Annotated in this window: 86 protein-coding genes and 1 pseudogene; 5 read left to right on the forward strand and 82 right to left on the reverse strand. The window is 38.2% G+C overall.

Annotation, left to right across the window (positions count from 1 at the left end):
* The 24 genes and pseudogenes from BLP50_RS09845 to BLP50_RS09960 form a co-directional block, all read right to left on the reverse strand.
* Window positions 1-617: pseudogene (locus tag BLP50_RS09845) on the reverse strand (sugar kinase); the annotation flags it as partial.
* Between the two features lie 2 nt (window positions 618-619).
* Window positions 620-2,197, reverse strand: a complete 1,578-nt coding sequence (locus BLP50_RS09850) for an aldolase catalytic domain-containing protein (protein WP_090154209.1) — start codon at window positions 2,195-2,197, stop codon at window positions 620-622.
* Window position 2,198: 1 nt separating this feature from the next.
* Window positions 2,199-4,031, reverse strand: a complete 1,833-nt coding sequence (locus tag BLP50_RS09855; RefSeq protein ID WP_090154211.1) for a thiamine pyrophosphate-binding protein — start codon at window positions 4,029-4,031, stop codon at window positions 2,199-2,201.
* Between the two features lie 12 nt (window positions 4,032-4,043).
* Window positions 4,044-5,402 carry a lipopolysaccharide biosynthesis protein RfbH gene (gene rfbH / locus BLP50_RS09860; protein ID WP_090154213.1) on the reverse strand — a complete coding sequence of 453 codons (1,359 nt, stop codon included), beginning with the start codon at window positions 5,400-5,402 and terminating at the stop codon, window positions 4,044-4,046.
* Between the two features lie 65 nt (window positions 5,403-5,467).
* On the reverse strand, window positions 5,468-6,244 hold the full coding sequence (gene rfbF / locus BLP50_RS09865; protein ID WP_090154216.1) for a glucose-1-phosphate cytidylyltransferase: 777 nt from the start codon (window positions 6,242-6,244) through the stop codon (window positions 5,468-5,470).
* 31 nt (window positions 6,245-6,275) lie between these two features.
* Window positions 6,276-8,270, reverse strand: a complete 1,995-nt coding sequence (locus tag BLP50_RS09870) for a hypothetical protein (RefSeq protein ID WP_090154218.1) — start codon at window positions 8,268-8,270, stop codon at window positions 6,276-6,278.
* A 170-nt stretch (window positions 8,271-8,440) separates the two neighbouring features.
* Window positions 8,441-8,839, reverse strand: coding sequence for a hypothetical protein (locus BLP50_RS09875; RefSeq protein WP_090154220.1), 399 nt, complete (start codon window positions 8,837-8,839; stop codon window positions 8,441-8,443).
* A 10-nt stretch (window positions 8,840-8,849) separates the two neighbouring features.
* The gene (locus BLP50_RS09880; protein ID WP_090154385.1) at window positions 8,850-9,479 is read right to left on the reverse strand and encodes a flavin reductase; all 630 of its coding nucleotides are present in this window, start codon (window positions 9,477-9,479) and stop codon (window positions 8,850-8,852) included.
* A 166-nt stretch (window positions 9,480-9,645) separates the two neighbouring features.
* The gene (locus BLP50_RS09885) at window positions 9,646-11,940 is read right to left on the reverse strand and encodes an LTA synthase family protein (protein ID WP_090154222.1); all 2,295 of its coding nucleotides are present in this window, start codon (window positions 11,938-11,940) and stop codon (window positions 9,646-9,648) included.
* The gene (locus BLP50_RS09890; RefSeq protein ID WP_090154223.1) at window positions 11,912-13,702 is read right to left on the reverse strand and encodes an HAD-IIIC family phosphatase; all 1,791 of its coding nucleotides are present in this window, start codon (window positions 13,700-13,702) and stop codon (window positions 11,912-11,914) included. Before BLP50_RS09890 ends, BLP50_RS09885 begins: the two co-directional genes overlap by 29 nt.
* A gap of 24 nt (window positions 13,703-13,726) precedes the next feature.
* The gene (locus tag BLP50_RS09895; RefSeq protein WP_090154225.1) at window positions 13,727-13,966 is read right to left on the reverse strand and encodes an acyl carrier protein; all 240 of its coding nucleotides are present in this window, start codon (window positions 13,964-13,966) and stop codon (window positions 13,727-13,729) included.
* Window positions 13,967-14,007: 41 nt separating this feature from the next.
* Complete coding sequence (locus BLP50_RS09900; protein WP_090154227.1) at window positions 14,008-14,862, reverse strand: AAC(3) family N-acetyltransferase; 855 nt, start codon at window positions 14,860-14,862, stop codon at window positions 14,008-14,010.
* A 15-nt stretch (window positions 14,863-14,877) separates the two neighbouring features.
* Window positions 14,878-16,179 (reverse strand): DUF4910 domain-containing protein, encoded by a 1,302-nt coding sequence (locus tag BLP50_RS09905; protein WP_207645740.1) that lies wholly within the window; start codon window positions 16,177-16,179, stop codon window positions 14,878-14,880.
* A 2-nt stretch (window positions 16,180-16,181) separates the two neighbouring features.
* A complete protein-coding gene (locus BLP50_RS09910; RefSeq protein WP_090154229.1) occupies window positions 16,182-17,108 on the reverse strand; it encodes a glycosyltransferase family 2 protein in 927 nt (308 codons plus the stop codon).
* 33 nt (window positions 17,109-17,141) lie between these two features.
* Window positions 17,142-18,758, reverse strand: a complete 1,617-nt coding sequence (locus BLP50_RS09915; RefSeq protein ID WP_090154231.1) for a glucosyltransferase domain-containing protein — start codon at window positions 18,756-18,758, stop codon at window positions 17,142-17,144.
* 37 nt (window positions 18,759-18,795) lie between these two features.
* A complete protein-coding gene (locus tag BLP50_RS09920) occupies window positions 18,796-20,415 on the reverse strand; it encodes a glucosyltransferase domain-containing protein (RefSeq protein WP_176753751.1) in 1,620 nt (539 codons plus the stop codon).
* Between the two features lie 2 nt (window positions 20,416-20,417).
* Window positions 20,418-22,580 (reverse strand): hypothetical protein, encoded by a 2,163-nt coding sequence (locus tag BLP50_RS09925; protein ID WP_090154236.1) that lies wholly within the window; start codon window positions 22,578-22,580, stop codon window positions 20,418-20,420.
* Window positions 22,581-22,582: 2 nt separating this feature from the next.
* The gene (locus tag BLP50_RS09930; protein WP_090154238.1) at window positions 22,583-24,070 is read right to left on the reverse strand and encodes a hypothetical protein; all 1,488 of its coding nucleotides are present in this window, start codon (window positions 24,068-24,070) and stop codon (window positions 22,583-22,585) included.
* Between the two features lie 2 nt (window positions 24,071-24,072).
* Window positions 24,073-25,482 carry an MBOAT family O-acyltransferase gene (locus tag BLP50_RS09935; protein ID WP_090154240.1) on the reverse strand — a complete coding sequence of 470 codons (1,410 nt, stop codon included), beginning with the start codon at window positions 25,480-25,482 and terminating at the stop codon, window positions 24,073-24,075.
* Window positions 25,483-25,507: 25 nt separating this feature from the next.
* On the reverse strand, window positions 25,508-27,142 hold the full coding sequence (locus BLP50_RS09940) for a hypothetical protein (protein WP_090154242.1): 1,635 nt from the start codon (window positions 27,140-27,142) through the stop codon (window positions 25,508-25,510).
* Between the two features lie 3 nt (window positions 27,143-27,145).
* Window positions 27,146-28,720 (reverse strand): glycosyltransferase family protein, encoded by a 1,575-nt coding sequence (locus BLP50_RS09945; RefSeq protein WP_176753752.1) that lies wholly within the window; start codon window positions 28,718-28,720, stop codon window positions 27,146-27,148.
* A gap of 5 nt (window positions 28,721-28,725) precedes the next feature.
* On the reverse strand, window positions 28,726-30,876 hold the full coding sequence (locus tag BLP50_RS09950; RefSeq protein WP_090154246.1) for a hypothetical protein: 2,151 nt from the start codon (window positions 30,874-30,876) through the stop codon (window positions 28,726-28,728).
* Between the two features lie 29 nt (window positions 30,877-30,905).
* Complete coding sequence (locus BLP50_RS09955; protein ID WP_090154249.1) at window positions 30,906-32,033, reverse strand: acyltransferase family protein; 1,128 nt, start codon at window positions 32,031-32,033, stop codon at window positions 30,906-30,908.
* Between the two features lie 11 nt (window positions 32,034-32,044).
* Entirely contained in the window at window positions 32,045-33,514 is a 1,470-nt protein-coding gene (locus BLP50_RS09960; protein WP_090154251.1) for a DUF6056 family protein, read from the reverse strand.
* A 114-nt stretch (window positions 33,515-33,628) separates the two neighbouring features.
* On the opposite strand from BLP50_RS09960, the gene BLP50_RS09965 reads away from it, so the two are divergent.
* The gene (locus tag BLP50_RS09965) at window positions 33,629-35,890 is read left to right on the forward strand and encodes a YfhO family protein (RefSeq protein ID WP_090154253.1); all 2,262 of its coding nucleotides are present in this window, start codon (window positions 33,629-33,631) and stop codon (window positions 35,888-35,890) included.
* A 49-nt stretch (window positions 35,891-35,939) separates the two neighbouring features.
* Here the strand turns inward: BLP50_RS09965 and BLP50_RS09970 are convergent, their stop codons facing one another.
* A complete protein-coding gene (locus BLP50_RS09970; protein ID WP_090154255.1) occupies window positions 35,940-37,643 on the reverse strand; it encodes a glycosyltransferase family 39 protein in 1,704 nt (567 codons plus the stop codon).
* Window positions 37,644-37,839: 196 nt separating this feature from the next.
* On the opposite strand from BLP50_RS09970, the gene BLP50_RS09975 reads away from it, so the two are divergent.
* Window positions 37,840-39,696, forward strand: coding sequence for an LTA synthase family protein (locus BLP50_RS09975; RefSeq protein WP_090154257.1), 1,857 nt, complete (start codon window positions 37,840-37,842; stop codon window positions 39,694-39,696).
* A gap of 58 nt (window positions 39,697-39,754) precedes the next feature.
* Here the strand turns inward: BLP50_RS09975 and BLP50_RS09980 are convergent, their stop codons facing one another.
* From BLP50_RS09980 to BLP50_RS10235, 52 genes are all read right to left on the reverse strand, one after another.
* Entirely contained in the window at window positions 39,755-40,312 is a 558-nt protein-coding gene (locus tag BLP50_RS09980) for a hypothetical protein (protein ID WP_090154259.1), read from the reverse strand.
* 124 nt (window positions 40,313-40,436) lie between these two features.
* Window positions 40,437-41,405, reverse strand: a complete 969-nt coding sequence (locus tag BLP50_RS09985; protein WP_090154261.1) for a KpsF/GutQ family sugar-phosphate isomerase — start codon at window positions 41,403-41,405, stop codon at window positions 40,437-40,439.
* Between the two features lie 50 nt (window positions 41,406-41,455).
* A complete protein-coding gene (locus tag BLP50_RS09990; RefSeq protein WP_090154264.1) occupies window positions 41,456-42,466 on the reverse strand; it encodes a beta/alpha barrel domain-containing protein in 1,011 nt (336 codons plus the stop codon).
* A gap of 1 nt (window position 42,467) precedes the next feature.
* The gene (locus BLP50_RS09995) at window positions 42,468-43,136 is read right to left on the reverse strand and encodes an acylneuraminate cytidylyltransferase family protein (protein ID WP_090154266.1); all 669 of its coding nucleotides are present in this window, start codon (window positions 43,134-43,136) and stop codon (window positions 42,468-42,470) included.
* A 282-nt stretch (window positions 43,137-43,418) separates the two neighbouring features.
* Window positions 43,419-44,843 carry a hypothetical protein gene (locus BLP50_RS10000; RefSeq protein ID WP_090154268.1) on the reverse strand — a complete coding sequence of 475 codons (1,425 nt, stop codon included), beginning with the start codon at window positions 44,841-44,843 and terminating at the stop codon, window positions 43,419-43,421.
* Window positions 44,844-44,846: 3 nt separating this feature from the next.
* A complete protein-coding gene (locus tag BLP50_RS10005) occupies window positions 44,847-45,815 on the reverse strand; it encodes a glycosyltransferase family 2 protein (protein WP_090154270.1) in 969 nt (322 codons plus the stop codon).
* A 33-nt stretch (window positions 45,816-45,848) separates the two neighbouring features.
* Window positions 45,849-46,904, reverse strand: a complete 1,056-nt coding sequence (locus BLP50_RS10010; protein WP_176753753.1) for a WaaS/CpsH family glycosyltransferase — start codon at window positions 46,902-46,904, stop codon at window positions 45,849-45,851.
* Between the two features lie 20 nt (window positions 46,905-46,924).
* Window positions 46,925-47,887, reverse strand: a complete 963-nt coding sequence (locus tag BLP50_RS10015; protein WP_090154274.1) for a GNAT family N-acetyltransferase — start codon at window positions 47,885-47,887, stop codon at window positions 46,925-46,927.
* Window positions 47,888-47,924: 37 nt separating this feature from the next.
* The gene (locus tag BLP50_RS10020; RefSeq protein WP_090154276.1) at window positions 47,925-49,082 is read right to left on the reverse strand and encodes a glycosyltransferase family 4 protein; all 1,158 of its coding nucleotides are present in this window, start codon (window positions 49,080-49,082) and stop codon (window positions 47,925-47,927) included.
* An 85-nt stretch (window positions 49,083-49,167) separates the two neighbouring features.
* Window positions 49,168-50,397, reverse strand: coding sequence for a glycosyltransferase (locus BLP50_RS10025; protein ID WP_090154278.1), 1,230 nt, complete (start codon window positions 50,395-50,397; stop codon window positions 49,168-49,170).
* Between the two features lie 50 nt (window positions 50,398-50,447).
* Window positions 50,448-51,218, reverse strand: coding sequence for an AglZ/HisF2 family acetamidino modification protein (locus BLP50_RS10030; protein WP_090154280.1), 771 nt, complete (start codon window positions 51,216-51,218; stop codon window positions 50,448-50,450).
* A gap of 18 nt (window positions 51,219-51,236) precedes the next feature.
* Window positions 51,237-51,848, reverse strand: coding sequence for an imidazole glycerol phosphate synthase subunit HisH (hisH, locus tag BLP50_RS10035; protein ID WP_090154282.1), 612 nt, complete (start codon window positions 51,846-51,848; stop codon window positions 51,237-51,239).
* Window positions 51,849-52,058: 210 nt separating this feature from the next.
* Window positions 52,059-53,216, reverse strand: a complete 1,158-nt coding sequence (locus tag BLP50_RS10040; RefSeq protein WP_090154284.1) for an N-acetyl sugar amidotransferase — start codon at window positions 53,214-53,216, stop codon at window positions 52,059-52,061.
* A gap of 179 nt (window positions 53,217-53,395) precedes the next feature.
* Window positions 53,396-54,763: a sugar transferase gene (locus BLP50_RS10045; RefSeq protein ID WP_090154287.1), complete on the reverse strand. Its 1,368-nt coding sequence runs from the start codon at window positions 54,761-54,763 to the stop codon at window positions 53,396-53,398.
* A gap of 18 nt (window positions 54,764-54,781) precedes the next feature.
* The gene (locus BLP50_RS10050; protein WP_090154289.1) at window positions 54,782-55,750 is read right to left on the reverse strand and encodes a hypothetical protein; all 969 of its coding nucleotides are present in this window, start codon (window positions 55,748-55,750) and stop codon (window positions 54,782-54,784) included.
* Window positions 55,751-55,773: 23 nt separating this feature from the next.
* Window positions 55,774-56,853: a Gfo/Idh/MocA family protein gene (locus BLP50_RS10055; RefSeq protein ID WP_090154291.1), complete on the reverse strand. Its 1,080-nt coding sequence runs from the start codon at window positions 56,851-56,853 to the stop codon at window positions 55,774-55,776.
* A gap of 12 nt (window positions 56,854-56,865) precedes the next feature.
* The gene (locus BLP50_RS10060) at window positions 56,866-58,128 is read right to left on the reverse strand and encodes an O-antigen ligase family protein (RefSeq protein ID WP_090154293.1); all 1,263 of its coding nucleotides are present in this window, start codon (window positions 58,126-58,128) and stop codon (window positions 56,866-56,868) included.
* A 13-nt stretch (window positions 58,129-58,141) separates the two neighbouring features.
* A complete protein-coding gene (locus tag BLP50_RS10065; RefSeq protein WP_090154295.1) occupies window positions 58,142-59,686 on the reverse strand; it encodes a ComEC/Rec2 family competence protein in 1,545 nt (514 codons plus the stop codon).
* The gene (locus BLP50_RS10070) at window positions 59,674-60,858 is read right to left on the reverse strand and encodes a DUF6077 domain-containing protein (RefSeq protein WP_090154297.1); all 1,185 of its coding nucleotides are present in this window, start codon (window positions 60,856-60,858) and stop codon (window positions 59,674-59,676) included. The genes BLP50_RS10065 and BLP50_RS10070 overlap by 13 nt, the downstream gene beginning before the upstream one ends.
* Before the next feature lie 32 nt (window positions 60,859-60,890).
* Window positions 60,891-61,589, reverse strand: coding sequence for an acylneuraminate cytidylyltransferase family protein (locus tag BLP50_RS10075; RefSeq protein WP_090154298.1), 699 nt, complete (start codon window positions 61,587-61,589; stop codon window positions 60,891-60,893).
* Between the two features lie 195 nt (window positions 61,590-61,784).
* A complete protein-coding gene (locus tag BLP50_RS10080; protein WP_090154300.1) occupies window positions 61,785-62,834 on the reverse strand; it encodes an N-acetylneuraminate synthase family protein in 1,050 nt (349 codons plus the stop codon).
* Window positions 62,824-63,642, reverse strand: coding sequence for a glycosyltransferase (locus BLP50_RS10085; RefSeq protein ID WP_090154302.1), 819 nt, complete (start codon window positions 63,640-63,642; stop codon window positions 62,824-62,826). The genes BLP50_RS10080 and BLP50_RS10085 overlap by 11 nt, the downstream gene beginning before the upstream one ends.
* A gap of 109 nt (window positions 63,643-63,751) precedes the next feature.
* A complete protein-coding gene (locus tag BLP50_RS10090; RefSeq protein ID WP_090154304.1) occupies window positions 63,752-64,390 on the reverse strand; it encodes a PIG-L deacetylase family protein in 639 nt (212 codons plus the stop codon).
* Window positions 64,391-64,480: 90 nt separating this feature from the next.
* Window positions 64,481-65,680 (reverse strand): glycosyltransferase family 4 protein, encoded by a 1,200-nt coding sequence (locus BLP50_RS10095; protein WP_242869255.1) that lies wholly within the window; start codon window positions 65,678-65,680, stop codon window positions 64,481-64,483.
* A 238-nt stretch (window positions 65,681-65,918) separates the two neighbouring features.
* Window positions 65,919-66,539 carry an acetyltransferase gene (locus BLP50_RS10100; RefSeq protein ID WP_090154308.1) on the reverse strand — a complete coding sequence of 207 codons (621 nt, stop codon included), beginning with the start codon at window positions 66,537-66,539 and terminating at the stop codon, window positions 65,919-65,921.
* Between the two features lie 52 nt (window positions 66,540-66,591).
* Window positions 66,592-67,326, reverse strand: coding sequence for an SDR family NAD(P)-dependent oxidoreductase (locus BLP50_RS10105; protein WP_090154311.1), 735 nt, complete (start codon window positions 67,324-67,326; stop codon window positions 66,592-66,594).
* Window positions 67,327-67,378: 52 nt separating this feature from the next.
* Complete coding sequence (locus BLP50_RS10110) at window positions 67,379-67,792, reverse strand: MaoC family dehydratase (protein WP_090154313.1); 414 nt, start codon at window positions 67,790-67,792, stop codon at window positions 67,379-67,381.
* 108 nt (window positions 67,793-67,900) lie between these two features.
* The gene (locus BLP50_RS10115; RefSeq protein ID WP_090154315.1) at window positions 67,901-68,143 is read right to left on the reverse strand and encodes an acyl carrier protein; all 243 of its coding nucleotides are present in this window, start codon (window positions 68,141-68,143) and stop codon (window positions 67,901-67,903) included.
* A 23-nt stretch (window positions 68,144-68,166) separates the two neighbouring features.
* Window positions 68,167-69,852, reverse strand: coding sequence for a DUF2142 domain-containing protein (locus tag BLP50_RS10120; protein ID WP_090154317.1), 1,686 nt, complete (start codon window positions 69,850-69,852; stop codon window positions 68,167-68,169).
* Between the two features lie 19 nt (window positions 69,853-69,871).
* A complete protein-coding gene (locus BLP50_RS10125; RefSeq protein ID WP_090154319.1) occupies window positions 69,872-70,918 on the reverse strand; it encodes a sugar phosphate nucleotidyltransferase in 1,047 nt (348 codons plus the stop codon).
* Window positions 70,919-71,213: 295 nt separating this feature from the next.
* Window positions 71,214-72,380: a LegC family aminotransferase gene (locus tag BLP50_RS10130; protein ID WP_090154321.1), complete on the reverse strand. Its 1,167-nt coding sequence runs from the start codon at window positions 72,378-72,380 to the stop codon at window positions 71,214-71,216.
* 233 nt (window positions 72,381-72,613) lie between these two features.
* Window positions 72,614-73,594: an NAD-dependent 4,6-dehydratase LegB gene (locus BLP50_RS10135; RefSeq protein ID WP_090154323.1), complete on the reverse strand. Its 981-nt coding sequence runs from the start codon at window positions 73,592-73,594 to the stop codon at window positions 72,614-72,616.
* A complete protein-coding gene (locus BLP50_RS10140; protein ID WP_090154325.1) occupies window positions 73,595-75,019 on the reverse strand; it encodes a capsular polysaccharide export protein, LipB/KpsS family in 1,425 nt (474 codons plus the stop codon).
* A gap of 71 nt (window positions 75,020-75,090) precedes the next feature.
* Window positions 75,091-76,542 carry an MATE family efflux transporter gene (locus BLP50_RS10145; RefSeq protein WP_090154328.1) on the reverse strand — a complete coding sequence of 484 codons (1,452 nt, stop codon included), beginning with the start codon at window positions 76,540-76,542 and terminating at the stop codon, window positions 75,091-75,093.
* Window positions 76,508-77,602: a glycosyltransferase family 4 protein gene (locus tag BLP50_RS10150; RefSeq protein ID WP_090154331.1), complete on the reverse strand. Its 1,095-nt coding sequence runs from the start codon at window positions 77,600-77,602 to the stop codon at window positions 76,508-76,510. The genes BLP50_RS10145 and BLP50_RS10150 overlap by 35 nt, the downstream gene beginning before the upstream one ends.
* Window positions 77,603-77,807: 205 nt before the next feature.
* Complete coding sequence (locus BLP50_RS10155) at window positions 77,808-79,019, reverse strand: glycosyltransferase family 4 protein (RefSeq protein ID WP_090154332.1); 1,212 nt, start codon at window positions 79,017-79,019, stop codon at window positions 77,808-77,810.
* A gap of 257 nt (window positions 79,020-79,276) precedes the next feature.
* Entirely contained in the window at window positions 79,277-80,656 is a 1,380-nt protein-coding gene (locus tag BLP50_RS10160) for an exopolysaccharide biosynthesis polyprenyl glycosylphosphotransferase (protein ID WP_090154334.1), read from the reverse strand.
* A gap of 120 nt (window positions 80,657-80,776) precedes the next feature.
* On the reverse strand, window positions 80,777-83,536 hold the full coding sequence (locus BLP50_RS10165; protein WP_090154337.1) for a glycoside hydrolase family 25 protein: 2,760 nt from the start codon (window positions 83,534-83,536) through the stop codon (window positions 80,777-80,779).
* 108 nt (window positions 83,537-83,644) lie between these two features.
* Window positions 83,645-84,223 carry a dTDP-4-dehydrorhamnose 3,5-epimerase gene (gene rfbC, locus BLP50_RS10170; protein ID WP_090154340.1) on the reverse strand — a complete coding sequence of 193 codons (579 nt, stop codon included), beginning with the start codon at window positions 84,221-84,223 and terminating at the stop codon, window positions 83,645-83,647.
* 198 nt (window positions 84,224-84,421) lie between these two features.
* Window positions 84,422-85,300, reverse strand: a complete 879-nt coding sequence (gene rfbA / locus BLP50_RS10175; RefSeq protein WP_090154343.1) for a glucose-1-phosphate thymidylyltransferase RfbA — start codon at window positions 85,298-85,300, stop codon at window positions 84,422-84,424.
* Window positions 85,301-86,419 carry a UDP-galactopyranose mutase gene (gene glf / locus BLP50_RS10180; protein ID WP_090154345.1) on the reverse strand — a complete coding sequence of 373 codons (1,119 nt, stop codon included), beginning with the start codon at window positions 86,417-86,419 and terminating at the stop codon, window positions 85,301-85,303.
* Window positions 86,420-86,620: 201 nt separating this feature from the next.
* Entirely contained in the window at window positions 86,621-87,706 is a 1,086-nt protein-coding gene (gene rfbB, locus BLP50_RS10185) for a dTDP-glucose 4,6-dehydratase (protein WP_090154347.1), read from the reverse strand.
* Window positions 87,707-87,991: 285 nt separating this feature from the next.
* A complete protein-coding gene (rfbD, locus tag BLP50_RS10190; RefSeq protein ID WP_090154349.1) occupies window positions 87,992-88,855 on the reverse strand; it encodes a dTDP-4-dehydrorhamnose reductase in 864 nt (287 codons plus the stop codon).
* A 240-nt stretch (window positions 88,856-89,095) separates the two neighbouring features.
* A complete protein-coding gene (gene leuA, locus BLP50_RS10195) occupies window positions 89,096-90,784 on the reverse strand; it encodes a 2-isopropylmalate synthase (RefSeq protein WP_090154351.1) in 1,689 nt (562 codons plus the stop codon).
* A gap of 293 nt (window positions 90,785-91,077) precedes the next feature.
* Window positions 91,078-91,344: an HPr family phosphocarrier protein gene (locus BLP50_RS10200; protein ID WP_090154353.1), complete on the reverse strand. Its 267-nt coding sequence runs from the start codon at window positions 91,342-91,344 to the stop codon at window positions 91,078-91,080.
* Between the two features lie 51 nt (window positions 91,345-91,395).
* Window positions 91,396-92,745, reverse strand: a complete 1,350-nt coding sequence (glmM, locus tag BLP50_RS10205) for a phosphoglucosamine mutase (RefSeq protein ID WP_090154355.1) — start codon at window positions 92,743-92,745, stop codon at window positions 91,396-91,398.
* A 21-nt stretch (window positions 92,746-92,766) separates the two neighbouring features.
* On the reverse strand, window positions 92,767-94,038 hold the full coding sequence (locus BLP50_RS10210; protein WP_090154358.1) for a CdaR family protein: 1,272 nt from the start codon (window positions 94,036-94,038) through the stop codon (window positions 92,767-92,769).
* A 2-nt stretch (window positions 94,039-94,040) separates the two neighbouring features.
* The gene (cdaA, locus tag BLP50_RS10215) at window positions 94,041-94,904 is read right to left on the reverse strand and encodes a diadenylate cyclase CdaA (RefSeq protein WP_242869256.1); all 864 of its coding nucleotides are present in this window, start codon (window positions 94,902-94,904) and stop codon (window positions 94,041-94,043) included.
* A 34-nt stretch (window positions 94,905-94,938) separates the two neighbouring features.
* Complete coding sequence (locus tag BLP50_RS10220) at window positions 94,939-95,850, reverse strand: hypothetical protein (RefSeq protein ID WP_090154360.1); 912 nt, start codon at window positions 95,848-95,850, stop codon at window positions 94,939-94,941.
* Window positions 95,851-95,866: 16 nt separating this feature from the next.
* The gene (locus tag BLP50_RS10225) at window positions 95,867-96,298 is read right to left on the reverse strand and encodes a hypothetical protein (protein ID WP_143001142.1); all 432 of its coding nucleotides are present in this window, start codon (window positions 96,296-96,298) and stop codon (window positions 95,867-95,869) included.
* Window positions 96,299-96,424: 126 nt separating this feature from the next.
* Window positions 96,425-96,832, reverse strand: coding sequence for a flagellar protein (locus BLP50_RS10230; protein ID WP_143001143.1), 408 nt, complete (start codon window positions 96,830-96,832; stop codon window positions 96,425-96,427).
* Window positions 96,833-96,855: 23 nt separating this feature from the next.
* The gene (locus BLP50_RS10235) at window positions 96,856-97,587 is read right to left on the reverse strand and encodes a ComF family protein (RefSeq protein WP_090154365.1); all 732 of its coding nucleotides are present in this window, start codon (window positions 97,585-97,587) and stop codon (window positions 96,856-96,858) included.
* A gap of 78 nt (window positions 97,588-97,665) precedes the next feature.
* Between BLP50_RS10235 and BLP50_RS10240 the strand changes: the two genes are divergently transcribed.
* The 3 genes from BLP50_RS10240 to BLP50_RS10250 all read left to right on the forward strand — a co-directional run bounded on the left by BLP50_RS10240 (window position 97,666) and on the right by BLP50_RS10250 (window position 101,571).
* Window positions 97,666-99,021, forward strand: a complete 1,356-nt coding sequence (locus tag BLP50_RS10240) for an ABC transporter substrate-binding protein (RefSeq protein ID WP_090154367.1) — start codon at window positions 97,666-97,668, stop codon at window positions 99,019-99,021.
* A gap of 2 nt (window positions 99,022-99,023) precedes the next feature.
* Window positions 99,024-100,067, forward strand: a complete 1,044-nt coding sequence (locus BLP50_RS10245; RefSeq protein ID WP_090154369.1) for a glycosyltransferase — start codon at window positions 99,024-99,026, stop codon at window positions 100,065-100,067.
* A 229-nt stretch (window positions 100,068-100,296) separates the two neighbouring features.
* Window positions 100,297-101,571, forward strand: a complete 1,275-nt coding sequence (locus tag BLP50_RS10250; RefSeq protein WP_090154371.1) for a hypothetical protein — start codon at window positions 100,297-100,299, stop codon at window positions 101,569-101,571.
* Between the two features lie 44 nt (window positions 101,572-101,615).
* Here BLP50_RS10250 and BLP50_RS10255 read toward each other — a convergent pair whose 3' ends face one another.
* The 5 genes from BLP50_RS10255 to BLP50_RS10275 all read right to left on the reverse strand — a co-directional run.
* Window positions 101,616-102,479 (reverse strand): hypothetical protein, encoded by an 864-nt coding sequence (locus tag BLP50_RS10255; RefSeq protein ID WP_090154373.1) that lies wholly within the window; start codon window positions 102,477-102,479, stop codon window positions 101,616-101,618.
* A 271-nt stretch (window positions 102,480-102,750) separates the two neighbouring features.
* On the reverse strand, window positions 102,751-103,206 hold the full coding sequence (locus BLP50_RS10260) for a hypothetical protein (protein ID WP_090154376.1): 456 nt from the start codon (window positions 103,204-103,206) through the stop codon (window positions 102,751-102,753).
* Window positions 103,207-103,312: 106 nt separating this feature from the next.
* Window positions 103,313-103,876 (reverse strand): imm11 family protein, encoded by a 564-nt coding sequence (locus BLP50_RS10265; protein WP_090154379.1) that lies wholly within the window; start codon window positions 103,874-103,876, stop codon window positions 103,313-103,315.
* Window positions 103,876-104,319 (reverse strand): AHH domain-containing protein, encoded by a 444-nt coding sequence (locus BLP50_RS10270; RefSeq protein WP_090154381.1) that lies wholly within the window; start codon window positions 104,317-104,319, stop codon window positions 103,876-103,878. Before BLP50_RS10270 ends, BLP50_RS10265 begins: the two co-directional genes overlap by 1 nt.
* Before the next feature lie 251 nt (window positions 104,320-104,570).
* On the reverse strand, window positions 104,571-104,815 hold a 245-nt coding region (locus BLP50_RS10275), incomplete at its 5' end, for a hypothetical protein (protein WP_207645741.1).

The raw sequence follows: 104,815 nt of genomic DNA on the forward strand, positions 1-104,815 counted from the left end.
ACTTCCTGAGCCTTTGCCTGACCGCCGATTGCAGACCACATAGAAGCCCTATAGTTAAGGTCATAAGAAACGATTGTGCCGTACTTCTTTGCAGTCTTGATAGCCTTAACAACTGTCTTTGCTGACTGCTCTGAAAGAGCTGCATAGATTCCGCCTGTGTGGAACCATCTTACGCCAAGCTCACCAAAGATATAGTCAAAGTCAAAATCCTTATCTGTTGCCTGAGAAATAGCAGTGTTTGCTCTATCTGAGCATGAAAGAGCTCCTCTGATACCAAAGCCTCTCTCTACAAAGTTAAGACCATTTCTGCACTCACGTCCGATACCATCTGTCTTTTTCCAGTTAATAAGCTTTGTATCTACGCCACCCTGAAGGATGAAATCCTCTACAAGATGTCCTACTTCATTATCTGCAAATGCAGTAATAACAGCTGTATCCATGCCAAAACATCTGCGAAGTCCACGGATTACATTGTACTCTCCGCCGCCTTCCCAGACTTTAAATTCTCTAGCAGTTCTAATACGTCCCTCACCTGGATCAAATCTAAGCATTATCTCACCGAGACTAACTGCATCATATTTACAATTTGCTTTATCTTTTATATTAAGATTAGTCATATTTACTCGTACTTATAATTTGTTGATGTTATAAAATTAAGTTTTATTTTTGAATTAAGCTCTTTAAGCTCTGCAGAAATCATCTCATTTCTTTTTTCTGCATTATTCGAAAAGGCATACTCTAACTCTTTGTTATAATAGTCCTTTCCATAATAACCATTATATCCATCAAGTCCTGCGATATATACTTCACTAACTCCTAATGCGTTTAACAAACGAATTAGCATAAGCCCTGAATTATCCATTATTTCAGGATTCGCGCTTGTGTACTTGCTGTATTCAACTACATAAGTATCGGACTTATTATTTTCCAAATTAGAAGTTAGAATACAAGGAACAGTCAAGTTGTCCTGAATCTTTGCAAATCGCTTCATGTTATTACTAAATACGTAGTCGACATTCATGTCATCAGGCAAGAAATTAACTGCAATTGTAATAGTATCTGCTACATCAACATACTCTTTAACTGCAGATTCGTTTTCTTTTATTGAACGTCCTGGTGCTAAAAGAACAATTCTCTTCCCCTTAAAGATTTCACCTAAAGTCTCACATGTTTTTGAATCATCATAATTCTTCTGCATGTATTCACGATAAAACTCATTGGCCTTATCCTTTGAGAACTTTGCTTTATACTCTTTAGGAATTCCAGAGAGAATCTCTCTGAAATCTTTTGCATTTAATGAATCTTTTTCAGCAAGATAAATTGCATAATTTGGATGACATCCGATTGTTGCTGACAAATATAACGGAAGTGAATAACCCCAAAATTTTTCTCTATAAATGTCTGCAAGATACTCGTCCATAATCTCAAGCATAGGCTCAATATTATAATTTGTATCATAATTTTCATTCATATATTCAGCAAAGAGTTCGAGGTTAAGATTTCCAGCACCTCTACCCATACCAAATATACATGCATCAACAAGAACATCCCTTTTTAGGTTAAGTTCAACCAATGCCTCTGCATTTCCAAATGCCTGCTGCAGATTATTATGCGCATGATATGCAAGGGTAATACCATCATTTAGATTATGATCAGCCAAATAACACATTCTAAGGAATTGCTTTCTCTTGAATAATCCGAATGTGTCAACCAATGATACCGCGAATGGATTTAATTTATTGAACTTCTTAAGTCCTTCAATAAACTCTTCATCCTCATATGCATCCGTACTTACAAAGTTTACAGAAATGAAATAACCTAATTCCTGGATTCTCTCACAATAAGTATATGCTTCTTCAATCTTATCTTTTTTGAAAATCACTCTAATTCCATCTATAGATGTACCATCATATGGTGGGATTGAATCAAGTTCAACCGGAGCGCTCATATCAAGCATTCCGACATACTTTAATCCCTCTTTCTTTGGAGTAATCATAGGGATAAAATCTGCAACAGTTGGAAACACCGCTTTGTCAGGATTGTATTCCTTACCTTTTAAAAACCCTACTTCTAAGAATTCAATTCCAGTATTAGCTATCTTTTGGCAGAATCCTTTGATAGTGTCTTCCCCAAACATCCAATCATTTACATAACCACCATCTCTTAATGTACAATCTAGTAAATGAACTTTGCCCATGTTATTCCTCCATCATTGGAACAATCATAATATTCTTTAATTCTTCTCTAGGTAAGAATGGTGCAAGATCCTCAAGTGGAGGACTTACAAGTGTTCCATCTTCTAATCGCTTAGTAGCACTCTTTGGCTCCCAAACTTGCTTTGTATCTGTAAATATTTCGCAGAACACAGGACCATCCATAGATAATACTTCATCTACCACGCTCGTCATTTCCTCGTTCGAATGTGCGCTAAAGTATGGATAACCAAAAGCCTTTGCAATCTTCTCAAATTCAGGGAATGATAAATCTCCTGATTCTTCTCCTATACCAACTTTGCAATGATCCTTGAATAAATTGTTCTGTGTAATTCTTATTGAATGATATCCATTATTGTTAATAAGGAATATCTTAATTGGTAATTTATTTGTGAGTACAGTCTGTAGTTCCTGAAGATTCATCATGATACTTCCATCACCTTCAAGACAGATTGTCTCTTTTCTTCTACCACCAATACATGTACCTATTGCAGCTGGAAGACCATATCCCATACTTGCAACTGCACTGTTGTTAGCCATTCGGCTACCTTTTTTTATTACATAGGCCTGATTTCCAACGACACAGCAAGCACCGTTTGAAACTGCTGTTAAACTATTTTCAGGAAGCTTGCCACTCATATATTTCATAAATGCATATACGTTAGCACCATCCTCAGAACTGTTCCATTTTGAATCATCTACTACAGGATAGTTCTTCTTCCAATTCTGGCATGTTTCTAGCCACTCTGTACCAGTAAATACTTTATCGTCTTCGATAAGACTATTCATTTTTTCAAGGAAATCCTTTGCATCTGCCCATATAGGCATATCAACATGCAAAGTAGGCTTCTTCATCTCAGCCTTATCAATATCAATCATGATAACCTCAGCTGATCTAGCCCACGTTTTCCAGTTATAGCCTACCTGCCTAATCGAAATACGTGTACCAAGTGCAATCACTAAATCTGCATTTTGAATAGCCCAATTGCCTGGTCTATCTCCCATATTTCCAGCTCGACCTACGTAAAGTGGATTATCGTCTTCGATTAAGTCAACTGCATTCCAGTATGTAACAATAGGAATATTAAGCTTTTCAGCAACTTCTCTAAATACGTTGTATCCACCTGATAATCTGATTCCATAACCAGTATGGAATACTGGTCGCTTAGCTCTTTTAATCTTTTCAATTACAGTATTAACTACATCATCTGATACTTTAGGTGGAAGCTTTGCGTCATCTTCTGCTGGGTCATATCCTTCTAATTCATCTGTTTCAATATAGAATCCCTGGTAATTTACAGGTATATCAATCCATACCGGACCTGGTCTTCCAGTAGTTGCCAAATGCCATGCTTTTTCAAGCGCATATCTAATCTGACTGATATCCTCAATCATCGTTGCATACTTAGTCATAGGTTCAACTGAACGAACAATATCGTACTCCTGATCACCCATTGCTCTAAGACGCTCACCTGTATACTCAAGCGCATAACGAGCAGTAGTATCATATCTAACCTGACCACTTATGATAAACATAGGAATAGAATCCAACCATCCGCCAAGTACTCCGGTTAATGCGTTGGTTCCACCTGGTCCTGTCGTAACGCAAACCGCTGCGATCTTATTATCAATACGAGCATAGGCTTCTGCTGCAATAGCACAAGCCTGCTCATGATGATTATATGTTACCTTTAACCCTTCGTTATGTCCAAGTGCATCGTTTAAGTGCATTGCGCCACCACCAACTACACTAAAAACATCAGTCACACCGTGTTCTACTAAAAAGTTTGCCACATAATCTGCAAGTCTAATTTTCATCGTTTATTCCCCTTACTGATTAACAGCCTCTGTAATAATCTGTGCCATATAATCAATCATCTCATCTGTCATTCCTGGATATACACCTACCCAGAAAGTATTGTTCATGATGTACTCTGTATTCTCAAGCGCACCTACTACACGATAAGCATCTGTATCTCTAATCTGATCAAAGCATGGATGCTTAATGAGATTACCAGAGAAGAGAAGTCTAGTCTGAACATTGTGCTCCTCGATATATTTTGTAACATCATTTCTCTTTACACCAGACTCTGGCTTAACAGAAATAAGGAAACCAAACCAGCTAGGCTCAGAATTCTCTGCTGGAGCTGGAAGGATAATCTTGTCAGCTGCTGAGCTCTTTGCAAGTGCATCATGAAGTCTAGCCCAGTTGTGACGACGTCTTTCGATGAATGAAGGGAACTTCTTGAGCTGCTCCACACCTACTGCTGCCTGTAAGTCCGTAACCTTAAGGTTGTAGCCAAAGTGGCTGTATACATACTTGTGATCATATCCCTGTGGAAGCTGACCATACTGACCATCATATCTATGTCCACAGAAGTTATCCTGACCAGATGGGCAAATGCAATCACGACCCCAATCACGGTATGAAAGGATAAGTCTATGAAGCTGAGGGTTGTTTGTATAAACACAACCACCCTCACCCATTGTCATGTGATGTGGTGGATAGAATGATGATGTACCGATATCTCCCCATGTACCTGAGAATCTAGTCTCACCATCGATTGTGTACTTAGTTCCAAGTGCATCGCAGTTGTCCTCTACAAGCCATAAATTGTGCTTGTCACAAAATGCCTTAACTGCCTTTAAATCAAATGGATTACCAAGTGTATGAGCAATCATAACAGCCTTAGTCTTTGGGCTAAGTGCTGCCTCAAGCTTTGTAGCGTCAATATTGTACTGAGGAACAGTAACATCCACAAATACTGGAACTGCTCCATACTGAATCATAGGTGTAACAGTAGTAGGGAATCCTGCTGCAACAGTGATTACCTCGTCACCACGCTTAATCTGTCTATCACCAAGCTCTGGAGCAGTAAGTGTCATAAATGCAATAAGATTTGCAGATGAACCAGAGTTTACAAGGTGAGCAAACTTAACGCCAATCCACTGTGCAAATTCCTTCTCAAACTGGTCTGAAAAACGACCTGTTGTAAGCCAGAAATCAAGCATAGCATCTGTAAGAGACTGCATCTCCTTCTCGTCATATACACGGCTAGCATAGCTAATTCTATCGCCCGGCTTAAAGTTCTCCTTTGACTCCTTTGGAGCCTTAAAATCATGATAAAAATCTGCTACAAGAGCCTTAATCTGCTCTCTTGCTTCTTCTTCATTCTTCCAATTAGACATAAAAAATTCCTCATTTCCAATTTATAAATCTATTTTTGATTATACCACCATTTTTGTTGGCATTTTTACCATTTCTTCCATGGAGCCTTGCCATTTGCTAACATCTCATCCAACTTTTCCATCTCGTGCTTAGTATCCATGCACTGCCAGAATCCATCATATGTGTAGCTCATAAGCTCTCCCTGAGCAGCAAGCTTCTCAAGAGGCTCTCTCTCAAATACAGTCTCATCACCATCGATGTAATCAAATATCTCTGGCTGAAGTACCATATATCCAGCATTGATAGGCACACCGTCAGAAGCTCTCTTCTCTCTAAATCTCTTGACAGCATTATCACCACCAATATCAAGAACACCCTTAGACTGATCCTGGCGAACAGCTGTAAGTGTTGCTATCTTACCATGAGACTTGTGGAAATCTACAAGCTCATTAATATTAACATCGCACACACCATCACCATAAGTCATTAAAAATGGCTCGTCACCGATGTATTTCTGGATGCGCTTGATACGACCGCCAGTCATTGTCTTAAGCCCTGTATCGACTACAGTTACCTTCCATTTATCGAGGTACTGATCGTGAACAATTATATTTCTCTCACCATTTGAATAGTCAAATGTGATATCACTATTATGAAGGAAATAATCCGCAAACCACTCCTTAATAACATGCTGCATATAACCGGCACAGATAACAAATTCATTGTATCCGTAGTATGAATACTCCTTCATTATGTGCCATAAGATAGGCTTGCCACCAATCTCAATCATTGGCTTTGGCTTATACTGTGATTCTTCTGAGATTCGAGTTCCGAATCCACCTGCTAAAATTACTACTTTCACTATTCTACCTTCTTTCTTACTTGTAGCTCAATTAAGTTTCTTCTACCGAAATGTATTGCACAATTATATCCTCACCATTTTTTTGATGGTTATATGTTCTAAACTGGATACCATTAACAACACCTGTAATCTTTAGTTTGACTACTATTTTATTGGAATCTTTATATTCTTCTTCGTATGAAATATTATCTTGCTCACCTTCAGAGATTATTTCATATTCGCATTTATCTAGATTTTCTCCGATATACGTAATTATATAGTCCCCGTCCTCCAAGATACTATATGGACCACATATTAAGCCTTCTTCATGTATATTAATTACACCGCCCTCAAAACTTACTTTGTCATTAAAGAACATATCCTTTGAAGTTAGAAAGCTATCACTGTATGAATCAGCAAATAATGGACCTATATCATATGGATAAACTAGGACCCTAAAATGCTTATTAACATAAGACTCCAAATAAACATTGTACGCGAAAGCGTCTTTAATTTCAAATTCCTCGATTGGTTGTCCTAGAAAAGAAACATTAGCTTTTTCTTCTTCCGTATCATCTATAATTAAAAATGAATTACCTCCGCTATTATTAAACACAGCTTTATCAGTTAACCATAGTTGTTGTGTTACGTTATTGGGTTCAAATGTAATGGCACCTGTTTTTATCTTATTGTCTGAATAGGTCTCTAATTGATAGGCATTCCAATAAGTCCCATAGCCTTTGGTTAGCCCTTTCTCGACAAATATTCTTGCTACTTCTTTTTGTCTATTAAGCTTTGTCTGCCATCCCTTACTTTCATCCAAAAGTCCCTTCACACCATATACGCATACAACTATCGCTGCAATACTAAATAGAACGTTAAGGATTACTTTTTTTGGTAGCCAATATTTCCATACATAGGTGCTGGAAATAATAAAACAAATAAAAATAGAACTCAATAAATATCTAGCATCATATAATCCTAAGAACAAAGCACATATGATAAAAACAAGATTATGTGCAATTCCAAAAGCTACATAAAATTGAATCTCTTTCGTTTCTTTTTTTATTTTCAGCAACTGTAATATAGGTATTATTACTAACAAAAAAACAAGAAATACTACACCTATATAAAAGAGAAGATTCTTTTGTTCTAATCTAAAATTTAGTGCAATAGAATCTACCATTCCTAAAAAGTTCTCTTTTAGATCTTTGAATGATGTAGCAATAGACATAAAATGCTTATCCGATACAGCCTTTGTTGCCATCTTACGATGCGCAACTATATATTTAAACATTCCATACCCAATCAAAGCTGGAAACATAGAAAAAATAACATTTCGTACAACTACTACAATTGCACTTCTAAAAGTTACAATCTTGCTTTCTTTTTCACCTATTATTCTAGCTAATTGTATTAATCCTACAGCACCTATCAGTGGAAGTATTAATTCAGCAAAGAATCTAATACCACAAAGCCCCATCATGAATGTTAATATAGCAAATAATAAATATTTTCTTATATCTATCTTCCAGGAAGAAACAGTCTGCTCGTATATATGCAAATAATAAGTTGCTACAAATGTAATAGCAAATAGCTGTACTGTATACGCAGCTTCATAGATTATTAATGACCTTGCATTAAAACCTGTCAACAATAAAAATATTAAAGGTACAATTATCTTCCATGAACTACAATTAAATATCCTTTTTGATGTGTATATTACACCTGCCACAGATAACATAAAAACTTCAGCCGACGCCAAAGCTCTCGCGAAGCTTAAATCATGTATTATTAGACTATTTATGATTGCTAATGGTGTAACATTAAACACATACAGCTCATTGTTTACGAAATACCAATCTCTAGGAATTAATGTGTGCTGTTCAACACAACTCCTCAGATATCTAAAAGGCAAGCTAGCATCACCGTGAACACGTACCTGCCCTATAGTTAATATGTTATAAACTATTACACACACAGATATTAGAAATACTAATTCAAATATTGTTTCTTTTTTGTTATGCAACTTTTGTATGTATTTCATGCCTAAAATATTTTCCTTTACAAAAAAAACAACTAGTGCCTAAACAGGTATTTCAGATGCGAATTGCTCAAATATTAACCTGCATAAGAAGTCACTAGCTGTACGTAATTATATGTAATTATGAGGATAGTTGCAAGTTGAGTTGCATGCAATCTATCCTTTTATATTTTCTACTCTTCCTCCTCGAAATCATGTTCGCAGAACAAGAACTTCCTGCTAGCCAGTAATATCGCTATAGAAATAATACTAATCAGCGCATACACCGGCTTCTCATGGCCTACCACAAGACCTCGTGCTATAGCAAATATAAGCACCTCTACAATTGTATTCATAGAGTGCTTTATAAGCATGCGGACAAATTCCACTACAATGACTACATTAAATGCCACGATAAGGATGTCATCCATGTAGTCGCCCAGTGGCATGTCTGCAAATGCAATTACATGCAAAAATAGCTGCACACAGCCATAACCTACGCCTATAAATAGGATGGCTGCCACTATCTTCTCTAGTCGTCCTGGAAGCTTTATTAATTCTGTGTGAAATCTTTCTCTTAATGATTTGTTCATTAAATCTCCTTTATCTTACAATCTTTTCAAAATCAGCCTTTGGATGCTTGCAGATAGGACAGATGAAATCATCTGGAAGCTCTTCTCCTACCCACTCATATCCGCATATACGACAACGCCAAATAGTCTCACCCTTAGGAGTGGTGCCCACTGCCTCAGGCTTTGGCTTGATATTATCCTGGTAATAACTATATGTACATGAAGGAACTGATGTAAGCACTTCCATTGCTGTAGGCTCACAGATGAATAATGTATGAGAACCTAAATCAACTGTATCTTTTACTTTTAATGAAAAGTATGCATTAGTCCCAGCTGTAATGTAAGGTACCCCATTCTCAGCAGTCTTGTAATTAGCTGCAGGATAATCTGCAAACTTATCTACATTTCTACCTGACTGGAATCCAAAATGTTTAAACAAATCAAAGCTTGCTTCTTCACTGATTACAGATACATTGCACACACCAGTGGCCTTTACCATATCGTGGGTATAATTAGCCTTGTTCATAGCTACTGTAATCGTGTTAGGCTCAGATGCAGCCTGAATAGCTGTGTTAATAATACAGCCGTTAATCTTAGACCCCTGCACTGCTGTACATACAAACAATCCATAAGATAACTTAAACATTGCCTTTGTGTCCATTGTTCCCATAATCATACCTCCTTGATTGTTATACTCTTATCTTAGATACAGTATAGCAAATATAAATTATCCTTCTATATTTTTTTCTAATAATCCTTTTTGTTATCTGACTCTCTCTAATAAAAAGGACTGACCCTCTGGTCAGTCCAAATATATATTTACATATTTATTTCAACGAATACTTATCCCCATACATCCTATCATACTGTAGCATCCACATACTAGAAAGCACCTGCTTCTGTTCGTCTGTGAGCTCTACCATCTCATCTGTCTCTGGATTAATGCAGATGTTGCCAGATACCATAGTAGGTACATCAGCTGTAGCCACATAATTCATATATGGGTCAGTTGCCATGCCTAGCTGCTGAAGGAACATAGGTGTAAATCTATATGCTGGCACATCGGCACCAAATTCAAACTCAGCTCCATAATTGTTCCAAACTAAAATAGGTGTCTGGTACTCCTGTATAATCTCCTCAGTGGTAGTAGGATTAACTCCAAAATACCTAAGAGCCGGACAGTGATCTCCCCAGAATACAATAATTACATGATTATCAACTGCTGAGAAATACTCAAGAAGGGCTCTAAACTCTTCCATAGATGCAGCCTCTAGGTTCAAATAGTTCTTTAATTCCCTGTTCTCAGGAATATCGGTATTCATATCTATCTCAACACCGCCATGGAATGAGTAGCTGTATGCACCATGATTCTGAGTAGTGACAACATGGGCAAAGTATGGCTTTGATGTATCACGATTATTGTAGTCATTAATCAAGGATACGTAGGCATATAAGTCATTAGCCCACTGACCAGTCATATATTCCTCAGGTGTCTCTCCAAGCTCCTCAGAGAAAATCATTCTGTCAAATCCAAGATTAGCATAGGCTGTTCTTCTATCATAAAACTCACCTGTATTAGTGTGAAGACCTACCGTCTCATATCCCATGTCGTTCATAATACTCACAAGTGATGTCTCTCCCGCAGAAATCTGATTGTTAAGAGGGAATCCACCTGTGTTAGAGTGACGATAGCCTGTAAGCATCTCATACTCTACATTTAAAGTGCCACCACCAGCCTGAGGGCTGACTAAATCTCCTACGTAGAAATCCTCATCTAGCTCGTGGAGATAGTTGAGAGGATCTGCATTCCACTTGCAATCGTATATCTTTGACATATCATAAAGGGACTCGCATTGGACGTATATAATATCAGGCTTCTCACCATCAAAAGCTGATGAGCCTATACCATTATCGGCAATAAATGTCTGAACATACTCCTCAGAGTATCCATCTGGCGCCTGAATATCCCTAGGCAATGCCTTCATAGTACCTACAAAATAGCCATTGCTAGTGTAGTACTCCTGAAGATTAAGTACTACTGTCTCGCCTTCTCTTTTTATAATAAAATCGTCTAGATTATTCAAATATAATCCAAAAGACAACATGGAAACTCCAAGAATACCAAGTCTAATATATAGATTTGATGTCACGGATTTCTTCCATAGTAATAATGCTAAAAGAATAGAAACCACCAGTGATATCCAAAACAATCTTGGAATCACAATATTATATCCACCAACGACCTTTGCAGCCTCTCCAGCCATCTGTAGCTGAGAGAATGTAAATGCCTCTCCACGCATTTCGTAGTAGTTATATCCAACCAGAGAGAACACACCTGTTAAAAGTACTCCAAGTGGAATATATATAGAATAAAGCTTAACAGCCATTAATACGATTATATTTAGCAATGCCAGGCCAACTAAGTTAGCAATTACATAGTAGCCCGCTCTTTCCTTTGCAAGGAACGAGAAAACTTCTGCATCAAATAGCGTATTGCCATTATAAAGCGCCTCGATAAATAGATACTGAAATATAATAAATCCAACAACTGCTACAACTTCAAGTATTTTGCAAATGACTTTTGCTGCCTTTTTCTCACGCCAAATATATAAAGCAAATGCAATAGCTGTAGCCACAGCAATGCCTACAAATACTTTTAAATAGTCTACAAAAGCATTTACTTTTGTAATAGCTACTCTAGATACTGACGCCTTACCCTCACCCTGGTAGAATACTCTTACCTCAAAATCCTTTATTGGCTCATCTAAAGTAATTTTTATTTTCTTACCCGGCTCAAATACACCCTGGCCATATACCTTATCATAATTGGCTGAGAAGAAATCATAGGTATTCTCCTCTGATTTGTTGGAACCATAAATTACGATATTATATTCGCCTTTTGAGAGATATACCGCATGTCCGTATATTATTGAACCTGCTGCACCCTCCTCCTCTACAGTTACAGTATCTTTTGCCAGTTCAAACTCTGTCTGGCACTCTGCTGCTGAATAAATAATCTTTCCAAATAAATACTGGTAGCTAGCATAGGCTAACATTCCAACGAAAATTGCTACCCAAATATACTTCTTAAAACTACTGAACTTCTCTGCTAAGGATTTCATTTTCTATATAACTCACTTTCTCACTATAATCCCCAACATTTAACTCCCATATTCTATTTCCAGCCTCATCTTCGCCAGTCAATTTGAATCCATAATCTCCGTAGAATTCCTTTACCATGCCATTCTTTGGAGTTGGATAATAATGCCCTACTATTTTGCAAACGCCCCTTGCTTTTGCTTTTAATACCAGCTCATTCATCATCAGGTCTTCCATGCCGCGCTTAAGTACTCGGCAACTCATGAGCCATAGACTAATATCCAGTGTATCCCCTACTATTTTGCCAGCCACTACAGTGACAATTCCATTGTCCGCAAACTTGTCTACAAGACGGCCAGCCATGCATATATAGTCATCTGACTCTTCCATAGCTCTGATATCATCTTCGCTACATCTGAGAGTTGTAAGATTAAACTGATTTGATTTGTTTGTCAACTGTGCCACGCGTTGCACAATAATCGGCTCAAATCCTGTGATTGTCGCCTTCATGTCTAGGCTCTTAAGATAGTCGCTGTAATCTGCAAATGCAGCCTTGGCCTTTGAAGCCTCAGCCTTGGCATGATACATATCTGTCTTTTTCATGTCCTCAGCTGATAGATTAGTAACCTCAAAATATCCGCTATGGTCTAGCACCTTAATATAATTTTCTGCTCCATCCATAGCAGGAACTGCTACTCCAGGAAGCTGAGCTGATACAATCTCTCGCTCTGCAGGATTATCGTCCGCAAATACGAAGCTATCGACGCCAAGTGTCAATTCAGATGCCATTTGCTCCAGATTTCTATCCTTTGGCTCCCAGTTTGCCTTGATGTCTACAAAATCATCTGGTCGAAGAACACCATCTGGATGATTAAGACCTGCCAGAGCATTTGCCTCTTCATTTTTAGAATCTACTGCAAGCACCGCACCTATATCCTTAAGATTCTTGCAGTACTGCTGAAACTCAGCATATACCTGCCCCTGTGGAACCTCTGGTCCGATTTTGATTCCCTCTACGCCGTCATCACCTACGATACCGCCCCAGAGAGTGTTATCAAGATCCAGCGCCAGCACCTTCTTATTACGTCCGTAGATAGACTTGATAATGAAAGCTACCGACTGAGCAATATATGGAATGGCATCCATATTTATGCACTTGTACATGTTCCAGTATTTGGCATCGTTCCACTGAGAGATACCAAAATCAGCTGCCAAATAGTCAATATCATTGATATAAAATCCTGTGTGCCCATCAGCATACTCATAGAACTTCTGATTAAGTCGAGTGACAAAATTAGCTCGACCTCTATAATCCCACACATCTCGATTACCCATGAGTCTGTAATTAGGTCGCTCAAAATTATTCTGGATAATAGGACAGTTAAATTTCTCTGAAAGCCTCTGCCACATTCCCTCAAATCGCTGATACTCGCCCGCAAGTATATCATCAACTTGTGTTTTATCCATGTTCATCTGTGGAAAATCAATTATATTTCTCCAATTGGTGTGGATAAATATAATATCTGGGTCAAATCCATCTAGCTCTGGAGAGCCAAACATGGCATTCTCCCAGTATTTTCCATACTCTGACTGATAGAAATCTGCCTTTATTCCATAAGACAACAAAAACAGTTCCAGCTGGTCAACCACCTCATTTGTGGTGGAACCACCCAGAACTGCTATCTTCTTTTCTATAAGATTAGGCTGCTCTAAAAGGGTACGCCTTATAGAGGCCTTCTTCCTTCTCAGTGTTTTTACGTCTATCGGATAATTAAAACAATCCATAATCTACACCCTTTATTTAACAAATTAGCAGTGTGCTAAGACTACGTCTACCATGCTGCCTACATTTTTAAGACCTGCAGCCTCATCCATACTAAACTGGAATCCAAACTCATCCTCTACCATCTCGATAAGGTTCATCTGCATCAGTGAATCCCAGTCAGCAATGTCGTTTGCTGTAGTTGCATCACTTACCTCGATACTCTCATCATCAAATGCGTCTCTAAAAATCTCGTTTATCTTTACTAATACTTCTTCTCTAGTCATTTTATCTCCTTATTGCGGGAAGACACTGCCAGTTATAATGACTAAGCAAGTCCTCCCAGTTCAAACGGAATAGTCTTTTCCTTACTCCAGTCCAGCTCATAGTTTTCAAAGGACAGAGTATTGGCTCCGTTATTATTTTTCATGTCATTATACAATAGGGGATATGCTTTTGCCAAATCACAGTATGTGAGGGTCAATCCATGACTCTCAGTGCCTGCTGCAACCCCATTTTCTATAAGCCACTCGTTGGTAATGCTAATCTCCTGCATCACATTCAAGTCGCGGACATACATACTGTAGCAACGAGTCTCTGTCACACCATTTTTATCAGTGTAGCTGCCAAAGAAATACTTTGGATGGCGATATGGAACATCCACACACTGCTCTACATAATGACCAAATGTGATACCCTGATGTGCCTGAATATCAAAGAAAAGCTGCTTGCCATGGTTGTCTCTAAGGAAGGTAAATGGACCTGCATCACCCCAAGCGTCCTGATTGTTCATAGCTGCAAGTCTATGGGCGTATTTGCCCCAGACTAAAAATGAATACATAGGATGCTTTGTACGGATGAAATCCTCTCTGTTCTTAAGAATCCAGTTGTTAAGTGCTCCTACCTCGCCCTTAGTATTGCGGATATCAAATCCGTTGCCTCTGCAAAAGTCCCATGAGAACACAGGGAAAAGCAGAGTGCCCTCTGGGCCAACCATCTCTTGTAACGTGTTTACGAATTTATTTAAAAACTCATCACGCTGCTTTATCTTAACATCACACTCTGTCTTAGCTAGATACAAAAGACCTGTGATATCAGATGCCACGTATACTGTGTCACCTGCCCTCACGCCTATTTCATTAAGTTTTACCTTTATATCATTAAGAAGTTCTATATCTGTCATTATATCCTCGACTAATTACAATATCTTTATCAGTCCATTGGCATAAAGCTTGTCCACTATCTCAGTAAGCTCCTTTACCGGAACTCCTGTAATCTCTGAGATGCCAATCAAATCATTGCGACCGTCTGCATAGGTCATGAAATACATCATAGCCATAACTGCATCATAGCTTCCCTTTTTGCTAACTGTAGGGAAAAGTCCGCGCTTGCCAAGCTGTGGCTCACATGGTTGAGTCATAACGTATATACGATTGTACTCAAGGGCATCTACCACTTGAGTCATCACATCATAGCCACCCTGGAACCCCTCTGGGCTAATAAGTGTCATATCATCAGCGCTAGTGTGATACTCTGGGTACTCACCAAACTTGCTGCGGCAGAAACATACAACAGGAAGATCTACCCCTGCTGAGTTGTACTGTCTCTCATCCGAGCCTCTCTTTAAAAAGCTATAGTCGCTGTACTTACCCTCCGTGTGGCTCTTTAATACATTAGAAAGCACTCTATCTGCAAGTGTATCTGCATACTTGCTATGTACTATAGAGTAATCTCTGTCATCACCTACACATGAGATATTAAATCCAGCTACTATGCGCTCCTTCATATGCTTCAGGTGGTCACCTGTAGCAAGATATGTGATGGCACCAATTGTCTCTGGAATAATGATAAATCTATATGTGTAGCGGCGATTCTTAAGTGACTTAACGTACTTAATAAGCTCACACATAAGTACTGGTCCTGAGACCTCATTATTAGCCATAGATGGATGGCAGTCATATGTAGAGAAGAAAATCTCCTCATCGCTCTCACCAGGAAGCACTATCTCGCCGTAGGTGAGGTTGCCATCAAAAAGCTCTGAATCTATATACATGTGGTACTTGCCAGGTGCCAGACTATCTAGCTGCTTCTGGCTCATACAAAAGCCAAATCGCTCCTTATAGTAGCTAGTAACATAAGGCACAATATCTGGCTGGTCAGGAAGTGTAAACACATGCTCCTTAAGCTCATCAAGGTCCACCCACTCATCAACAGGTGTAGAATAGCCCATCACATGTAGATTGCTTACAGCCATATCCACAATGCGATTGCCTGATTCATCCTCGATATAAGCCTCTCTAATAGCCCATTCCTTTGGTACAGTCCAGTCGAAAACCTCTGTACCGCTAGCTACATTTTTTATTTCAAATCCGACTCCGTCAGCCTCAGCAATCCTATCACTACACATCTTAAGTGTCTGGCGCACGCCCTCACCAGTGATGCTGCGATTAAGTGGAAAGAGCTCTGCTGCAAAATCGTACATCTGCTGTCCAACTATCATTGTTACTCTTCTTCCTGAACCAAATAAATAGGTCTCTTTTTAGTCTCAAGATAAGTCTTGGCCATGTACTGTCCCAAAACACCCATGCAAAGAAGCTGGATACCTGAAACTAAAAGAATAATACAAACCATTGATGGCCATCCACTAGTAGGGTCACCAAGAATAAGTGTCTTTACGATAATTACAAGAATAAATATAAATGCCACAAGGCACATGATTACACCAAAAACCGATGCCATAATAAGTGGTGCTGTAGAAAATGCTACGATACCATCAATAGCATAGATGAATAGCTTCCAGAAGGACCACTTAGTCTCTCCGGCAACACGCTCAACATTTTCAAACTCAAGCCACTTGCTCTTGAAACCTACCCAGCCAAATATACCCTTGCTGAATCTGTTGTACTCACCCATAGCAAGTATGGCATCTACCACCTTTCTAGTCATCATCTGATAGTCTCTAGCTCCATCTACGATATCTGCACTAGAGATTTTGTTCATAAGCTTATAGAACTTTCTAGCGAACCATGAACGGATAGGTGGCTCGCCCTTTCTATCTACACGACGAGTAGCTACACGCTCATACTCACCCGACTCAATATATGAAAGCATCTCTGGAAGCATTGCTGGAGGATCCTGTAAATCTACATCCATGATTACTACGTAGTCACCAGTAGATTTTTCAAGGCCAGCGTATATGCCTGCCTCCTTGCCAAAGTTCCTAGAGAATGATACATAATGCACTCTCTCATCCTTAGCATGAAGACCTCTGAGCACATCAAGTGTGCCATCCTTAGAACCGTCGTCCACAAAGATAAACTCAAGCTCTACAGATGATAGCTTGTCCTCCATACCATGTACTGTATCGTAAAAAATAGGTGCTGCCTCCTGCTCATTGTAGCAAGGAACAACAATAGATAACTTTTTCATTGTAAGTATATACCTTCCTTATAATTGATATAATTATTCCCCAAATTTGACAATCAACTTGCCATCAACCACTGCTATACTACCATAATCTGGGTAGGTTGGCATAGCCTGAACTGATTCTTCCTTAGCAAGAGTCCCATCATCTACCACGACTTTTTCATTGCCAAATCCGCAGTGCTCCTGCATAAAGTTAATGGCGCTGCCATAAGTAACTAAATCAGAGTATACTGGGAACTTTTCAATTTTAATAGCATCTAGCTCCTCATTGTCATCTACGGTGACAAATGTACCATCTGCATTTTTATCAAAATCCACAAAGACGATTTCCATATCATCATCGAATCCCTGGCAGCTCTTAATGTTGGCCGCAAGCTGTGTGAAATATGATGTAGCCTGTCGCTCAGCTATATCAGCCTTGAGATAAGCTGCATTGTCTAGGTAGATATATGAAACCGTAATTACGAATATTGCAATCAGCTGAAGGCAGGTAATAAGCTTAATTAACTTTCCTGCAATCGCTTGCATAAATACCTCAAAATCCAGTGCCTCAATCAAAATAACCGGAAGTATCAGCACAAATGCTGTGCCATAAACCATAAGGCTATCTACAAAATAATCATCGCTAGTAGATAGTATATACATCACATTCATACCAACTGGAAGAAGTGCTGCTCCCACAATAGCTGAAAGCTTTACTCCAATGCCCACATTCTTCTTAATTATCAATACGAAAATGTGAATAACTGTAGCAAGAATCACACAGAGTGTTAATATCCTAAGATACTTAAGACCATTAACACCAGCATAACTTCCTGAAAAGAATTCTCTGATACACTGAGATAATCTGGCAGGGAACTGAGAAAGGTCATATCCCTTACCCATGCCCTTATAATCCATGGTATCTATTCCCTTAAGCTTCTTAAATATTGCTGCAACAGCAGCCCATATTCCAAGACCCATGCCAAGTGTGACAAGATACGTAAATCCGTTTTTAGCATAATCTTTTACATTATCTATCCTATCAGTCAAAACATCCTGAAGTAACTTAATCAAAACAATAGAAATTGTTACAGCAAAAAATGCCTGATACATGCTGAGTGACAATGCAAGTACTATAGCAGAAAACAATACTCTAAGAACTAATCTAGCAGCTCCCTCATATTTGTCAAAAGCTGTCTCTGACACTATTATCTCTGCAGCCTTAACAGCTAATAATAGACCTAAGAAGTAAGGCCATGATGTAAACATAAATGAAAAGATACTAGGCACTACCGGATATACAATCATGATTGCCCCGATAATTACTGAACTTACTTTTGATTTAATATCAAAAATCCGCACCATCTTGCTGGCAGAAAGGGCTATAAAAATCATAGATAATATGCCATTAAATACTGGCACTGCAAATGTCCTAGTGGTAAATATCTGCAAATCGTATATAATGCCAAGTCCCCATCTGCCTAACTCGTATGTAGCTCCTAACGAGAAGAGACATGCTGTATTGTCATGGTAGGAAATCCTGTTGAAAATGATATAACCATGGGCTATCAGTCCGATAACCATAACAGCAACAAAAGCCCACTGCTGAAGTGGGCTAAATCTCTCTTTTATTTTCTTAAATGCCTTTTCAATATCTGTAAATATACTCAAATCAATCCTCCGGATTATCACTATCTACATCTAAATTTTATCTCAAAACAACTATAACATAATCATTATATTCTATAAAATTATCCTGAATGTCAGAACAATCATTATTGTAATAATCTACAACTCTATCGTACTCCTCATTAGTATCAGTAATTTTAATATCATATCCATAATGAGCAAACAGCTTTTGTGTAGCCCAGTTATGAGTATTGTATGCATTCACCGACCAAGTGAGTACATCACCATCTGTCACCGTCTCTTTTTTATAGAATCTACCAGCCTCTACAACAGCAGGGTCATATCCATAGACATGTACATCACACCAATTAAGAAATCTATATCCTGCCTCTCCCTTACGGATGTGTAGGTAGTCCTGCTCATCCATTGAACGGCTAAATTCTCCCACAAATACAACCTTTTTTTCGTTAAGGTCATAATTGTTCTGAAGATAACTTCCAATCTCCTTTACCTTATCTGCACATCTATCGCACATATTATATTCAAATAAAAATAGCTGGCTAATCTCTCTAGCAGAACCGTATAAAATAATAGCGGATAAAATCACTGCTACAACTCTGCCCAGCTTGTATTTTGAAATCATTACTAATAGAGTAAATACAGAAAATGCTACCAACACTACAATAGACTGACTCATTCTATATAACTGCATCACTCCCAAAAGAAAGCTAATAGAAAACTGACCTATCACAAGCAATATGCCAAGTACTATTGGCCAAAAGTCCCTATTCTTCCAAGAGACAATTCCACATATTACAAGCAATACCACTACTGCAAATAGGAATAATGTAATAGGGAAATATCCAGCACCATAGAACAGGAAATTGCTCATAAGCTGATTCTTAAGAGTAGCACCTATCTCGGCAGCATTATCGCTAAACTGCCATCCAATCATGCCGCCACTAGTCTGATATACATCAAGTCCCATAATGGCACAGAGAATCTTAGTAATGATGCTTCTAAGCACCATAGCAACAGCTGTCACCAAAACAACAGTGACAACCCATATACCTTCTGATTTAACCTGTATCTTCTCTCCTGAAAATGCTTTAAGCAGTACAAGTATTACTCCAATTGTAATAATCACAATAGAAAATGACTCATAGCAGCAAATTGCAAGCACCATAAGAATAAGTGCAGAAATATCACTTAACAACTGTGCTTTAAGCTTCTGACCCTTTACACTATACACAAGATAAATGGCGATAGCAGAAAGCAAAAATGCAACGCCCATGCCATTATGCATATAGTAAATAAACACCTCGCCATTCATAGGATATACAAGCATCAGTGATGTAAATACGGCGTATATCCAGCTAGGTACTCTGTCCTCGCCTAGAACCTCTACAAATACTGTACAAACCACAGTGCCAGCAAGTATTATAAGGATTGCTCCTATAAAATCTATAATAAAAGGTGTGAATTCATTAATCTTAAAGAACTTGTTAATAAGCCATGGTGTAAATCTGCCCATAGAAACAAGACGGCCAGAATCTATATACCAGTCGTAAATAACATCATCCACTCCATAAGAGCAGTGTGTAAGCTCATAACCATATCCTGCTAGCGCAGCAATTGTCACTATAGCAAGATACACCTTGTCAAATATTAAATTCTTAACAGAATTAATAAGTTTCACTTTTATTTCCTTCCAATGCCTTTTCTTTTGTAAATAATAAGTAGGCTAATAGCGCTTAATAATGATATTATCTCAGCTATTCTCCACAATATAGGCTCAACAAATTTGACTGTTACATCGCCATTATAACTGCTCTCTACAGATACGCATATACGATTATTAATCCCATTTGAAATAGCAAGTTCATTGCCATTCTCATCATATGCTTTGTAGTATGGATAGTTGTATTTAGGAATATCTATTGCCGAGAGATCCCCCTTATATAAATTGATAGCAATCAAATCACTAGTATCAGTGCCCTCTATCAGGTACTCACCATATCCTATAGCTCCAGCTCCTCTATCTAGCTGTGCTGTATCATAATATTTTGTAACACCAGTCGCATTATCCTCGGCCGAGCCAATAAATAAAGCAGTACTTACAAGAGCCATTGCTATGATAACCGCATAAATCTTTTCTGAATAAAATTCATTCTCTATAAAATACTCTAAAATAAGTCCTAGTAATATAGCTAAAAATACCACAGCTATGCCTATATATCTCCATGGATACTGAATCTGGGCAAATATATTAAAGAACTTTGAGGCAAATGCTAGCTTGTTCCATGGGAATAGGTTAGTAGATATAAATAAAAGTATCAATGTAGAAACTGTAAGATACTTTATTTCCTTAGTGGCCTTTTTCGCTATGAGCAAGTATACCGCAACCAAAAGCACCACCATAAATACAAGGCCTGGTGTAATCTGCATTCTATATACTACATAGTCTTCTCCCTCACCGTAGAAATCTCTAAATACAGCGAATAAATCAGCTATGTATGCTCCTCTAGACTGAATCAACTTCACCGAACCATTAGTGGCTTTTATCTCAGTAGCTACTCTCATATAGTAGTCTAAGAATGGCACGATAAATGCTAATCCAAGAGCGATAAATATACCAACTGCCTTAGCATAGGTCAGTAATACTTTTTTTGTAAAAGTCTTTTTGTATTGGCTGATTGCTACTGCCACAAGCACTATGCACACCATCTCTGTGGAAAGCACGTGGGTATATAAAAGACCTAGCATACCGATAGCAAGTGTAAGACTAATACCCGAGTAATTACGTTCAGAATCCTTGCCAGTGTATAGCTGCCATATAGCCACCGCTACTATAGGATAAAAAGCAAGTGCTGTATACTCGCCAACAGCGCTACGGACAAATACATCCACTATTCTATAGCTTGCCGTCACATATGATAGGGCAACCACAAGTGCAGTTGTATCATTTTTGAAAATCCGCCTACCCATATAGTAAGTGGTATAAGCAGTCAAAAGAGAAACTAAAAATACATATAGCTTATAACTTGTATTAATAGAAAATCCGACTATACGTAAAACTGCTGGAACATATAGGAATAAATCTCCGTAAAATATCCCATTAGGATATCCGAATCCATCCATAAAAACAGAGTGCATTCGCACTGGGAACTGTCCCGATTTCAAGCCATCGGCGATTCCCTCAATTCTTAAGATGTGATAAGGGAAATCATGGCCTGGTGCAATCCCTGGGAACATATAGGAAAGTGTACCTATAAATGCGATTCCAACTAGACATAATACTGTCCTTCTATTAACCTTAAAACATTTGCTAAAAGCAAAATAATTTACAAGTAAAGAAATAGCTATCCAGGTAAAAAGCAAAACTCTCATATCTCTTACGGTACTACTAATGCTTGCTCCCCTTAAAGCAAAGCTCTCATCCCCTGAATAATCAACTATCCTTATTTCTAAATCATAAATACTCTGTGTAACATAGAAATTGTAAGTAACCTGATTTTTATTAGGACTTAAGTAGAAATCCCCTGCATGAATAAACTCATTTCTCTCTGCCGAGAAAAGTCTACAGGTCATCCTGCTATCAGAGTAGTAATCCAGTGTAACTGAATATGAGCCCGGTCTTATAGTCTCGTATGGTCCATAGAGTAAGACAATATTGTCCTCTGATTCAATCGCACCGGACGAAACACTCCACTTACCATCATTGTAACCAATATAGTCAGATGCAAACCTAGCCAGGTCAATATCAACCTGGCTTAAATGAAATGATTTATAGATCATCAGACCGCATAGAACTAGTCCTATGATTATTTCGATAAAATATACAATTCGTTTTTTATTCTTCATCTTTATCGCTTGCAAAATAATCCATATTCATTACGATAGAAACAAACCGAGTCTACGACAGATTTAGACAATCTATCGTAAACAACTATATTCATTCCTACTGCATTAATTTCATAGTTTGTTCCGTTAATAACTATCTCACATGTCACGCCCGCGTTTCCTCCACCACTAGTCATTTCATATATGGCTTCAGAATCAAGTATATTTCCTGATATAGTCACAACTTCATTAGGACTTAATTCCTCAACGTTACCATTAGAATTATCAATTATTCCACAATAACTATATCTAAACATATCCTTGAAGGGCGCTAATAACCCCAAAGATTTTAACAGCTCCACATCTTCATCTGTAATAAATCTATAACCATCATCCTTAACAGAAATAAAAGTCACATAATCTACATCTGAATTTAGAATCGATAAATACTGATCCAAATCCTCGATATGCTTTAGCTCTGCGCTATTTAGCAAGTGCTTGTAATAAGCACTTGTATCATCCCACTGCCTATCACTGACAGCTCTTACTCCATAAGTGTCTTTTATAATAGACGCAACGTAGCGAGACATTTTGATAGCACCCCATATATTTTCATGCTCAATCACATTTTCTTTTGGAAGTTCTGCTCCAATAGCATCATAGTGTTCTTTTAAACAAAAATTATAGTAATCTACACCATATTCGCCAGCAAGAGTATTTAGTCTATTGTTCATCGCATCAGTCATCACATCCGGTAAACTTACCAGCATAAGCTGTATCCCATTAGACTGACATAGTTCTACTATTTTTCCAAAATACTTTTCCATCACTGGATTCAACTCAGATTTTATATCTGTATCTGATGGCGTAAAGGGCACGTAAGCATCCCCGCCATAATCAGTAAGAATAGCCTGCCCTTTGAGTTGATCGTGATTAGATAAATCAAAATTAAAATCGCTTTCGTCTAGCTCTGTCCAACGGGCATGATATCTAATGTTTGTCAAATAATAACTAAGCTTTGACTGGCTGTCATCCAAATCACAAAGCGCGTTAATCATATCTATTTTATTTTTTGACCAGCGCATATTATCAATTATCTCTCGGCCAATTCCCTCAGTTGTATTAACGGGACTCTCTGGGTGTAATGTAAACAAAAATTTTGTATCCATTACTACTACCTTAGGGCTCTGATATTTAAGAGCCTCTTTTAGCCAAAAGTAGTTGAAGAACACACTCTGCTGCTGGCTAGCTAAATTATATGATCTAATTCCATAAGAATCATATATTTCCTGAGGTGAAAAAGCATTAGCAACTACACTAGAACCAATAAAAAGAACATCTACAGAATCTTTGTCCATAGCATAGAACTGATTAAACTTACTTGTAGATGGCCAAATAGAATTATTGATATATGATTTAGGCATAAGTATAGCATTAGCTCCTACTAACACCACCACAAGAATCATAATAAATGCTATTGATTTTCCGATTTTTGTCAGTATTTTTTTCACGACTAAAAACCTCCATAAATAAAATCAGTAGCATCATATCCAAATCCATATGTGCCAAAAACCCACACAGTCAAGATTGCGATAATATACACAGCCCATCTTACTACAATACCATGCTTATCGAACTGTTCCCTGAGAACAACTCCGCATTCCTGCTTGCGGCTCACCCAGAATAACACCACTAACGAAAGAATTAATACTTCCCATTCTCTCTGGACTAATCCTAAATCATAGATTGCTCCGTCAAAAAGTATCCATGGGTTAAATCCACAGAACATTCTATATATCATCTTTAATCCAGCAAGTAATGTATCCGCTCTAAACACAATCCATGCAATCATTACAAAGTAAAAATTGATTAGAACTCTAATCAAATGCTTCGCTCCAAGATACTTTTTGTTGAAAATAGGAACCATACTTTCCACGAGTTGATACACTCCGTGCATCATTCCCCAAAAAATAAATTTAAATCCACCACCATGCCATAAACCACTTACAGCAAATGTAACCAAGAGATTAACATATTTACGATTAGTGCCTTTTCTATTGCCTCCAAGTGGAATATAGATATAATCTCTCAACCACGAACTAAGTGATATATGCCAGCGTCTCCAAAAATCCTTTATTGAATCCGCAAAGTATGGGCGTTTAAAGTTATCTGTTAAACTAATTCCAAACAACCTAGCAATTCCCTGGGACAGGGTAACACATCCTAGAAAATCTGTATAAAGCTGAAGGCTATATAGAATTCCTGCAATCCATATATATAATCCCTTGTATGAACTGTAGTCATCAAATATTTTATCAACAACTATTCCAGCCTTGTCCGCTATCATAAACTTCAGAAAGAATCCCCAAATGATGAGTTGAATTCCACTAATTAGATTTTTCTCATCAAAATCATGGCCTTCTGATAATTGCTCTGAAAGCTCATCATATCTAGGAATTGGTCCTTGTATTATCTGTGGGAAAAATGAAATAAATAACGCATATTTAAGCACATTCACTTGAGGCTTGATTTTCCCTCTATACACATCAACAAGATAGGCTATTATCTGCATTGTATAAAAGGATAATCCAATTGGTATTATAATCTTGCTAACAATCCCCTCAGGTACCCTTCCTTCTGCGAATCCAATTATCCTAGTCAGAAGCAGTGGCATAGCCGAAATTGCTATTCCGCTAAATAATAGGCTCTTCTTTTTATTATGTCTTAGCAACAAACCAAATGCATAACTTATCAATATAGTAGCCACAAATAAAATCATTTTAGATACACTCTCTGTGGCAAACCAAATAAAGCAGAAATTGGCTAGAAGTATTGCTAGCCACCTATATGCCTTTGGAATAATGTAGTATGCTACTAAAGTAATAAGTAAAAATACATAGAAATTAAAGGTTGTATATGTCACCGTCTTCCCCGTTCCTTTTAATGCTTTATTTCTCTTCTAGTTTATAAGTATCAATCGGATTATCCTTGCAATAATAAAAATCTACTCCGTGGATTGTATCAACGAGTTCATATTTTTCCATTATATTGCTTGGAATAAAGCTAATATCTCCATTTGTTATTAGCATAGTTGCACCCTCATATGTGCTACTATCATCATAATAGAGATAATCTCCCCATCTGTTTACTTTATTATTATCTCCAATGAGCTTATACACACGCTTATTATCATAGACTCTAAGGCAATGCTCATATATACCAGTGTCCTTACCCCAGGCATAAACTAGCCCCGCATCTGATTCATCGATAAGGCTTACCATCTGATCCATCAGATACTCTTCATTGGTCAATCTCTTGTATATGTAATCTGACCCTAAGTCTATGCAAACTACACTAAGAAAGAGAACTACAACTCCGACTTTCTTAAAAAGCAATGTGTTATCTAGTGAATCAATGAAATAGCCAACAAGAATCAAGGCACACATCATTGCAAAAATTAGATATCTATCTTCGAATACTGCTCCATAGGAAGTATCCAAAAGCGAAAATTCAATAAATGTGCTGGCCATTATAACCAAAAGGCTCATTTTGAAATCATCTAGATTATGATTTTTAATGAGATTGCCTAGCACCTTAATCAATGCATAAACGACAGCTACAATAACTATTGTAAATATTATTATTGAAAAGACAAATAATATGCCCGCTTTGGACGTAGGAGCACAAACAGTTTCATCTGTAGGGATAGCGGCAAATAGACGCATAAATCCGCTAAACATATTTCCAATATTTTTCCATATGTTTTCGGTAGTGCTCCATGAAGCAAGTGAAGACTTATACTTCATTCCAACTAGTAGCCCAACAAGCTGACCTAACAATGCAAATCCAGTACAGATATAAATATATATGGAGTGCTTGTCAAAAAATGCTTTCTTGGTATTCTTGATAAAACCAAGCACAATTCTTGTAATAAGAAGTGGCAAAAATACCATTGCCAACATACTCATGCCTGCCCCTATTCCTATGAGAAAAGACAAAGCATATGAAAATCCAATTATTATTTTTTCTTTTTTCAAAAACTCCTGAGCTACTAGTATCCTGAATGCCATAAAAATATAAAGAACTATCAGGTTGTAATAGGCTGCCATCCCTAAAACACAATTGAAATATCCTAAATCGTTGTGCCAGCTATAGTAGTTGAGCAAGTATGGGCAAGCAAACATGTTAAGTACAATAAGAATAGTATTTAGCTCAAAGCCCTTTATTTGCATTACACTCACCATGAAATATATGGTAAGCAAAGTTATAATCAAATTAGCAATAGCATAAGATATATTTATATTTCCTGTAACCATATAAAGCGGTAATGCTAAAATAAATGAACGGCTAATCCATGGAGCAGTAGTATCACTAATGAGCTTCGTAGAATAAATACCACCATTGTCTCCTACAATTATCACTTTTAAGTATTCCCAAGAAGAATCTATTCCGAGATGTATATCTGCTTCAAAAATATTGAAGTATAGTGTTATTAGTAGCTGAGAAACTATACAGCCCAAAAGCAATATCGTAAATACGAACTTTATTCTATTCTCTCTGTAACCAGCTAGTAAGCTTTTCATTAATTATTTCCTCGATATTTTTCTAAAATAATAAATTATAATACCTACAATAGTGACTAAAGATATACCCTCTGCGACTCGCCACATTAGTGGCTCTTTGTATTGGACATTAATATCTGATGTGTAATCAGCTTTTGATATTTCAACGCAGTTGTTATGGCCTTTTGTCCAGGTAATCTCATTGCCTTTTGAATCTGTTAAATGAACATTATCATAAGCTAAAACTGGAAGCACAACATTGTCTCCAGAAAACTCTATATCTGTACCCAAGAGTAATTCTCTGTCTGTCCCAACAGGCAAATATAGCTTGTCAGCCCAGTTCTCATCTGCACGCTCATTGCACACTGTTGGATTCTTCCAAGAGAGTGTGTAATAAAAATAACCTGAAGTTCCTAAGGCAACTACAAATATGCATATAAGCGATGCCCATTTTATCTTCTCACTTTTCCCTTTGCAAAGAATCTCAAATCCATAAGCTCCAGTCAGTATAAAACATACCACCGCAATCAACTGATAACGCCAAGGATACTGTACAGAAGAAACCAGCTTAGCTATTCCGCTATTTCCTGCAAATAAATCCCATGGAAAATATACAGTGGACATCCAGGCAGCAAAAATGCCAAATATACTCAATACCAATATATCTTTTCTTTTATTGACTTCTAACTTTTTAAAAGTCATTATTACCGTAAGTAAAACTGCTATGATAACCAGCCCGCCAGTTTGCAAATAGCCTTCTTCATTTGTAGACCATACATAGCTGCCTCCAAATCCCTCTGTAAGTGGGTTAATTAGCTGAGATAAATACAAGCCATCTCCTCGTATGCTCTCTGCGGTCATCTCTGAATTAACATATAGATCCATAGATGAATAACTATCAACAAATGGCAACAAAAAGAATCCATTAACTAATAGTATTAATATGGCTGATGTAATAAGCTCTTTGATGTTTAATACTGTCTTTTTTATATTAAAAAGCAAATAAACTAACACAAATAGTGCCACCAATTCTGTAGATAGAATATGGCTCTGAATCAATCCTGTGGCACCTATGATAAGTGGAAGGATTCTTTTTATTAATGGCTCCTCCTCTTGCTCTTCAGCAATAATCTTGTGAATTCCGTATACTACTACCGGAATAAAAATCATAGCTGTGTACTCACCAAGAGCTGCTCTAACATATAGATTTGATAATCTATACCCTGCTAAGCAATAAATCAATGTACTAAGCAGACCACTTAATTCAGACTTCAATATTTTTGTAAAACAAAAATATGAAACCAGGACAGTGAGGGCATTAACTAGTAATACATAAATATTGTATGCGCGCCAAACTGGTAATCCGATAGTCACTAATATAGCCGGAATGTACAGAAAAATATTCCCGTACATTAAGGAACTAATATATCCATGTCCTTGCCATGCACTACTTTCATATCTGACTGGAAACTGGCCATTTGCAAGCTCCTCTGATATAGATTGGATTCTACCTAAATGAAAATGTAAATCATGGCCTAGGTACACCCCACTTCTTATGGCAGGCAATGCCGATACAGCAAATATGAATAATAGTGCCATAACTATTAATGTTTTTTCTCTTTTCTGAAATTCAAACATAAAAGACCTACCGCTGTAATTAATGATACAATCTCCGAAACTCTCCAGTACCATGGAGAAACAAATCTAACTGTCACAGTACCCTTGTATCCATCAGGAAGGGCTACCTTTATAAGATTATTTTGTCCATTTGAAATGGATAAATTATTTCCAGATTCATCTATTGCCTTATAGTATGGATAGTTAAATCGTGGCACACAAACACTAGCTGCTTCGTCAGCCTCTAAAGCTACAACTATTTTGGTGCCATTTTGTCCCACAATAAATCCTTCTGCATTTTCACAAATTAGTTCTGTAGATATAGACTCTCTATCTGTTCCCGATAGTAAATACTCTCCATTTCCTGCAGCAATCAAGCTTGTATCAAGTTCAGCCTGATCATAGGTAAGCTTTGGATTATCATCACTTTTTTCAGCATAACCGCAGAACAAACACATCATCAGTACAGATACAACTATTATATATTTATATGTATTGTCACCAATCAGGCTTTCCTCTGTTGCCTGTTCCAAAACTAAACCGAGCAAAAGAGTAAGTGGAACTACTGCTATGCCCACGTATCTCCATGGAAATTGAATTTGAGAAAGAATTCTGCCTGTCTTTGTGATATAGGCAAACTCATTCCATGGGAAAATATTAGATGCCACAATCAAAAGAATAACACTCATAAAGAAAAGGTACTTTATTTCTTTTGTAGCTTTTCTTTTAATCAATACATAGCCTGCTGCAAGTAATCCCAGCATCAAAACTAATCCAGGTGTAATCTGCATTCTAGCAGACATATATCTGTCGCCATCACCAAAGAAATCCTTGAAAAAGCTAAAATAATCTGTAAAATATGCCCCTAGTGGCTGAATCAAATTAATGGTCCCGCTTCGTTCTTTGATGAAAGTATTAGTGTTAATGTAATAGTCTAAAAATGGAACGATGAAAGCTGCACCCATTAGGAAAAATACTATTATCGCTCTAATGTATACTAAAATAGTCTCTTTTCTAAATGTCTGCTTAAACAATGAAAGACATACTACCACAAGAACGACAGCAACCATCTCCGTTGATAATACATGGGAATAAAGTACCCCCAGAATTCCAACTGCTAGGATATACGCATTTTTTATGTAGGTCTTTTCCTTGATATCGTCCTTGTAAATATTCCAAACTGCAAGTGCAATGAGTGGATAAAAAGCAAGTGCTGTATACTCACCTACAGAGCTTCTAACATATAAATCAATTATTCTGTAGCTTGCTGTAACATAAACTAATGAAGTGACGATAGCAGTGCTTTCTTTTTTGAAAACCTTTTTTCCACATAAATAAGCTGTGAAAACGGTCAGTCCATTTATAAGTAGCACATATATTTTATAGCTCATGTTTACGCTAAATCCAATCATGCGAAGAACAGCTGGCACATACAAAAATAAATCGCCATAGAATACTCCATTTGGATAGCCTATTCCATCGCCATAAGTAGAGTGAATTCTAACTGGGAACTCTCCTGCTCTTAAGCCATCTACTATGGACTCTATTCTAATTACGTGAAATCTATAGTCATGAGTCTTAACAAGTCCAGGGAAAAATAAAACAATAGAACTAAGCAAAGTGATGCATGACAACTTTATTATTAGTTCTCTATGATTCTTTCCAAAAGATGAGAAACACAGGATATTTACTATTATGCAAACAACAATCCATGAAAAGAGAAGCACTCTAAACAGGTGGGTGTTGCTACTAACTACCACTCTATCTATGGAATAGTTGGCTATCTCCTCCGACTCACTTATCCTAGTCTCCAAATCGTATAAACTATGACTGGTAAAAAAATCATAGGATACCTGATGTCTATTGGGACTTAAATAGAAATCGTTAGCTCTTACAAAATCTGTGCGTTCTGCAGAATACAGCTGTGCTGTCAATTCCATGTCTGTAGAATACTCTATCTCTACAGTGTAGGTGCCCGGTGACAGCTTTTGCCCATTGGCAGAATAGGAAACACACTCCGAGTCACCGTTATAGGTCATCTCCGCCGAGAATGGATTTACCGCCTTAGTTATAAGAAGTGCAAGCAAAATTATCGCTACTACAATTTCAATTATTATTGTCTTTTTCTTCGTAAACAATTTTAGCTCCTCAGTTGTTATTTATAGCATTAGCCTATCTTAAAAATATATGCCTCTAATTTGTAATATATCTTAATAAAGCAATCTACAATCTTATTGAATAATAAACGAACCAACTTACCAACACTTGCCAAATATATTTTTCCTATAATAATGCTAATAACAAGTGTAATTACGGCATAAATTAGGACCCACAAAACCAATCCATCGTAGGAATAGTTTTGATAAATATAATCGTATATATCAAATCTAACATAGTCTCTTAATATCCTGTTGCATTGAATAACATATATTAATAAAGACATGGCCGAAATATCATTAATAAATCCATTATAAAATGATTTTTTGTTAAACAAAATAAACAGCCCCAGTGCTATCAAAATATAGCAAGGATTTCTAAATTGATTCCATCCAGACATCTGAGAAGACAACGCCTCTATTTTGCATCCAATAATCAATGTTAATACATTTTGCAATAGCCAACCAACGCATCCAATTAGAAGGATTAGTTTTCCAGCTTTTACCGAATTCATCATATTAGGCATATATAGTTTGCAATATGCAACTATCATATATATACCTATAAATCCTATTAATTCATTGTAGTAGAATAATCCCCCTGGCATAACGAAGCTTATTATCGAGTACAGAATAATAAAGCATGTATCTACAATTAGTAATTGCGATTGACTAATTGACTGTATAACTTTATTCAGAAGAGGATGAATCATGTATAAAAGAATGTAACATGTTACAAACCAATTATTATTGAATGTGGTAGGTAAAAACTGTCTAATAAAGTACAATCCACTCAATCTATATCCAAGTGCAGAAAAAATAGAAAGCATTATTAATGATGCGCCAAAACAATCCGCTACCATATTAGCGATTTTGCCTACCTTAGTCTTATGGCTGTCTAATAAAAACCATGCTGAACAAACTAAAAAAATATCATTTCCAATTTGACCTAGGTTATGTAAAAAAATTAATATGTTGTGCTGCAAGTTGAACGTAGCCAGTCCAAGATTAATAGCCCCCACATTCAACACCTCATCCCCCTCCGGAACGTCAGGCATTGAATGTGATATTACTATCATAGCTATTGCTATTATTTTTAATAATTCTATGCTGGAATTTCGTTTTATTTTTGTTTCCATTCACATCATCCCTAATCATTATAAATAAACACTTTTACGCTCTTTTGATCATACCATTTGGCCACGCAATAATTACATACACCGTAATAATCCTCAGCCCATTTCAAATCATTTTTCACGCCATCATCAATACCAACGACATAAACATACTGTGTCCATGGAACATTGTGGCGCTCAATCACTACATCTCCACCATCAGAATGCTCTATTTCGTCCATAATACCGTCCCAGATGTAAAATAGTTCCTTGATAGTATCCCTTTTTGCAACAATGTCTACAGGAACCACCTGCTTAATTGTTCCCTTAGCCGCAGAAAGTACTACACAGGCAACAGCTAATATGCATCCTGCATATTTCAATTTTTCTCTAATTTTTTCATTAGAAATCTGTCGCAAATAACAGCCAAAAGAAAATGCAACAATGGCAAAACCAACCATTATGATATAATCTTCAACAAAATTAATTCTGGTAGCCAATTCTGCTCCTACAACCTTTCTTTCACCGACAATATAAGGATAAATTGCACCAAAAGCAGAAATGAAAACACATAAAGCTCCCAACACAATATTAACGAGCTTTACTTTTCTAGAATGCTTCGCATTGATTCCCAAAACAACAATTAATACTAGTAGAGCAAGAACCCATGGCTTGTGTACTAAGGTATCTATAATTCTAGTAATCACGTCAATAAATGTAACTTTCAATCCACCAATATAATCAGGATTACCTTCTTTAATACCTGTTCTTTTGAAATTACCTGGAGCGACTACAGTTACAACTCCACTAATTACAAATAACACAAATGGAATACTCTTTTTCTTTAATGAATCCTTATTGTCCTTAAAAAGTACAAATGCACATGCCAAATAGAACAGACCTGCAGCAACACAATTCATCATACCTGTACAGGTAATTACGCCCCATACAATCAGTCTGATATAGTCTTTCTTATTGCCATACTTAAAATACTTAGCAGTAGTGCCGCAGAATATGAACATAAAAAGCATGAGAAGAGAATATCCTGGCATGCCTGACCACCAGTTATATACATCCGCATAGTAATAGGTGGTAAATAATATCAGCATTGTCAAAAAAGCAAAGAAACTAGCCTTTTTTTCTTCCAACCCAAATAAAAAAATACCAATTCTTTTAATTGAAAAAATATATCCGATATAAAGTCCAAGAAATACTATACACATGCAAATCCCAAAACTGTGTCCTGCATCCTTAAACCAATATAATGGATTAAAGAGAACCTGAATAATAAGAGCTATTACTCCTGATTGACCGAAAAAGTTGTTATAGTTCCAGTCCACTCTCTTTACTACCTCAACTAATCTATTAGATGAGAACCACTCTATTGCCCAAGCGAAATCATCATTAGCTGGCATAGAGTAAAATACTGCATATAAAAATGGAAGCAGCATGGCAATATACGCTACCGCCAAAACTATTTTATATTTTGTATTCTGTATATTCATAAACCGTTCTTCCCTATCCTCTTATAAATTTACATAATTATCTGAATTATACCATATTTTTACCTATTGTGATAGAATTACCATATCTAAGTATGTAATGGAGAATTAATCCCTATGAATCTTTTAAACAGACTAAAAAAGAATGATTATATATGCATTTTTCTAATTTGCTTTTTACTAGCATTTTTATCACTAGTTGTTTTTATAATTCAGGGCAATGGTTTCTTTATTATTCGTGATGATTTCAATGAGCAGCAGATTCCATTCACTATTGGTCTGCATAAATCTCTATTAGATAGTGGACTTAATGGATTTTCATGGTGCCTAGATCTAGGCACGTCTACTATGCAGGGATATGGTTTTTATGAATTAGGAAGCCCTTTCTTTTGGCTTTCTATGCTTTTTCCTGCTCAACTATTCCCATACATTGTAGCATGGATTTTTATGCTTAAATATGCTGTTGCAGGCTTATTTGCATATATCTATCTAAAGCTATTTATTCAGCACAATAAATACGCCTATATTGGCGCTATTCTTTATGCTTTTTCAGGTTTTTCCACTGTAAATATAATGTACTATCACTTTCATGATGTTATAGCTCTTTTCCCTCTTCTTTTAATTGGTCTTGAGCTTGCAATCAGAAAGAAAGATTACCGTCTCTTAACATTTGCTATTTTTATAAATGCATTTTTGAACTACTTCTTTTTTGTAGGAGCTGCTATTTTCTTAATTGTCTACTACCTATTTAGATTTTTTAACAGAGACCTTAAGGCTAGATTAAAAGAAATTGTATTCTGCTTTGCATCAGGTATTGTTGGTGTAGGAATGGCAGCTATTCTCTTTATTCCTAGCATTATGTATATTTCTCAGAGTTCAAGAAGTACCTCAAGCTTTATACTTGAAAACCTCATTTATTCCTTTAGATATATTTTATTTAATATAAAGGGTATACTTCTTCCTGCCGAGGCAATGACAGATATAAGCGCTATTTTCCCATCAAAATTCTATTCTACTGCTGCTTATCTTCCATTGTTTGGCATAATTTTTGTTATTACATATATAATTAAAAACCGTGATTGGCTTTCTAGATTACTTATCTTCTGTTTTGTCGCAGCATTTGTCCCAATGATAGGAAGAGTTTTCTTTTTATATATGGACCCACAAAATCGCTGGTGGCATTGTTTTGTACTTATGATGAGCCTTGCCACTTGTTTAGTTTTAGAGAATCATGAAGAATATAAAAAACAAATACATATATCAGCCCTAATAAATGTCCTTTTGATTTGCGTTTTATTTATTTCTGCCTTTGTATTTAAGGATGCTGATGGCTCAAGTTATATTTACTCGAAGAACAGATTTATTTTATATATACTCATAGGATTGGCTGGATGTTGTATTACAGTATTCTTAAACAACAAGCAGCTTTTTTCTAGTGCCTTGCCAATTGTCCTGGTATCTGGTTTTGCCTGTATAACAACAGCTCTTACCGTTTACGTATACCGTTCAAACGGCAAGCCTGTAGAAGTCTATAAAGAACAGTATGACATTGCATGCCAGGTAGAAATACCTGATTCGCAATATCGCCTAAACAATGCAAGTAATGTATTTTCTATGGTTAACAACGTTTCCGGATTCTCACTTTTTACATCTACTGATTCAGTTGGTATCACTGAGTTCGAGTCGCTTTTTGACTATTATGATCCTGTAAATGGTTTAAACAAAAATGATTATTCTGGCTTAGCTGAACTTTTAGGTGGAAAATACTATGTAACAAATGAATACCCAGAGATTGGTTCGCCTGTAGCTGTCTACTATTCCAATGAGATACCTTATTATTTAGTTGAAACAGCTGCTTGCCCAATCGGCTTTGCTATTGATTCATATATTTCTGAATCTGATTTGAAGGACATACCTGTCGAATATAGAGCCATTGCTTTACTTCAAGCAGCGGTTGTAGATGATAACATTCCTACTGATTCTATTTCAGGATTAAATCGTAAATACGTTAATGATATATCTACAGATTACTCTATCGAAGAAGCTTGTGATTCAATAATCAAAAAATCCGTTTCCAACTTTTCAAAAGATGGCCACGGATTTACATGTTCTAGTTCTTATATAGATAATACTTATGTTTATTTTAGTGTCCCTTACGATAAGGGCTGGACAGCGACAATTGATGGCGCCAATGCAGAAATAATCAACTCCGGCGGCATGATGCTCCTAGCCGTCCCTTCTGGAAGTCATGATATAGCATTCAGCTATATTACTCCTGGTTATAATTTAGGAATGAAGATTTCACTTCTTTGTTGGGTTATATTCATTAGCATTTATATTTATAAGATTGTCACAAAAAGAAAAAATATTAATAGTTAAAAACAAATTAATCCACCTTACACAGGTGGATTAATTTTAATCTACATCTCTATCTACTTAATAATACAAATGACCCTTGTCTAGCGACTGTTTTAGTGTATATATTTTTCAAATATATCCCAACATCCCCCTCCAAAAATGATTCATACTTTACATTACTTTCATCGATTAAAACATAATCTGCCTGTTTTTCAGGATTAACATGCCAGAAATCAAGAATCTTGCTATTCCCCTGTGTTCTGGCATAAACAGAATATGTGCCCTGATGTGCATCACTGTTCAAATACGCCGTGCAATTACTTCCAAATGTAACTAGAAGCTTCTCATCTTCACCTATATATTCCGTAACCATATCATAGCAAATTTGGTTGGCATCATAGTCAGTCTCTCTTAAAATAATACCCTTGAGTTCTCCTTCAGTAACCATATATCTAGTCTCTAATACATCAGAGTAGCCACCATTCCACTCGGCTACCCAGAATCCCATAAAGAAGAAGTCAACTATTAAAATAGCACAAGTGAGTCCAATATAATCATTATCCTCATTGCTTGCTATAAGGATAAATGCAATGACTGCATATATAGCCATATGTCCTGGCACCGTAATGTCCTGATTGGTTGATAGCGCCCAAATAAACTGAGCTGCGATTGATATGCTAAACATCAACCATAGAATACCCTGCTCATCAGAAATCTGGCTATTGTAAGACCCGATAACTGTGTATTCACTTTTTTCTTCCTGCTTTATAAAATATGGCAACCAGAAGAATAAAAGAAGTAATGCGTATATATATCTAGAAGTAGATACACTTTCAATTCTAAAGGCGCAAATCACCACAAAAAAGATAATCCAATAAGCGCTTAAGACCACCTTTTCCGCTAAATATGATACATATCTATATTTCTTAAGAATTACTAAAAATAAAATCGGTAAGTATGCTATCACTGCAAAAACTATATAACTAATTAATAGCATTCCTAATCTATGTAAGAGACCATAATCATAATCCTGATCTCCAAAATTTTTCAACTGATGTATCGCATTTACGATACCAGAACCAAACTGTAAAAATACCAAAAATGCTCCACCAATAACTAGGCAGGTAACAACATAAGCAATAATCGCTTTAGGACTAACTTCATTTCGATAAATCCCCAAAAGAGCAAAAGCAAATATAAAAACTGCCAAAAGTATCATAGTAGGATAGGCAAGTATTGCTACACATGTAGCTATTGCTGCATATACGAAATATCTCACCTTTTTTTCCTGATAGTATCTAATCAAGAAACATACAAGTAGCATAATCGCCATGTCACAATATGACTTGTAAGAGAAATTTTTCCATCCCATTACAAACATATAGTAGAAAAGGCTAGCTACATAGGCGCCTCTGTCATAAGCTGTCCTTTTGATAGTAAGATAAAGATATACAGCCACCAAAAGTCTACATATCGTATATGCGATTCGCATATACAATACTAAACCTATATTTATACCTGCACTAGCAAACAATGGAGAAAGCACCTGATAATAGAGTGCCATAAGCGGATAAGCAAGAATCCCACCAGTTTGCAGTGCCTCCCAACTATCTACAAAGAGTCTCTGACCCTGATAGAATCCCTTATATATAGTAAGAAGTCCGTTCTCATCTACATAGAATCCCACATTCAATACATTAAAAGACCATACCAATGTGAAAATGCCGATTATAAATTTGAAAATATTTTTTTTATTATCAATAGCTTCTAGCATAAATACTCTCCTGTGTAAAAATATACATTCTATAATATTTTATACTATTATGTTCCCTTTAGCTAGTAATTATGCCTTTATATAAGTATTTCACCGCATAAATATAGTGCAAAATTAAATTGATATTATAAAAAAAAATAATTATACTGATTCTGATAATCGACTTTTTTCACTTTAAATTGAGGAGTTATGGACAATGAAGAAAGGATTAATTTTTAAAACAATACTGACTGTATTGTTTTATATCTTCCTAGTTTTTCTACTAGTTTTATTTGGTACGGTATCTTATTTAGCAAACACTTGGAAAGAACTTACATATCAAGAAATTTTATTCCACTTAAAGACATCAATTAAAGGAACTAACCCCGATATGGTTATTTCAGGATTAGTACACTATGGCCTTCCTATGCTTTTGTTATTTATTGCACTAGTGCTCATCCTTCATTTTGTTAAGAAAAAGAAACCTTCTCTAAAAACGATTGTTGCACTTGCTATGCTCTTAGTATTATTAGTGGCAAATGTTTTTAATCTTATTAGATTTAATAATAGCACTCATGTTATTACAGATTTTATTAATTCAAAAAAAGGATTAAATGGTCCAGATTTTGTTGGAAATAATTATGTAGACCCAGCAACTGTGTCATATACCTTCCCCGAAAAAAAGAGAAATCTTATTTATATTTATTTAGAATCCATGGAGATGACTTACGCTGACAAAGAAAATGGCGGTGGATTTGATGAGAATTGTATTCCAAATCTCACAAAACTAAGTGAGAGTAATGAAAATTTTTCCGGTGATAACAACATACTTAATGGTGGAATAATTCTACCTGGCATGCAGTGGACTACAGCAGCCTTATTTGCTCAATCTAGCGGTCTGCCTATGCAGATGGGTGTTGACGAATCCAAATCTGATAAAAGTGATGGTTTTTTCCCAAAGATGACAGCTATAGGTGATATTCTTGAAAATGAAGGTTATCAAAATGTGGTTCAGATGGGTTCTTCCGCTAACTTCGGAGCGTTAGCACCATTTTTTAAGGATCATGGCGACTACACTATCCATGATTTAAATTGGGCATACGAAACAGGATTGATTCCATCAGACTATTATGTAAACTGGGGATATGAGGACGAGAAAGTATTTGAATTTGCAAAAGCAGATTTATTAGATCTTGCTAAGTCTGATAAGCCATTTAACTATACAATGTTTACTATAGATACTCATTTCGAGGACGGTTATGTATGCAGACTATGTGGACATGAATTTGGAGACAACCAATATGCTAATGTAATGGCATGTTCCGATAGACAAGTTAATGCTTTTGTTAACTGGATACAAAAACAAGATTTCTATGACAATACTACTATAGTAATAACTGGCGATCACACTACTATGGATTCTGATTTTTGCGATGATGTAGATGATGATTACCAGCGTAAGACTTATACATGTATTATTAATTCAGCGGTTTCGCCTGAAATGGACAAACATAGAGAATACTCTACCATGGATTTATTCCCAACGACTCTTGCAGCTCTGGGAGTAGAAATGTCTTCTAACCGAGTAGGATGTGGTACTAATCTGTATAGTTCCGACAGCACCTTAATTGAGCAGTATGGAAAAGATAAATGTAATGAGGAATTCAGTAAGCCGTCTAAATTAGTTATGTCACTAGCCAATGATTCTTTTACAGATGCGGATTTGGAGAAAGCTCAAGAAGTATCCTACATGGAAGTTGCTAATGAAGATGGAACTATTCGTTTTAGATTACAAGACGCTGACACCCTTAATATGGCAGATGTTAAAAGTCTAAAATTATCAGTGGTCGATTCTGCTGACAATGATAAAAAATATGATTTTGATATGGATATAGAAGCTAACCGCGTCGGCTGGTGCGGAGTTGTCCACTCAGATATTCCATATGATCATCTCGAACAATTAACCTGCCAGGTTTATATCTCAGTTGGTAATTATGAAAATTATTTATTTAATGATTATGGGCCTGATGTATTTACATTGTGGGATATACAGATGGATAATTCCATTGAATAGAGCATTAAAAATGGCTTTACTTCATATGAAGTAAAGCCATTTTAATGTTCTTTTTTAATTATTTATCATCAAGCTTAAAAGCTGGTGAGTCAGGTGTCTGAACTGCAACTGCACCTGCCTTTGGTCCAACCTGTCCAACCTGGAAATCATATACGCTATAGATTGTAGCCTGCTTAGCCCAAGCATCATTTAAAGTAGGAACTACTCTCCATGACTGCTCCTTAAGGTGTGTAGCATAGTACATATAATAAGCAATGATATCATCACCAAACTGTGGCTGAAGATCTGTATTTCTAGATGCATATACATCTACGTTGAAAGCTGCGCTAGGCTGTCTCTCTTCCCAGATACCACAGTTAATAAAGTGAGCAAACAAAATGTCGTCAATTGCTGGTGTATAGTAGTCATAGCCATAGAAATAAACTACATCCATGTATACTGTGCCATAGTACTTAGCATCAAATACAGTCTTGATTGTAGCAATCTCCTCTGCAGTAAGCTGTCTCTTGTAAGCATCTCCTCTGTTAGCAGCTGATACACTAACAGTGAATACTGAAAATGCCATAAACATTGCAAGTGCAAGGGAAACTATTTTTGTAAATTTAAACTTTTTCATATTTCCACCTCTCATTATTTAATCTTACTAATACCTCTATTTTTGCTTCTGAGTATTATTCTCTATTATGAGTCTAGTCCATAAAAACGATTAAATCAAGTAATATTTCTGAAAAATACGTGAATTACACAATTCCTGCCCCTAATATTGCCTGCATTCTGATAGTTCCGACTACCTTACCATCTTCCATAACAGGAAGACATGCTATATTCTTCTCCTTCATAATAGAAAGAGCTTCATATGCAAGCTTACCACTTTCGATTGTCTTAGGATTAGCTGTCATAGCCTCTTTTGCAGACATCTCATATACATTGGCCTCATTTTTAAGCATTCTTCGAAGGTCACCTTCTGTAATAACACCCTTCAAATCTCCATTATTATCAACCAATGATACAAGGCCAAGTCCCTTATCACTAAGCTCAATAATAGCTTCTTTAAGAGATACATCCACTGAAATAACTGCATTGTTATCTCCAGAATCCATAAGGTCGTTAACTCTGTAAATAAGCTTTTTACCTAATGCCCCTGCTGGATGGAACTTGCCAAAGTCAGCATCCTTAAATCCATATACACCGCTTGCAACTACTGCAAGGGCATCACCATAGCAAAGCGCCACTGTAGTGCTAGATGTAGGTGCAAGCCCCAAGTAACAAGCCTCCTCAAAATCAGGAAGAATCTGCAAAATATCTGATGCTTCAGCAAGTGTAGAATTGGCATTGCCTGTAATACCGATAAGTTTTGCTCCGATAAGCTTGATAGTAGGAAGAATCTTTACAATCTCATCGCTTTCTCCACTAAATGAAATGGCAATTACCACATCATCCTTGGCAACCATTCCAAGATCTCCATGCATAGCCTCTGCAGGATGTAAAAAGAATGATGGTGTACCAAGACTTGAGAATGTAGCAGCAAGCTTCTCACCGATGTGACCTGGCTTACCCATTCCTGTAATTATTACCTTACCTGTGCAACTGATTACAGCCTTAAGGATTTCCTCAAACTCACCATCAAGAGCATCCCTAGTCTTTTCAAGGGCTGCTATTTCTATATCAAATACTCTTTTCGCTTCTTTGATAACATCAATTCGTTCCATCTACTTATATCTTTCCTTTGTATAAAATGAAATATCTCTAAAGAATCAATCTACTTATTCTTTTTGTATTCCTGATATAGATTCTCGATATATTCCTCATTGTAATATTCAGATTCGCTACGCTCAACTCTAGAGAGGATTACATCAATATCTCTCATTGTAAGATCCCCCTTGTTCATAAGGAACTCAGGGTATGTACGATGCAAATCATAATATGCGCTCATGGCATATGGAAGCTTAAATCCCCAACCATACTTCTCGTGAAGTGGCTGAATATATTCGCTGATAGCATCATAGATTGCTGGAATATTATATCCCTGATCAAACTTATAATTCATATATTCTGCAATCTGCTCAATCTTGAGATTTCCTGGATCTCTACCCATTCCAATAAGAGAACCATCAATAACGTATTTACGATCTGGATATCTCTTCTCAATAGCACGCTGAGCCATTGCAAAAGCAAGACCAAGATTCTCATGAAGATGAATACCCATCTGAATATCCTTATCAAGGTGCTCATTAACTAGGATGAATCTCTTCTCAAAATCCTCTAATCTCATATTGCCAAATGTATCAACCATAGAGAAAACTGTAGGGTGAACCTCGTTTACTCTCTTGATTACATTGATATATTCTTCGTCTGTATATACTGTACAGTTAACAGGATTCATAGAAACCTGATAGCCCTTCTTTAAAAGCTCTGTAGCTGTCTCACAAGCCCAATCCAAAAGATGTCTCTTAAAGATAACTCTTACATACTTAATAGTGCCATCACAATCTTCAATATGTCCAAGTAAATCTGGCTTTTCAACCATTACTGCAATTGTTGACTGTCCCAAATCCTTTGGAAGAATTCTCTTAACATCCTCCATTGAATAGAATCTAGTATAGTCTGTTGAAAGTGGCTTATCCCACATAAAGCCTACCTCAATAATATCTACCTTCGCCTCAACTAATTTTTCGATTGTACCTGTGATTGTCTTTTCCCCATAATTACCACCAGTAATGTGGCCACCATCACGAAGTGTACAATCTAATAAACGGTATTGGTTATTCATTTTAATTACCTTTCTTTAACTGATTCATATATATAGCATTTGCAATCTCGAAGTCTTCAGCGTAATCGATATCAACTGCCTCGATTTCCTCTACTTCACACATGTAAGGATTCTCTGAAGTACGAGAATGATTTCTGAGGAATGACTCTCTACTAAATACAAATGTAGAAGTAGTCTCAATATAAAATGGCTCCATATCCTGAGTTCTAGGAGGATTGTATAAATCAAAGTTAAGTGGCTTTCCATTCTTCCAGAAGAAAGTCTGCATCTTCTTAGCTGTGAAAGCTGACTCATACTCACCACTCTTGACGTGGTCTACGCAGTCCTTAATATGCTCAACTGTAACAAGCGGTGTAGTAACATGCTCAAGCAAATAAACATCAGCCTCGATTGTCTTTACAAACTCCTCATATATAAGACGTCCCTTTGTTGTCTTCTCATCTAAGAATTTTGGGCGCTGAAGGAACTGAACCCCCTCAGGAAGGTAAGGAATAATAGCCTCATCTGAACAATACACGTAAATCTCATCTAAAGTCTTGTCTTCTTTAAGCTGAACAAGCTTCTTAAGAACTACGTTAATAAGTGGAGTGCCATCTCCAAATTCCTTAATATTTTTGCCTGGAAGTCTCTCATTATTTAACTTAATTGGAACAAAAGCTACTGTCTTCATATTTATATTTCCTCTCTCGGCAGTTACGCTCACAAGCCTTAGTGTATTTCTCGCTAGTTACATTCACGAGCCCCAGTGTATATCTCGCTAGTTACATTCACGAGCCCCAGTGTATATCTCGCTAGTTACATTCACAAGCCTTAGTATTTCTCCGCTCATCTAACACGATTCGCTTGAGAAATCTAAGAGCTTGTGAACTACTAGCTATTTATACTCTATGAATAAATACTAGCTTGTGAACTACTGCCTATTTTTAGTATTTGAATAAATAGTATTCTGACTTTACGATTTTGGCGAAGCCAAAATACCATCTATAAAATTGCAAATATTTGTCATGGCATTCGGTTCGAACATGCCGTCTGGCTCTACAACACCTGCTGCATCATTTCGAATCAAATCTACCACCTGCTTAGCATTGTCTACAAGGGGAACATTTTTTTCTTTTATAAAATACTCCATATTGACAGCTGTGTCACCAAAATTTAAAAGAATTGTCTTACATCCAAATCCAATTCCTTCCCAAACCGAAGCCGTACGGGCGCTGACAACAATAGAGCTCTCCGCCAAATATCTAAATATATGCTCACCATTATTGGCAATTACTTCTAGCTTATCAGTAGCAGTCCACGGATACCGCTTTTTATATGTTGCAAATTCAAATGGATGAAGCTTGTAAATCACCCTATATTTATCACCGATTTCATCTGCCACTTGAGCTGCAACCTTACTAATGTCTTCGCCCTCGTGAAGTGTAGAGATAAAGCATATTGTCTTATCCTGTCTAGGATATAGCTTTTTGTAATGCTCACGCTGTCTTTCAAAAAACGGAAATCCTACAGTAATCATCTTAACTGACTCTGGAAGATGAACAATCGGAAGCTGTGTCTTGCTATATATCAACTCATAATCTGGTAATTCTGGCAAACTATCCTCTGGATTGTATTGCATTGGTGTATGGGTTGGGAAAGCAAATCCATGGCTGTACTCAGCTGTTGTGATACCTCTCTCATGCCCCAACAAACTCATTGCATAACTTTCCATTGTATAATAGCAAATCTCAATAATGAGTTTTGGCTTTGCTTTGTCCAATATCTTACCGCAATATTTCTTAGTAATATCTACATAGTAAATTCTATCTACTATTTCCGGAATGAGTTTTTCCTTTAAATCTGGGCCAAATTCTTCCTTAGCCTTATCAAGTATAGGACCAATAATATCTGTGACTAGCTGTGTTCTACGCTGTCTTTTTTTCGTGTTGAACTTTCTAGAAAGCTTTACAGCAATATTGGTCTGAAATGCCACCCTGTCAGTAAAATAGACATTGTCCATTCCGTTTGGCTGGCAATGTCCATGATTTTCTGGATGTTCTAGAATGACACTCTTATATTTTTTTGCAATATCATCACAATATATATCTTCAAAATATCCAGTATCTACATTTTTGGTACGTCTACCATTTCCAACAAAAAGTATATCCACATTGTGATATCTAAATGGCCTAAGCGCATTTAAAGCCATGGAAAAAAGTTCCTTTTTTGTGTAGGATTCCTCTCCACCTGGCCCCTCTGTCTTATAGACCGCCTTCTTAATGGCATTATGAATCTCATAACGATAAAGCGCCCAGGCATGTAGACCTTCAATTTCTATTTTGTTACACTGGTACTTTCTCTCAAAGGCGAGAAAATTCTCAATTGTAGGTTCCATCATCTTTTAGGATTCCTTCTTTTCATCCTCATCATAAGTTCTCTCAGAAATGATATATCGAGGTCTCTGCTTTGTCTCCATGTATGTCTTACCAACGTACTCACCAATTACACCAAGTGAAATAAGCTGGATACCACCTAGGAAACAGATTGCAACCATCATACTTGACCAACCTGTCTCAGTATTTCCAAGGAAATGCTGAACAATCGAATATACTAAAAGCACTAGGCTTATAAATGCCACAAAAATACCAAATCCAGTAATCATACGAATAGGCTTAACACTAAGAGATGTAATACCATCAAATGCAAGGGAAAGCATTTTTGAAAGAGGATAATGACTCTCTCCTGCAATACGCTCATTTCTCGCATAGTATACGCTTGTGCTCTTAAATCCTACAAGAGGAAACATACCTCTAAGGAATAGGTTAACCTCCTTGAAGTTAGCAAACTCATCAAGCACTCTGCTAGATACAAGTCTGTAATCTGCATGATTAAATACAACCTCTGCTCCCATTTTGTTTAAAAGCTTGTAGAAGCTCTCTGCTGTAAATCTCTTGAAGAATGTGTCAGTCTGACGGCTGTTACGAACGCCATATACTATCTCACAGCCATCCAAATATGCATCAACCATCTCGTTCATGGCATTGATATCATCCTGACCATCACAGTCGATTGAAATAGTGATATCACAAAGCTCCTTAGCCTCCATAAGACCTGCAAGTACTGCATTCTGATGACCACGGTTGCGGCTCTGAGTGATACCGATATAATGCTCATCCTGCTTTGAAAGATCCTTGATAATCTCCCAAGTCTTATCCTTGGAGCCATCATTTACAAACATAACACGGCTCTTGTCATCAATCTTATCAAGGCCCACAAGCTCCTTAATCTTAGCCAAAAACTCTGGAGCAGTAATAGGAAGAACCTCTTCCTCGTTATAACATGGAATAACTATATAAAGTACTGGTTTCATCAATTCTCCAATCTCCAATCCACTGGTTACGGCTTAGTTAAAAACTTTCTCGATAAAAGCATGAATAGAATAACTCCTGCGAATCTCTTCATTCTCCTGATATGGCTTTCCTAGCCATTCCTCGCCAGGGAGAATAAAGGCACTGTAATCTCCTGTCTTTTCAGCCTCATCAGCCTTTGCTGATAAATCAGACATGATTACATAATCATTATCATTGTAGAAATCATATTCATTTATATATGCATTATTGGTTACAAGCTTAAGCTTGGCGCCTACAGTCTCAAGTGTACGCATTGTAAGTCCCTGCTGATGCTCCTGTGTTAAATCAAGGATTGCTCTAGTCTCCTTGCACTGCTGACGCATCTCCTCATGGGTATATGGCTTGAAAGTGATAATGTCCATATCCAAATTCTTAACAAGCTTTGGATCCTTGATTTTCTTTCCCCAGTATACCACCGGACTAAGGTACAATTTGAACAATAATTTTTTGTCTGGATTAGCTTTCTTGAATGCTTTTAAATATCTATATCTGTATGGGAAGAAGGCCGATACACTTACATAATCATACAAGTACTCATCTGGCTTCTGCCAATCTGCTGCATCAAACTCATCTGTATAGAAAAGCGGAAGCAGCTCGTATCCCATATCTGTATTTCTAACATCTACTGAGTCAAAATCATATCTCTTATCAAACAAAAGACCTAGTTTGCCCTTGTGTCGCACATACTCAACAGGGTCCCAAGTGTAATAAATCGTTTTCGCACCATTTTTAAGGGCTCTTTCCTTGATAGTAATAATGGTCTCTTCTGAAAGAACATTACCTCTGATTACAAGGAAATAGTCATAACCCTCTGTAGGCTTTTCTGCAATTATTTGATTGGTCAACTGCCTGTTAAACTTTCCAAAGACATCCTTTTTATGGAAAATACTCTCCATATTTTTTAGGATTAAAAACTTTGTCTTTTTAGGTTCTTCATCATAGAATTTTACGTGAGCTCCACGTGATTCCAACTCATCCTTAAGATTGGTCTGGAATGAGTAAAACTCCGGCATGATAATTAACACATTTTTATCTTTTAAATCCATCATTACCTCATCAGATAGCTAATTTATAGTCTTGCGATAGCTTCCTCTGCTTCTTTTCTGATTATCTCTGGGTTAAATACCTTGCGGAAACGATAATACTCAACTGGTCGTCCGCCATATTCTCTAAAGCTGTGGTTAATCTGCTTAACAACACTGCCCTCGAAATCAAATTTAAGGCCTTTTTCATGAGCCTTTTCAATAGACTTATGAACCAATGCATCATAGGTCTGAAGACGTGCATGTTCTGGAATTGGACCACCTGCATCTAAATAGAGACTCTCTTCATCCCACACTAAAAAGCTAAGAGAAAGTACTTCATCATTTTCTCCAAGTGCTGCAAATACTTCGCCGGCATTATTAGTGTAAGCTGCTTCGTATATACGTAGCCATTGCTCTCTTGTGAATGGCACAGGTAAATCCTGTCTAGCAAATATTTTCTCATGCTCTGTATAGAAAGTATCTGCATCTATTGTTCCGAAATGGTGTACATTTTTCTCACCCTTACGAATCATATTTTTATACTTACTGCTAATTCCCGCATCTACTTTTTCCATATCAGATGTATCCTCGATAACATATGTATAACGAGGTATCACACTATATCTGTGCCAGAAAAATGGCAAGAAATTGGTATATCTATACTGGAATTGCTGCTCATAAATATCAAGCCCCATGCTTTCGATAAACTCAATAGCAGCATCACATATCTCTTCCTCATAGCTAGCTCTCTTAGCTAGAGACTGTGGGTCTTTTGGATAACTAACAATAAGGCCATTGGTCTGAGTAAGAGGTGGCTTAGTGATACGCTTTATTCCATTTTTCTCCTCAAGATAATAAGGCATGGCAGCCCAAATACGTCCGCCCTTTTCATATATCCAAACATCCCAGTTATCTGGTCCTACGATAGCATCAAGCCACCATGGTTTTGAATATATGCACACATAATTATCTTCGCAAAATTTGTTAAACAACTCTTTGTTAGTCATAAACTAAATTACCTCATCAACTAGTTCTTATCAAAAACTAGGTATATATTCTTCTGGCAATAACTTCATAATCGAACTGAAGCTTTGCAAATGCAAATGATTTCGCCTTAGTCTGTTCCAAAATCATCGGATTATCTGTAATCTGCTTAAACACATTAACCATATCCTCAGTTCCATCAACGAAGAAATAATTCTCCCCATTGCAATCGCTGTATGTCTCATCCTTATAAGTCTCATGTGGATAGGTCATATTAGCACAACCACAGCACATAGCTGTCTCAAATGTAGAAGACTGACCACCTGGCTGGCAATAGAGATCTACACCTGCCAAGAACTGCTCAATTTCCTTATTGACCTTCCACCCCATAAAATGAACACGGCTATCAGCCTCAAGGAGTGGTCTAAGTATCTCTTCCATCTCAGAAGGAATCGAACCAAATACAAAAAGAGCAAGTCTAGGGTCTTTCACCTGAGCAAATGCTTTTAAAAGTTCCGCTGTACGCTTACCAGCAGAAAGCTTACCTGAATGAGCAAGTATGATAGCATCCTTTGGCAATGCGTATCTATTTATAATATCCTGTCTTGCCTCGTTTTGCTGCTCAGGAGTATAAATAATTCCTCCTATAGCCATAAATTCCATCTTGTCATTAGGAATATTGTATATATCCTTGAGCCAATCACGCATCTGCACGCCTAAGTATAATACCTTATCAACCTGAGGAAGTGCCTTGTGAACAAAATGTCCATGGATAAATTTATAAAATGTCTTGCTGGCAAATGTCATTGCTGAGTTGGTGTAGTCCTCATGGCTATCCATGTAGAATAGGCACTCTGGATGCTCCTTGCAATACTTTGCAATATCCATCATCTCATAGCCACAGACACCGTGATATAAAATAGTATCAGGCTGTATCTCATCCAAATACTTTTTAAGTCTACGACATTTTTGGATTTTCTCTGTCCATAAATCACTAAATAAAACTCTATCGTATTTAAGACGAATGATGCGAGCACCATTTTCCATTATACGGTCTTCCTCTGGACCTTCTACAAGCTCACTGCCCTCATAATGATATACATCAGTGATAATGGTAGTGTCATGACCATCTTTTCTATTCATATCAATCAGGACATTTTCCTGATATAGCATACCCTCTGTAAAATGAGAAGGTAAAGCAATATGTAATATTTTCATAAATTCTCCTTGCATTTGTTACCTTAACAATCCTTAGTAACACTTCACTAGACTAACACGTCTTGTTCAGTGTTTTAAGAGATTGTTAGTTACAAATGTTATATATGTTTAGGTAATTATTATACATTACCTTATTGTCATAAGCGCTGACTGCAAATTCTCTAATCTGCTCTGATGATAGTCCCTTTGCCAACTGAGTCTCCACAGCTTTCTTAAGCAACTCTAAAGTAGCGGCATATTTTACATCTTCATCACCTGCTATATCCGCCTTTACGAATGTACCGTAAGGCTCTGGCGCAGTCTCTTTTGTTCCACACTCATCAAGTCCCACAACCGCTGTTCCACAGCAAAGAGCCTCAATACATGTGGTTGGGAAATTTTCAGCCTTTGAACAGATTATAAAAATATCTGCCTCTGAGTACCAGCGAGCAAGCTCGTCCTGATTTTTGGTGCGAGCAATAAGCTGCACATTGTCAGAATGTCTCTTAGTCTCGTCTGCTCCTACTAAAACAAACTGAGTATCAGGCATTGTCTCCGCCAAGTCAAGAACTGTTTGGCCGCCCTTTCTCACATCCATAATGTTTGGAGCTACTGCAAGGACTAGCCTATCATCTGGATTTATACCGTATTCACTCCTAAGCTCTTCATCCGAAGGTCTTGGATAAAAGATACCGTCAGTATCTATTCCATTGTGAATGACCTGAATATTATATTTATAAAGATAAGTCTCTTTTGTCTTGTCGGCAAGCCACCTAGATGGAGTAACTATAGCCTTAAGATTGAGACCCTCCATACTCTTTTTCTTCTCAAATAAAAGCTTAGCAGTCCTGTCGATTCCAAATGAGCTAACATACTCATGTATATAAGGGCATTTCCCACATCCACTTTTGTACTGCTGGCACTCATAGGCAAATCCACATTTGCCTGTGTACATATACTCACAGTGAAAAGTCCATACTACCGGAATCTGCTGCTCTTTTAAAAATTCTAAAAGCTGACCGTGATTTACAAAATAAGCATGTAGCTCATGTATATGAATCAAGTCTGGATTGAACTCTTTTATGTATTCAATAAGTCTGGTTGTAGATTTTGGAGAATAGCATCCATTTTTTCCTGTAATTCTAGCAAGCAACGCATGCTTTTTTGTCTCTAAATCTATGCCAAATTTGTAAATGCCTGATTCATCTATAACATCCCCACGGCCGTATGCAATCCTAGCCTCATGACCATCTGCATTAAGGCGGGAATACAAATCGTAGACTATTTTACCAGTGGAGCTATATTTGCAATTAACATCTATCAATAATATTTTCATAACACCTCATCAGTCATTAATACTGACAGTTTCTATTTATGATTTGAAAATTATTCTGTATATATACCAGCTTCTGTAAGTTCTTCCTCAGTTGGTGCTGTGATAAGCACAGCCTTTAATCTACCGTAGAATACAAACATGCTGCCACCAGCTGCTGCATGGGCATGACCATTTTGGAGGGCATCCTTCAAATCAGAAATGCCACCAGCTCCACCACATGCTGTAACAGGAATGCTAACTGCCTCTACCACCTCATTGATAAGCTCTATATCGTAGCCAGACATCATACCATCTCTGTCTATGCTGTTAAGGAAAATCTCACCTACGCCAAGCTCCTCAGCATGTTTTGCAAGCTCTACTGGAGTCATGTCGATAACCTTTGTTCCATCGCAAATAACGCATTTGTACTGCCCCTTCACAAGCTTTGCATCGATTGATGCTACAACAGACTGAGAACCAGCAAGTGCTACTGCATCCTTAACAAGCTGCTCATCCTCTACAAGGCTTGTATTTAAAACTACCTTCTCATAGCCGATAGCAAGAAGCTTTCTCACTTGATCAAGGGTCTTGATTCCACCACCATAGGAAAGTGGCATAAATGCCTCAGATGCCATATCAGTAAGGAGCTCAAAATCAGGCTCCACTCCTCTCTTGCTTGCTGAAATATCAAGCACCGCCATCTCATCAATACCCTTACGGTTGAAAATCTTAAGAGCATTAACTGGATCTCCTAGGTATGTTGGCTTTTTGAAATTTATTGTCTTAATTAAGTCCCTGTCATCAATTAGAAGAACTGGGATAATTCTTGGTCTATTAAACATAGCAACCTCTTAATATTTTTAACATTTCTTAACGAAATTCTCTAATAATCTCATTCCAAAATCATGGCTCTTTTCTGGATGAAACTGCACACCGTATACATTGCCTGAATTAACAGCGCATGCAAATTCATATCCATAATCGCAAGTCATCATCACATCCTCTGGATTAGCACATACCGCATGATACGTATGTACGAAGTAATATCTCTGACGACCCTCGATACCATCAAGAAGTGGAACATCTTTTTTGAACTCTACAATATCCCAGCCCATATGAGGTACCTTAAGGTTCATCTCCGCTGGAATATTAAATCTCTTACATTCAAAATCAATCAGTCCAAGGCCAGGAAGCTGTCCCTCCTCAGAACCATTTCCAAGGAGCTGCATACCAAGGCAGATGCCAAGGATTGGCTTGCCATTTCTCGCCTCTTCCTTGATAAGGTCCACAAGGCCTGTCTCGTTCAGCTTGCCCATACCTGCATCAAATGCACCTACACCTGGCAAGATGATTTTGTCTGCTGATTTTATTTTCTCTGGGTCTGCAGTAATTACGCTCTTTTCGCCGATTACTTTTAACATGTTGGCAATTGAGCCTAGATTACCTAGACCGTAGTTTATAATTGCTATCATCAATCTAAACCCGTCGCCTGTTACTACAGGCTAATCTTTCTATTTATTTTCTACTGTTCAAGGTCAAACCGCATTCGCATTTTTGCTTCGCAAAAATACTCATGTCGGTTTGGTCCTGCAATGCAGGACTTAATCCTGAGCATAAATACTGCTCATTCTTGCAAGCAAGATTCGCCGTATTTACACTCAGTCTCAACCTTGACCAGTCCTTTAGAATCGCATATTCCTCTTTTCTATACCTAAAAGTTTACAAATCTTCAAGCCCAATTTGATTATCCACATAGAGTTTTTGTAGTCCTCTGGGGTGTGGGCTGGAGAATTGATGATTTCGTCGAACTCCTCTGTTGTGATCCCAAGCTTCTTGGCGATATATTCTTTGTCCTGCTCCATCTGGTCTGTGTCGTATGGATTAGTCTTGAGCTTCTCAAGAGCCTCCTCGCGAGTCATTGTGCCAGCAAGAATCTGAGTTGAGAATACATTTTTTCTAGTATCAAATCCAAATTTGTATGGGAGATAATATCCCTCGAAGAATCTGGTAAATACATTCTCGTAATGCTTATTCTCGTATTTCATCCAGCCATATTTCTCGTGAAGGAAATCCTCTGCCTTAGCCTTATCATAGACAACATAGTCAAGTGGATAGAACCTCTTCATTCCATACACATATTTGTAAAGCAATCTATATTTTAAAATTCCACACTGAGGGTAAGTCTTAAATGGACGCTTACCAAACTTCTTGTGGATGTCGTTATTCATTATTTTATCGTTCATATAAATCCACTCAACAGGTGGACGTACAAACTCTGTACTGTTATTAGAGCCTGTGAGAACCCATTTGATTTTATGCTTAACTGCATAATTGTAAAGAGAAGCAAAAATCGCCTGATCCTGTGGCGCATCGCAGCTACTGATACCTGACTTAAACATAGCAAGCTGGAAATCACTCATTTCCTTCCAGTTGATAACATCAGTGTACATATCAAGGTCGAGACCCTTAACTATCTTTTCGATATTCTCAACAGCTACGTTAAGATTCCAACCAGTATCTACAACGTAAATAAGAGGACGAAGGTGCATGACCTCCTTGGCAATATATGCAAGATATGAGCTATCTGCTCCACCTGACATACCAAGGATACAATCGTAATCCTTGCCCTCTCCATCCTTACGAATCTGAGCTGCTACTTTTTCAAGCTCCTCACGATTCTCCTTGTTAGGATTCCAATATGGCTTTATATTCTTTTCAAAGTTGCGACAGTGGTCGCAGACACCATTCTCATCAAATTCAATCATTGAATCCGTAGTGTCCATAACACACTGCGTACAGCGTTGAAATTCTCTCTTAATCTTAGGAACATATATTGGCATGTAATACCTCTAATCCGTCTGTTACGCTCTCAAGCCTGAGATATTACTCCGCTCGACTAACACGTCTCGCTACGCAACACTCAGAGCTTGATAGCTACAGACTCATATAAATAATTTACTCTTTCTATTAGCTGCGCATCTCAGCGCTTTAGCCTACAGCACTTCTCGCCATTTGATAGCTAACGGTTTTCTTTACCGCTTTCAAGCTCTTCGAGGATTTCGTCGGCTGTTACGATTTTGTCGAAACCTTCTGTGCTTTCGCGCTTAAATAATACACGAACTGTCATGAGGATGAGCTTTAAATCAAGTAAGAAACTATAGTTTTCTATATACATCAAATCAAGCTTAATCTTGTCGTAAGCTGATGTGTTGTACTTGCCGTAGATTTGAGCGAAGCCTGTAAGACCACCCTTTACCTTACTTCTGAATTCGAATTCAGGGATGGCTGCAGTGTACTTTTCTACATGCTCAGTACGCTCAGGGCGAGGTCCTACTATCGACATCTCTCCCTTTAAAATATTGAAAAGCTGTGGCAATTCATCAAAACGAATACCACGAATGGCATGGCCCACTTTTGTGATACGGTCATCATCATCTGTGGTAGGGCGCTGCTCAGCATCCACAACCATGCTCCTGAATTTCAGGATATCAAATACCTTACCATCCTTTGTAACACGGGCCTGCTTGTATAAAACTGGGCCATGGTCCTCTAGCTTAATTGCTATTGCAATAATAAGCATCGGAATAGCTGCTAGTACTATTGCAATTAGACTCAACACAATATCAAAGAATCTCTTAACGAAAGCCTGCTCTGGAGTGAGACCAGTTGTATTAATCATCACAAGAGGAGTATCAAACTGATGAATGCCCTCGCCTCCTGCAATAATTACATCAGAAATCTTTGGTGTGATATATGTCTCGATGTTGTGCATATAGCAATGCTTTAACAAATCATTTCTCTGCTCGGCACTAACATCTGATATTACAAGTCCATCATAATCGTCAAGCATCTTGAAAATAACATCCTCACCCTCGTCAATGCTGACAATCTTTTTAATATTGTAGCTATCTGCTCTAGTGTCCATCTTAAGCTTCAGGCCAACTGATTCCTTATTTCCATATACCATCAAAAGCTTGCTTGCCTTAGAGTGACGCTCGTAGATGGCAAAGAATATATATACGCAAATACCTGAGATAACAAAATCTCCAAGCGTAAGAAGTAGCATATGTCTCACTGGAATCATCGCATTAGCCATAAGGCATAACTGTAAGTATGTCACCATATTTACAATTATAATTCCAATCCACTGTGAAAACAGAACATCTGCTATCTTAAGGATTCCGTATTTGAATCCCTCGCACAGATGAATTACTACAAGCATAAGGATAAAATATATGCCCATCAGCACATACTTACCACGTCCTAGAAAAGGGAAAAAGTATGCCCTATCAAATATCCTATACTTCCACATGAAGTAATATGCAATTGCCATAACTAAAAGCTCGATTAAGCTCTCAATTTTTCTAATTGTATTTTTATTTTTCAATTTTCTTATCCCTAAAAATTACTGTTCTATTTTCTTCAGTATCAAATCTGCTATATATTCCATGTCTTTTGAATCATAAATCTGAGTGATAGGAATTGGTACCAAATGCTTAGAAAGATGCTTCTCAAAATCATTTGTATATTTGGATTCTTCTATCCAACGCCACCACCTTGGAACAAATATCTCATTTTCTACCAGATATTCACGAACTCCGTCTACGTCTATAAGCAATGGATAAACCATAGGTGCACCATTTTCTAGCTTTATATCAAGCTCATTATACTTCCCCAGCAAGTTATGGATAGTATTGAAATTAACAGTTCTTCTATTATTTACCGACTGTAGGTCAATAGACTCCATAATAGCTGTTGTGAGTTTCGACATAAGCCGCATGCCCTCACCATTAATATGCTCCTCATTATCTTTGGATAAACCATAAGCATCGTTCGGCCCTGTTTCGATAGATTTCAAAAGAAAGCTTGCTGTATCTGCGCTCTCTCCCTGCTTTAAATCAATCACAGGAAGTGTATCTGCAACTAAGTAGGCCCCGTCAGGCACGCCAAAAAACTTGCGGCAACTGTAAGCTGAATATGTGCCACGCAAAGGCTTTGTAAAAAAGCCCTGTGTATTATCAAACAAAACATGACTATGCTCAGCAATAATATCCATCTGCTTGGTATGTGTCATGATACCAAAATAATTCGTATATACGAATAATGCTCTATCATCAAATCCACCTTCCGGTGCAATAGGCATAAAGTCCTTATCAATATTGTAATAAAGAACATCTACGCCAACATCCAAAAGGCCTGCCTCAACAGTCTTGCAGGTATAATAAGGTATGTAGACCTGCTTAAATCCACCAGCCAATGCTGCATATGCAATAGCACTGCGCCCAGAATTAAGTGCTACATAATCAAATCCCGGAAAGAAATCAGTATTTATTTTTTTTAATTCCAGAGGAAGACACCCGCCGTACTGTTTCATTGATACCTCATTTGACAAAAAATTTATTTATCGAAACGTCCCACAAAATCCATTGTGCTGCAATCCTTCATTGGGAACTCTACAGGCTCACCTGTTGCAGCTGATTTATATATTGCAAGAACCATCTCAAGAGCGCGGCGTCCAGCCTCACCATTTACGTATGGCTCTCTATCATTTTCAATAGCATCAATTACATCTCTATAGAGCTTTGAGTGACCAAATCCATATACATTTGGAGGAAGCTCTGAACATTCTTTTTTAACCTGCTCTGGCTCATCGATATAATCTGAGAAGTTCCACTCCTCAAGAAGATTTACAGCATCACCGCCAGCCTTAACTGTACCCTTATCGCCAAAGATATAAAGAGTCTCTTCAAGATTCTTAGGAAATACATTAGTTGTACCCTCGATGATACCGTAGCTTCCGTTAGCAAACTGAACAAGGGCAATACCTAAATCCTCTGCCTGGATATAGTCATGCTTTAATCTGTCAGTCATACCTACAACACGTACTACCTCATCACCCATCATCCAACGGAGAAGGTCGATATCATGGATACACTGATTCATAAGAGCACCACCATCCTGCTCCCATGTACCACGCCAAGAAGCTCTGTCATAGTATTCATGATCTCTAGCCCATCTGATGTGAGCTGTACCATATAAAAGACGACCAAATCTGCCCTTCTCAAGAGCTTCTCTAATCATCTGGATTGACTTATTAAATCTATTCTGATGGCAAGCACATACCTTAACACCTTTCTTGTGTCCAGCCTCAATAATTGCATCTGCATCCTTGAGAGAAAGAGCAATTGGTTTTTCAATAATGACATTACAGCCAGCCTCAATACAATCTAGGGCAATCTGAGCATGCTTACCAGACTCTGTAGCAATAGCTACAAGCTCAGGCTTTTCATTTGCAAGCATTTCCTTATAGTCTGTATACTGCTTAACATAATTTGCATCTAAATCAAATTTCTTAATCTTATCTTCTGTGTTCTTAAGGTCCAAATCACAAAGTGCTACCAAATCAAGACCTGTCTTCTGTGAAGCTACTACATGGTTTGGAGAAATACGTCCACAACCGATAATTGCATATTTCATTTTATTTTCCTCCTAAGAAAATGATTCATTCTCGCCCTTTTTTAGTATACAGTATGCAACTAGATAGGCGAAATATGGAGTCATGTAATTATAAAACATGTCTAATCCCAAATCTATAAAAAGGAAAGACACCATTATCGAAAGAACCAATATGATTACCTGCTTGTTCTTAGACATAAATGATTTGATAAGCACATATACAGGCAACCAATAATATAATATAAATCCTACAATTCCAAATCCAAAAAGAATTTCCATGAAATTGTTGTGGATATGAATATGTCTATAATTAACTACACCATCTACCTTATACTCCTCAAGCTGAGAATAAGGCATCTCTTTAAATGCATAAAATCCATGTCCAAATATTGGATGCTCACCAAAGTGTTTCTTAAATTCTGCCGTAACAGCCATACGCTGTCCTGTACTAGTGTGCAAATCATACTCTGTATCGTTAAGACTGGTAAATAGCTCAACAAATCTAGCACCAATAATTCTATATAAAAGTGGTACTGACATAATAAGAATTATACCTAAAACACCTGCTATCCCTAGCACCAACAAATTTCTTCTAAGAACTTTTTTATCCTTAGAAGTTCCAATAATCAAAATAATAAATACAAATGCTAGTGGTATAATCGCTGCCTTTGCCCCTGAAGCAAATATCAAAAATATCCCAAGAGCTGCTGGCAAGGCATATTTTTTCCAGCTTTTATTTACATATATATTATAAATGACTGGAATCAAAAGTATGATTATAAAATTTGCAGTATCTACACAGGTGCCCGCTGGTGTAGCTCCTACTCTTGATTCTGATATGGTACCATCAACCCACTCTCCCCATACATAGTCATATTTCAAACTAGTGATAAGAGTAGTTACGATAGTAAATGAGCCTGCTACAGATAAAATATCAAGCATATCATCCATATTATAATAGAGGATAATCATGATAAGAATAGCTGGTACAATTGTAAGCAGCGCATACTGTCTGCTGTACATATCTGTATAAGTTCCAATTTTGAAATGCCCATAGATGAACACTAAAACCGAGAACAAAAACACCCATAATATTGCTGGATTTACAATCGCTTTTTTTATTGTTTTCTTGTCATTAAGACCAAGATAACCACAATACAAAATAGTAAGTCCATTAATTGCCACATTAATGAGCATAAAAATCTTGCTGTAGACTATCCCCAAATCAAATCTGGCAAAAAGCAATAAGCTTATTAAGCATATGGAAATCAATTTCTTATTCTTTTCAAGAAACATATAACATTATCTCCTAGAATCTAAATCCATTTGGTGAAGTATTATAATATCTAATCTCTACACCCATTTCTTTCAACTGACCTGCCAGTGCTCCCGCTGTGTAGTTAGCACTAGTCATAATCCATTCAGGTGTATCAAAAATAGCAATCTGAGGATCTACCGCTTCGTAGAAGCCTGTATCAAATGGAATACTATTATTACCATGGTGTCCGCACTGCAAAATATCTGCATGGAGCTTATCTCCATAGGTCTCAACTAGATAGTCTCCCATGTATTTTGTATGGCAGTCACCACATATTAGTATGCTGCGATTCTCTGTCTCCATCTTAAATACTAGTGATGCATCATTTGGAATGTCTTCTGCAGAATCTATCACCACATCGTCACAAGCATTAAAGAATGTAAGCTTTAGATTGTCACTAAACTTCAGAACGTCATCTCTGTGAATATAATTTATGTTGTCAGCATCCTTTGTGAGCTCCATAAATTTATCATAGCTATCCACATCATCCCACTCCTGTGCTACTGAATGGAAAAGCTCTGAATCTAAAGGAGTGACATAAATATTGTCTATTGTAATACCCTGTGGGTCCTCATAGATTGTATTAAATCCATCAATGTGATCCTTGTGATAGTGAGTCAATATCCAAGCATCTACATGGCCACCATACTGATTAATCACATATCGAAGTAAACTCTCATCCTCAGCATGACCACCATCAACTACGATAAGTGAGCCATCCTTTTGGTTGTACATAAAGTAGCAAAGTCCTTGGTCTCCTGATTCATCTGCATAGTTCATAAGAATCCATGCTGAGTCTGGTGGTGTAAGTACCGCATAATAAGGCGTCCTGCCATATACTTCAAACCCTGCATCTGTATATGCATTTAAAACACTCTCAGCTGCAGATACTACAAGGAAATCAAGCTTTTTGCTAACGCAGTAATCTGAAATCACCTGGGTATCAGGATTCTCATTTGTTAGTTCATAGGCCTCATCTGGTAAATACCTAGAATATGGCATAGAAAATCTGGAATCCATCTGTCTTAAATAAACAGCTATGTCCTGGGGTGCCATTATCTTGATTTTATCACCTTGATAATCAGCAAAAATGTCACATATTGTGACAACATCCTGCGGTACCTTATTGCGATTTTCTGCTTTTGTGTACCAGCTTTCTGAATAGATACACTTACCAATTAAAACAATAGCAAGCGCTGCCACTGCCACGGCTGCCATCTTTTTTATACCTGTAAGCTTTGATAATAAAAGTGTGATTCCAAATGCTATTATAATTAAAACAGGTATTAAAGAGAAAAATCTCTTGTAATACTGATCAAATGTGCTGGCCTCTAAAAAATGTTTGCACACATAAAAGGATACTGGGTTATAGATAAAAACCAGCACCAAGCAAGAATACCAGAGGAAGGCATATCTTTTTATCTTTTCTTTTTCAAATACTAGTATTCCAATTAGAGAAAGGGTAAAGAGAGCTAAGAAGCCTATTCCGCCCCAGTATTCTCTAGTAATACTAATCATCTCTTTTAACCAAACCATTTATACCACCAATTGATATCACGGCCGCGTTTAAAGAATACCTCTCCATCTGCGCGGTGCATATCTTTAATAAGTGCTGACATAAGTGTGTAGAAAACTACAAGATAAATTACTCCAAATAAGCTAGAAATCAAATATCTTAAATCAACAATTTTTCTGTTATAAATGCTCATCGCAATCCATGCTGAAACAACAGTGATTGTAATTAACAGAGCAGACATTGTGGTAAGTGATGCTGCTCCAAGTGAAATCATAGCAAGTGATATCACCTTGTGTTTATCGAAATTGTTCTTATAGGTTTCAAACAAATAAATAGTAAAGAAGGGAATTGCTACAGCTGTAAGCAAAGCCTTTCCCTGCCAAATTGCTCCAAGTAATCTAAATGTAGATGAATAGTGAGAATAAAGGCCAAATATGTTAGCTACTGATAAAAGTACTAAGAAAATAAATCTATTCTCTGCATCCTTAAAAATAAAGCTTGCAATATAGTAATAAACTATATATGCAACAATAAGAAGGATTACTGGCATAATAGTGTGACATACTGTAGTCACTTCAAAACTAGAAACCTTTGCCATGTATGCTATAAATGTAGGCCATGCTGTAACAGCTCTTTTCTCAGCAGTATATGGCATCTCTCCATTGACATAATTCGCATATGCGATAGTATCTGTCGTAATAGTATCCTGGCTATTTACCACATAGTCATAGTCATCATAAGACCACTCATTAATCTCATAGGCAAATGCAAAATATAGCTGAACAACCAGCATTGCAATAAAAGCTATCATGTAAATCCCAAGAAACTTATTAGCCTTGATTTGATTTAATTTCTCTGAAAGCCATTTTTTAATATTTCCTATGCTTGCCTTGATTGCAGTCTTGTCTTTTACCATCCAAACTATGAGCAATATAGCAATCACAACAGAATATGCAATGCATAGAGCTGTAAAACAACCAGTAAATGGCTCTGTAAAAGTGTTCCAGTACTGATGCCACTCAAGTAAAGAACACAACACATAAAATATAGCAAAAGAGCCAAACAACCCAATTATATAGGTTGCTATGGCTGAATCTTTGTTTTCTGTCTGCTTGTATGTAATTAGTCTACCTAGTGCTACAGGAATGATTGTAAAGTGTAGCAAAAAGGCTATCGCTCTAATTATTATCATCTAGTTCTCTTTCATCGTAGATTTAGATTAAACTATTTGTTTTCAAATCTCTTTTGCATTAAGCACTTTGCGAACTCAAAATCAATCGGATAATCGATGTCGATTGAATCCTCACGCTTCATAATGTAAGCAACTGTGTTGTCACAGTAATAAGTTCTCTTAGTCTTAAGCAAGTCATAATCTAAGATATAAATAGCACCATTAGGCACAATATATGTCTCGTTGTTCTGACGATTAGTCATTGTGATGCCCTGACCAAATCCCGCATTGTGAACTCGACCATTTTCATCTAGCTTGTGATACCAGCTGGCTGGTACCTCTGCCTCTGCAAATGAAATAAGCGTAGTGGCACCATCTGCCTCAAACTGAGCCAATGCCTCCTCAATATGTGTCTCATTTCTGAGAGGAACTGTTGGAAGAAGTACCATAAACTTCTCAATCTGCTGGCCAGTCTCATTCATAACAAACTCTGTTGCATGAAGATACACATCAATAGCTGAAGCTGTGTCGCTTGAAAGCTCTGCAGGACGCATAAATGGAACCTCTGCCCCATACTCTCTAGCTACATTGGCGATAGCTTCATCATCTGTAGTGACAATAACTCTATCGATGCCCTTAGCCTTTTTAGCAGCCTCAATTGTCCAAGCAATCAGAGGCTTGCCGCAAATCTCTTTTATATTTTTCCCTGGGACTCCCTTAGAGCCTCCTCGGGCTGGAATAAATGCAATCATGATCTACACTCTCTACTATCTACGCCAGTCACAGCTACAAGCCTTAGATACTCTTTGCCGGACTAACATGTCCTTGCAAAGAGCACTAAGAGCTTGATGCTTACTGGCTAGTATATAAAATAATTTATTATTTATCACAGCCCGTGTAGGCTGCAAATACATTCACGTAAAAACAAAAAGATATTTGCTCTACGGTTAGAAGTCACCCCACTGGAAAAGTTCGTCGGCTGTGATGTCGCGCTTTAATTCTTTGCCGATTAACATCTCGTAGAACTTAGGTGAAATGGCTGTACCAGGGCGCTTGTAGTCAAGGTCATCCTCTGTAAGGATGTGGCCTGCCTTCATGTCGTGAGCTGCCACGATAGAGCGCTTGTACTCACCTCTCTGATGCTCGCTCTCGTTAACTATCTTGCGGTAAGAGCCCATCATCTTGTAACCCTGCTCTGCTGCATCGCAGATAATCTTCATCTCTTCTGGGTTAGCTGAAATCTTGTGATCCCAACCCTTCATGTTTTTGTCCATTGTAAAATGCTTTTCAATGATGCAAACATTTTTAGCAATAGACATGATTGGTGCAACCACACCAAATGTATGATCAGAATATCCTGTAGGATAGCCAAATGCCATGCGATACATATCGATATTGTTAAGGTTAACCTGCTCGTCAGCTGGTGGATAGATTGATACACAGTGAAGTACACAAATCTCCTTGCATCCGCCTGCCTCGATAGCTGCGATAGCATTAACTACATCATCCATACCAGTAAGGCCAGTAGAGATAACGACTGGAACGCCCTTGCTTCCGATGTACTTAAGGAATGGAACGTTCTCAACATCCATAGATGCTACCTTGATAAATGGAACATGAAGCTCATCTACAAGGAGATCAACACCAGCCTTGTCAAATGGTGTTGATGTAAAGTCGATATCAAGCTCATCACAGTATGCCTTGAGCTCAAAATGCTGCTCACGTGTAAGTGCATATGCCTCTACGATTGACTCAAGTGTATAGTCTGTACGATTTCTATAGTCGTCTCCAAGGAAGTAATTGTCCTCGTAGTTCTTCTTTGAAAATACATTGCTCTTTGTAAATGACTGAAGCTTGATGCAGTCTGCGCCGCACTCTTTTGCAGTCTTAATCATTGTCTTGGCAAGCTCCATATCACCATTGTGATTAGCTCCAAGCTCTGCGATAACATATGGCTTCTTGCCACCTGCTACCATATCCTGATAATTAAATCTCATAGGAATCCTCCATAATTATATTGCTCCACCAGTAGCCATTGTGGCTGACTGATGTATCTATTTTATTAATATCCAATACCTTAAGATCATCGTAAAGATGCTTAAAGTATGGATAGCGTTTAGCTAAGTTACTGTAGTGGGTGAGCTTGACGCTAAGTTCCTGCTGCACATCATGTGTGGTACCCACCTGATTGTTGTCGTGAATACGGTAGATTGTAGCTGCATTTTTGACCAGCTTTCCAGGACCAATATCCATCAGAAGTCTTGTGTAAAAATACCAGTCAAATACAGGGCAATCCCCCTCTGATAAAGTATCTATAAATGCATCATCAATCATGTTTAGATTAATAGCAGCAATAGACATTCCGATAAAATTTGACTGGGAAATAGCTCTAGCGGAATCCACCCTGTCAGGCAAATTCTCAAGCACTACTTTTCCATCTTCCGTAACTAATTCATTATAGTAGAAAGCGTATGATTTGTCTAATTGGTACGCCTTTTTGTACTCTTCAATTCTGTTGAGAGCAAATGTATCATCTGCATCTGAAACTACTAATAAATCATAACCTGCTTCCTTTGCGGCACGGATCATCTCTATACGCGTCTGAGCAATAGATACATGCCTTGGCTCTAGGTCTACGAACACATCTGCATCCATATTAAGATTTTTCAATTCATCTTTTGAATAATTGTCATTTACAATCAACACATCAAATTCCGAATCAGTCTGATGAAAGACGCAGTACATCAAATCATCAAAATATTCTCGTGCCTGCTTGTAAATAACTGTTCCAAATGCTACTTTCATATTTTTCCCTTTACAACAGAAGACGAGCCTTGCTCGCCTTCTTAAATGTCAATTTATAATTATTATAACCTTTTGTTTTCCTGATGAAAAACAAATCCTTCACTCTATTTTAGTGCTCTTCTAATTTTAATTTTACAGCTACAAATCCTTCAGCATATCCACAGTGGTTACCGTAGCCCCAAATCTTATTGCGCTCGATATTTGTCTCAAACAAGTTACCCTGTCTGTTGTGAGCTGCCTCATAGCACTGAAGTGCTGCACGCTTCTTATCTACGTAATCTGTCACATCCACAAAAACATTTGGATAGAATGATTCGCCAATGATATATGGATTTGACTGGAACATAAGAAGGTTATCGCAATGTCTAGCTGCTGTATAGCAAATCTGATTAGCTGCTAAGTGATCTGTGTTGTAATCCTCCTTGAAGTGGAAAATACATGTATCAATGTCGTAATCTGAGATAACCTTTTCAAGAGCCTGCATAGTCTCCTGAGTGTAAGTCAAATTACCATATTTAGCTGCTGGGAAATCGATTTCCTTTGCGCCAATAGCTGCACATGCATTAGCACTGTTCTCTCTACCTGTCTCTGTTTTGATATCAAGGTTCATCAAGTCTGACTTAACTTCTGTATCTGTCAATGTGATTTTGTATACATTATGTCCCATAGCAACATATTTTGCCATAGTACCGCCTGCACCAAGCTCCGCATCATCAAAATGCGCTCCGATAACTAAAATATTATTCATGTCATACCTCCTTCGGGTAATTAATAAACTTAGTATATGTACAAAAAATATATTTTTGAACTTTAAAAGTCAATGCGCTTATTAGACAAATTATCTCAAATAAGAATCCATTTGGTCCATAAGCTGCTTTTTATTAAAGTTTTTATCGTTATATTTTTTTGCGTTTTCACTCATTTCCATTAAGCGCTCTTTAGACATGGCTGCCATCTTGCAAATATTTTCAGCAAGCTCTTCAGCATTTCCAATATCTGAGCACATACCGCAGTCAGCCTCGCTGATAATTCTGGCTGTCTCGCCCTTTGCAGATGCAATAATAGGCATAGCGCAAGCCATATATGACTGAAGCTTAGCAGGAATAGTCTTAGCAAAAAGCTCATCGTCGGCAAAAGATATAAAGGCCGCATCTCCCTTGGCAAGCTGCGATGGAACCTCTTCTGGGCTAACCCTACCTACAAATTCAAACATATGCCATACGCCATTTTCAGTAATAGCAGCCTCGAAGCTTTTTCTTGCTCTACCGTCGCCAACAATTGTAAAGCAAATGTCTTTCTTACCCTGCTCTTTAAGGATTTTCGCAGCCTCAGGAAGAATCTCTAAGCCCTGGGCCTGTCCAATATTGCCAGTGAAAATTACATTAAAGCCCTGATGTTCCTTTTTAGGAAGTGGCTGATAAAACTCCTCCGCATACTGAGGCCAAAAACTAACCTTATCATGCTCACTCTCATCTACGTATTTACGAATCGAATCAACAAAGCTTGGACTGGTTCCCCAAATATGAGTACAGCCCTTGTATATCTTTCTAACCATTCTCTCTATAGGCTTAATCACTATAGGTGAATGGATACCTGTAATCATCTCAACATTTTCAGGCCACAAATCCTGAACGTATAAATAGCATGGAATCTTATGTCTCTTAGCAAATCTCACGCCAACCATACATTGATTCATTGGCGAAGTCTCAAACATAAAAACCTCATCCGCTTTTATTTTTGAAAACAGCTGCCACCAAAAGCCAAAGAATGGAAAGCTGAAATAATTCAGAATCAATCCAAGCTTATTATGACCTGGAGCAATAAGTGGAATTCTAAAAATCTCCACACCATTTATATTATCTTTTGTATGTTTGAACCAGCTATAGCCTGGGAAAAACTTCCCTGTTGGATAATTAGGAGTGCCGGTCACTGCAGTGACCTTGTAGCCTCGCTTTACCCACTCGAAGGCCATGTCGTTTATCCTAAAATTCTCCGGATAAAAGTGCTGGCAAATTATTAAAATATGTTTCTTTTCCAAGTTTTTCTCCCGGAGGTTACGTTCACAAGCCTTATATTACTCCGCTCATCTAACACGATTCGCTTGAGTAATATAAGAGCTTGCTAACTACCTCCTACTTTTACTTCCTTTAATATTTGCTTGTTACGGTCTCAAGCCTGAGATATTGCTTTCGTCAACTAAATGTTTCCTTCAGCAACACTCAGAGCTTGATACTTACAAGCTATTTTTACTTATTTATTAATTTGCTACGGACGTGCTAGAATTTCAAGACAGTTTTAGCCGGTACACCAACAACTTCGCAGCGTCCCTTAGTGTTTTTGATTACGCAAGAGCCTGCCCAAATGTGGGTCTCGTCGCCAATTTTTTTGCCCTGTACAATCTGTGAGCCTGTACCTACTTCAATGAGATTACCAAGAGTACATGCACCTGAAATGTTTGCATTAGGATTAAGTGTATTGTAATCACCTAACACCGAGTCATGAGCTATTGTGCAATTAAAATTAATCAGATTCTGATTGCCAATTTTAACATCTACTGTAATGATGGCTCCTGCACATATTACATTACCCTCTCCCATCTCTACTGCATCTGATACGATAGCAGTTGGATCTATAAGATTAGGGAAATGTACCTTAGGATTTTTCTTGTAAAGCTCATATAAAAACTTGCGTCGCTCCATGGAACCCATAGCAATTACAACATCCAAATCCTCTGTAGTTTCAGTGATATAGCTGTCATCACCAATGACGCCTTCGCCTGGCTCTACATCAATAAATCCTAGTATATTCCAAGTTGGTGTCACCTCATTGATACGCTCTGCCAACCATTTTGTCTCTTTACCAGCACCACCGGTACCTACAATAACAAGATTTCTCATGTTTTCTTCCTTTCAAATTTACCGAAATCCATTTCGGCGAAATTCATTTCGGTTAAGCCTTGCCATCATTGATAGCAATATTCTGACCGTTTATCATATCGGCCCCGTCAGATAATAAGAACTCAATTGTTGGAACCACCTGGTCTACGGTAAGGTTCTTGCCCTGTGGCATTGAGCTTGCATTCATTTCTTTTATTAAATCAGGAAGGTCCTGTAAAAATCTAGTGTCAATCATCTCTGGGCTCACGCCATTAACTGTGATCCCCTTGTCTGCATACTCTGCTGCAAGTGACTTCATGAGACCAAGGCATGCGTATTTTGCAGTTGTATATACGCTAGTATATTTTGGTGGCATCCCTATCGTGCAGCTTGTAAGCATAAATACAATCTTGCCATATTTCTGCTTGCTCATAGCAGGGAGGAAATCCTTTAAGATATCTACTACTGGTCTAAGGTCTGTCTCAATATTCTCCGCAAAATTACACCAATCCTGCTTCTTAAAGTGCTTGTTCTCCATTGGAAGAGCTGCCAAATGAACTATATGATCCGGTGTCAATTCCCGCTGCTCCATAAAATCAAGCATCTTTCTTACAGACATGGCATCAGAAAAATCAGCCTGAACCATTACAAGCTTATCTCCAAGCTTCTCCTCTAATGGTAAAAGTCTATCTACGCTGCTTCTGTAATGCGCCACAATAACATCATAGTTGTCAGCAACTTGATTTATTAGAGCACACCCTACTTCTGAAGATGCACCTGTTACAAATAGTATCTTGTTTTCTCTCATGAATATATTCTCCTAAAAGTCAGGTATAAGAGGTCTACTAGACCTCTTAACTCTATACCACCAATATTTGCATTTTTCCTCTAAGTACCTTTTTACCATTTTGATTGGTAATAGTCACCTTCAGCTCAAGCCTCTGAACACTCTCTATTAACTCAGTAATCTCGCCCTTTACAGTAAGCTCATCACCTATGTACACAGGATTTGCAAATTTTGTCTCCACCTGCTGAATTAGACTGCGCTCACCTGGAATATATACCCCAGCAAGAGTAGATAAAAAACTAGCTGTAAGCATACCAAATGCCACCCTACCCGGATGGCCTTTTGATACTGCAAATTCTGTGTCATTATGAAGGGGATTCACATCACCTGTAATGTCCCTAAACTTAGAGAGCATATCCTCTGTGATTGTGACATCAAAGCTCTCGCTCATTCCCACACTTAATTCTTCAAATTTGTAATTATTCATAATTATTCTCTCGCTAGTTACGTTTACAATCCTAAGCTGTTTCCTCTGGGAACTAACATGTTCCCTGCCGGAAACACTTAGAGATTGTCAACTACTAGCTATTTCTACCTAGTTCAATTTTGATAATATCGTGTCCACCATCTCACCAACGTTTTTGAGGGCCTGGATTTCCTTCATATCAAACTTCACGTTGAATTTCTTCTCACAGGCCACTACAAGATTGATCTGCTCAAGTGAGTCCCAATCCTCGATATCATCTGCTGTTGTAGCATCTGTAAGTTCTATTTCATCATCATCGAAAACATCCTGAAAAATCTCAGTTAATGTCTCAAATACTTCTTCTCTAGTCATTGTATTCCTCCGTTAATAAATGCTTATGATATTCCTACTAGTTTTAAAATTTCTGGCACAGGCTGACCATCTCTAAGATGTAACAAGAAGTAAAGTGTGCCACACATAGCAAATATAAGAACTATGTTTTGAATATATATAAGCGCTAAGGCTTTTTTGTTTTCTTTTGCATCTGTTCCAAGCGCAACAGATAAACACATATATATTGGAATCAAATATCTGTATGAAATCTGGATTCTCTCGCTTCCCTCAACAGGGGTAAATCTAACGAGACAACCGATAAATACAGCTACAAGGCAAAGTAACAATCCAAGCCCTAGAATTACATACTGCCATGGCTTGATTCTTTTGCCCTTGTTAATTACGATTCCCACAATCAGACATATTAAAAGTAATACTGTGCACGCAACTGGAACTGTTGCATTAAGTCTTACATGTCCGATTTCTGCACCGATAACATGCTTGATGTTGTACCAGAAATCTACCTTGATACCATTCCATGCAAATTTAAGAGTCTCAGGAATATGGTCCTTGAAATAATACCAAGTGTAGGATGTCATAGTATCATCCTGCTCTATTGAACCATCCCATTTCCAGAATATTTGGCTGTAAACCGCCCAATAATATTTAGTAACAAGCTTTTTACCTACTACAATTATTCCTGCAAGTACCACTGCAAGAATACCATACTCATACCACTTTTTACTGAGTCCTACATCCTTCCACCATTTCTTAATTGGAATCATAAAGAACCAAACTCCAAACAGTGCATAAACAGTCTTGTTTGGAATGAGCATAGCCATACATATTGCAATTATTATAATATCCCACGCATGAAGCTTTACATGATCCTGACTATAGTAGAGACACATAGTAAGCAGCAACAGCGAGAATAAAATACTCATATTGTCATAAGAATATGATGAACAAAGCTGAAGTATGGTAGGGAACAATGCAAATGAGACAATCTGCAACTTACCAACTGGAATAATCTTTAGACAGAACCATCCCATGAAAATAAGTAGGAGAGAATTCATCATTCGTCCCATAAAAATAGTTCCAGCAAATCCAAAACCTAGCAATCTAGCAATGGCCATTCCTGCACCAGAAACAAGATAACGTCTTGCTCTAGCAGGATACTCATAGCATGGTACTAATTGCTTGGCCTCTTCTGGGCAATGGAACCAATTTCCATCTGCAAGCACCTGATACTGATAAGGGAATGTAATATCTACTGTTGGAAGTAAGATATAATCCTCAGCCCTCATCTCAAAGTATGTAGTACCCTGAATCCATCTACCCCACTCCTCCTGACGCTCAGTCTCGAAGTCGTGGTCTTTCATACCAAGTAAGATATTTGAGCAGTGATAAGCACCATAATAATGAGACACCTCATCTACACCAGAAATAGGTGGCATAACAAGCTGCATGCTGATGCTCCAGCCCAGTGCCAATACCACAAAAACTCTTGGATAGCTCCACTGCTTATCTAGCAACAAAAATCTAAGTAAATAAACAGTTGTTGCAATCATTATCAATAAGATAAAGAGAAAATATCCATTATAAAATTTAGATTTTGATGTGTTAAAACAATTTAAAATAAAGAATACTGTAGCAAAAATTGTGCCTACTGCTGCTAAAAGAACCGCACCGAGTCTAAATGCCTTATCCTTTGTCATTGGACAAAAAAAGCTTTTGATTTTTTCCAAAACAAGTCCTCTCTATCTGTTATTTGCTAATCCCTCTAAGACGGTTTTCCATCTTGCCAAGCTCGTCCAGCTGGCCCATATCCATCCATGTGTTTTCATTGATTGGATATACTCCAACCTTTTTACCATCATCCTTGAGACGATTGATAATATCTGGGAAGCCGATAAACTCACCATCCTTGATATAATCAATTACCTCCGGCTCAACTATATAGATACCTGTGTTTGTAAAGAAACTAAACTCAGGCTTTTCCTTCATGTCAGTAATATTTCCATGCTCGCCAAATTCCACTACGCCATAAGCCACCTGGAAATTGCGAAGAGAACAGACCATTGTAATCACATTGCCCTCTGCCTTATGGTGAGCATAAATTTTAGAATAATCCTCTTCGATTAAAATGTCGCAATTTGTAAGGATAAATGTCTCATTAACCTTGCCTCTGAGAAGGGAAAGTCCACCACCTGTACCAAGTGGAGTATCCTCATCTACATATTCGATAGTATAAGGCTTATCAACCTCACCAAAATATGACTTAATCATATTTTTCTTATGGTTAACGACCAAAATCATTCTATTTATTCCGTACTCAGAAAAGCTATCCATTATAAGCTCAGCAATTGGCTTTTCTCCAACTGGAATAAGAGGCTTTGGAAGAATACGTGTATACGGATAAAGGCGAGTTCCCTTACCACCTGCCATCATAACAACTGGGCAGCTTAACTCGCTCTGCTTTTTATAATGATTTTCACTCCAGAAAACAGTATCAATAACAACCCCATTTTCATCCACAATAGGAAGACCCTGAATATTATGACGACGAAGGAAATCATATGCATCATCTCTCTCGTCCTCTTTCAGGCTACGAGGCTTATAGTTTGCTATTTTCTTTACAGAATCATTCAAATCACCGCCAGACAAAATAAAGCGGCGGACGTCACCCTCTGAAACTGCAGCAAGGAGCTTTTTGTCTTCATCAATGATGAAGGCTGTCTTCCTGCCACTGGCATCAAAAGTCCTCATGGCATCTAAAATTGAATCATCCTCTTTAATAAAAACATTTTCCATAAAATAATTTACTCCGCATATCCTGAGAATTCCTATCCATAAGAGTAACGCTGACACGCTTGCGCTCTTGTTGCGCTTTTTTTTGTAAGCTACGCTTACTAGACCACACAATTATGTTTGCTTAAGCAATCATAATTGTGGATCATTTCTTACGTTACATAAGATGCTTCCTTCGGAACCATCAAGTAACGAGTGCGCTTTAAGGTCAGCTTATACTATTATGGATACTCATTCTAGATATGCTCATCTAAGTTTTTGTGAATATAACTAATTTTAATCCCACTCGTCCACCACACTAGGACATGAAGGAGCGAATTACGCTGATTACGCGGTCTACTCCTTCTGATGTAAGGTTAGTAGAGCAAGGAACATTTACGACTCTCTTCCAGTACCATGGTGCTTTTACGAGGTCATATGTACGAGCACCCTCATATGGAAGCTGGTCTGAAATAAGTCCCCAAATAGGACGTGACTGGATATGGTTTTCCTTAAGCTCCTCAATAAGAGCATCACGGCCTGTCTCATCATTCTCAAATACTACTGAGTAGAACCAGTAATTGCTACGAGTACCAGGTCTGAAATCCTGAACATGAAGTCCATCAATCTTATCAATGGCTTCCTTGTACTGGTTATAATTTGCAGTCTTTGTCTTAATGAAATCCTCAAGCTGTTCAAGCTGAGCAAGTCCAAGTGCCGCCTGAAGATTAGTCATTCTATAGTTAAATCCAATCTCATCATGGATGAAATTAGCCTGATCTGCCTTAGCCTGTGTAGTAAGGTGCTTTGCATGAGCAAGCTCCTCAGGATTCTTAGCAACAATCATACCGCCACCGCCAGTGGTGATAATCTTATTACCATTGAATGAGTAGCAACCGAAATCGCCAAATGTACCAGCGAATCTACCTGCAAACTTACCCTCTGTATAGTAAGTTCCAAGTGCCTCTGTTGCATCCTCAACAACTCTAATATTATATTTTTCAGCGATAGGAAGAATAGCTTCCATATCTGCCATATTTCCAAACACATGAACAACCACCATGGCCTTAATATGGCGGCCAGTTGCTCTATCTATAAGCTTGCCATCTGTAAAGTCACATTCTTCTTCGCAGAACTTCTTAAGCTTCACTGGGTCCATGCAAAGGCTATCGTCGCAATCCATGAAAATAGGCTCAGCGCCAATATACTTTGTAGGATTAACTGCTGCAATAAATGTAAGAGTAGGAACGATTACCGCATCCTCTCTTGTAACACCACAAAGCATCAAACTAATATGAAGGGCTGATGTACCATTCTGTGTACTAACTGCAGCTGGAACATGTACATACTCAGCTAACTTCTTCTCAAAATCACTAACATAAGGACCTGCAGTAGAAACCCACTCAGTCTCTACAGCATCTGTAACATACTTAAGCTCATTTCCCTTTAAATTTGGCACTGAAAGTGCAATAAATTCATCTGCCATTTTAATACACCTCTAATCTTAGTCCGCACAGTAAAAGCTATCATAAGTTTGCAGCGACACGCTTGCGCTCTTATTGTCCTCGTTACCCTACATAAGATGCTTCCTACGGAACCATCTAAGTAGGGACGGGCCAATCAAGGTCTTTTGCAAACTTATTCTATCTTTTATGTGCTCACTTATTATTCAATGATATTATATAAATCGTTTTATTTATTGCTAAGCGATTTAACGTATTAGATGTTGTAAATATCCACCTTATACTTGTCTAAGTTGCCACGTAAGAATTCGATTGTCTCGGCGAGCCCCTGCTCGAATGTGTATCGAGGCTTCCAGTCTGTAAGCTCTAAAATCTTCTGATTTGAGCCAAGGAGACGGTTTACCTCAGACTTCTCTGGGCGAAGTCTATCTTCGTCGCAGATGATACGTGCATTTGGATTAATCTGACGGATAAGCTCCTCAGCAAGCTGTCCGATTGAAATCTCCTTCTGAGTTGCGATATTGATTTCCTGACCAATTGTCTTATCACTTTCATACATAGCGATAAAGCCTGCAGCTGTATCCTTTACGTAATTGAAATCACGTGTTGGTGTAAGGCTTCCAAGCTTAATCTCTTCCTTGCCTGCAAGAAGCTGTGTGATGATTGTTGGAATAACCGCACGTGCTGACTGACGTGGTCCAAATGTATTAAATGGGCGCACGATTGTAACAGGCAAATCAAATGAACGATAGAATGACTCTGCAAGTCTATCGGCACCAATTTTTGTTGCTGAATATGGAGACTGACCCTGGTATGGGTGCTTCTCATCGATAGGCACGTACTGTGCTGTTCCATAAACTTCTGATGTAGATGTAACAAGGACTCTTGCTGTTCCAAGATCTCTTGCTGCCTGAAGGATATTAAGAGTTCCCTTGATATTTGTATCTACATATGCATCTGGGCTGTGGTATGAAAATGGAATAGCGATAAGTGCTGCCAAATGGAATACAGCGTCGCATCCCTTCATAGCCTCTCTTACACCATTAGGGTCTCTTACATCACCTGCAAAGACCTCTACATGATCCATAATATCCTTTGGAAGTGTGTCTAACCAACCCCAGTTATTGAAGGAATTGTAGTACACAAATGCCTTTACTTCATATCCTTTTTTTACAAGCTCCTCAACCAAATGTGAGCCAATAAATCCATCTGAACCTGTTACTAAAACTTTACTCATCTATTTCATCTCCTCAAAATAATCCACCATAGACTTCGCTAACTTCGAAATATTCTCCGGCTTAAAGCGATCGTCGGAAAGTAAATATGTATTGCCTGGGCGAGCGCATGACATATACGCTGCCAAGTATTGAACGATTTCGTCGCGGCTAGGCTGTTTCCAATTCTCCATAGCCTCCACGTAGTTCTCAAAGATATCCTCTATACGCATGATGCCTGGGGCATTTTCATAGAGAATGTCGCCACCCATGATAACTGGTCGACGAAGCATCATAGCCTCCTGCCCTGCAGTACCTGTAAGTGTTGCCACGCACTGACATTTTTCAATGAGAGCAAATGAATCTTCCCATGGATCGATAAGCTCGATATTAGGGTACTGCTTCAGTGCCTCATAGAAGCTATTATCTCGGCTACCAAGGAATGAATAATGCTCCTTGGCGTAGATAACTGTATCTGCTGGCACTGACTTTGCCAGATTATCAAGGAAGTACAGCTGCTTCTCATACTTCTGGGCACACACTATTGTGGATGCCTCTGGCTGCAAATGAAGTGGGAAGTACACGAACTTCTTGGTCATGTCAGCCTTTTTATAGTATTTCCTACTCCTCTTATATCTGAAGTAGAACTTGATAGACTCCATTGTGCGCTCGTAAGCTCTGTAATAAATGTAAGAACCCTTGTCGCGAGTGTATGGATTGAAAAATCTCTGTCTCACCCAGAAAAGTGGCAAGATAAAGAATCTAGCCTTCCATTTTGGTTTTTTACCTGAAAAACGCATAAAAGCAGGCTTTGAATGCTTCTCCTCAAAACCTGTTAAAAACTCATCAGCCTCTTTTAGCTGCTCCTCAGAAAACTGGATATCCTTGTAGTTCTCTGGGAAGTTATAAATCATCTCAAAAGGATCATTTAATATGTAGTGATGGGTCAAATCCATGCCAACTGAACGCATCAGAAGCATTGAAAAATACTTGGCCCCTGTTTTCTTACCTACTAAATAAGCTGAGTATGTAAGAAGAGTACCTACGACCTCATCCCAGTAGAAATCTATATTGTAAGTGGTAAACACATGCTCCCAGAATGAAAACAATCCTGCGGCTGTGTGAACGCAATAATCATAGTCGCGATAAATCAAAAATCTATCGGTGTAGATGTATTTCCACATTGGAGAAGCGTCGTATTTCTTCTCAAACTCTACTAATTTATCTAATGTAAACTCGTCCCAGTGCTCATTAATATATGAGGCAAAATCGCAAACTGCTATCTGAGAACGGTCCTCAAACTTGCTGTAAACATAGTCAGCCTCCTGCTTATCGCAGGTGATGAAAACGCCAAAAGCGTCCTTATCGTATTCTTTTTGTATCTCTTTGAAAGATGCTATGGCTACGTCATTGAATGCACGGCGTGCCATAAAACAAATATTGTACATGTTGTCTCCTCTCCCGCAAAATCGGGAAAAAGCGCCATCAAAATATAGTTTAAAACAGCGCAATAAATAAACTATTTCTTAAAAAATAGTCTACTAATGATACCACAAACTAAAAGTATAGTAAATAAAGCCAATCCTGCGGCAACATAGATGTTCTCAATGAAAATATAGAACAACACACTTGGTATAATAATGCCTAAAACAGGAAGCCAGCTTCTAGAAAACAATTTAATAAAGGAATAATCAAATTTCCTTGAAAGCTTTATCATCAAAAGCAATGAGTAAAGGGCATATGAAAGTCCTGTACCAATAGCTACCATGTTGACGCTTCGCTCTATAAATAAAACTAGGGCACTTGAGAAAATCATATTGAAAATACAAAGTGCTACTGAGTTTGCAATCAAAGATTTGTTCAACTTTACAACACTGAAAATATTTCCAAACAACATGGTTGTGGAATAAATCGCAACACCGATAATAAGAATCTGAGTTGCCACATTACCATTTGTATATTTAGGCATAAATACCCCAACAAATATTGGCATTATATAAAATACAAAGGCACATGCTGCACCTGAAATCAGTGATGTTAGGCAAGTGAAATGTCCTGCCTTATCGAGAAGCTCCTGTTCGTCCTTATTTGCACCATATAAGTGGGAAATCTTGATATAAAAAACCTGAGAAATGGTCTGTGGAACAAGCACCATTGTGGTAAATCCCATTGTAGGTACTGTATAAATTCCAAGGGCATCTTCTGGATCCTTAAAAAACAGCTGAATAACATGCTTATCCACATTCTGAACGATGGTCCATATTAAGCTATTGATTAGAAGAGGAAGACCTCCTAAAATCATCAGCTTCATATATTTGAAATCAAAATCAAGTTTTACGCCCTTAAAAGCATCCTTGTAGAAGAAAACAATCCCAAGAAATGCTGATGAAATCATCATGGCATAAAGGCCATAGTAACCAAACAATTTAATAAAAACTGCACCAATGCCAAATGCCAACACTGTTCTGATAAATCCGATAAGCGCTGACTTATTATATTTACCCTGCATTCTAACAGTGGAATTTGCCATATCATCAAAACTCTTTAGGAGAATCATAATAGGACAAAGACCATATCCAAATGCATAGAAGGTTTCCTTTTGACTTACGCCAATCTGACCGTTATATTTGAAAAACACCCATGCTTCAAACCCTACTAAAATCAGTGCATAAATCATCAGCATAAATGTAACTGTTATATTTCTCTGCTTATTGGCCTCATCGAAATCCTTGCGACCAAGGGCCTGTGGATAGTCTCTATTGTAGGCGTTTAATACTCCAAGCTGAGCATAGTTCATATAGGCAAGTACAATAAGACACGCACTATATATACCCATCGGTTTAGAATCCACCTCATGCTTTGAGTAAACGTTAAGCACAAATGAAAGGGCCGAACAGACCACAGTCGAAAGTGTCACCAATATAAAGTCTGCACTTTTAATTTTGTTGAACAGTTTTGTAAGCATCTTCATATATTTTAATTACTTCTTCCATGTATGTGTCAAAGTTGTTTAAATCTTTGGCACGTTTTCTAGCCCCCTCAGACTTCATTCTATAAATCTCACTATTATCAAGTAGCTCATTGATGTTGGCTACAAATGCTTCTCTATCTAGTGGCTTCTTGTCATTTCCACAAATCTTGCCGCAATCATCATTAACAGAGACCTTGAATCCACCCACCTTGCTGGTAAGCACAGGCTTTCCAAAAGCCATAGCCTCCACTGCTGCCATTCCAAAACCTTCGAATTTGGATGGTGCCACCAGAATCTTTGTCTGGTTCATATATATGTATGGATTGTGCTGGAAGCCTACCATTTTAATATTATCTGCAAGTCCCAGCTTTCCAATTAATTTCAAACATTCGCTTCCCAAGTCTCCACCGCCTACCATGACAGCCTTTACATTAGGATGTGTTTTAGAAACTTCCTTAACGATTTGTATGAACTCGTAAGGATTTTTATTGTCTGTAAGATATCCAACAAAAAGCAAGTCTGATTTATAAGCCTCCAGCTTTTCCTTGGTCATCTCTGTGCCAGCTAAATACCCCTTTTCAAATGTAGCTACTGCATTAAAAGGCATGCCAAGCACAACAGTCTTGCCTTCCATTTTATCCTTGAACCAAGCCTTTTCCTCTACAACTTTGGCAGGGATAATTATCTTGGAGAAATTTTTACATGCTCCGCCGTAAATAACAGATTTCGGTCCAATCTTTTGCACCCACTTTGGAATAGAATACAGATGGCTGATAATCGGAATTGTGTCCGTTACCTTTGTGCACATAAGGCTACAATCATACTCATAGGCATGAATAATATCAGGCTTTACCTCGTCGATAGCTTCCTTGATAGCCTTCTCATCTACCTTTTCCACAGCGATATACTCGATGCCCTTATCCAATAGCTTGGTCTCAATAGGACCTGTAGCGGTCAGGTAAACGCACCTAATATCCTCTGGCATGGCAGCAATTGTGTTGATTGCTACGTTTTCCATGCCACTATACTTACCAGACTTTGAAACATGCAATATAATCATAGTCACTCCATTCCTAGACCGCTAATTGTTACATTAACAAGCATTAGATTCTCTTCCGATGACTACACGTCATTCTCCAGAGAACTAATAGCTTGTTAATTACAATTAGCTCACCTAAAAAACTACATTATATCAACCTACCACATTGTTCCTTAAATAATTTAGCTTGCTAATTACGTTTAGCTCACCTAAAAACTACGATAAATCAACCTACCACAATATTTGTATATAATTCTTTCATTACCGCATTTACGGTTTGTTTGTCGAAGGCTTTCATGGTTTCCATATTGATTTCACCCATGTTCTGTCTGACTTCTGGTAAATCCGCAAGCGATTTCTTCAGAGCAAGCACTAATGATTGAGGATCCTTGGAGTCGAATAGGTATCCACCCTCACCCTCGGTAATCAAATCAGTATTGCCACGAATCTTGCTACATACAACAGGAAGTCCTACTGACATAGCCTCCATTAAAGCAACTGGAAGTCCCTCCTGATGAGAAGGGAAAACATAAATATCACTGGCAGCAAAAACATCTGCCACATCTCTTCTAAATCCAAGCATCTGAACATAGTCTGAAAGGCCTAAATCCTTGATAGCCTCCTGAAGCTCTGCCTCGATTTTTCCACGGCCTGCAATCAGATACTTAAGCTTATATTTTGGTTCCACACGTTCGTCACTATCTGGACCTACAAGCATTCCTTGGTCTTTCATGATCTTTAGAGCCTTTAGAACCTGAATATGATTCTTTCTAGTAATCAACTCACCAACAGAGAGAAGTACACAAGTATCATCATCTATACCAAGCTCTGCTCTGATTTTTCCTCTCGCTCCATAGCTAGCCACAAATTTATGAGTGTCTACACCGGCACCTGGCACATAGGCAACCTGCTTAGCATGGAACTTCTGAGCATTCTTATAATCCTCCTTATTGATAGTTATCAACAAGTCGGTGAATCTACTGCAGTGTTTTTCCACATTGTAATACACGAGCCAGTTCTTAAGTGGAGCCCCTTCAAAAAAGTGGAAACCGTGGGCTGCGTAGATAACCTTGGTTCCATTGAGCTTTCTAGCCTTGCGGCAAGCAAGACGGCAAATAACTCCACCTATAGGAGACTGAGTATGGACTATTTCGTACTTGTTCTCCTCCACCTCAGACTTAAGCTGCTTATAGGCCTTTCTCAACTCTGAAATATTAAAAATCTTTCTAAGGCTGGCTGTTTCAATAACTCGGCACCCCATCTCATCCAGCTTTTTTCTTCGATCCTGTAAAGCTTCCGGACTGAGGGCACTGTCATCATCATGCCAGCAGCAGGCCACATCAACTGTGTAGCCTAGGTCTTGCAAAATTTTTATATTATCTAAATTAAACTGGGTCACCATATAAGCAGTGTGACCATGCATCAAAGCTTTTTTCATAGTTTTTCACCTCGCTTGTTACATTAACAAGCAATCCACTCTCTTCCAGTCACTACATGTTCCTTCCAGAGAGGAATTAGCTTGTTAATTACAAGCTATTTGTACATATCTATAATCTTTCGCTCGCTTGTTACGCTCTCAAGCCTAAGATATTACTCCGGTTCACTACATGTGAACCTACGTAACACTTAGAGCTTGATAGCTACAAGCTATCTATACACATATGAAACCTTTTCTCCTGGTCATGCCACAATTGTCTATTTGTGAACTTTGGCGTTGGTTTCGCCCTCGGCTACACCTTCGGTAGCGTCCTTAGTGAAGATAACGCGAAGAGTCATAAGTATCAGTTGAATATCAAGAAGTACAGAGCACTTCTCACAGTAAATCATGTCAAGCTTAAGCTTGTCGTATGAGGTGGTGTTGTACTTGCCGTAAACCTGTGCGTAGCCAGTGAGGCCAGCCTTTACGTGAGTACGAAAAGCAAATTCCGGAACCTCTTTTACATACTCGGCAATAATCTCAGGGCGCTCAGGACGTGGTCCTACAATTGACATCTCGCCTTTTAGGATATTGAAGAACTGTGGAAGCTCATCAATACGTGTAGCACGAATGAAATGTCCGATAGGTGTGATCCTATCGTCATTCTCGCTGGCAAGTCGCGCCTTTCCATCTTTTTCCGCATCAGTAATCATTGAGCGGAACTTCATAATCTTGTATTCTTTTCCACCAATTGTACAGCGCACCTGTTTATAAAATACTGGGCCGCCATCATACTTGTGGATAAGTATAGCTATCACAAGCATAATTGGGCTGGTAAGAATAATTCCAACAGCGGAAATGAAAATGTCTCCCATTCGCTTAATAGCTGCTGAAATACCATCCATTCCAACATTTTTGCAAAGATAAAGAGGTGTATCGAAAAGGTTTACCTCCTCTGAGCCCTTAATCAAAATATCTGCAATCTTCGGAGTAAAATAAACTCTCTTATCCGTTGCAAAACAAGCTTTTACAATATCATTTCTTATTTCCGATGGTACATCATTTATAAGAACAGCATCATAGTTTTCAAGCTCTTTAACTATTTTCTCAAGCGGTTCATTGCAACTCATCTCACCTGTGATTTTATATTTATCTGCACGGCGATTCATTTTAATTACCAAGTCATTTTCATATTCACCATAAATATTGAGAATAGAAAATGGAGGAAACACCGCTCTATATAGCTTAGTACTGATAAAAGTAATCGCAAGCACAGCTATTGCCTGAACAAATGTAAGTACAATAATGTAGGCCAGTGTCATCCACATTAATGATTTAATTCTTGTCATCAAAATAACGATTATAAACTCAAGAATGTTTACAAGCCCCATAGCTATTGCCTGTGACATTGTAAGAATTGAAATTCGACCGCTTCCAATATTAAAGCCTTTAAAAGTATTTATCATTAGCACCATTAAAACGGTATATAGGCCAATCATCAAATAATTTCCAAGGCCAAGAAAACGTGTTGGCATAAGCATCTGCAAACGCAAATACCACATAACGCCAAAGAGCGTAGCTAGTGTAACCACTAGAACTACGCTACTAAAAAATCTAAATACCTTTTTTTGTGTTTCTACGTTAGTATTATTATTCATATATTCACAATCCCGCAGCTGTTACATTAACAAGCAATTCACTCTCTTTCAGTCACTACATGTTCCTTACAGAGAGGAATTAGCTTGTTAATTACATCTGCTTCACTAAATAATTACCCTTTAGAAAAATGATTTATTAACGTCTACGTTGCCCTTGATGCCAGGGATTGAGCCCTTGCTTGAGTACTGCCACATTGAATATCTGCCTGAATATGAGCATGCTGTGTTGTACTGTGCAACCCAAATATGGCATGAACCAGGAAGGCTCGATGCATTAATATATTTTGTCATCCAAGTCTTGTTGGCATATACACCTGACTTGTAACCTGCTGACTGAACTGTACTGCAGAAAGCATTAATAATTGCATTTCTCTGATCATTAGTAAGATTCTTCTGGCCTCTTACGCTATCTTCCATATCGATGTAGATTGGAAGCGAACATCCGCCAGCTTTCTTTGCCATAGCAACTGCCATAGATGCCTCAGCTACAGCCTCACCTTCATTTAAAGCAGTAGAGTAAATGTAGATACCTGTTGTTACTCCATTTGCCTTAGCTCCACTCATGTTCTTGTAGAAGAATGGATTCTCATGAAGCTGTCCATCATACATTCCTCTATAGCCACATCTGATAATTGCAAATGAAACTGCAGGTCCTGCCTGTGACCAATCAATTGTACCCTGGTGCTTTGATACGTCGATACCTACTCCATTTACAAGAAGTGCGCCATCGCTACCAAAGTTATATTTAACACCCTGAATTACCTGCTCACCAGTTACATAGTCACCGTTGCCATTGAAGAACTTTGTCTTACCATCTATTGTCTGCCAACCATAGTACTTATAGCTAGCTTCCTTGTAATAATATGTCTTACCCTTCTGGTAATCTGCTGCTGTAGCCTCTTTCTTACCCTCAGCATCAAGATAGAGCTGGTTGCCCTTTGAATCCTTGAGCTTCTCATTTGAGCCGCCTGTCATACCTGAAACTGTATAAGTTACTGCAAGAGAATTGTCTGTAGCACCATCTGAGAATGTTGCCACACCTGCAAGCTTGTAATCACCATTTGCTGTAGCTGTATATGTACCCTTACCATTTGAAAGAGTAACAGCTGCACCGTTAACAGTTACAGAACTTACATTACCAGAAGCGGAAATTGTAAATACACCCTTTGAATATGACATATCAAGTGTTGCTGTCTCTGTCTTTGTATTAGACTGGGCACGAGTAACATTTACATTGTGTCTAGCTAGAGTTCTTGTAGAATTTCTTCTTGCCTCAGTTGTTGTTGGCTGAGCTCCATCATCTGTCTGCTCACCGCCATTGTTATCTGTCTGGTCTTGATTGTTATTCTGCTCTGGTTGTTGCTCTTGCTGCTGATTATCTTGATTATTGTTATTCTGGTTATTGTCCTGATTCTGCTCCTGTGGCTGTTCCTGCTGCTTTTTCTTGTACTTAAATGTCACTTCTTTGTTGCCTGAATTTGCAGTTACAGCTGAGCTTTCGCAAGTATAATTTTCAATTGAAGGTGGATTGATTGTATCTCCATCCTTAACTGTTACCTTAGATGTCTTGATTGTTGAATTATCACCTGCGTCTACACATTTAATTGTAACTTCATAAGTCTTTGGAGCTTCTGGCTCAGCCTTATATGTGTATGTATAAGTAGCATTAGCTGTTGCGGGTGCAAATGCTGGATTAGGTCCAGACTGAAGCTTGTAAGTTACATTGTTGTATCCATATGTCTGATCAGCTGTAAATGAAGGTGCTGCATTAGCATTTACAGTTAAATCAGTCTTCTTTACAGTTGTAACTTCCTTGCCACTTGCATCCACAAGCTTGTAGTTGATTGTGATTGTGTACTGGCTAGGAGCAACTGCTACATCATGAGTAACCGATGTCTTGCCTTCTTTTTTAGTAGCAGTACTCTTGCTAGCATCTGTCTTTGGAGCAACTACGTCAGTTGTCTCTTTGAAAGAACCGCCTGTCTCTTCCTTCTTAGAATCAACATACTCAACTGTATTTGTAAGTGTCGCCTCTACAGGAGCTGCCTCTGCTGGCTGTCCATCCTCTTTGGCGTCATCCTTTTTAACCTGCTTGATAATTTCTTTTTCTACCTTGTACTCGACCTTGTCCTTTACATTGACCTCAGTCTCGTAGCTATCTGTATTGTAAGAAACACCATTATCGAGAGAATTAACGATACATGCAACGTAATCACCTGGCTCCACCTCTGTCTCAGTGATAACGCCATCCATATCCTCATCTGTATAAACAACACCCTCAGCATCATTAAGTGCTACAGTGTATGCCTGTACTGCTGTCTCTTTGTCCAAGTATAAAAGATAAAGTGGGTCAGATTCGATATCTCCGTTTACAGTCTCAACCACCTCATTATTCTCGTCAGTTACTGTCACAGGAACATTTCTTTCCTCGAGAATTGTAGCGATATTTACTGAGTCATCATAAGAAGCGGTATACTCGTTAATCTGTGAATCTATATCCTGAATTGCTGACACGTATGGCTGAAGTGTCTCCATTGCTTCAGGTGAAACCAGCTTTACCTGGAAAGGAACTCCAGTAACACAGCTTTCTCCTTCTTCTGTATCTGAAATATAGATTGTTAAATCCTTTTCAATTGATGAGCTGGTAAGAAATACCTTTTTAAACTCTGGGATATAAACATCAGCTGCTGATGCCGCTGCCTGCTGCTCCACCTCAACTGTTTCTAACTCAGGTTCTTCCCCCGGTCCCTTGAAAAACTTGTTGTAGGCTGCATAAGCACCGCCTCCAACTGCAGAAACACCTAATATACTTGCAAGTCCCAAACTTATAGCACGGTTTCTGCTTACAAGAAACGCTATATTCTTAAATAATCTAGACATTCGACTATTCTCCCAATAAACAATTATTTATAGTTTTCAATTGCATATAGCTCCTGAAAATCTATCTGTAGAACCCTTTATATCAACTTGTTTTAAACAAGTTATAAACTAATTAATACCATGCTCCTTGCAATATTCCTTGTATGAAGCATTTACCTTATCTTTGTCAGATAAAATCAAATCATCCTTTGTCATTCCCTCTGGAATTGGCCACTGAACATTAATATCTGGATCATCAAATGCAAGTCCGCCCTCATCATTTGGATGATAGAAATCAGTAACCTTGTAGCAGAATTCTGCATACTCACTTACAACTAAAAATCCATGAGCAAATCCCTTTGGAATCATGAACTGCTTTTTATTCTCAGCTGAAAGGAGGATACCATAGTGCTTACCAAATGTAGGTGAGCCCTCTCTCAAATCAACTGCCACATCATAAACCTCGCCAGATATAACTCTAACAAGCTTGTCCTGTGGAAAATTCTTCTGGAAATGAAGCCCACGAAGGACACCCTTTTTGCTTGCGGACTGATTATCCTGTACAAAAACATAATCAAGTCCTTCTGCCTTCATGTCATTCTCATTGTATGTCTCCATGAAGTAACCTCTGTCGTCACCAAAAACCTTAGGAGTGATAACGCAAAGGTCCTCAATACCATTTACATTTTTCTCAACTGTAATTGCCATTTTCTAAACCTCTATTCTTTGCTCAAAATGTTACGCTCACAAGCAATCCACTCTCTTCCAGTCACTACATGTTCCTTCCAGAGAGGAATTAGCTTGTTAGCTACATTTTGCTCATCACTTTAATTTGAAATCCATTTGCGATATCGCCGTATCACTGACACGCTTCCGCTCTTGTCGTGCTGGATTTCCACCACGTTTTTATAGTCCGTTGGCTACGTCTACAAGATACTGGCCGTAGGCTGTTTTCATAAGTGGCTCTGCAAGCTTAAGGAGCTGGTCCTTATTGATGAAGCCACGCTTGTATGCGATTTCTTCGATGCAAGAAATGTACATACCCTGGCGCTTCTGGAATGTGCTGACAAACTCAGCTGCCTGAAGAAGCATGTCATGGTTACCTGTATCCAGCCATGCAAATCCACGACCAAGTGTCTCTACATGTAAGTTACCACGGTTCAAATACTCGTTATTAACTGCTGTAATCTCAAGCTCACCACGAGCTGATGGCTTGATTGTCTTAGCGATTTCTACTACTGAGTTGTCGTAGAAGTAAAGACCTGGAACGGCGTAATTACTCTTTGGCTCAGCTGGCTTTTCCTCGATAGAAATTGCCACACCATTTTCATCAAATTCTACAACGCCATACTCTCTTGGGTCACGTACGTAATAACCAAAGATTGTTGCGCCTGGCTCAGACTCTGTTCTAGTTGCTGCTGAAAGAAGCACCTTTGAGAATGACTGACCATAGAAAATATTGTCGCCAAGTACAAGTGCTACAGCATCGCTTCCGATGAAATCTGCGCCAATAATAAATGCCTCAGCAAGTCCATTTGGAGCTTCCTGAACTGCATACTGAATATCCATACCAAGCTGCTTGCCATCACCTAAAAGCTCCTCGAATACAGGAAGATCTCTTGGTGTTGAAATGATAAGCACTTCTCTGATGCCTGCAAGCATAAGAGTAGAAAGTGGATAATAAATCATTGGCTTGTCATATATTGGCATAATCTGCTTACTAATAGCTTTTGTAAGTGGATACAATCTTGTGCCTGATCCACCTGCTAAAATAATACCCTTCATTTAAAATTCCTCCTCTACGCACTCAAGGGCTGCGGCTACCACCTTGTCCATGTCGTAGTACTTGTACTGACCCAGGCGTCCTCCAAAGATTACGTCCTTGTCAGATGCAGCCTTGTCTGCGTACTTCTGATATACTGCGTTGTTTTTGTCATTGTTGACAGGATAGTATGGCTCTACGCCAGGCTTCCACTCAGAAGAATACTCTCTTGAGATGATAGTTGTTGGCTGTGTGCCAAATTCAAAGTGCTTGTGCTCAATGATACGAGTGTATGGCACATCTGCCTCGGTATAATTTACAACTGCATTGCCCTGATAATTATCACAATCAAGCTTCTCTGTCTCGAAGCGAACTGAACGGTACTCAAGTGGACCGAAACAGCTATCATAGTACTCATCAATCTGGCCTGTGAAAAGTAGCTTATCCCAGCTTACCTCTGTGCCATCATTTAACTTTCCTTCTTTTGCAAGTTTGAAATAATCCTGCTCTAAAACAATATCAGCGCCCTTAAGCATCTTTTCAACAATCTGAGTGTATCCACCCATTGGGATGCCCTGGAATCTATCATTGAAATAGTTGTTGTCGTATGTAAATCTAAGTGGCAATCTCTTGATGATGAATGATGGAAGCTCTGTACATGGGCGTCCCCATTGCTTCTGTGTGTAGCCCTTTATAAGCTTTTCATATACATCTGTACCAACTAATGAAAGTGCCTGCTCCTCAAGATTCTTTGGCTCTGTAATGCCAAGCTCCTTAATCTGCTCTGCGATTTTAGCCTTAGCCTCAGCAGGTGTTTTGATTCCCCACATCTTTGAAAATGTATTCATGTTAAAAGGAAGATTGTAAAGCTCATCCTTGTAAATAGCCACTGGAGAATTTATGTAGTTATTGAACTCAGCAAACTGGTTCATGTACTCCCAAATCTTTTTGTCGCTAGTGTGGAAAATGTGGGCACCGTAAACGTGTACATTAATTCCATCTTCTTCTTTTGTGTAAATGTTGCCGGCAATGTGATTTCTCTTATCAATCACAAGAACTGACTTGCCACGCTTCATAGCCTCATAAGCAAATGTCGCTCCAAACAAGCCTGCCCCCACAACTAAATAATCGTATTTTTTCATTAAGTATTCTCCCGGCTGTTACGTACACAATCCCATGTAACACTCCGCTCATCTAACAGGATTCCCTTGAGTGTTCATGGAGATTGCTTTCGGTCAAATTGTAGCCAACAAGCTCTTTGCTCTCTGGAAGTGGCATCTAGTCACTGAAAGAGAATCTAAGGCTTGTTAGCGTAACAATTTGCACTCAGCCTAAATTAATTATTATTTATTAGAGTACATATCTGTGTAGTACTTCTGGTAATCGCCAGATGTTACGTTCTTCATCCACTCTTCATTTTCGAAGAACCATGCGATTGTCTTCTTGATACCCTCTTCGAAACATGTCTCTGGATACCAGCCGATATCTGCCTTAATCTTGTCAGGTGCGATAGCGTATCTTCTATCGTGACCCTTTCTATCTGTTACATACTTGATAAGCTTTTCAGAAACAAGTTCCTTACGAGGATCTCCCTCTGGAAGCATCTCCTGAAGTGTATCAAGAATGATGTGGATAATCTGGATATTCTGCTTCTCATTGTGTCCACCGATGTTGTATGTCTCGAAAAGCTTACCCTGCTCCTGAACCATATCGATTCCCTTAGCATGGTCTTCTACGTATAACCAGTCACGAACGTTCTTACCATCGCCATACACTGGAAGGTCCTTGCCCTGAAGTGCATTGTTGATGATAAGTGGAATAAGCTTCTCAGGGAACTGGTAAGGGCCATAGTTGTTTGAGCAGTTTGTAATGTTTGCTGGGAACTTATATGTATCCATGTAAGCCTTTACAATCATATCTGATGAAGCCTTTGATGCTGAATATGGTGAATGTGGATCATAAGGTGATGTCTCATAGAAAAATGCATTGTCATCATCTGGAAGTGATCCATATACTTCGTCTGTAGAAACGTGAAGGAACTTCTTGCCCTCCTTGAATGTGCCATCAGGAAGCTCCCATGCTTCCTTTGCACAGTTAAGCATTACTGCTGTACCAAGTACATTTGTCTGTACAAAAACCTCTGGGTTCTTGATTGAACGGTCAACGTGTGACTCAGCTGCAAAATGAACAACTCTATCGATGTCGTTCTCTGCAAATACCTTGCGGATAGCTTCCTTGTCACAGATGTCAGCCTTTACAAATGTATAGTTGTCTCTGTTCTCTACGTCCTTGAGGTTCTCAAGGTTACCAGCGTATGTAAGCTTATCTACGTTGATAATTCTGATTTCATTATCATATTTCTTAAACATGTAATGAATGTAATTTGAGCCGATGAAACCAGCTCCACCTGTTACTAAATATGTTCTCATTTTAATCTCCTTCTTATACGGCAATCTCCCGAGTTTTTTTTAATTGTATACTTCTCACATGTCATCATCGGGCACGCTTTCGCTACTAGAGCCTCGTAGCGGTACTAATCTCGACTTTGTCTCGATAAGTGCCGACGGGCTCTCAAGTACCCTTATGATGAAATATGAGAAGCATACAATCAATTTACTTTTTGTAGATTGCCTTGCTTTGAGTATATAAAAAATTATGTCACTCATATTTATATAAACGATAGGAGCGTGGCTCCATCGTCTATTAACGGTTTGTTAGTTGCAGAGATACTCTTTTAAAGCATCCTTCCAATCTGCCATCTTGTAACCTGATGTAAGGCGAAGCATATAGTTGTCAAGAATACTGTAGTGAGGTCTGTCTGCGCTAGCTGGATTCATTTTCTTGTACTCTTCGCTAGTTACACGGTTGACTTTGACGTTGATTCCCTTAAGTCTGAAAATCTCTGCTGTGAAATCTGCCCAGTTGGTATCACCCTCGCAAGTACCATGGAAAATACCATAGTTCTCTGTAGGCTCAAGGTGATGAATCATACGAGCAAGCTCTACTGCCGAAGTAGGTGAGCCAAGCTGGTCACATACAACTGAAAGCTCATCATGAGTCTCTGCTAGGCTAAGCATTGTCTTAACGAAATTTTTACCATCGCCATAAAGCCATGCAGTACGAACGATAAACCACTTGTCAGCGAACTGCTGAACAAATTTCTCGCCCTCGTACTTGGTCTTACCATAGGCACTGATTGGGCCTGGCTCATCAAACTCTGTAATTGGCTTTGTTGCATTGCCTGGGAAAACATAATCTGTGCTGACATGCACAAGCTTTGCCCCTACCTTAGTAGCTGCTATAGCCAAATTTCTAGGACCAAGAGCATTAAGCTTGTAAGCAAAGTCCCAGTCCTTCTCGCAACCATCTACATTAGTAGCTGCTGCGCAGTTGATGATAACATCTGGCTTTTTTGACTCAACGAAGCTAAGCACCTCGTCCAAATTCATAATATTAAGTGGCGAAATTTTTTCTCCCTCAACAACGTCAGTAAGAATAAACTCTACCTCATCGCCATACTCATTCTGAATTGCACGACCAAGCTGTCCATTGCAACCCGTAACTAAAATCTTTCTCATATTTACCTCTTTACCGTGGTTCAAAATGTGCCCCCGGTTTATTTATTTGTCAGCCAAACAGAAAACCTATGCTGGAAATTCAGGTTATATAATCAATCCAAATGACCTTGATGAGCCGTCGTTACTTGATGGTGCATAGCAGCATCTTGGTAACGTGACGAGCGAATAAGAGCGAAAGCGTGTCATTGGATGATTATATAAGCTGGATTGACTCACAGCCTAAATTTTTGGCTGCCTATTTTATACATAGTCCTTAGACTTTTTGATGAGTCTGTTGTATGCACTAAACATACCGCGGATAGATGCGCGTGTGATATTTGAGCTTACGCCAACTCCGAATGTTGTGTTGCCGTGGCGCTCATCACGCATCTCAATATAAGCAGCAGCCTTAGCACCTGAACCCTGAGCCTGTGCAAGTGTATGCTCTGTGTAGTCGATAAGTGTAAACTCAAGCTCTGGTACACACTGCTTGATTGCTAGCTTAACAGCATCGATAGGTCCGTTTCCTTCAGCCTCTGAATGGAACTTCTCTCCATTGTAGCTAAAGTCAAGGACTGCAACTGTATCGTCTGTATCCTTGTCATCTTTGATGACAACATACTCAAGTGTAAGTGGCTCTTTGTTCTCTAAGTACTGAGACTTGAATGCCTCCATAATGCGCTGTGGTGTAACCTCGCCGCCCTGCTTTTCAGAAATATACTGAACAACATCAGCAAACTCACGCTGCATCTTCTTTGGAAGCTTGTAGCCATAAACTGTATCCATAACAAATGCTACGCCACCCTTACCTGACTGGCTGTTGATACGAACAACTGGCTCGTACTTACGACCAATATCTGCAGGGTCAATTGGAAGATATGGAACCTCCCAGTACATATTCTGGCGCTCTCTCATTGCCTTGACACCCTTGTTGATTGCATCCTGATGAGAACCAGAGAATGCTGTAAACACAAGCTCACCTGCATATGGATGTCTTGCATCTGTAGGCATCTTTGTAACTCTCTCGCAAACTTCAACGATTTCCTTGATATCATCAAGATCAAGCTCTGGGTTAACACCCTGAGAGAACATATTATAAGCAATTGTAAGAATATCTACATTACCTGTACGCTCACCATTTCCGAGAAGAGTTCCCTCTACTCTGTCAGCGCCAGCAAGAAGTCCAAGCTCTGTAATAGCTACACCTGTACCTCTATCATTATGTGGATGGATTGAAAGAATAATATTCTCTCTGTCCTTGAAGTGTGTGCTCATCCACTCGATTTGATCCGCATATACGTTAGGAGTATTCATCTCAACAGTTGCTGGTAAGTTGAAAATGATTGGAGCATCTGTTGCATGATCCCAAGTATCCTGAACTGCTGTACAAATCTCAAGTGAGAAATCTACCTCAGTACCTGTAAATGATTCTGGAGAATACTCAAGCTGTAAATTGCCATTGTAACGGTCCAAACGGTCCTTGACCATCTGAGTACCCTTCTTTGCAATCTCAATAATCTCTTCCTTGTCTGCATTGAAAACTACATCTCTCTGAAGAGTTGATGTGGAATTGTAAATGTGGAAAATAACATTTGGAATTCCCTGAATAGCCTCAAATGTACGGTCAATTAACTCCTCACGGCACTGTGAAAGCACCTGTACCTTAACATCTGAAGGAATCTTATTTTCCTTAACTAACTGTCTTAAAAAGTCGAATTCAATCTGGCTTGCTGCTGGAAATCCGATTTCGATTTCCTTGAAACCTAGCTTTAGTAGGAGGTCAAATAGTTCCATTTTCTCGTCAACCGACATTGGTTCAACGAGAGCCTGGTTACCATCACGTAGGTCTACTGAACACCAAATTGGAGCTTTGGTGATCTGCTTGTCAGGCCAAGTACGCTCTGGAAACTTTAACACTGGGTTTGCCTTGTAACGCTTGTAATTCAACATTGTTCTTCCTCCTAGCTAACATCTCACTTTTTATTTTATCTTTTTTCTCGCCTTGTTACGCTCTCAAGCCTAAGATATTACTCCGGTTCACTACATGTGAAAATCATACCAAAAGTCGACTGCAAGGAAGACTTTTAGTATGTACACAAGCGAATGCTTGTGCTAAGAACCTACGCAACACTTAGAGCTTGATAGCTACAAGGCTATCGTCAGATATATAAAAAGCTATTCTTTGTCTATTTAAAAATCATGCAATGTTTCATTACACGATTTTTAGCTGATTTAGGGCGCTATTATTCGCCGAGACCTGCAGATATAGAATTAACCATATCTTCAAGAGCCTCTTCTTCATCTATGCCATCACAGATGATTTCAATTTCTTCGCCACTTTTTACGCATGCACCAAGTACACTTAAAACTGACTTGGCATTTGCCTCGTAATTATTATCTGTTTTGAAAGTAATTTTGCTTGTATATTTCATAGCAATCTCGCACAAAAGTCCTGCAGGGCGAAGGTGAAGGCCTGTGGCGTTTACTATCTGAACTTTTTTAGTAACCATAATGTATCTCCAAATCTATTACATTTTCGTAAAGATTTGCTCTGAAAATTATTAGAGCATTGTGTTAGTGATGAGCTCTGCTAGTGCCTTAGCATCACCCTCTATTTCTTCCTGATTCTTGCCCTCAATCATAACTCGAACTAGTGGCTCTGTACCTGAAGGACGGATGAGTACGCGGCCCTCGCCTGCGAACTTAGCCTCAAGATTCTTGATTGCCTCAGCAATCTCAGGATACTCCATGTAGCTTTCCTTCTTATGGTTAGGCACCTTGGCATTAACAAGTGCCTGTGGAAGTACCTCCATAATAGAAGCAAGCTCTGAAAGAGACTTTCCTGTCTCAACTAATACTCTAAGAAGGTGAAGAGCTGATAAAAGGCCATCACCTGTTGTATTATCATCTAAGAAAATAACGTGACCACTCTGCTCGCCGCCGATATTGTAACCATTTGCAAGCATGTTCTCGAGAACGTATCTATCACCAACCTTTGTTGACTCAACATTGATTCCCTGTTCCTTAGCCATGAGAGTAAAGCCAAGATTGGTCATTACTGTAACTACACATGTATTCTTCTTAAGGATTCCCTTGTCCTTCATGTGCTTAGCGCAGATTGCCATAATCTGGTCGCCGTCAACAAGGCGTCCCTTCTCATCAACTGCAAGCATTCTATCTGCATCACCGTCAAAAGCAAGACCTAGCTTTGCATTTTCAGCAACAACGCGAGCCTTAAGCTCGTCCATGTGTGTACTGCCACAGTTGCTGTTGATGTTTGTTCCGTCTGGATTGTTGTGAATTGTAATAAGCTCAGCACCCATCTCAGAGAGACAAGCAACTGAAGTTCTGTATGAAGCACCCTCAGCACAGTCGATAACAATCTTCATTCCTGATAAATCCATAGGGACTGTGTTCTTGAGGAAGTCTACATACTCTCTACCAAGATCAAATCTGAAATCAATCTTACCAATCTCAGCACCTGTTGGGAGATTTACCCCCTTCATATCGCTTTCGATAAGCTCTTGAATCTCATCCTCAAGCTCATCAGAAAGCTTGAATCCATCGCCGTTAAAAAACTTGATTCCGTTGAACTCCATTGGGTTGTGGCTGGCAGAAATAACGACGCCGGCGTCAACCTTGTGCTTTCTAGTTAAATAAGCAATAGCTGGTGTTGGTAATACTCCAACATAAACTGCATTAGCTCCAACTGAGCAGATACCACTCATAAGAGCAGATGCAAGCATTGTACCTGAAATACGTGTGTCGCAACCAACGATGATTGTTGGCTGATGACTAGCCTCTTTTGTGAGTACGTATGCGCCAGCCTGTCCAAGCTGTCTAGCAAGGTCTATTGTAAGTTCTGAGCCAGCTACACCTCTGACTCCATCTGTTCCAAATAATCTTCCCATTTTCTAATAATCCTCTTTTGTTTAATTTTCAGCCGCCTCGTCTGAATCTTCTTTTTTCTCCTCAACCACATTTACTGTGACAGAGGTATTCTGGACTGTGATTCCATCTGGATTTTCAAACTGTAGGACAACGTTTTGACCGTCTCCTGCAGATAATCCTGAACAATCAATATAGCCCTTGATATCTGAAGCATTCAAAGCATCAATAGCTGACTGTGTACCGTAAACATTGACTGTAATCTTGTCAGTAGTCAATGTAGCGCTAAGGCCTTCCGGTACATCTCTAAGCTCAATATTGTCAGTGGCCACATGAGCTGTGCTGGCAACCTCTTCCTCCATCAATACATAGATGGTAACCTTTGATGATGTGCCCTCTGTAAGCTCTACACCCTCTGGTAGATATGAGCTAATATCAACTGTGGTCATAAATGATCCAGTAATATTTGATAGATTAATAACACTGTCTGGAATGGTTATGTTGGCAACGTTGTTAAGGGCGCTAGCCTCTCCAATAACCATCACCGATGACGGATCTGTCTTAATAGAGCCAAGCTTCAAATCAGCTGACAGTGTACCGCTTGTCTTGACAACAATATCAACTGTCTTCGTATTTACGAAGTGAACACTGACACCTACAGTTGAAACTGATAGAGTCAGTTCCTTAGCATCTACCAATTCTCCATCCTTGTCATAGAACTTAGGTATTACGCTCTCTGTAAAGTCCCCTGTAACTCCAGTAATATTTGCAGTAGCAACTACCTTTTCAATACTGTTGACGATTTCCTCTGGACCTGTAACAGTAAGAACTGTTGGACTGCATGTCACAGTCTCTACCTCTAGGTCTGTATCGGACTTGCCTGTTGTCTCTGCGTTAATTACAAATCTCTCTGTTATCTCATCCTCAAGCTCTACATATAGGTAGTTCTGCTTGCTCGAAATGGATACGCTGTTTGCGTATGACTTTGCGGAGATAGTAACAGGAATTCTCTCCTCGTTCTCTAAGTCCTTCATGTCTGCAACAGCATTAAAATCTGATGGCGAAAGCTTCTCAATAATGGAACGCTTAGCAGTAACTCTAAAGCTAACTGTGTTGACACCATCTTTTATCTCGTAAAGCTTACCAGCGTTTTTCAATACATCCGCATTAGTAACTGTAACAACCGAAGTAAATGTCCTAGTCTGTGTAGGATCGTCAATATTTACAACAACCAGCCAAAGTAAGAAGGCGAAGACAAAAGCTAAAATCTTCAGTCCTACGTCCTTGGTGAGGGCTTTTAATATTTTCTGCTTCATAACTATCCCTCCCTCTTTTCTGGCTCGATAACATTCTCTTCCTCATCTGGATTCTGGATGCGCTTTAACTCAGCAATAAGCTCATCTTCCTTAACATCTCGAACGATGCGTCCCTCACGAGCATAGGAAACAGTACCAGTCTCCTCAGAAACAACAATTGTAAGAGAATCAGAAACCTCGCTGATACCAACGGCGGCTCTATGTCTTGTTCCCAAATCCTTAGATAGTCCCATGTTGTCAGAAAGCGGTAAATAGCAGGTAGCAGATACCACTCTATCTCCTCTGACAATTACAGCACCATCATGAAGAGGTGTGTTCTTTTCAAATATGTTAATCAGAAGCTGTCTGGTAACAAGCGCATCAATGCTAATACCAGTGCGCTCAAACTCAGTCAGCTGCATGTCATTTTCTACTACAATAAGTGCTCCTGTTTTAACCGCACCCATCTCATAGCAGGCAGTAACCATGCTGACGATAGTGGTGTCGTCAAACTTCTTGGCACCCGTCTTCAGTAAATTCCACGTGAATATGGACTTAATCTTCCTGCGACCTATTTGTTCTAGGGCTCGTCTAAGCTCCGGCTGGAACACAACTATCAACACAGTGACAGCTACAGAGACCAGCTTTTCACCCAACCACAGGATGGTATTCATTTCAAAAATAGCGGCGAACACAAAAAAGATAAGGATGAAAATAACACCCCTTATCAGCATCCACACTCTACTATTTTTAATCCAAACTAGCAGGTGGTACATGAAATATGAAATTATAACAATCTCAATTATGTCTGTGATGTTAACATCTGGAAGCTTTACATTGAAATAATCATCGATGAAGGCATCAACAGCATTGACAAATTCGACCACTTATTCACTTCCTCACTACCCTTTCGGGTCATTGTTATATTTTTTTGATTTCTTTATCTTCCTCAACGATTCTAATCTTAGGAACTGCTGTTACATAGTAATAGTAGTCATCATCCTCGAACTGAACCTTTTCAATTCTAGAATAATCCAAATCAAGTACGAAGTAATTTAAAATCACTCCAACTATCAATACTAAAATGTTGCCTAAAATCAATCCTGGAATCTCTCCCTTTTGGCTGGTGAGAAGATAACCTGCAAGCATGATGACAAACTCAACAGCTACGCCAGTAACGTTTGCAATAATCCATGACATATTGATACTAGACTGACGCAAGAAATAGACAACCAAAAACATGGCTGCCATAGCTGCTAGGAAGAACCAAAACATTTTATTTTGGATCATCTGCTCTTTTATAAGTGAAATAGAATCAACCTCAACAGTCTCATCTATAATCGCTGTTACATTTGATTTGATTACATGCAAATAAAATGCCACTACTGAGCCGCAAATGATAGATGTAATCTCTGTGATATTTGACATAAGTCCTGCACCAAGTGACATAACGTATGGCGCGCCAAATGAATAGCAAATAGGAACTACTACCATATTGTAGGTATTCTTGCTTCTAAAATATGCACAAACGAGATATCCAATCACAATCAAGCCTAGTGCAACAAGTGCAATTCCTAAATCAAGAGACACCAAATCCACGAAAAGTACGGCCGAAAGCACAAAGGCTACGCCCTGGATTGGAAAGAAAGCACATACAATTGAAATTATAATTGAAACCCATAATTGACTAATAGGTTTATAGTGCCCGAAATTGTTGCTAATACATATAAGACCAACAAACGCCACAAGGGCATTCCATATTTTTACAAAAAGCATCTCTCGAGAAAGTACAAATCTTCTAATATCATCACGTATTCTAATAAAAGCGTTCATATATTCTTCCTTTAATCTATTCTTCGTAATCTCTTGCAAGTAACGGTTTGGTCTGCTGAGCCTCATCCTCATACAGATAGTTGAGCTTGTTGTATTTGGCTCCCAGTTCCTTAATCAATCGTCGTCCACGTCTGTAGTGTCTCTCTGCTCTCCTACGAACATTGTGAACATGTAAAATAATATAAGCTGCATATCCTAATAATCCTGCCAAAGCAATTATCAGCATATACATAGTGTTAAGATTCTCAATAGCATCGCTTATCAAATAGATAACGATAAGAGCAAATACAATACCGTAAATCAAAGTGCCAGCTAAGAATCCGCCCCAACCGTGAAGGGCTATGTACTCCTTCTTTGTGTACTTAAGCATCGGCTGATACTCTGGCCCCATTTCCTTCTCGAAAATAGCCATAGCAGTCATATGCCTAACTCTTTCTTCATTTATCATAATTATTATTCCCTTTTGTCTATACCTGTTGCAAATAGAAACATAGTTAATCAGACTGAGTATAGCATAAAATCAAGACAAAATAAAATACCTGTCGTAAGTAGCGACAGGTATTTGTAATTATCTCTATTTTTCCAAGAATCTCATTCTGTTTTCGCGCTTTGGCTTCTCTCTTGGAGCCTCTGGCATCTTTGGTTTTTCGATAGATTTTGCTAAGGCAGCTGCTGTGTTATTCTTGCAGCTCTCGCAATATTTACCAGTTTTGATTGTAGTTCCACAAATCTCGCATTCGATACCTACAGGAGAATCATCTGCAAACTGCAATCTCTCCTCACGGATCCACTGCTTAATCTGAGATGTAGTAACATTATTAGCCTCAGCAATTTCCGGAATATTTGAGCGAGGATTCTCACGAATGTATTCTTTTACCTCCTGAAACTTCTTCTCTACCTCTTCCCTACATGCCGGGCAGATATTTGGTCCTCCAAGGTAATTAAAAAGTCTTCCGCAGTTTCTACAGTTACGAACTTCCATAGGTGATACCTCCTGTTAATCAATCACATTCTTCCGATGCAAATGCAAAGACTGTATATTTCAGTTATGCCCCCACCTTTTAATGCTTTTGATACTTCGTCAATTGTTGTGCCAGTTGTATAAATATCATCAACTACTAACACTTTTCTAAATTGTACAATATTTTCCGGCACTTTGAAAGCATTTAACAGATTTTTCTTTCTTTTTGCGCCCCTCAGCTGCTTCATCGCCACAGTATCTCTTTCACGTCTAATAATATCCCTTGAAACCGGAATTCCTAATAGCTTGCCTAGCTCTGTCGCAAACACTTCCGCCTGATTATATCCACGCCTTTTCATCTTCTGTTTGTACATTGGCACAGGAACAATTGCTTCTATTTCATTATTTTTTATCCATTTGCCATATTTCTTTGCTGCATACTTTGCAAAAAGCTTTCCGCTGCACCTTTTATTACCATATTTGAATAGGTACATACTCTTCTTAATTGGGCCTTCATACACAAATACTCCCTTATTCTGCGTAAAATAATGATTCTGACCTACACATTGTTCACATAATTCTTCAACCCCGTCCTCTATGGGTTTTCCGCATTTTAAGCAGGAATTATCGTCAACCAGTTTCACTCCCTTTAGACAACCACGGCAAAAGCCCAATTCTTTTTCTATTTTCAATAAAACTTTACCGCAGGACATACATTGTTTTGGGTACAATAACCCTACGGCTGAGTTTATAATTATCTTTAAAAGCCTAGTCATTTATACTCCTTATTTGACTTATTAATGGTTTATTAATAAAATTGATTTCTAATAAAGAAGGAAAATAAAAGGATTATTATGAAAAAAAGAATAATAAGTGTTCTTTTGGTAGGGCTACTAGCCGTAGGACTTATCGCCTGCCAAAACAACTCTAATAAAGAACCTGAAAATGATAATAACGAAGAGTCTACATCTGAAGACTTCGTATATAATATAGCAGCATGTCTTTCAGAAGACAATGACTACAACAGAAATCTTTTAAAAGGTTTCGAAGATTGTGTAGGTGATTACCTTGGTGCAGACCATATCAATGTAACTGTTTACACCACTTCAGAGGATATGGCCAGCGATGATGTTGTTAAAAAGGCTTTAGCAACTAATCCTGATATGATTTTTACAGCCGGCAAGGCTACACTCACTTCAGCCACTACAGCTACTGAGGCTATTCCGATTGTTGCTACAGGCATTGTTGATTTCAAGGGAACCCTTAGAATCACAAGTCTCGATGGCAAGTCATGGGATAAGACCACAGGACGCAATGTTACTGGTGTCAGCAGTAAGCCTTCTATCGTAGATCAAGTTTCACTTATGATTGAATCCACTAAGGATTTACAGACAGTTGGTATTTTATTCTCACCGGAAGACACAGATGCCATCTATCAGAATGAGATTTTTGAATCATACTTAGATCAGGCCGGCATCCCATGGAAGGAATATTTAATTCCAGCCAGCGACAGTGCAATCGGAGGCGCTGAGGATCAGAACTCCACAGCACTTACACCTAGCAAGTACACTGCATATTCGGCTAAGACTGGTATTGACGATACAGTAATAACACTTGGAGATGACTCTATTTTAGGACTTAATTCACCTTCTTCTACTAGAGTTGCCGAGCAGTCTGCCTTCTGGACAGGTGGCAAGACCACAGCAGGACGTACTTTAGCCGATGAGGCAGAGATTGCTGAGGAAGAGGAGCCAGAAGAATCTGAAGAAAGTGAATCTGAGGAGGAACCTACACTTGAGAGCCGTATTCAGGAGGCTTGCGATGAGTGTTCTGTCATCTACATTCCTTTCGGCAGCATTCTCACCGACCAGATGGACGTCATCGGTTCCATCACTACCGAATCTCAGGTAGTTGTTGTAGCAGGCGATACCACAATCGCTGACAATGCATTGGTCACACTTTTCACTGATCCATATTCACTTGGATATCAGGCAGGTAAAAAGGCCGTTAGAGTATTTAACGGAGATGATATTGCAACCATCAAGATTTCCAACGGAGATTCTGATGATGATGTAAAGCTTTACAACGGAGATATTGCTGAGAAATATGGAATTGAGTTCCCTAAGTCATTCAGCGAGTTAAAAGATTTTCTTAGTACATATGAATACGGAAGCTCTACCACCCGTCATTCAGAATCTGAAGAGGAATAGACATGATTTTACATGTTATCAAATCAAATATTTACTCTGGTGCCGAAAATGTAGTGTGCCAGATTATAAAGGGTCTCTCAGGACGTGAGGAGTTTGTGTATATGGCTCCCCATGGTCCCATCGAGGACAAGCTTAGATCTATAGGGCTTATCAATTGTTATCGTGGCATTGATAAGCTTTCTGTTTATGAAATTAAAAAGGCCGTAGAAGAGTTGCACCCAGATGTTGTTCACGCACACGATTTTACAGCCAGTGTGCTCTGTGGCATCGCCCTAAAGGGTAAGGTTCCTGTTATTTCACATTTACACTGCAACCCGCTTTGGCTTAAAAACCCACTTCACCCTAAGTCATTTTCATATTATTTCGCTAATAAATGGTACGCACATATTATTACAGTATCAGACTCTATAGCAGAGGAATACTGCTATGCCAGCAAGTTAAAATGTCCTATTACTACAATGGGTAATCCATTTTCCACTGAGGCAGTATTAAAGGCTGCATCAGAAGAACCGGACAGTGATATAAATTCCGACTTATTATATGTAGGCCGTTTTAATCAAGCTAAGAACCCACTTGGCGCAATCAAGATATTCGAGAGCCTCCCAGACAAGGATTCTCTCATATTTAGGATGGTTGGTAACGGAGAGCTTCTTGATGAATGCAAGGAGTATGTTTCTTCCCATGGTCTTTCAGACCAGATCATTTTTGAGGGCTACCAGGAAAATGTTTATAAATACATGAATAAAACAAAAGTACTTCTTATGCCATCTATCTTCGAGGGATTCGGACTTGTAGCCTTAGAGGCAATGACCTTGGGTAAGCCTGTTGTCTGCTCAGGTGTGGGAGGACTTACCGATATAGTAAATGATTCCTGCGGTTATATATGTAATGATATTAAATCCTATGGAGATTCCATTTCAGAGCTTCTTAGGGATGCATCAATTTATTCATCAAAATCTGATGGCGCTATCAGACAGGCTCAGGCCTTTGATAATAGCAATGCATACTGTGACCAGCTTTATGGCATATATCAGAACTTAAAATAGTATCTTTTTGCCAGTCCTTTATGGGCTGGCTTTTTTTCGCTTTTAAGACCTTTGTCGCAACTTATTGTGCAATTATCAGATAATATCTCTAAATCTAGTGGGTTTTCAAACACCTTGACATGTGGTATTATTATTATAACTATAAGTATAACTTAAGCTATCTATGTCCCGGATTAGACAAAGGATTGTCGAACGTTTTAAAATTCATGGAAGAAAGGAGGGGCGTCTTATGTCACGCATAGATACTGCGTATAATTACTTTATGACCACCTATGGCGACAACATAGGTTCAAGGTACGAATCCCATAAGAAGAGTGAATTACGCGATACCTACAACAAAATAGTGAAAGCCAACAAAGAATCCCCTCTGTACAAGATCAAGGATTCCGAGGATATAGGCCAGTTTGCGATTGATATCAAGGAGCATGCTAATTCCATTGCATTGTCAATCTCTAACTTGACTGCCAATGGCGAGGATATCTCTTCTGTTTTAGATAAGAGGATTGCTAATTCTTCTCAGCCAGAGTCAGTTGATGTAGTTTATGTTGGAGATTCTTCTGATGATGCGGAGGATTTTGAAATCCAGGTTAATAATCTAGCTCAGCCACAGATTAACCGTGGCAATTACCTACCACCTGATGGTCATAGCTTCGAAGAGGGCCAGTATTCATTTGATTTGGATATTCGCAATCATTCTTACGAGTTCCAGTTCAATGTCAATCGAGGCGAGACAAATTTATCAGTCCAGGATAAGATTATCAGATTGTTAAATACATCAGACGTTGGCCTTAAGGCCAGCCTGATTACCAATAGCCAAAAGGCCAACGCTATTGAGATTTCATCTAAGGCCACCGGACTTAATGATGACAAGGAATTATTGTTTGATATTTCCTCTAACATCTCATGGCGCGAGCTTAACACACTTGGAATCGACAATATACTTCAGAAGCCATCTAATTCTGACTTTAAATTAAACGGAGTATCTCATCAGTCGGTTTCCAATACATTCACAGTCAATAAGACCTATGAGTTGACCATGAAAAAGCCTAGCAATGGACCTGTCAATATAGGACTTATGAACGACACAGAGGCTCTTTCAACAGGTGTTAACCAGCTTCTATTTAGCTACAATGGCATGATAGATGTAGGACTTAGATATACTAGCGGACATCAGAATCGCGCACTTTTCAATGAGATTTCTTCTATTGGCCGCAACATGGCAGGACGACTTGCTGTAATTGGAATAGACGCCGATTCACTTGGCCATCTGTCACTTGATAGTTCTACACTTACTGATGCTATCAACAGTGGTAATCGTGAGGAAGCATTTGCCACTCTCAACGAGTTCAAGGCAGTCATCCGTAGTGCAGCCACCAAGGCATCTATCAACCCGATGCAGTACGTTGACAAGGCTATTGTAGAATACAAAAATCCTGGCAAGACCCTAGCAGCACCTTACGCTACCAGCGCCTACTCAGGAATGATGTGTAATTACGGATTATAAACATATATAAAGAAAAGAGGAACGACGTAAGTCATTCCTCTTTTTTATTTCATACTATCTAGAGCCTTTTTAATATTTTCCATTGTAATCTCATCTACCGTCTGTGCTAAGGATTCAGATAACTCACTATCTTCGTAAAAATAGCCTTCCATACTTTCATCGCCAGTTTCATAATGGAATATCAAAACATTATCTTCACCTTTATGGTCCGTTCCAACTATTATTAAATCTGTGGTCCCATCCGAATTATAATCATATGCTTCCATATCCCTTACTTTATATATATCATTTATAATTTCGTTGTCATCTGTATATTCATGGAGTAATAATCTGTCGAATTTCTTTCCACTATTAACGACATATATAAATGACTCATTAGGGAAATCTTCCAAATTATCATAAACATAAAAATTTGTAGTGCCTTTAAGCTCAGGCATATCCACCTCATATGCCACATCTAAATTACTTCCTGAGGCCCAATCAAATATGTTTGAAACAAACTTATAGCTATCTTTTTCCTTTTTGAATGTAACATCTCTAGGTGGAAAAACAACCTCAGACCAGTTATCACCTTCAACTACCTCTACATGAACCTTGTACAAATCGCCTTCCTTTGTGCCTGAAACACATTTGTATTTACCGCACAAGCTCTTAATCTCTGATGGATCATCTTTTATAAATTCTATAGTTTCTTCAATATCTTTAATTTCACTTTCAGTATCAAATTCAGAGTTTAAATACTCTATGTAGAAATTCGGCTGATACTCATTAAAATCATTTTCTATGCTTGCTAGCTCTTCCTTAGAAAGCTCAACTGTTGTTTCATTATCTTTTGCAGTGGTAGGAGTATTGCCACAACCAATCAAAGACAACAACAACCCAATTACCACAATTACTTTTTTCTTCATAACTACTATTCCCTTTCTTGTAAAACTAAATGATGCCTCTATATTGATCTAAAGCCAAAGTAAATTCGAAATTGTCCATTACACATCATTATAAGGATTATCTTTTAAAATTATATCTTCTTTTTCAAAATCTTCCCCGAACTGTGAAAAACCCTCTATTTCTTTTGCAAATAAAGCTCTATATTTTATATTATCTAAAACCTTAACACGATAACCCCATATCCATTGCGATTATCGTGTCCACTTTTATAGGGTAGCACCATTATACAATCTAGTATTTCTTAATCAGTTCCCTAATTTTTGCTTCTTTTTCTTCATTACTATATTTCATCCATTTTTTGTGTGTTATTTCTGGAAGATCTACTTCAATTATAGATTCTGGTTCAGCCAAAACTTTTTCGAATGAATGCTCGCCGCATAAATCGCATTTTCTCTTTCCATTAAATATTACTGGCGTTCCATCTATTTCATCACAAGCTATATAAAAAATAGAATCAACGATATCATATAAATCGGTATTAACAAGCTTTTCGGATTCAATAACATTCTTTGTTAAATCAACAAATTCTGTATACGCCTCATCTTCCAACATATTTATATAGGCATATTTCTTGCCATAACTGTACAATACTAACCGCTCGCCATAAGCAAAGTCATCTAAATACAAAAAAGCATTTCTTGTTTCGCATGTAATACACTTTACAATTTCTCTTCTGATTTTTTTCAATTGTCCTACTCCCATATAAAATAGATGTACTTAGGTGCTAGTTCAGAATCCACGAAAATCCCAGCGTGATTTCATTAATTTGTTTTGCTTTATAAAGAAAAACCAACTATTCCACAGCTATTTCTCGAAATGACATTCCAGTACAATTATTTAGCTCAATAGTTTTCTTGAAAGTTTCGGATACAAAAATCGGAACCTGTTGCCAATTATCAAGTTTAAATATATCTGCGCCATCAGTTTTATCTTCATATATTCCATACTTACTTACACTATATATCATACCCTTTCCTTCAATATAAGTCTCAAAATAATCAGATTTATCAAGACATAGAGCATCCACAACTTTAATTATATTTGCAATACAATACTTTTTCTCAGTATTCACTCCTTTAATATCATATATGCTAACATCAATAAACTGAATATCAGAGTTCATTTTTTGTAACAAAGACTTGAATCTTTCTGATACGATAAACCATCCTTTATCATTTGCAAGATAATCAGTCCAAACACTACCTTCCTCTTCATCATAATAAAAGGTAATATTTGATATTTCGGAATAAAATTCTCCTGTTACAAAAGTATTCAACCCAATCTCAGAGCAGTTCTTACAATGAAGAACCACATCATTTTCTCTGGTCATATCCATGCCTAATTTATAGTAATGCATTAGTGTTCTCCTTTTCTCCAATATTCTTTATATAGCATATCTGGATTATCTATTATTTCTGTTTTCATTTGCTCATATAATTTAAGAAAAACATCCTTATCCCCTTGAGCTACAATATCATATTGACGCATTCTGTCTAACACATAATCATGATATTCGTTAGGATGCCGACCTTGATGCGGCATATACTCCTTGTTCCATGCATCATCTAAATCTAATCCATATTTTTTTGCTATCTCCTCAAACTGTGGTGTGTAAGTCTTATTTTTGTTTGTAGCAAAATGATGTAGTTGTTCTGGCTTCGTACCGCCTCCACCTTCAACACCATTCACCACTTCTCCAGTCTCTTCAACAACCACTTCCGGACTATCGACAGCAGCCAATTCCGCATTCTCATTAGCCACAACCTCTGCTGTATTACGAGATGCTGCTGCAGCTTGCATATAATAAGCTCCTGCAATGAAGGCTCCTGCTATTCATGCATTGATTAATGCTTGTTTGTAGTCAATATCATATGCAGCCTCATCATTTAAGATATTAGCACGAATAGCTAGCTTTACAATGTTCTATTTATAAAAGGCACTCTTAACAAATCTGCCAGGAGTGCCTCTATATAATATCTTTCTAAGTGATTGTATTAAGTTTGATTAAATAATTAAAAACATACGAAATCATTCATTAGTGATTCATCAAATTATTTCCACCGTTTATATATTTCTGCTAATTCTAATAATCCCAGACCTAATTCATCAGTAAAATCCCAAGAATCAACTATTATTCTAGGATAGTTCAATGGTAAACATTTATTATTCATCATTTTTTCAAGTTCTTCTAATATATTTCTTAATTGTGTATAATCCTTTGTACTCTTTCCATTTTTAGCATTTTCCATTTCCTTTTTAATTTGTTGTTGAATATCCATATTTTTTTTCTTATACT

It is taken from the genome of Pseudobutyrivibrio sp. AR14, assembly GCF_900101325.1.
In the GTDB taxonomy this organism is placed as follows: domain Bacteria; phylum Bacillota; class Clostridia; order Lachnospirales; family Lachnospiraceae; genus Pseudobutyrivibrio.

Bases quoted from the DNA above. Each gene is read 5' to 3' on its own strand.
- BLP50_RS10255 (WP_090154373.1), bottom strand. From the start codon at position 102,479: ATGAAGAAAAAAGTAATTGTGGTAATTGGGTTGTTGTTGTCTTTGATT.
- BLP50_RS10075 (WP_090154298.1), bottom strand. From the start codon at position 61,589: ATGATTGCATTTATTCCAGCCCGAGGAGGCTCTAAGGGAGTCCCAGGG.
- leuA (WP_090154351.1), bottom strand. From the start codon at position 90,784: ATGTTGAATTACAAGCGTTACAAGGCAAACCCAGTGTTAAAGTTTCCA.
- BLP50_RS10015 (WP_090154274.1), bottom strand. From the start codon at position 47,887: ATGACTAACAAAGAGTTGTTTAACAAATTTTGCGAAGATAATTATGTG.
- BLP50_RS10070 (WP_090154297.1), bottom strand. From the start codon at position 60,858: ATGATAATAATTAGAGCGATAGCCTTTTTGCTACACTTTACAATCATT.
- BLP50_RS10135 (WP_090154323.1), bottom strand. From the start codon at position 73,594: ATGAGTAAAGTTTTAGTAACAGGTTCAGATGGATTTATTGGCTCACAT.
- BLP50_RS09900 (WP_090154227.1), bottom strand. From the start codon at position 14,862: ATGACAGATATAGAACTTCTTAATGATATAAAGGTAAAACTTAATGAA.
- BLP50_RS10115 (WP_090154315.1), bottom strand. From the start codon at position 68,143: ATGACTAGAGAAGAAGTATTTGAGACATTAACTGAGATTTTTCAGGAT.
- BLP50_RS10210 (WP_090154358.1), bottom strand. From the start codon at position 94,038: ATGAAGCAGAAAATATTAAAAGCCCTCACCAAGGACGTAGGACTGAAG.
- BLP50_RS09925 (WP_090154236.1), bottom strand. From the start codon at position 22,580: ATGAAGAATAAAAAACGAATTGTATATTTTATCGAAATAATCATAGGA.
- BLP50_RS09965 (WP_090154253.1), top strand. From the start codon at position 33,629: ATGAATCTTTTAAACAGACTAAAAAAGAATGATTATATATGCATTTTT.
- rfbA (WP_090154343.1), bottom strand. From the start codon at position 85,300: ATGAAGGGTATTATTTTAGCAGGTGGATCAGGCACAAGATTGTATCCA.
- BLP50_RS10055 (WP_090154291.1), bottom strand. From the start codon at position 56,853: ATGAAATATGCAATTATCGGTTGTGGACGTATTTCTCCAAACCATGTA.
- BLP50_RS09870 (WP_090154218.1), bottom strand. From the start codon at position 8,270: ATGAAATACATACAAAAGTTGCATAACAAAAAAGAAACAATATTTGAA.
- BLP50_RS10160 (WP_090154334.1), bottom strand. From the start codon at position 80,656: ATGAATAATAATACTAACGTAGAAACACAAAAAAAGGTATTTAGATTT.
- BLP50_RS10040 (WP_090154284.1), bottom strand. From the start codon at position 53,216: ATGCCAATATATGTTCCTAAGATTAAGAGAGAATTTCAACGCTGTACG.
- BLP50_RS10270 (WP_090154381.1), bottom strand. From the start codon at position 104,319: ATGCAAGCTGCAGCAGCATCTCGTAATACAGCAGAGGTTGTGGCTAAT.
- BLP50_RS10130 (WP_090154321.1), bottom strand. From the start codon at position 72,380: ATGGCAGATGAATTTATTGCACTTTCAGTGCCAAATTTAAAGGGAAAT.
- BLP50_RS10145 (WP_090154328.1), bottom strand. From the start codon at position 76,542: ATGAAGATGCTTACAAAACTGTTCAACAAAATTAAAAGTGCAGACTTT.
- BLP50_RS09910 (WP_090154229.1), bottom strand. From the start codon at position 17,108: ATGAAAAAGTTATCTATTGTTGTTCCTTGCTACAATGAGCAGGAGGCA.
- BLP50_RS09880 (WP_090154385.1), bottom strand. From the start codon at position 9,479: ATGGACACAAAGGCAATGTTTAAGTTATCTTATGGATTGTTTGTATGT.
- glmM (WP_090154355.1), bottom strand. From the start codon at position 92,745: ATGGGAAGATTATTTGGAACAGATGGAGTCAGAGGTGTAGCTGGCTCA.
- BLP50_RS09970 (WP_090154255.1), bottom strand. From the start codon at position 37,643: ATGCTAGAAGCTATTGATAATAAAAAAAATATTTTCAAATTTATAATC.
- BLP50_RS09960 (WP_090154251.1), bottom strand. From the start codon at position 33,514: ATGAATATACAGAATACAAAATATAAAATAGTTTTGGCGGTAGCGTAT.
- rfbH (WP_090154213.1), bottom strand. From the start codon at position 5,402: ATGTCTAATTGGAAGAATGAAGAAGAAGCAAGAGAGCAGATTAAGGCT.
- BLP50_RS10225 (WP_143001142.1), bottom strand. From the start codon at position 96,298: ATGATAAATGAAGAAAGAGTTAGGCATATGACTGCTATGGCTATTTTC.
- rfbC (WP_090154340.1), bottom strand. From the start codon at position 84,223: ATGGCAATTACAGTTGAGAAAAATGTAAATGGTATTGAGGACCTTTGC.
- BLP50_RS10250 (WP_090154371.1), top strand. From the start codon at position 100,297: ATGTCACGCATAGATACTGCGTATAATTACTTTATGACCACCTATGGC.
- BLP50_RS10230 (WP_143001143.1), bottom strand. From the start codon at position 96,832: ATGGAAGTTCGTAACTGTAGAAACTGCGGAAGACTTTTTAATTACCTT.
- BLP50_RS10000 (WP_090154268.1), bottom strand. From the start codon at position 44,843: ATGATGGAACCTACAATTGAGAATTTTCTCGCCTTTGAGAGAAAGTAC.
- BLP50_RS10020 (WP_090154276.1), bottom strand. From the start codon at position 49,082: ATGAAAATATTACATATTGCTTTACCTTCTCATTTTACAGAGGGTATG.
- BLP50_RS10265 (WP_090154379.1), bottom strand. From the start codon at position 103,876: ATGCATTACTATAAATTAGGCATGGATATGACCAGAGAAAATGATGTG.
- BLP50_RS09890 (WP_090154223.1), bottom strand. From the start codon at position 13,702: ATGGATTGTTTTAATTATCCGATAGACGTAAAAACACTGAGAAGGAAG.
- glf (WP_090154345.1), bottom strand. From the start codon at position 86,419: ATGAAAAAATACGATTATTTAGTTGTGGGGGCAGGCTTGTTTGGAGCG.
- hisH (WP_090154282.1), bottom strand. From the start codon at position 51,848: ATGATAGCAATTATAAACTACGGTCTAGGTAATCTAGGCTCAATTGCC.
- BLP50_RS09850 (WP_090154209.1), bottom strand. From the start codon at position 2,197: ATGGGCAAAGTTCATTTACTAGATTGTACATTAAGAGATGGTGGTTAT.
- BLP50_RS10065 (WP_090154295.1), bottom strand. From the start codon at position 59,686: ATGGTTTGGTTAAAAGAGATGATTAGTATTACTAGAGAATACTGGGGC.
- rfbB (WP_090154347.1), bottom strand. From the start codon at position 87,706: ATGAGAACATATTTAGTAACAGGTGGAGCTGGTTTCATCGGCTCAAAT.
- BLP50_RS10200 (WP_090154353.1), bottom strand. From the start codon at position 91,344: ATGGTTACTAAAAAAGTTCAGATAGTAAACGCCACAGGCCTTCACCTT.
- BLP50_RS10085 (WP_090154302.1), bottom strand. From the start codon at position 63,642: ATGAAAGTAGCATTTGGAACAGTTATTTACAAGCAGGCACGAGAATAT.
- BLP50_RS10100 (WP_090154308.1), bottom strand. From the start codon at position 66,539: ATGAGAAATCTTGTTATTGTAGGTACCGGTGGTGCTGGTAAAGAGACA.
- BLP50_RS10025 (WP_090154278.1), bottom strand. From the start codon at position 50,397: ATGAAAATATTATTGATAGATGTTAATTGCAAATATAGCTCCACTGGT.
- BLP50_RS09875 (WP_090154220.1), bottom strand. From the start codon at position 8,839: ATGAACAAATCATTAAGAGAAAGATTTCACACAGAATTAATAAAGCTT.
- BLP50_RS09940 (WP_090154242.1), bottom strand. From the start codon at position 27,142: ATGAAAAGCTTACTAGCTGGTTACAGAGAGAATAGAATAAAGTTCGTA.
- BLP50_RS09995 (WP_090154266.1), bottom strand. From the start codon at position 43,136: ATGAAGACAGTAGCTTTTGTTCCAATTAAGTTAAATAATGAGAGACTT.
- BLP50_RS10005 (WP_090154270.1), bottom strand. From the start codon at position 45,815: ATGAAACCAGTACTTTATATAGTTATTCCATGTTATAACGAGGAAGAG.
- BLP50_RS09855 (WP_090154211.1), bottom strand. From the start codon at position 4,031: ATGAAAATTAGACTTGCAGATTATGTGGCAAACTTTTTAGTAGAACAC.
- BLP50_RS10125 (WP_090154319.1), bottom strand. From the start codon at position 70,918: ATGGAAAATGTTTTTATTAAAGAGGATGATTCAATTTTAGATGCCATG.
- BLP50_RS10060 (WP_090154293.1), bottom strand. From the start codon at position 58,128: ATGTTTCTTGAAAAGAATAAGAAATTGATTTCCATATGCTTAATAAGC.
- BLP50_RS10090 (WP_090154304.1), bottom strand. From the start codon at position 64,390: ATGAATAATATTTTAGTTATCGGAGCGCATTTTGATGATGCGGAGCTT.
- BLP50_RS09955 (WP_090154249.1), bottom strand. From the start codon at position 32,033: ATGGAAACAAAAATAAAACGAAATTCCAGCATAGAATTATTAAAAATA.
- BLP50_RS09895 (WP_090154225.1), bottom strand. From the start codon at position 13,966: ATGACTAGAGAAGAAGTATTAGTAAAGATAAACGAGATTTTTAGAGAC.
- BLP50_RS10240 (WP_090154367.1), top strand. From the start codon at position 97,666: ATGAAAAAAAGAATAATAAGTGTTCTTTTGGTAGGGCTACTAGCCGTA.
- BLP50_RS09885 (WP_090154222.1), bottom strand. From the start codon at position 11,940: ATGAAATCCTTAGCAGAGAAGTTCAGTAGTTTTAAGAAGTATATTTGG.
- BLP50_RS10155 (WP_090154332.1), bottom strand. From the start codon at position 79,019: ATGAAAAAAGCTTTGATGCATGGTCACACTGCTTATATGGTGACCCAG.
- BLP50_RS09975 (WP_090154257.1), top strand. From the start codon at position 37,840: ATGAAGAAAGGATTAATTTTTAAAACAATACTGACTGTATTGTTTTAT.
- BLP50_RS09990 (WP_090154264.1), bottom strand. From the start codon at position 42,466: ATGAATAACCAATACCGTTTATTAGATTGTACACTTCGTGATGGTGGC.
- BLP50_RS10150 (WP_090154331.1), bottom strand. From the start codon at position 77,602: ATGATTATATTGCATGTTTCAAAGTCTGGTAAGTATAGTGGCATGGAA.
- BLP50_RS10080 (WP_090154300.1), bottom strand. From the start codon at position 62,834: ATGAGATTTAATTATCAGGATATGGTAGCAGGTGGCAAGAAGCCATAT.
- BLP50_RS10165 (WP_090154337.1), bottom strand. From the start codon at position 83,536: ATGTCTAGATTATTTAAGAATATAGCGTTTCTTGTAAGCAGAAACCGT.
- BLP50_RS09980 (WP_090154259.1), bottom strand. From the start codon at position 40,312: ATGAAAAAGTTTAAATTTACAAAAATAGTTTCCCTTGCACTTGCAATG.
- BLP50_RS10105 (WP_090154311.1), bottom strand. From the start codon at position 67,326: ATGAGAGAAAACAAGATACTATTTGTAACAGGTGCATCTTCAGAAGTA.
- BLP50_RS10245 (WP_090154369.1), top strand. From the start codon at position 99,024: ATGATTTTACATGTTATCAAATCAAATATTTACTCTGGTGCCGAAAAT.
- BLP50_RS10140 (WP_090154325.1), bottom strand. From the start codon at position 75,019: ATGTACAATATTTGTTTTATGGCACGCCGTGCATTCAATGACGTAGCC.
- BLP50_RS10050 (WP_090154289.1), bottom strand. From the start codon at position 55,750: ATGAAACAGTACGGCGGGTGTCTTCCTCTGGAATTAAAAAAAATAAAT.
- BLP50_RS10235 (WP_090154365.1), bottom strand. From the start codon at position 97,587: ATGACTAGGCTTTTAAAGATAATTATAAACTCAGCCGTAGGGTTATTG.
- BLP50_RS10110 (WP_090154313.1), bottom strand. From the start codon at position 67,792: ATGAATAATTACAAATTTGAAGAATTAAGTGTGGGAATGAGCGAGAGC.
- BLP50_RS09905 (WP_207645740.1), bottom strand. From the start codon at position 16,179: ATGATAGTTGGACAGCAGATGTACGATTTTGCAGCAGAGCTCTTTCCA.
- BLP50_RS09985 (WP_090154261.1), bottom strand. From the start codon at position 41,405: ATGGAACGAATTGATGTTATCAAAGAAGCGAAAAGAGTATTTGATATA.
- BLP50_RS10030 (WP_090154280.1), bottom strand. From the start codon at position 51,218: ATGTTTAATAGACCAAGAATTATCCCAGTTCTTCTAATTGATGACAGG.
- BLP50_RS10220 (WP_090154360.1), bottom strand. From the start codon at position 95,850: ATGAACGCTTTTATTAGAATACGTGATGATATTAGAAGATTTGTACTT.
- BLP50_RS09945 (WP_176753752.1), bottom strand. From the start codon at position 28,720: ATGGCACTATTATTCATATTTGCTGTATCGGCATTGCCTGCCATAAGA.
- BLP50_RS10010 (WP_176753753.1), bottom strand. From the start codon at position 46,904: ATGATGGATTTAAAAGATAAAAATGTGTTAATTATCATGCCGGAGTTT.
- rfbD (WP_090154349.1), bottom strand. From the start codon at position 88,855: ATGAGAAAGATTTTAGTTACGGGTTGCAATGGACAGCTTGGTCGTGCA.